The organism is Marinobacter guineae (genome assembly GCF_002744735.1).
Lineage (GTDB): Bacteria > Pseudomonadota > Gammaproteobacteria > Pseudomonadales > Oleiphilaceae > Marinobacter > Marinobacter guineae.
Window position 1 is genome coordinate 1325335 of the sequence record NZ_KZ319339.1, and the last position, 114513, is coordinate 1439847.

107 protein-coding genes and 4 pseudogenes (1 of these 111 only partly in view) are annotated in these 114513 nt (G+C 56.4%); 47 read left to right on the top strand and 64 right to left on the bottom strand.

All coding sequences use genetic code 11. The annotated features are described in order from the left end of the window. Positions 1-85: 85 nt before the first annotated feature. On the bottom strand, positions 86-415 hold the full coding sequence (locus CLH62_RS06140) for a thioredoxin family protein (RefSeq protein WP_099617220.1): 330 nt from the start codon (positions 413-415) through the stop codon (positions 86-88). Between the two features lie 231 nt (positions 416-646). Next, positions 647-931, bottom strand: a complete 285-nt coding sequence (locus CLH62_RS06145) for a hypothetical protein (RefSeq protein ID WP_099617221.1) — start codon at positions 929-931, stop codon at positions 647-649. 266 nt (positions 932-1197) lie between these two features. On the opposite strand from CLH62_RS06145, the gene CLH62_RS06150 reads away from it, so the two are divergent. Together CLH62_RS06150 and CLH62_RS06155 are read left to right on the top strand one after the other, a co-directional pair. Further along, positions 1198-1743 (top strand): nucleoside 2-deoxyribosyltransferase, encoded by a 546-nt coding sequence (locus CLH62_RS06150; protein ID WP_099617222.1) that lies wholly within the window; start codon positions 1198-1200, stop codon positions 1741-1743. Beyond that, on the top strand, positions 1736-2227 hold the full coding sequence (locus CLH62_RS06155) for an MOSC domain-containing protein (protein WP_099617223.1): 492 nt from the start codon (positions 1736-1738) through the stop codon (positions 2225-2227). The genes CLH62_RS06150 and CLH62_RS06155 overlap by 8 nt, the downstream gene beginning before the upstream one ends. A gap of 131 nt (positions 2228-2358) precedes the next feature. On the opposite strand, the gene CLH62_RS06160 is transcribed toward CLH62_RS06155, so the two are convergent. The 5 genes from CLH62_RS06160 to CLH62_RS06180 all read right to left on the bottom strand — a co-directional run bounded on the left by CLH62_RS06160 (position 2359) and on the right by CLH62_RS06180 (position 6833). After that, positions 2359-3909 (bottom strand): FAD/NAD(P)-binding protein, encoded by a 1551-nt coding sequence (locus CLH62_RS06160; RefSeq protein WP_099617224.1) that lies wholly within the window; start codon positions 3907-3909, stop codon positions 2359-2361. Positions 3910-3926: 17 nt separating this feature from the next. Then, positions 3927-5396: a CoA-transferase gene (locus tag CLH62_RS06165; RefSeq protein ID WP_099617225.1), complete on the bottom strand. Its 1470-nt coding sequence runs from the start codon at positions 5394-5396 to the stop codon at positions 3927-3929. Positions 5397-5423: 27 nt separating this feature from the next. Next, positions 5424-5837 (bottom strand): cupin domain-containing protein, encoded by a 414-nt coding sequence (locus tag CLH62_RS06170; RefSeq protein ID WP_170005757.1) that lies wholly within the window; start codon positions 5835-5837, stop codon positions 5424-5426. A 65-nt stretch (positions 5838-5902) separates the two neighbouring features. After that, the gene (locus tag CLH62_RS06175) at positions 5903-6316 is read right to left on the bottom strand and encodes a tautomerase family protein (RefSeq protein WP_099617227.1); all 414 of its coding nucleotides are present in this window, start codon (positions 6314-6316) and stop codon (positions 5903-5905) included. Between the two features lie 13 nt (positions 6317-6329). After that, the gene (locus tag CLH62_RS06180; RefSeq protein WP_099617228.1) at positions 6330-6833 is read right to left on the bottom strand and encodes an HPP family protein; all 504 of its coding nucleotides are present in this window, start codon (positions 6831-6833) and stop codon (positions 6330-6332) included. 112 nt (positions 6834-6945) lie between these two features. Here CLH62_RS06180 and CLH62_RS06185 point away from each other — a divergent pair, with 112 nt between their 5' ends. Further along, a complete protein-coding gene (locus tag CLH62_RS06185) occupies positions 6946-7515 on the top strand; it encodes a TetR/AcrR family transcriptional regulator (RefSeq protein ID WP_099617229.1) in 570 nt (189 codons plus the stop codon). A gap of 118 nt (positions 7516-7633) precedes the next feature. Here CLH62_RS06185 and CLH62_RS06190 read toward each other — a convergent pair whose 3' ends face one another. From CLH62_RS06190 to CLH62_RS06200, 3 genes and pseudogenes are all read right to left on the bottom strand, one after another. Next, positions 7634-7939, bottom strand: a complete 306-nt coding sequence (locus CLH62_RS06190) for an MFS transporter (RefSeq protein WP_099617230.1) — start codon at positions 7937-7939, stop codon at positions 7634-7636. Positions 7940-8046: 107 nt separating this feature from the next. After that, positions 8047-8222: pseudogene (locus CLH62_RS21350) on the bottom strand (IS256 family transposase); the annotation flags it as partial. An 18-nt stretch (positions 8223-8240) separates the two neighbouring features. Continuing rightward, the gene (locus CLH62_RS06200) at positions 8241-9164 is read right to left on the bottom strand and encodes a DMT family transporter (protein ID WP_099617231.1); all 924 of its coding nucleotides are present in this window, start codon (positions 9162-9164) and stop codon (positions 8241-8243) included. A gap of 736 nt (positions 9165-9900) precedes the next feature. Here CLH62_RS06200 and CLH62_RS06205 point away from each other — a divergent pair. Together CLH62_RS06205 and CLH62_RS06210 are read left to right on the top strand one after the other, a co-directional pair. Then, positions 9901-10752, top strand: a complete 852-nt coding sequence (locus CLH62_RS06205; protein ID WP_099617232.1) for a CPBP family intramembrane glutamic endopeptidase — start codon at positions 9901-9903, stop codon at positions 10750-10752. A gap of 64 nt (positions 10753-10816) precedes the next feature. After that, positions 10817-11770, top strand: a complete 954-nt coding sequence (locus CLH62_RS06210; protein ID WP_099617233.1) for a DUF2860 domain-containing protein — start codon at positions 10817-10819, stop codon at positions 11768-11770. Between the two features lie 111 nt (positions 11771-11881). On the opposite strand, the gene CLH62_RS06215 is transcribed toward CLH62_RS06210, so the two are convergent. Both CLH62_RS06215 and CLH62_RS06220 read right to left on the bottom strand, forming a co-directional pair. After that, positions 11882-12124 carry a hypothetical protein gene (locus CLH62_RS06215; protein ID WP_099617234.1) on the bottom strand — a complete coding sequence of 81 codons (243 nt, stop codon included), beginning with the start codon at positions 12122-12124 and terminating at the stop codon, positions 11882-11884. Positions 12125-12247: 123 nt separating this feature from the next. Then, positions 12248-12814: an OsmC family protein gene (locus tag CLH62_RS06220; protein ID WP_099617235.1), complete on the bottom strand. Its 567-nt coding sequence runs from the start codon at positions 12812-12814 to the stop codon at positions 12248-12250. Positions 12815-12982: 168 nt separating this feature from the next. Here CLH62_RS06220 and CLH62_RS06225 point away from each other — a divergent pair, with 168 nt between their 5' ends. Next, positions 12983-14017, top strand: a complete 1035-nt coding sequence (locus tag CLH62_RS06225) for a GlxA family transcriptional regulator (RefSeq protein WP_099617236.1) — start codon at positions 12983-12985, stop codon at positions 14015-14017. A 39-nt stretch (positions 14018-14056) separates the two neighbouring features. On the opposite strand, the gene CLH62_RS06230 is transcribed toward CLH62_RS06225, so the two are convergent. From CLH62_RS06230 to CLH62_RS06255, 6 genes and pseudogenes are all read right to left on the bottom strand, one after another. Continuing rightward, entirely contained in the window at positions 14057-15019 is a 963-nt protein-coding gene (locus CLH62_RS06230) for a 5'-nucleotidase (protein WP_099617237.1), read from the bottom strand. A 77-nt stretch (positions 15020-15096) separates the two neighbouring features. Then, entirely contained in the window at positions 15097-15987 is an 891-nt protein-coding gene (locus CLH62_RS06235; protein WP_099617238.1) for an alpha/beta fold hydrolase, read from the bottom strand. A gap of 101 nt (positions 15988-16088) precedes the next feature. Beyond that, a pseudogene (locus CLH62_RS06240) lies at positions 16089-16202 on the bottom strand (metallophosphoesterase family protein); the annotation flags it as partial. A 320-nt stretch (positions 16203-16522) separates the two neighbouring features. After that, positions 16523-17008 carry a DUF2141 domain-containing protein gene (locus CLH62_RS06245; protein ID WP_099617239.1) on the bottom strand — a complete coding sequence of 162 codons (486 nt, stop codon included), beginning with the start codon at positions 17006-17008 and terminating at the stop codon, positions 16523-16525. Between the two features lie 34 nt (positions 17009-17042). Further along, entirely contained in the window at positions 17043-18029 is a 987-nt protein-coding gene (locus tag CLH62_RS06250) for a fatty acid desaturase (protein WP_099617240.1), read from the bottom strand. Between the two features lie 107 nt (positions 18030-18136). After that, positions 18137-18586, bottom strand: a complete 450-nt coding sequence (locus CLH62_RS06255; protein ID WP_099617241.1) for a hypothetical protein — start codon at positions 18584-18586, stop codon at positions 18137-18139. Between the two features lie 128 nt (positions 18587-18714). Between CLH62_RS06255 and CLH62_RS06260 the strand changes: the two are divergent. Together CLH62_RS06260 and CLH62_RS06265 are read left to right on the top strand one after the other, a co-directional pair. Beyond that, positions 18715-18837, top strand: a pseudogene (locus tag CLH62_RS06260) (type II toxin-antitoxin system ParD family antitoxin); the annotation flags it as partial. A gap of 77 nt (positions 18838-18914) precedes the next feature. Further along, the gene (locus tag CLH62_RS06265) at positions 18915-20015 is read left to right on the top strand and encodes a mandelate racemase/muconate lactonizing enzyme family protein (protein ID WP_099617243.1); all 1101 of its coding nucleotides are present in this window, start codon (positions 18915-18917) and stop codon (positions 20013-20015) included. Positions 20016-20052: 37 nt separating this feature from the next. On the opposite strand, the gene CLH62_RS06270 is transcribed toward CLH62_RS06265, so the two are convergent. Further along, entirely contained in the window at positions 20053-20508 is a 456-nt protein-coding gene (locus CLH62_RS06270; RefSeq protein WP_099617244.1) for a cupredoxin domain-containing protein, read from the bottom strand. A 194-nt stretch (positions 20509-20702) separates the two neighbouring features. On the opposite strand from CLH62_RS06270, the gene CLH62_RS06275 reads away from it, so the two are divergent. Further along, positions 20703-22190, top strand: coding sequence for a M17 family metallopeptidase (locus CLH62_RS06275; protein WP_170005758.1), 1488 nt, complete (start codon positions 20703-20705; stop codon positions 22188-22190). Between the two features lie 152 nt (positions 22191-22342). Further along, positions 22343-22630 (top strand): sll1863 family stress response protein, encoded by a 288-nt coding sequence (locus tag CLH62_RS06280; protein ID WP_099617246.1) that lies wholly within the window; start codon positions 22343-22345, stop codon positions 22628-22630. Here the strand turns inward: CLH62_RS06280 and CLH62_RS06285 are convergent. Further along, entirely contained in the window at positions 22623-22901 is a 279-nt protein-coding gene (locus CLH62_RS06285; protein ID WP_099617247.1) for a hypothetical protein, read from the bottom strand. The two genes, CLH62_RS06280 and CLH62_RS06285, sit on opposite strands and share 8 nt — an antisense overlap. Positions 22902-23086: 185 nt before the next feature. Here CLH62_RS06285 and CLH62_RS06290 point away from each other — a divergent pair, with 185 nt between their 5' ends. Further along, positions 23087-24571 (top strand): glutamate-cysteine ligase family protein, encoded by a 1485-nt coding sequence (locus CLH62_RS06290; RefSeq protein ID WP_099617248.1) that lies wholly within the window; start codon positions 23087-23089, stop codon positions 24569-24571. Further along, a complete protein-coding gene (locus CLH62_RS06295) occupies positions 24568-25608 on the top strand; it encodes a M14 family metallopeptidase (protein WP_228152780.1) in 1041 nt (346 codons plus the stop codon). Before CLH62_RS06290 ends, CLH62_RS06295 begins: the two co-directional genes overlap by 4 nt. A 203-nt stretch (positions 25609-25811) precedes the next feature. Here the strand turns inward: CLH62_RS06295 and CLH62_RS06300 are convergent, their stop codons facing one another. From CLH62_RS06300 to urtA, 18 genes and pseudogenes are all read right to left on the bottom strand, one after another. Further along, the gene (locus CLH62_RS06300) at positions 25812-26453 is read right to left on the bottom strand and encodes a DUF1294 domain-containing protein (protein WP_099617250.1); all 642 of its coding nucleotides are present in this window, start codon (positions 26451-26453) and stop codon (positions 25812-25814) included. Then, positions 26450-26812, bottom strand: a complete 363-nt coding sequence (locus CLH62_RS06305) for a nuclease-related domain-containing protein (protein WP_265734799.1) — start codon at positions 26810-26812, stop codon at positions 26450-26452. Before CLH62_RS06305 ends, CLH62_RS06300 begins: the two co-directional genes overlap by 4 nt. A gap of 80 nt (positions 26813-26892) precedes the next feature. Beyond that, positions 26893-26991: pseudogene (locus CLH62_RS21355) on the bottom strand (metallophosphoesterase family protein); the annotation flags it as partial. A gap of 59 nt (positions 26992-27050) precedes the next feature. After that, positions 27051-27362 carry a helix-turn-helix domain-containing protein gene (locus tag CLH62_RS06315; RefSeq protein WP_099617251.1) on the bottom strand — a complete coding sequence of 104 codons (312 nt, stop codon included), beginning with the start codon at positions 27360-27362 and terminating at the stop codon, positions 27051-27053. Positions 27363-27376: 14 nt separating this feature from the next. After that, positions 27377-27730 carry a type II toxin-antitoxin system RelE/ParE family toxin gene (locus CLH62_RS06320; RefSeq protein ID WP_099617252.1) on the bottom strand — a complete coding sequence of 118 codons (354 nt, stop codon included), beginning with the start codon at positions 27728-27730 and terminating at the stop codon, positions 27377-27379. Between the two features lie 162 nt (positions 27731-27892). Beyond that, positions 27893-29248, bottom strand: coding sequence for a S41 family peptidase (locus CLH62_RS06330; protein WP_170005759.1), 1356 nt, complete (start codon positions 29246-29248; stop codon positions 27893-27895). A 36-nt stretch (positions 29249-29284) separates the two neighbouring features. Continuing rightward, positions 29285-29443: a hypothetical protein gene (locus tag CLH62_RS21080; RefSeq protein WP_170005760.1), complete on the bottom strand. Its 159-nt coding sequence runs from the start codon at positions 29441-29443 to the stop codon at positions 29285-29287. A gap of 228 nt (positions 29444-29671) precedes the next feature. Continuing rightward, positions 29672-31153, bottom strand: coding sequence for a type I restriction-modification system subunit M (locus tag CLH62_RS06335; RefSeq protein ID WP_099617254.1), 1482 nt, complete (start codon positions 31151-31153; stop codon positions 29672-29674). Between the two features lie 3 nt (positions 31154-31156). Further along, complete coding sequence (locus CLH62_RS06340) at positions 31157-32074, bottom strand: HNH endonuclease family protein (protein ID WP_099617255.1); 918 nt, start codon at positions 32072-32074, stop codon at positions 31157-31159. After that, entirely contained in the window at positions 32074-33708 is a 1635-nt protein-coding gene (locus CLH62_RS06345) for an AAA family ATPase (RefSeq protein WP_099617256.1), read from the bottom strand. The genes CLH62_RS06340 and CLH62_RS06345 overlap by 1 nt, the downstream gene beginning before the upstream one ends. After that, the gene (locus CLH62_RS06350; RefSeq protein WP_099617257.1) at positions 33705-35423 is read right to left on the bottom strand and encodes a restriction endonuclease subunit S; all 1719 of its coding nucleotides are present in this window, start codon (positions 35421-35423) and stop codon (positions 33705-33707) included. The genes CLH62_RS06345 and CLH62_RS06350 overlap by 4 nt, the downstream gene beginning before the upstream one ends. Continuing rightward, positions 35420-35689 (bottom strand): type I restriction-modification enzyme R subunit C-terminal domain-containing protein, encoded by a 270-nt coding sequence (locus tag CLH62_RS21630; RefSeq protein WP_407657763.1) that lies wholly within the window; start codon positions 35687-35689, stop codon positions 35420-35422. The genes CLH62_RS06350 and CLH62_RS21630 overlap by 4 nt, the downstream gene beginning before the upstream one ends. Beyond that, on the bottom strand, positions 35583-36842 hold the full coding sequence (locus tag CLH62_RS06355; RefSeq protein ID WP_211285661.1) for a DEAD/DEAH box helicase family protein: 1260 nt from the start codon (positions 36840-36842) through the stop codon (positions 35583-35585). Before CLH62_RS06355 ends, CLH62_RS21630 begins: the two co-directional genes overlap by 107 nt. 597 nt (positions 36843-37439) lie before the next feature. Continuing rightward, a complete protein-coding gene (gene urtE, locus CLH62_RS06360) occupies positions 37440-38138 on the bottom strand; it encodes an urea ABC transporter ATP-binding subunit UrtE (RefSeq protein ID WP_099617258.1) in 699 nt (232 codons plus the stop codon). Further along, a complete protein-coding gene (gene urtD / locus CLH62_RS06365) occupies positions 38138-38962 on the bottom strand; it encodes an urea ABC transporter ATP-binding protein UrtD (RefSeq protein WP_099617259.1) in 825 nt (274 codons plus the stop codon). Before urtD ends, urtE begins: the two co-directional genes overlap by 1 nt. After that, the gene (urtC, locus tag CLH62_RS06370) at positions 38959-40098 is read right to left on the bottom strand and encodes an urea ABC transporter permease subunit UrtC (protein WP_099617260.1); all 1140 of its coding nucleotides are present in this window, start codon (positions 40096-40098) and stop codon (positions 38959-38961) included. The genes urtD and urtC overlap by 4 nt, the downstream gene beginning before the upstream one ends. Positions 40099-40101: 3 nt before the next feature. After that, positions 40102-41706 (bottom strand): urea ABC transporter permease subunit UrtB, encoded by a 1605-nt coding sequence (gene urtB, locus CLH62_RS06375; RefSeq protein ID WP_099617261.1) that lies wholly within the window; start codon positions 41704-41706, stop codon positions 40102-40104. Between the two features lie 87 nt (positions 41707-41793). Beyond that, on the bottom strand, positions 41794-43092 hold the full coding sequence (gene urtA / locus CLH62_RS06380; RefSeq protein ID WP_099617262.1) for an urea ABC transporter substrate-binding protein: 1299 nt from the start codon (positions 43090-43092) through the stop codon (positions 41794-41796). A gap of 359 nt (positions 43093-43451) precedes the next feature. On the opposite strand from urtA, the gene atzF reads away from it, so the two are divergent. The 4 genes from atzF to CLH62_RS06400 all read left to right on the top strand — a co-directional run bounded on the left by atzF (position 43452) and on the right by CLH62_RS06400 (position 50863). Beyond that, positions 43452-45305, top strand: coding sequence for an allophanate hydrolase (atzF, locus tag CLH62_RS06385; RefSeq protein ID WP_099617263.1), 1854 nt, complete (start codon positions 43452-43454; stop codon positions 45303-45305). 14 nt (positions 45306-45319) lie between these two features. Then, entirely contained in the window at positions 45320-48952 is a 3633-nt protein-coding gene (gene uca, locus CLH62_RS06390; RefSeq protein WP_099617264.1) for an urea carboxylase, read from the top strand. 499 nt (positions 48953-49451) lie between these two features. Continuing rightward, a complete protein-coding gene (locus tag CLH62_RS06395; protein ID WP_228152781.1) occupies positions 49452-50153 on the top strand; it encodes a GntR family transcriptional regulator in 702 nt (233 codons plus the stop codon). Positions 50154-50593: 440 nt separating this feature from the next. Then, positions 50594-50863: a ComEA family DNA-binding protein gene (locus tag CLH62_RS06400; RefSeq protein ID WP_099617266.1), complete on the top strand. Its 270-nt coding sequence runs from the start codon at positions 50594-50596 to the stop codon at positions 50861-50863. Between the two features lie 42 nt (positions 50864-50905). On the opposite strand, the gene CLH62_RS06405 is transcribed toward CLH62_RS06400, so the two are convergent. Next, positions 50906-51721 (bottom strand): helix-turn-helix domain-containing protein, encoded by an 816-nt coding sequence (locus CLH62_RS06405; protein WP_099617267.1) that lies wholly within the window; start codon positions 51719-51721, stop codon positions 50906-50908. 178 nt (positions 51722-51899) lie between these two features. On the opposite strand from CLH62_RS06405, the gene CLH62_RS06410 reads away from it, so the two are divergent. The 7 genes from CLH62_RS06410 to CLH62_RS06440 all read left to right on the top strand — a co-directional run bounded on the left by CLH62_RS06410 (position 51900) and on the right by CLH62_RS06440 (position 59792). After that, positions 51900-53378 carry an alanine/glycine:cation symporter family protein gene (locus CLH62_RS06410; RefSeq protein ID WP_099617268.1) on the top strand — a complete coding sequence of 493 codons (1479 nt, stop codon included), beginning with the start codon at positions 51900-51902 and terminating at the stop codon, positions 53376-53378. 63 nt (positions 53379-53441) lie between these two features. Beyond that, positions 53442-54857: an aspartate ammonia-lyase gene (locus CLH62_RS06415; RefSeq protein WP_228152804.1), complete on the top strand. Its 1416-nt coding sequence runs from the start codon at positions 53442-53444 to the stop codon at positions 54855-54857. Continuing rightward, positions 54854-55885 (top strand): type I asparaginase, encoded by a 1032-nt coding sequence (locus CLH62_RS06420; protein ID WP_099617270.1) that lies wholly within the window; start codon positions 54854-54856, stop codon positions 55883-55885. Before CLH62_RS06415 ends, CLH62_RS06420 begins: the two co-directional genes overlap by 4 nt. A 91-nt stretch (positions 55886-55976) precedes the next feature. Continuing rightward, positions 55977-56756 carry a (Fe-S)-binding protein gene (locus CLH62_RS06425; protein ID WP_099617641.1) on the top strand — a complete coding sequence of 260 codons (780 nt, stop codon included), beginning with the start codon at positions 55977-55979 and terminating at the stop codon, positions 56754-56756. After that, positions 56753-58192 carry a LutB/LldF family L-lactate oxidation iron-sulfur protein gene (locus CLH62_RS06430; RefSeq protein WP_099617271.1) on the top strand — a complete coding sequence of 480 codons (1440 nt, stop codon included), beginning with the start codon at positions 56753-56755 and terminating at the stop codon, positions 58190-58192. The genes CLH62_RS06425 and CLH62_RS06430 overlap by 4 nt, the downstream gene beginning before the upstream one ends. After that, a complete protein-coding gene (locus CLH62_RS06435) occupies positions 58189-58842 on the top strand; it encodes a LutC/YkgG family protein (RefSeq protein ID WP_099617272.1) in 654 nt (217 codons plus the stop codon). The genes CLH62_RS06430 and CLH62_RS06435 overlap by 4 nt, the downstream gene beginning before the upstream one ends. Next, complete coding sequence (locus tag CLH62_RS06440; protein ID WP_099617273.1) at positions 58839-59792, top strand: DMT family transporter; 954 nt, start codon at positions 58839-58841, stop codon at positions 59790-59792. Before CLH62_RS06435 ends, CLH62_RS06440 begins: the two co-directional genes overlap by 4 nt. A 6-nt stretch (positions 59793-59798) precedes the next feature. On the opposite strand, the gene gloA is transcribed toward CLH62_RS06440, so the two are convergent. Both gloA and CLH62_RS06450 read right to left on the bottom strand, forming a co-directional pair. Continuing rightward, on the bottom strand, positions 59799-60347 hold the full coding sequence (gene gloA, locus CLH62_RS06445; RefSeq protein ID WP_099617274.1) for a lactoylglutathione lyase: 549 nt from the start codon (positions 60345-60347) through the stop codon (positions 59799-59801). A 340-nt stretch (positions 60348-60687) separates the two neighbouring features. Continuing rightward, the gene (locus tag CLH62_RS06450) at positions 60688-61827 is read right to left on the bottom strand and encodes an alkane 1-monooxygenase (protein ID WP_099617275.1); all 1140 of its coding nucleotides are present in this window, start codon (positions 61825-61827) and stop codon (positions 60688-60690) included. 252 nt (positions 61828-62079) lie between these two features. Between CLH62_RS06450 and CLH62_RS06455 the strand changes: the two genes are divergently transcribed. From CLH62_RS06455 to CLH62_RS06490, 8 genes are all read left to right on the top strand, one after another. Then, positions 62080-62739: a GntR family transcriptional regulator gene (locus tag CLH62_RS06455; RefSeq protein WP_099617276.1), complete on the top strand. Its 660-nt coding sequence runs from the start codon at positions 62080-62082 to the stop codon at positions 62737-62739. Positions 62740-63041: 302 nt separating this feature from the next. Further along, on the top strand, positions 63042-64064 hold the full coding sequence (locus CLH62_RS06460) for a DUF6160 family protein (RefSeq protein WP_099617277.1): 1023 nt from the start codon (positions 63042-63044) through the stop codon (positions 64062-64064). Between the two features lie 54 nt (positions 64065-64118). Then, positions 64119-65174 carry a lysylphosphatidylglycerol synthase transmembrane domain-containing protein gene (locus CLH62_RS06465; RefSeq protein WP_099617278.1) on the top strand — a complete coding sequence of 352 codons (1056 nt, stop codon included), beginning with the start codon at positions 64119-64121 and terminating at the stop codon, positions 65172-65174. After that, on the top strand, positions 65174-67417 hold the full coding sequence (locus CLH62_RS06470; protein WP_099617279.1) for a glycosyltransferase: 2244 nt from the start codon (positions 65174-65176) through the stop codon (positions 67415-67417). Before CLH62_RS06465 ends, CLH62_RS06470 begins: the two co-directional genes overlap by 1 nt. A gap of 144 nt (positions 67418-67561) precedes the next feature. Then, the gene (locus tag CLH62_RS06475; protein ID WP_099617280.1) at positions 67562-68557 is read left to right on the top strand and encodes a TRAP transporter substrate-binding protein; all 996 of its coding nucleotides are present in this window, start codon (positions 67562-67564) and stop codon (positions 68555-68557) included. Next, complete coding sequence (locus CLH62_RS06480; protein ID WP_228152782.1) at positions 68558-69079, top strand: TRAP transporter small permease; 522 nt, start codon at positions 68558-68560, stop codon at positions 69077-69079. Positions 69080-69085: 6 nt separating this feature from the next. After that, positions 69086-70345: a TRAP transporter large permease gene (locus CLH62_RS06485; RefSeq protein ID WP_099617281.1), complete on the top strand. Its 1260-nt coding sequence runs from the start codon at positions 69086-69088 to the stop codon at positions 70343-70345. Between the two features lie 151 nt (positions 70346-70496). Next, a complete protein-coding gene (locus tag CLH62_RS06490; protein ID WP_099617282.1) occupies positions 70497-71444 on the top strand; it encodes a YbgA family protein in 948 nt (315 codons plus the stop codon). On the opposite strand, the gene trhO is transcribed toward CLH62_RS06490, so the two are convergent. Beyond that, positions 71441-72445, bottom strand: coding sequence for an oxygen-dependent tRNA uridine(34) hydroxylase TrhO (trhO, locus tag CLH62_RS06495; protein ID WP_099617283.1), 1005 nt, complete (start codon positions 72443-72445; stop codon positions 71441-71443). The two genes, CLH62_RS06490 and trhO, sit on opposite strands and share 4 nt — an antisense overlap. A 158-nt stretch (positions 72446-72603) precedes the next feature. Then, positions 72604-73335 (bottom strand): DsbA family protein, encoded by a 732-nt coding sequence (locus tag CLH62_RS06500; protein WP_099617284.1) that lies wholly within the window; start codon positions 73333-73335, stop codon positions 72604-72606. Between the two features lie 127 nt (positions 73336-73462). On the opposite strand from CLH62_RS06500, the gene CLH62_RS06505 reads away from it, so the two are divergent. Beyond that, positions 73463-74434 (top strand): NAD(P)H-dependent flavin oxidoreductase, encoded by a 972-nt coding sequence (locus tag CLH62_RS06505; protein WP_099617285.1) that lies wholly within the window; start codon positions 73463-73465, stop codon positions 74432-74434. Here CLH62_RS06505 and CLH62_RS06510 read toward each other — a convergent pair. From CLH62_RS06510 to CLH62_RS06530, 5 genes are all read right to left on the bottom strand, one after another. Then, positions 74417-76357: a methyl-accepting chemotaxis protein gene (locus tag CLH62_RS06510; RefSeq protein WP_099617286.1), complete on the bottom strand. Its 1941-nt coding sequence runs from the start codon at positions 76355-76357 to the stop codon at positions 74417-74419. The genes CLH62_RS06505 and CLH62_RS06510 overlap by 18 nt on opposite strands. Before the next feature lie 129 nt (positions 76358-76486). Continuing rightward, a complete protein-coding gene (locus CLH62_RS06515) occupies positions 76487-78022 on the bottom strand; it encodes a DUF5666 domain-containing protein (RefSeq protein ID WP_099617643.1) in 1536 nt (511 codons plus the stop codon). Positions 78023-78062: 40 nt separating this feature from the next. Then, positions 78063-78473 carry a hypothetical protein gene (locus CLH62_RS06520; protein ID WP_099617287.1) on the bottom strand — a complete coding sequence of 137 codons (411 nt, stop codon included), beginning with the start codon at positions 78471-78473 and terminating at the stop codon, positions 78063-78065. Then, the gene (locus CLH62_RS06525) at positions 78470-79327 is read right to left on the bottom strand and encodes a DUF6502 family protein (protein WP_099617288.1); all 858 of its coding nucleotides are present in this window, start codon (positions 79325-79327) and stop codon (positions 78470-78472) included. Before CLH62_RS06525 ends, CLH62_RS06520 begins: the two co-directional genes overlap by 4 nt. Before the next feature lie 109 nt (positions 79328-79436). Further along, the gene (locus tag CLH62_RS06530) at positions 79437-80897 is read right to left on the bottom strand and encodes a DUF5666 domain-containing protein (protein ID WP_099617289.1); all 1461 of its coding nucleotides are present in this window, start codon (positions 80895-80897) and stop codon (positions 79437-79439) included. Between the two features lie 203 nt (positions 80898-81100). On the opposite strand from CLH62_RS06530, the gene CLH62_RS20940 reads away from it, so the two are divergent. Further along, entirely contained in the window at positions 81101-81274 is a 174-nt protein-coding gene (locus CLH62_RS20940) for a DUF6435 family protein (RefSeq protein ID WP_143752355.1), read from the top strand. A gap of 12 nt (positions 81275-81286) precedes the next feature. On the opposite strand, the gene CLH62_RS06535 is transcribed toward CLH62_RS20940, so the two are convergent. The 6 genes from CLH62_RS06535 to tkt form a co-directional block, all read right to left on the bottom strand. Next, entirely contained in the window at positions 81287-81631 is a 345-nt protein-coding gene (locus tag CLH62_RS06535; RefSeq protein WP_099617290.1) for a chaperone modulator CbpM, read from the bottom strand. Between the two features lie 13 nt (positions 81632-81644). Further along, positions 81645-82616: a DnaJ C-terminal domain-containing protein gene (locus CLH62_RS06540; RefSeq protein ID WP_099617291.1), complete on the bottom strand. Its 972-nt coding sequence runs from the start codon at positions 82614-82616 to the stop codon at positions 81645-81647. Positions 82617-82772: 156 nt separating this feature from the next. After that, on the bottom strand, positions 82773-83837 hold the full coding sequence (gene fba, locus CLH62_RS06545) for a class II fructose-bisphosphate aldolase (protein ID WP_099617292.1): 1065 nt from the start codon (positions 83835-83837) through the stop codon (positions 82773-82775). Between the two features lie 239 nt (positions 83838-84076). Then, positions 84077-85237: a phosphoglycerate kinase gene (locus tag CLH62_RS06550; RefSeq protein ID WP_099617293.1), complete on the bottom strand. Its 1161-nt coding sequence runs from the start codon at positions 85235-85237 to the stop codon at positions 84077-84079. Between the two features lie 30 nt (positions 85238-85267). Further along, positions 85268-86299: a type I glyceraldehyde-3-phosphate dehydrogenase gene (gene gap, locus CLH62_RS06555; RefSeq protein ID WP_099617294.1), complete on the bottom strand. Its 1032-nt coding sequence runs from the start codon at positions 86297-86299 to the stop codon at positions 85268-85270. Next, positions 86299-88299, bottom strand: a complete 2001-nt coding sequence (gene tkt, locus CLH62_RS06560; RefSeq protein ID WP_099617295.1) for a transketolase — start codon at positions 88297-88299, stop codon at positions 86299-86301. Before tkt ends, gap begins: the two co-directional genes overlap by 1 nt. A 223-nt stretch (positions 88300-88522) precedes the next feature. On the opposite strand from tkt, the gene CLH62_RS06565 reads away from it, so the two are divergent. The 8 genes from CLH62_RS06565 to CLH62_RS06605 all read left to right on the top strand — a co-directional run bounded on the left by CLH62_RS06565 (position 88523) and on the right by CLH62_RS06605 (position 96937). Further along, a complete protein-coding gene (locus tag CLH62_RS06565) occupies positions 88523-89524 on the top strand; it encodes a metalloregulator ArsR/SmtB family transcription factor (protein ID WP_099617296.1) in 1002 nt (333 codons plus the stop codon). 149 nt (positions 89525-89673) lie between these two features. After that, entirely contained in the window at positions 89674-90864 is a 1191-nt protein-coding gene (metK, locus tag CLH62_RS06570; protein WP_099617297.1) for a methionine adenosyltransferase, read from the top strand. A gap of 468 nt (positions 90865-91332) precedes the next feature. Further along, on the top strand, positions 91333-92727 hold the full coding sequence (gene ahcY, locus CLH62_RS06580) for an adenosylhomocysteinase (protein WP_099617299.1): 1395 nt from the start codon (positions 91333-91335) through the stop codon (positions 92725-92727). A gap of 12 nt (positions 92728-92739) precedes the next feature. Continuing rightward, positions 92740-93609, top strand: coding sequence for a methylenetetrahydrofolate reductase [NAD(P)H] (gene metF, locus CLH62_RS06585; protein WP_099617300.1), 870 nt, complete (start codon positions 92740-92742; stop codon positions 93607-93609). Positions 93610-93907: 298 nt separating this feature from the next. Next, positions 93908-94666, top strand: coding sequence for a transporter substrate-binding domain-containing protein (locus CLH62_RS06590; RefSeq protein ID WP_099617301.1), 759 nt, complete (start codon positions 93908-93910; stop codon positions 94664-94666). Between the two features lie 90 nt (positions 94667-94756). Beyond that, positions 94757-95428, top strand: a complete 672-nt coding sequence (locus CLH62_RS06595; RefSeq protein ID WP_099617302.1) for an amino acid ABC transporter permease — start codon at positions 94757-94759, stop codon at positions 95426-95428. Positions 95429-95441: 13 nt separating this feature from the next. After that, entirely contained in the window at positions 95442-96188 is a 747-nt protein-coding gene (locus CLH62_RS06600) for an amino acid ABC transporter ATP-binding protein (RefSeq protein WP_099617303.1), read from the top strand. Positions 96189-96328: 140 nt separating this feature from the next. Beyond that, a complete protein-coding gene (locus CLH62_RS06605; RefSeq protein WP_099617304.1) occupies positions 96329-96937 on the top strand; it encodes a hypothetical protein in 609 nt (202 codons plus the stop codon). A 1-nt stretch (position 96938) separates the two neighbouring features. Here the strand turns inward: CLH62_RS06605 and CLH62_RS06610 are convergent, their stop codons facing one another. Genes CLH62_RS06610 through CLH62_RS06620 form a run of 3 tightly spaced genes read right to left on the bottom strand, consistent with a single transcriptional unit; the run spans position 96939 to position 99710 of the window. Then, on the bottom strand, positions 96939-98045 hold the full coding sequence (locus tag CLH62_RS06610) for a discoidin domain-containing protein (RefSeq protein WP_143752356.1): 1107 nt from the start codon (positions 98043-98045) through the stop codon (positions 96939-96941). Further along, on the bottom strand, positions 98038-98991 hold the full coding sequence (locus CLH62_RS06615; protein WP_143752357.1) for a hypothetical protein: 954 nt from the start codon (positions 98989-98991) through the stop codon (positions 98038-98040). The genes CLH62_RS06610 and CLH62_RS06615 overlap by 8 nt, the downstream gene beginning before the upstream one ends. A gap of 5 nt (positions 98992-98996) precedes the next feature. Beyond that, positions 98997-99710, bottom strand: a complete 714-nt coding sequence (locus tag CLH62_RS06620; RefSeq protein WP_099617307.1) for a hypothetical protein — start codon at positions 99708-99710, stop codon at positions 98997-98999. Positions 99711-100036: 326 nt separating this feature from the next. Here CLH62_RS06620 and CLH62_RS06625 point away from each other — a divergent pair, with 326 nt between their 5' ends. The 4 genes from CLH62_RS06625 to CLH62_RS06640 all read left to right on the top strand — a co-directional run bounded on the left by CLH62_RS06625 (position 100037) and on the right by CLH62_RS06640 (position 104855). After that, the gene (locus tag CLH62_RS06625) at positions 100037-101389 is read left to right on the top strand and encodes an adenosylmethionine--8-amino-7-oxononanoate transaminase (RefSeq protein ID WP_099617308.1); all 1353 of its coding nucleotides are present in this window, start codon (positions 100037-100039) and stop codon (positions 101387-101389) included. Between the two features lie 29 nt (positions 101390-101418). Beyond that, complete coding sequence (locus CLH62_RS06630; RefSeq protein WP_099617309.1) at positions 101419-102153, top strand: 16S rRNA (uracil(1498)-N(3))-methyltransferase; 735 nt, start codon at positions 101419-101421, stop codon at positions 102151-102153. A 314-nt stretch (positions 102154-102467) separates the two neighbouring features. Next, the gene (locus CLH62_RS06635) at positions 102468-103697 is read left to right on the top strand and encodes a DUF445 domain-containing protein (protein WP_099617310.1); all 1230 of its coding nucleotides are present in this window, start codon (positions 102468-102470) and stop codon (positions 103695-103697) included. A 108-nt stretch (positions 103698-103805) separates the two neighbouring features. Beyond that, entirely contained in the window at positions 103806-104855 is a 1050-nt protein-coding gene (locus CLH62_RS06640; protein WP_099617311.1) for an HDOD domain-containing protein, read from the top strand. Here CLH62_RS06640 and CLH62_RS06645 read toward each other — a convergent pair. After that, positions 104838-106199 carry a YihY/virulence factor BrkB family protein gene (locus CLH62_RS06645; RefSeq protein ID WP_099617312.1) on the bottom strand — a complete coding sequence of 454 codons (1362 nt, stop codon included), beginning with the start codon at positions 106197-106199 and terminating at the stop codon, positions 104838-104840. The two genes, CLH62_RS06640 and CLH62_RS06645, sit on opposite strands and share 18 nt — an antisense overlap. A gap of 201 nt (positions 106200-106400) precedes the next feature. On the opposite strand from CLH62_RS06645, the gene CLH62_RS06650 reads away from it, so the two are divergent. Next, positions 106401-107654: an OmpP1/FadL family transporter gene (locus CLH62_RS06650; RefSeq protein WP_099617313.1), complete on the top strand. Its 1254-nt coding sequence runs from the start codon at positions 106401-106403 to the stop codon at positions 107652-107654. A gap of 44 nt (positions 107655-107698) precedes the next feature. Here the strand turns inward: CLH62_RS06650 and CLH62_RS06655 are convergent, their stop codons facing one another. The 6 genes from CLH62_RS06655 to CLH62_RS06680 all read right to left on the bottom strand — a co-directional run bounded on the left by CLH62_RS06655 (position 107699) and on the right by CLH62_RS06680 (position 114148). Further along, positions 107699-108961 (bottom strand): CsgG/HfaB family protein, encoded by a 1263-nt coding sequence (locus CLH62_RS06655; RefSeq protein ID WP_099617314.1) that lies wholly within the window; start codon positions 108959-108961, stop codon positions 107699-107701. Then, positions 108955-110358, bottom strand: coding sequence for a DUF6844 domain-containing protein (locus CLH62_RS06660; protein ID WP_099617315.1), 1404 nt, complete (start codon positions 110356-110358; stop codon positions 108955-108957). Before CLH62_RS06660 ends, CLH62_RS06655 begins: the two co-directional genes overlap by 7 nt. A gap of 18 nt (positions 110359-110376) precedes the next feature. Beyond that, positions 110377-110979 carry a penicillin-binding protein activator LpoB gene (lpoB, locus tag CLH62_RS06665; RefSeq protein ID WP_099617316.1) on the bottom strand — a complete coding sequence of 201 codons (603 nt, stop codon included), beginning with the start codon at positions 110977-110979 and terminating at the stop codon, positions 110377-110379. A gap of 13 nt (positions 110980-110992) precedes the next feature. After that, a complete protein-coding gene (locus CLH62_RS06670; RefSeq protein ID WP_099617317.1) occupies positions 110993-111388 on the bottom strand; it encodes a YcfL family putative periplasmic lipoprotein in 396 nt (131 codons plus the stop codon). 17 nt (positions 111389-111405) lie between these two features. Then, the gene (locus tag CLH62_RS06675; RefSeq protein WP_099617318.1) at positions 111406-112914 is read right to left on the bottom strand and encodes a COG3014 family protein; all 1509 of its coding nucleotides are present in this window, start codon (positions 112912-112914) and stop codon (positions 111406-111408) included. Between the two features lie 295 nt (positions 112915-113209). Then, entirely contained in the window at positions 113210-114148 is a 939-nt protein-coding gene (locus CLH62_RS06680; RefSeq protein WP_099617319.1) for a D-2-hydroxyacid dehydrogenase, read from the bottom strand. Positions 114149-114221: 73 nt separating this feature from the next. Between CLH62_RS06680 and tmpT the strand changes: the two genes are divergently transcribed. Further along, positions 114222-114513: the 5' end (the start) of a thiopurine S-methyltransferase gene (tmpT, locus tag CLH62_RS06685; RefSeq protein ID WP_099617320.1), read on the top strand. It continues 362 nt past the right edge of the window; only the first 292 of its 654 coding nucleotides appear in the window; the start codon lies at positions 114222-114224; its stop codon lies beyond the right edge, outside the window.

Below are 114513 nucleotides of genomic sequence, written 5' to 3' on the forward strand. Positions count from 1 at the left end.
GTGTTTTCTCTGGGCCTGAAACCGGGACAGGAAATAACTCTATCCCGGCTTTACTGCCCCGGTTTTAGGTTCTTCGGACTTAGCGTTAAGTCAAAAGCCCATAGGGCCGCTCCAGCGCAGCGCGCACATCACCGATGGAGAACACCCTGGCAAATTCCGCAAAACGTTGCCCTTCGAACCACAACTGTACAACAGGCAGAGAAAAGATCCCGCGGGCTGCACACAGGGGGCCGGCCGTTGCCTGGCAATCGATGTAAGCGGTGACCAGTTGCGGGAACTCCTCGCTGGAGAGTTTTTCCAACTGGGGCTTGATGGCCTGACAGACGCCACAGCTTGCTCCCCCATACAGGAGCAGCACCGCAGGGCTGGACTGGAGCAATTCCGACAAGGCCTCTTCTGTGAATACGTTTTGCACAGTTAAATCCTGATAAGCATGACCGGTATAATCGCCAGCGCCTGCCGGGCAAACTCCGCATCCGGCTGCAATCAACAGAGCGACCCAAGCGCCAGTCGCTACCGCTGTAGAAAATAGATCTGTCCCGGCACTACGGCACAACAAACTGCCGATAGGCCTCCACCCTCATCTGGCGACTGCCAGTGCACGAAAGGTGTCGGGCTCATCCAGGCAGTGACAGCCGGCCGGCCATTACATTGACTCTTTCTTCCCGTCGGACATCGTGTCCTTTTTCATGGTCTCCTCGTCCATGTTACCTTTCTTCATGCCATCATCCGTCATACCTTCTTTTTTCATCTCGTCATGCATAGTGTCGGCCTGCGTTGTGTCTTTGGGCATGCCGTCATCTTTCATGTCGTCATGCATCATCTTCTTTTCCGTACCCATGTCGTCCTTACCCATGTCGTCCGCATGAGCCGGGGCCATCAGGGCCAGGGTGGTGCCAAGGGCGAGCAGTGTGGCTGTCAGGGTTTTCATTGTGCATTCTCCTTTTTGGAAACATTCACTGTTCGACGCAGCTTAACCCATGGCCTACAGGCCCGTGGCGTCAGAATGCAGAGTACACAGGCACGCTCACAGGGCCGTCACGGCCCGATAAAGAGTCGATAAAGGAAAGATCACAAAACCCTCACGGATAAGGTGGCGCGTTGAAGGCGAGGAAAACCGGGACAGATTTATTTCTCCATCCTACCTGGGAAATACTGGATGCTATCCTGCCGTTTTATCAGCTCCAAGAGGCCCCCATGGCAAAGCCAAAACGAATCTACCTCGCCGGCCCGGAAGTGTTTTTCCCGACCACGGAACACCAGGCCATCGTCGGAGAGAAAAAACGCCTGCTCCGGGAATACGGATTTGAAGGCGTAGACCCGCTGGACACAGAGCTGGCATTTTCAGACGACGAAGCAAAACCCGAGCGCGGGCAGCGAATCTTCCAGGCCAATCGCGAACTGATGGACAGCTGCGATGCCATCATCGCCAACCTGACTCCCTTCCGCGGCATCAGCGCGGACCCGGGCACCGTATACGAAATGGGCTATATAATCGGACAGGGCAAGCCCGCCTTCGGATTCACCCTGGACAGCCGTCGCTACCGGAAACGGGCGGGCTCAACCAGTCTGGACGACCTGGGCCACACCATTGAGGACTTTGAGATGAGTGACAACCTGATGATCGAAGGTGGAATCAGCGATTCCGGTGGTCAGCTATTCGTGGCCGAGCAGCCAGGTGAACACCGGTTCTTCTCGGCGGAACTGTTCCGCCGCTGCGTGCGGGCGCTGGCCCATGCCTGAACAAACTCCACTACAAACCCTGTTCGACACCCTCCCCCAAACCGGCCGGGTGGAATGGATTGGCATCCGCCCCGCCCGTGGTGAGGCCATGGAAGCGCTCGAAAGCGTAGCGGTCACCCCCGGCAAAGGCCTGGAAGGTGACCGATTCAGGGGCCGCGAGATCAGCAAGCGGCAGGTGACCCTGATTCAGAAAGAGCACCTGCATGCCATCACCTCCTGCCTGCACCGGGAGGCCATCGCACCCGAGGTGTTCCGGCGCAACATTGTGGTGTCTGGCCTGAACCTGCTGGCCCTGAAAGGCAAGCGATTCCGAATCGGAAATGTGGTGCTGGAATACACAGGTCTCTGCCACCCCTGCAGCAAAATGGAAACGTCGCTGGGGCCCGGCGGTTACAACGCCATGCGCGGGCATGGGGGCATTACAACGCGGGTGGTTGAAGCGGGTGACATTGCCCTTGGGGACGAAGTTCAGGCCTGTCCATGAATTGGCGACTTCGCCGAGACACCTCTGATCCCTCAACCTGGGTCTTTGATCCGCCCGGTTTTCCAATGGCCTTTCCTTACCGCCATCCCCCCCATGAACCGTTCTGCGTCGCGAAAGGCGGGAGGTACTTGCTATCCGCTAGCCGCATGACTCCGCTCATAAGAAGGTTGTCCCTCATGGAGATGCTCTTGACAGAACCTGTATGCACAATTGTGTGCGTGGCGGCATATAATGTCCAAGGCGCTGGTGAAGAAAAACTTTCCGCTCGTCACTTCTCCCAATGCATAAAGTCGAGGGGAGGGTTTTCTCTGGGAATTGAGCACTTTGTAGGTCGTCCAATCGATATCCAGGCCTCCGAGCGGATGAGGCAGAACGACGCCTTTTGCCTCTAGCGAAGCCAAGAGAGTTGAGTTTGATTGAGAGAATTGCTTTGGGCTTCCTGTGGAAAGAATGGCGTAATCATATCGTTCGACCTCGTTATCATCGTCCGTTATCACAGTGACAGACCCATCCTCCAGTTTCTCAATTTCCATCGGTCCCCTTTTGAAAAAAAGATCTCCGCGACGAAGGTATCTCAAGATTTTCTCCGCGTTTTCAGAAGGTATTGAAACCCGGTACGATAGGAACATGCTGACATAGTTATTCCAGAAAACCTCTCGGGCGTCGGGAGCCAGCATGTCCCAAAGCCGCTCGATGATTGCATTAGTAGCATAGAGAACGGCTTGCCAGGCTCTGGGGTGCTGGGCCAACCTGAGTTCTGTCTCCAAGAAGCTCGTTAAATTGTCTACTGGCGCTGGTAGTCGTAGTGTTTCACGTGGGTGATCGGGAAACTGCTCATGGAAGAACTCGATATCACCCTGCACCATCTCGGCCAAGTCCTGGAGCGTTAACGTTCCCCGGCAGTGCGCAATCTGGTCCATATATTCTGATGAGAGGTACTTCGTATTAAATCGACCTTGCGTCCCGCGCACAGCGGGGAAGTACCCGCTCCGCGAATGCATCACGATTCGACCACGATGCCCAGCTTCCTTGAGGGCTATAATTGCATCAATAGCACTAAGTCTTGAACCAATGATCGCTACAGAAGCCTCTGGCCCCATCCAGTGTGTTAACTTGGTTAAGGGATAAGGGTTCGCAATAACGCCTGAACGCATTTTCGGAGTGTCCTGCTTGGCGTTTTCGAGGGTGCCACAAAGGAGAAAGGTATAATCGGCACGAATTTCAATCCCACATGCCGTCTCCACGAGATACCCCTTCGGTAAAGGATGAAGGTCTGTTACCTCGGCATTCACAGGTATTACCTTCACGCCGCACCTCACGGCCCGGCTCACTACCTTGGAAAATGCAAACTGGAGGTATTGTCCGAAGAGCGGCCTCGGTGCGTAGGTGTCTTTATCAGCAACAAAATTTGGATACTTCCATTGCCACGCTTCCGGATACTTGTGTAGCCATTCATGGAAGTCGCCCTTCTTCTCGGGGAACACAGTAATATATCCTGTCTTGGTATTGAGAATGTTACTGTCCAGATCTTCATTGTATGCTTGGCCGGGGCCAAAAGTTGGATTCTTCTCAACAATATAAACCGTGTAGTTGTTATTCCATTTTTCTTGGTTATTCAAGAAATTATCCAAAAATGCAACGGAGGCGGCGCCTGCGCCAACGATGGCGAGAACCTTTTCCATGGCTATATTCCTTTTGATTATGCTAACGCTTTTGTGAGTCGACGACTGACGCAAAAATGAATTGCGCTATGCTGCGCCAACTGAGCAGGAGAAATGCCTCCAAACACCTCAGTCAGTGTCATCTGGCCAGAACATGGATCCATCTCAAAAACACCTACATCGGTGATAATGACAATACGTTTTGCCTGCGAGGTTCTGGGGTTAAAGGTCACCTGTTCAACCTTGTCGACGAATTTGCAATTGGATACCGGAACTACTTCCGAGGGTGAATGTCCTCCCACCATAAAATGTCCACAGAAGATCAACTCCTTCGCTGACGAAGCAATATTAATGAACCCTCCTGCGCCAGGCCGATGGCGGCCAAACTTGCTTACATTGATTTGCCCCGCGCTATCAATCTCAGCAAACCCTAAAAATGCTTTGTCCACCCCCCCTCCGTCGTAGAAAGTGAACAGCTCTGACTGATCCAGAAGCGCGTCGGGATCAATCGCAGCTCCAAAAGAGTCGCCGGATAATGGGGTTCCTCCAATCACTCCCGATTCGATAGACGCAGTGTAGGAAGCTCTTTGTTCCGGACTCATTGCTCCACCGACTTGAGACGGAATACCGATGCCGAAGTTGATTAACTTTTTGCGGAATTTCCCTATAGGTAGCTCATTCAGAGCTCTACGGATGATTCGGTCCCTTGCCGGATTGTGTGTCTGGGGTTCTATATTCAGTTGAGAAGGGCGTACGTTATCCCCATAGGTGAACGGGTGGTTACCTGAAGCAGAGGCAACAACAATATCAACAAGGTGGGCAGGTATGTCGACCTCATCATGATGTAAGGGGGCTTGTGACAGGGAAGCCACTTGTACCATGACCTGACCTCCTGAATTCCGAGCTGCCTGCGCCTGGCTGAGAGCATCCATCTTGGAAGCCTCCCCTCGCAGCGAGATATTACCCTGAGGATCAGCGGTTGTTCCTCGTAACAGTGCGATATCGACCCGGACAGTTGGGTAGAAGAGATACTCATTCTGTCGAAATGTTTCAATACTGACCTTTGGTTGAGTTTCGCCGGGACGGAATACACCACCCTCCACCCGAGGATCAACGAACGTGTGAAGTCCGACGGGCGAATACACGCCCGGGGCACCGGAAGCAATCGCACCGAAGAGTTTACTGATCACGCCTTGCGGCCAATTGTGCGCCTCTATATCGCCAGTCTCTCCTAGAGCTCGGAGGCGAGGGCAAAGGCTCCAGAATCCACCAATTGCGCTTTTAATCAGCCCCTTGTGCGCTAACTTATCCAGCCCCATCCCCCTCTTGTTACCCGCTCCCGAAGCAAAAAGCAGGTTCAGATTACGAGGTTGGCCGGTATCGAGAAACAGTCGCTCTATGGCGATTGTGAATAGATCTGGGTGACCGCAACTGCCAAAACCACCAGGGACCACAAAGGCCCCTGACGGAATGAGAGCCACGGCTTCAGACGGAGTCATGATCCGCATTAGCCTTTCTCCAATTGTGGCTCGATTCTAGGTCAGTTGCTTTACCGGGATATCCCGCATGGCCAAAATGACGCAGCCAATATTAGACCTCATACTATGGGTGGTACCGGGAGATCGAACGATCAAGCTCCCTGGAGGATGAGTTTCTCCATTCTCGATATATTCACCCTGAAGCACGAAAACCATTTCGTATCCACGATGGAGATGCAAAGGGACAAAGGCTCCGGGTAAATACTTGATCAGGGCTGCGTCTGAGCCAGTTGGGTCATCATGTTTATTGTCGAATAAAACATGGATCAGTACATTGTTCCGAAGATCCGGTTCCATCTCAACGAAATCGATGTCAGGAAGCTGAACCTCCTGTTGCAGGATGAGCCTGAGCACCCTATCGTTGAGCTCAGGTCTCTTTGGAAACTGCTCCGTTAGTTTCAACGTGTCCATCTTGGAATTCCTTCTCACCATAATCTCTGGGGAGTGAGGCTCACTGAGGTACAGGTTGTACTCTCTCAGCTTGCCCACATCTCCCGCCCATATTGAGTAATACCGTCGTATCCCCACTTGTTTTTGCAAAGATCATTAACCGACACATAATTCGGCCCAACGCTCTCACCAAGCTCTTGAATAAGAGTCTCAAACGCCTCCCGGATCCAAGCGCTGATTTCGTCCTTCTGATTCGTGCCGTCCGTGATTTTGATATTCACTTCGCTGATAGGACCATCCTGAGCACGGAGGGGCTTACCAGCAACAAACCAATGCTCGGCGTCCTCCAGAGGAGAGAACCGAACCACAATCAGTTCTCGATTCTTGCGTAAGACCCTAACGGTGCTTTCAGTCAGCCTCTCTGCGACTCGCTTGATCGCCTGCTGTTTGTCCTGTGAGCTACAGATCGAGTTGGCAAGGCTTACAGTGATGATTGGCATTCGTTAACTCCTTTTATACCCAGTAAGTCGGCCAATTTTTCTGTTGGCCAGTGTTATTGATAAGCAAAGCGATTAGAACGAGGATGACGGATCCGGCGAGAACCGGCGTCAATACGAACCCCCAGTCCTGAATTCCCGCTGCAAGTACCACAATTGGGTTTGCGCCTGCTGGTGGGTGAATGGCTCGACAAACCTGCATTAACGCGATCGCAAGCCCTACGCCTGCTGCCATCTGCCAGGGACCACTTCCGGCAATATTCATAACCGCCAACCCGACTAGAGTTGCGATGAGGTGACCACCAATGACGTTTCTTGGCTGTGCCAACGGAGCACCCGGCGCCGCAAACAGCAACACACACGTAGCACCAAAGGGCGCCATCAATAGCGGTACGCCCGCGAGTTGCGTCAGGTAGGCTATTGCACCTATCCCTGCAATACCCCCAATCAAACCGATGAAAATCTGTGCTGGAGAAGGCCGGGCAGGAGCCGTTCCTGCTCCTCTTAGTTTGTGCAACATAGATGAACCTCTGTATAATAGTGGACAGACAGGTCTGTACAGTATGATGTTTGGAAATAGTGGTCAAGCACTGACTGACCTACTGGAAGTGCCATTTTTATAGGAATTAACTATGAGTAAGCGAGACGATATTCTTTCGACCGCGCTTCGCCTTTTCAACGAACACGGCTATCAAGCGGTTGGTGTGGATACAATCCGGGACGAAGCAAATGTTTCCAAAATGACGCTCTATAACCATTTTAAAAACAAGGACAAGCTGGTCGAAGAAGTATTAAAGCTTCGTCACCAGCATTTCAAGGACTCGCTCGAAGCGTCACTCGATTCAATCACCGGCGCAAAAGAGAAGCTGCGAGAAGTGTTCAATTGGCACACCCGCTGGTTCTTTTCTCCGGACTTTTTTGGCTGCATGTTTATCCGCGCTATGGGGGAATACCACAATGCTGAAGGCATGGTCTTGATTTCTCAGGAACACAAACAATGGATTGCCCACCTGCTTGAAGACATCTTTCATGAGATCAAGGTGGACGAACCGGCGAGCGTCGCCCGATTCTTCCAAACAACCCTCGACGGCATGATCATCAATGCCAGTATCTTTCACACTTTCGAGAGGACCAACGAGGTGTGGCAAATTCTATGTCGTTACATTGGTCTACCATACGAACCCCTACAGCCCCCTCGATAACCAACCCAACCCTGAAAACCGGGACAAGCCATCCAAACCCGCTTGCCCCGGGCACTTCTGATGTTCCTTCGCCCACCGGCCGCTATAACAACGCGACGCTCCAAACACCTGTTATAAATTATTCACGCACGTCCCGCTCTCTCAAGAGCAAAGAAGCTATCACTCCCAATCCGCTTATGGCGAACGGCAGAATCAGCGCAATCTGATAGTTTTGGAGGTTTGGAGTATTTCCAGGCTCTGAAACGGAAACAATATCAAGAATGACTCCAAATCCTGACTGAATCAAAGCCGCCGTCAGGAACGCCCCCATGTTAACGAGAGCAGTCGCAAAACCGACATTTTGCAAAGCCACTGACTCCTTTGTAGCCGCAAAAATAACCCCGACCGGTCCGCCAGAGAGCCCCAGAAGTACAAATAGAAGCATTGCAACCCATCCGGGCATCCATTCTGAAAAAGCCATGGCTGCCCAAACGACTGTGGATAAAAAAGGGTTCTACCAAGGTGTCCGGTTTAAATGGGGGCTACTACACTGACCTCGTACACCTGAACTTCAACATCTCCAATGCCTTTCTGGATCACGCGTTTGGGTAAGTATCCATTGCGCACCACAGCCTGACGACAATCGGGTGTTCAAACATCGGCCTCCTGGTCCAGCAAACCCTGAAGCTCTCCGACTCGACAGCCAGCGCAATCAGATCACGAGCACCCAGCCAGTGCCACGACATTTAAGCTTTTCCCGTCACCCTACGTTGCCAAAGTCTACCGTCGATAGCTGACAAGCCCAGCGCAATAAGTGCCATCCCCATAAAATGGATAAGCTCCAATGACTCGTTGAGAAAGAGTGAACCTAGCAAAATTGCCGAGACAGGAATCAGTAAAGTAACCAATAGTAAGTTAGTGGCACCCGCCGTTTCCAATATTTTGAAATAGAGAACGTAAGCAACAGCCGTCGAAAGAACGGCGAGCCCAATAACCGCTGCCCAGGTCCCGGCGCTGGGGCCAGCAAAATCTAGAGGACCGTCTACGGCTAAGGCGATAGGAGCCATCAAGAGTGCCGATGCAGTGACCTGACCTGCAGCCGTAACGATTGGGTTTACGGCCATGGCTTTAAACCTGCGACCATAAACGCCCGCCAATCCATAAGACACTGCTGCACCGATTATGGCTAACTTAGCGAATGTTCCATCACCGTCAGCTAGGGCTGGAGCTCCGATCATCACGACAACGCCGATGAAACCAATCGCTACACCTCCAAGCTTCAATGGCGTAAAGCGCTCATCCGACAGAAGCATCCCAGCAAAGATAACGGTAAATAATGGTGTCGTAGCGTTGAGAATGGAGGCCAACCCGGAGGCGATTTGAACTTGCCCCCAAGCGATAAGGGTAAAGGGGATGACATTGTTTAACAAACCCATTCCCAGAAAGGCAACCCAGACTTTCACACTCTTGGGTGGGCGTAGGCCTATGACCCACGCGATGCTCCACAATACAATGGCAGCTAGGCCCACTCTGAGCGCTACGATGGTTAGCGGAGGTAAGTCCGAAACAGCAACACCGATGAAAAAAAATGACCCGCCCCACAGTAATGACAAAGCGAATAGCATTGCCCATTCACGAATGCCCATAGAGCTATTAATAGTAGATTTCATGATGGGTACCCCTCTCACGCCAGTCCGTTTTGAACTAGATTAGCTGGATTACCCACACAAACTATCCGATTCTTGCGCCCTGATTATGATTGCACTATTTTGCGGCTCCTCCTGCGGATGTACCTAAATACGCTACGGTAATTCCAATACATATTGCCCAACCTACAATTGTGCGAATTGCGACCCAAGTCTTCACTAAATATTCTTGGGATGGTTTCTTCATGTAAACCCTCGTAACACCAATTCCAATAATATTTCTTGGAGTGCCTTGCTATGAACGATTGTACGATCACACATTCTAGACTTGGATATTGAGCCGCATCGACCACACTGACCTGCCCCTAATCGTTTGACCACCCGCTGCCGAGCAATGTCGGTTAAGTGCGTATTCTGGCGCATTCCGATCACTGATTCCGGTTTAATCCGATCACCCATTCTGGAACTTTCCGATCATCGATTCTGGTTTTATCCGATCATTTTTGTCGATTTTCCAGAATCGGTGCCCGAAGCCCTTGGCGTCGTTCCATGAGGTGAGTGAACCTTTTTGGTTCACTTGCTGCTTTCCTGGATAGTCTGTTTTTGGCGCCTGGCGGAAAGAAACCGCAGACCTGAAAAAGTTAAAATAGGTCCGTCCCGGGTTTTGTTATTCCTATCCCCGCTTCAACTAACCGATTACTATCGTTTTCAGCGGAGCAGCTTCATTTCGAAGCCTCTACCATCCCGAGGACACACGACGATGCCCTCTCGAGATAAAATCACACAATCCGATGCCATCCCGTTCCGGGCCATGGCGCTATTTCTGGTACTGACCTTCGGCATCGCCTGGGGGATCCTGACTGCCTTTATCTTTTTCCCGGAGACTATGATTGGCCTGTTCGGTGAAATTACCGGCCAGCACCCTCTGTTTTATCTTGCGGTCTGGGCGCCGGCCATATCGGCGTTCGTTGTGATTTTCCGATGGTCCGGCCTGGAAGGATTACGCAGGTACATCGGGCGCGCCCTGCTATGGCGCTGCTCATGGCATTGGTATGCCTTTTTGCTGCTCGGAGTCCCCCTCGTATTCTTTGCGGGCTCACTCCTCAAGGGAAACCTCTCGGATTTTGTCTTTCCCTTTGGTTCAGTTTCATCCTTCCTGATCGCGCTTGTTTTTATTGCCATTAAAGGCCCGATCGAGGAGTTTGGCTGGCGTGGATTGGCGCTGCCACTGCTCCAACGCAAGATGGCACCCATCTGGGCCGCCCTCGTTATTGGCGTCATCTGGGGCTTTTGGCATACACCGGCTTTCCTGCTAAGCGGCACCGAGCAAAGTGCCTGGTCATTCTTACCCTTCTTTACCGGCACCATCGCCCTGAGCGTTATTGTCACGCCGCTATTCAATGCGTCCCGGGGAAGCATTTTCCTCCCCGCGCTGTTTCACTTCATCCTCATCAATCCCGTCTGGCCCGATGCCCAACCCTACGACACCTATCTCTTTGCGCTGATTGCCATTGTCATTGTCTGGCTGAACCGCAGGACCATGTTTACTCGTAAATACAGCATTACCGAAGTCGTTCCTGCAGGCCGGGCCTGCCTGAGCATGACTCACTAGGGCGGAAAGCTGGCAGGACACAGGCCGATTGATTCCCGATCCGTCGCGATCCCGGAGTTTTATAATGAAAAAGTACCTCGTCTTTTCCACCCTGTTCATCGCATTGCCCGCCTATGCGCAATTCGCGCCTCAGGAGGGTATCAGCGGTGAAATCTCATTGAATGCGGGGGTTATCTCTTCAACTTCCAACTTTAACGTCGACGGTGACGCAACTATCGATTCCCTGCAGAACAAGGCACAAAGTGAGTCAGAAGGCCTGATAGCGACACTTGGCAACATTGCCTATACCTTTGGCGAGACACTGGGGCAGCAGATCTATTTTGGCACCACACGGGAAGATATTGCCGTCGGCACACTGGCCGTTCAGCTTGGATATAAACACCAACTCAGTTCCGGCACGGTGATGGATGTTTCCTTTTTACCAACGGTGATATCCGGGGAAACCTGGCAGAATCCCTATCAGCTCAACACCGCCAGAAAAGAGACCGACGTTACAGGCAATGCCTACCGCCTGCAGCTGAATAGCATTTCAGGATCCGGCTTCAGCCTCGATCTCGCCTACGCCACCACAGATGTCGAGGACGATCTCAACGCCGGCACGGATCTGGCCCGCGATGCCAAAAGCTACTATGGCAAAGGCAGCTACCGCTTTAGGGTATCGCCTACCAGCTTCGTCACACCGTCTGCCATTTACATCCAACATGACGCTGACGGCAGTGCCAGCAGCTTCGACTCCTATGGTGCCGAAGTCAGCTGGCTCAATCTTCTGGGCAGGCAAAGCCTGGTGTTAACGGCGGGGTTCGCCAGTCGGGACTACGACAGCGTCAGCTCGCTGTTCAATAAAAAGCGTTCGGATGACGAGTTCAGCCTGTTCGCAGCCTACGAATACGCGGAATTCATGGGATGGAAAGATTGGTCGTTCGTTTCCTTTGCCGGCTATGGTGACACCCAGTCCAACCTGACTTTCTACGATGAGTCGTCCTATCTGCTTGCCGTTGGTCTTAACTACAAGTTCTGAACAGGCCGGGTCGGGGGAAATCTGCCACAATCACCCTGGCCTGTCCCGGTTTTCTCCTCACGTTCAGGCGCCTGGTAGCGGCAGCATTCGTCACTACCAGGCGATTGCTTGTTACGATGCAGCTTCCAGTTCGTTGATCGCTTCTTTGAGCACATTCACAGACTCGGTATGTTTACCCTGATTGTGCAGCGATTCACCCCGATCCCGGAGCTCTTTGATCCTGGCCTCAGTCTCACTGTCCAGTTGTGCTGACTGCAGTTGTTCATCAACCTGGTTAACCAGCGTGGGGCACTTGTAGGCAAAGGCATTGCCCGCAAAAAACACCGTGAATAACAGAGCCACAAGATAACGCATGATAGTTCCTCCTTCTTCTACACGCCCCCATGGAGTATAGACCGCGAAAATAAATCTGCCCCGGCTTTCTCTGGAGCCCGTGAGGGCCAGTCCGGGACAGGTGTCCCCGCCCCGGACTGGCCTTCAGACCCGCTCAAGGGTTACCGGAACCGGCCGGCATACAGTGTTGCAGACCGGAGAGTGGTCCCTGGCAAACGACAGGAGATCATCCAGCTCCTCGTCGCTGCAGTCAGCCTCAATGTCCATGAGAATTCGAATGCTCTCGTAGCCGACCACAGCCTCGTCATTTAGCGCCAGCAGTCCTTCCAGGTTGATATTGCCCGACAGTCTGGTTGACAGTTTTCGGATGGTGATGCCCCTTGCCGCGGCATGCAGAACCGTGGTGGTGGTAACACAGCCGGCCAGAGCATGCAGGAGAAACTCCACCGGGTTGGCACCTTCGTTCTTGCCCAGCAGGACCGGTGGCTCACCATTGGTGAAGACGAAGTCTTTGTCACGTGATTCGTCCTCAGCACCTGCTCCGTAGAAACCGCGGATGGTAGAGCGATTTTCACCGCCGCCCACCCATTCGTTACTTGCCCGGAACTCGAACTGCGCGAGGCCTGGGTCGTTTTTCAGGGCTTCAATGGTCTGGCCCATCTGGATCAGATCAAGGCCGTTACGGGTCTTAATATTTACTTGTGTGTTCATTTTCCTCACCTTGCTTCGTCGTCTATTCGTCGTCTAAAGGGACCCGGCGGACCGGGAGGCGCACTTTGTGGCGCCTGGGTATAAAGTAAGGGATGAGTGCGAAATGGGTCAGATGGAGTTCTGACAAAAAGAAGGCATTTGTGCCACCAATTGCAGGGAGGATGGAACATGCGCCAACAGCACAAAAAGGTTCTGATCCTGGCTCTGCCCGAAACGGCAGGTTCGGCGCTGTATGGGATGGTGGATGTGCTTATGGCGACGGGCAATATCTGGCAGACCCTGGTAGGGGATCCAATTCCATATCAACCGTTTGATGTGCAGATTGTTTCCGTCGACTCGGCGCCATTTCATTGTGGCCATGGCATTCCCGTTGAGCCGGCGTACGCCATTACGGATAACCCTGCCGCTGATATCCTGATCCTCCCGGAGATCTGGCTAGGCCCCCATGAAGATATAGGAGGCCGCTATGAAGCGCTTATGGACTGGATCAAGCTCAGATTCCGTTCGGGTACAACGATCTATTCTGCCTGTTCCGGATCAGTGTTACTGGCAGAGAGTGGTTTGCTGGATAACTGCGCAGCAACGTCTCACTGGGGTTATCAGGAGCTTTTTCGAACGCACTACCCCAGGGTGCATTTCCGGCCGGAGACCAACCTTGTTTATGCCCACCCCGATGGTCGGTTGGTGACGGCGGGCGGTACGACATCGTGGCATGACCTGGCACTGCATATCATTGCCCGGTACGTGGGGATCGGTGAAGCGCTCCGCATTGCAAAAGTGTATCTGCTGAAATGGCACGGAGAAGGCCAACTGCCGTTCACGGGGCTGGTCCGGCAAACACGCCATGCCGACTCGGCAGTGCGCAAATGTGAGGAGTGGCTCAAGATGCATTGGCGGGATCCCCGGGCCATTGCCCTGCTGGTAGAGGCCTCCCCTCTGCCAGAGAGAACACTCAAGCGGCGATTCAAGACTGCCACTGGTTCCTCAATGATTGAGTACCTTCAGAACCTTCGCATTGAAGCGGCCAAGCGCGCACTGGAGCATGGCAGATTGTCAGTGGAGGAGGTAAGCCTGGAAGCCGGTTACGAGGATGTACACTTCTTTCGCCGGTTATTCAAACGCCTGACGGGCCTTACACCAGGCGAGTACCGGCGGCTGTTTCGACCTCTTGTTGAAGAATTGGCGGATCTTTCCGAGGCGTAGGCATTGATCGGAGAAAATAAACCTGTCCCGGTTTTCCTACTAATTTTTCTCCGAATCCTTCAAAGGCGACCCGGACCTATAAGGCACCTTCCCCGCAGGCGTATATCTGGCAGCAGGCTCCAGATGCACATCCTGATCATCGAAAAAAATGTGCGCCTTGAACGCCTTGATGATTTTCGATTTATCCAGCCCGCCCAGGAAAAAAATCTCATCCACATACACCCCCCAATGCCGCAGGGTTTTAATCACCCGCATCTCGGCCGGGCTGTTTCTTGCGGTGATGATGGCCACACGAACGGGTGAAAAGTCGACCTTGTGGGGAAGCCGGTCCTGCAAACGCGAGAGCTTCCGAAGCAGCGTTGCATAAGGCCCATCGTTCAGGGGATTGTCCTGCTCTCTATCCTCAGCCGAATGAAATCCTTTCAGGCCCTCGGCCTTGTATACGATTTCACTCTCGTCGCTGAACAGCACCGCATCACCATCGAAGGCGATTCGCACCTGGCCATCGGGAATGGCTTCCATATTGGCGGGTGGCTCCTTCACCAGAGCCACTGCGCAGCTGTCACTATCGATCACCCGCTGCGCATCTTTGGTATTGGTGGTCAGGAACAGATCCACATCGTAAGCTTCCAGATAATCCACCACAGACTCACCACCGGTGAACGCAGAGCGTGTGATATCCAGGCCGTACTCGCGAATGTTATGAAACACTCGCACCCCGGTTTCCGGGCTGTTGCGGGACATCACCACAACCTCCACCAATGGGGCGTTTCCGCCGGATTGAAACTGGTTCAGGGAGAGAAGGGCCTTCACCAGATAGAACCCCGTGCCAGGCTTTAGCCCATCGGACTCACGGGCCGCCATGTATTCACGGTACTCTTCGATGGCCTCTTCACGATTGGATTCGAACTTACGACGAAATACGGAATCCGCTTCGCTCAGATCGAACAACGCCGTTGCCGAGATGCCAACCACCAAGGTATCCGATAAATCATAGGGCATGGGAAATCCTTATAGGTGAAATCAGCTGTGTGCTATTTCTTAGGCGCGAAAATAAATCTGTCACGGTTTTCGTCCGCTCACCGGAAAGACCGGGCCAGGAAATCAAGTTGATCTTCGATTGACTGAACCAGAGCTTCGCCCCGATAAACATCAAAATGGCCGACCGGATAGTGCTTCACTTCCGAGTTCGGCATTCTCTCGGCCGCTTTGGCCGCAGCACTCGCCGGGGCGACCGTATCGTGGTCGCAGATCAACACCAATGCCGGGCAGGCAACTTTGCTGGCCAACCGGATGGGCCGGAAAAAGGGAATCGCATAACTCACGCCCGCTGCAACGTAATTCGACGCATTGTCAGCCAGCAAGGGAACATACCCCTCGTGGCAGTCCTCAGCGGTCATCATGCCCAATTCGCCAGGGCGGCCTGCCGATGCAATATACCGGGGAGACATCCCCAGCCCACGACGAAGCCAGTCCACAGTTCCGTGGTAGGTCAGGCGCATCGCCTGCATGAGGCCGGCATAACCGATAACACCAAGCAAAGACGCCAGACCATCCACCATCGGGCATTGGGAGATGGTGCACTGCACGCATCCATCCTTTGCCGCGGCCGCAATCACAAGCCCACCAGAAAACGACGTCCCCCACAGGCAAATGCGGCTCCCATCGATACGATCCAGCTGTCGCGCAAAATTCAGTGCCGCCAGCCAATCTGCCACCTCCTTCCGAGGGCTCAGCGTCTGCCGGGGCTGACCATCACTTTCACCGAAATGGCGGTAGTCAAAGGCAAAGACCGCGTAACCCGCATTGCAGAAGGCTTCTTTAAACGGTGCCAGACCACTGGCATGAGTCAGCCCAAAACCATGCGCCATCAGGACACACGGCAAATTTCTACTGTCGGCATTCGGCGTGTAAAGAACTCCACGACAGGTTGTACCATGGCTCGGAAATTCCAAGGGAGTTTCGATCATCGTTTGGCTCTCATGCTTGAAGGTCGAGAGTCTCAGGATAGCTCATAGCTTCATGATCAAACCGGCAATTCAATAATCTCACCAAGCACACCGTCTTCACTCACCTCCAGCCGCCCCACGTCACCGGCATGAAGGATCAGATCCGAGCCTTTCAAAACCTCCAGAGCTTCGGGACGCATTTTGCCGTGGGTGTCTGCGATCACTCCGATTTGCATGCTTACGCTCACCTAATCCCTCAATGACTCCCACCCGGCCCGTGCGCATGGCCATACAGGTAAGCGTTGCTAGAGTGAAACAAGACCACCTGATTCTCAATGTCGGCCAGAACAGGTAAATACATGTCTCTCTCGGTAGGATTTCCCAGGTGTATGTGCACGGCCTGGTACGGCAAGGCTGCAGTATCGAGGTCAAGCAGGTCATGATGGTGGTCCTGTAGCGAGCGTTGGTCATGCTGGTGCATAGGCCAAGCTGCGCCAGCGGATACTGAATAACGCCCCGAGCGGCCGCCGGTGCTTGGGTAATGCGATAAAGGCCCTTAATAATTCAATCTAATAGTCAGATCCAGATTTTGCCCGTCGTACGAAAAGCTGGCGGCCTCGAATGAAGGCGCACTCATCCCAGCCTCTGCACCGCTTGAAAAACCATAACCTTCCGTGGGGACCCCCAAAAAGTTAGTGTTGAGTTTGCCATCCTTATTTTCATCATGGATGACCGCCAACGCATAGGTTCCTGGAGGAATATCCAGGAAGCTACAACGTGCCTTCGTATCTCGAATTTGCATCATCATTATATGGGTCGCGGAGTGCAGAAACTCAGCAGGGAAGCCCTCTGGCGATTCGAAAAGTGCGCAGGCCACAGTCCCGGTACTGTTTTCAATGTTCGGAATATTCACATAAATTCCTTGATACGATGGTTCGGCGAAGACGATGGCGGGAAGATTCGTAAACGCCAGCACGGCAAGCATCGCGGTGGAGGTCAATGCGGATTTCCGATTTTTTGACTTACTCATCAGTATCTTCATAGCTCTGATCTCCCAGGCTTAGGCCCCACTTTCGCTAGGGGAAGGCAACCATCTTTTGCTGGCTTTCGTCCCAAAGTTTGAGCCGGAAGCTATGCAGGCTCTGCCGCAAGGTCAAAGGCTCTTTGGCGCGCACAGCGGAAACCTCGTTGTAACACTCGGGCAAACGATAATTGGGAATTCGGGCATTCAGATGGTGGATATGGTGATACCCGATGTTCGCCGAAAACCAGCGCAAAATAGTCGGCAATTGATAGAAGGAGCTACCTTCCATGGCGGCCCGCAACGGATCCCAGTCACCTTTTCGGGCCCAGTAACCGCCTTCGAACTGATGCTGAACGTAGAACAGCCAGATGCCGCCCATACCCGCCAGCCACAGCACAGGCAGCTGAATCAGTAAATAAGTCTGCCAACCAATCGTTTGGGCGGCGATCAGGAATACACCAACGATAGCAAGATTCGTGAACACGACGCTCTTACGCTCTTTGCGCTGCACTTTCCGACTCGGCAGCCGGTTGCTGAGCAAGAAATTGAAAATGGCGCCGAAGCCCAGGAGCACCACCGGATTCCGGTAGAGCCTGTAAAGCCAACGCTTAAGCCTCGGCGACTGGTTGTATTCGCGTAGGGTGAGCGTCCAGATATCACCAAAGCCTCGGGTATCGAGATTGGCGTAGCTGACGTGGTGACGAAGGTGGCTGAGGCGCCAGTCGTCGAATGGCGTAAAGACGAGGATCCCCAACAGGCGCCCTACCCAGGTGTTGGCACGCGTTGATGGCAGGAACGACCCATGAACACAATCGTGGAACAAAATGAAAAGGCGAACCAAAAACGCGGCCGCCACCACCGAGAGTGCCAGTGTCCACAAATAGGAAAAATCGTGCCGAATAGAGAGGATCATCAAGCACCACAAGCCGGCGTAAGGAACCAGTGTATTGATAAGCTGCCAAATCGCCTTGCCAAGGCTGGGGGTGCGGAACTGTTGCAGCGCCGGACGCGCATCCGGCCATGGGGAATTGGCTTGCATGTCGCCTCCATTCGATTTTTCACGGTACTCAGGCCATTGAGACCCTTTGCGCTCAGCGCAAGCAAACGCCGATCAAAATGCGTTTAATCCTTAAACTTCAGTTTTGACTACTTATTAACCATGTTATGACCTTTGAACCCGTCAGACAATCGCGCCTTCAGGGTCTCAGGCCGCAAGAGTGCCGTACTCAACACCAGAACAAACGCTGCCAGCACAAACACCTTGTTCACAAACCAGTTCGTGCGCCAGATGGACCACTCCGGCTCCGCCAGGAACCAGATGAAGAGCGTGGTGATGATCAGGATTTCAACCACAGACATGCCAATGGCCAGCATGCGCGTATACCATGGTCTCGCCAACAACGCCCAGGCCAGCCAGAGGTGCGCAACCGGCCACAGGTCCCAGTAGATATAGGTTGCCCAGCCCTCATTGCTGGCCAGCGCAAAGCCGATCGGGAACAGGTATTTGATAAAGAGGGTCCAGGCCACGAGGATCACGAACAGATGCGCGAGAAAGCTGGTCCAGGGGCTCCGAGCATTTTCACTGGTCGATGTCATTACGGCGCTCCTGTCGGTGAGTTCATCTGCGAGAAGATCACTTTTAACCATCAGAGTCACCCCAACCCTAGATAGGAAATTCACGCACTGGCATATTTTGGCAATGCAATTCCGACAGGATCACACTCATGGCGACGAGAAACATCGTACTCACGGACCATCAAACCAAGGTGGTCGATCACTGGGTTACCTCGGGTCGTTATCGAAATGCGAGCGAGGTATTTCGAGCCGGTCTTCGAATGTTCGAGGAAGCCGAGTCCCGCTATCTATTCATACACCGGTGAACTAAATTTGTCTCATCACGGTTCCACCTATGGCGGAGTTGCGTATGCGCATCGAGCGAATGGCGGTATACACGGCGAATCTGCAATATACCGGAAAAGCCTATGCCTTTGCCGGCGGCCGCTCCCATCAGGGATTCGAGACGACGGTTGTTGCCCTCTCAACAGACACGGGACTGGAGGGCTATGGTGAGGTGTGCCCCTGCGGTCTCAACTACATGGCGGCTTTTGCCGAGGGCCTTCCTTCCTGCCTATCACTACTGGCACCTGAGGTACTTGGCCAGGACCCCCGGCAAGTGTCGGTGATTCAGGAGCGTATGAATCAGGCGCTCACCGGCCAGGCTGTAGCCAAGGCGGCCATCGATATTGCCTGCTGGGATCTCCTGGGCAAGGCGTGTGGGCTTCCTGTCTACACACTGCTTGGTGGGCTTCAGTCGCCATCCATGCCCTTGCACCGGATTGTTCCACTGGCCGAACCAGGGGAAATGGAAGAGTCTCTTCGTCGTTATCGTGCCGAAGGTTTTCGGCACATTCAGATCAAACTGGGCCATGAGGTGGAAGAGGACATTGATCTGGTTCGCAGGCTTGGCAAACTCAAGCAGCCTGATGAGCTCTGGATTGGCGATATCAATGGTGCGTGGCGGCGGGATCAGGCACTGCGATTCTCAAGGGCCATCGAGGATGTGGATATTTACCTTGAGCAACCCTGCCGCAGTTACGAAGAGTGCCTATCTGTCAGGCGGCACGCCAGGCACCTGGTCAAACTGGATGAAGCTTTTAACACTTTGAACGAGTTGCAGCGTGGACTAAGAGACGATGCCATGGATGCCATTGCGTTGAAAGTCAGCAAGTTCGGTGGGCTGACACCATCCCGGATCATTCGGGATGTGTGTGCAGACGCCGGCATACCCATGACCATTGAAGACGCTTGGGGTAGTGGCATCGCGACGGCTGCCTATGCACACCTCGCCGCCAGCACATCCCCCAGAGCCTTGCTGAATACCACTGACTTGCACAACTACAACACAGTGCAGCTTGCCACGGGTGCCCCGGAAGTGGCGGACGGCCGAATGTGGCTCAGTGATCGACCCGGGCTCGGCGTTGTACCAGACTTTACCTTACTTTCCTTGCGGGATGTCTACGAGTAAGACTGGGAAATAAGTCTGTCCCGGTTACGCTGACACGTTATTTGATTATCACACTCGCGTGCATTCCTGCTTCATAATGGCCAGGGAGTTCGCACGTGATTTCAACAGGCCCTTCCGTCGTCTGGACCGGCACGATGAACCATTCGACGGTTTTTCCGGGCCCGACTTCCACTTCGGTGATTGTGCCTTTGACCTCTACGATCAAGTTGCCTTCAGCGTCGGAGGCCTCGATCTTTCGCGTGAAAATCCGTTCACCCATTTCGTTGAGCGCCAATTCGTGCTTGATTTCATCGACATTGGTTAACACGAGCCTGTAAGCCTGTCCGGTCACGAACTCGTAGCTGTCGGGCTTCAAATACATCCCGTCGCTGCTGCTGCCCATTTCGATGCCAACGTCAATCACATTTGCTCGGCTCAGGTCGCCATCGGCAAGCGCATGACCAGTGGCTGCAAGCATCGTCGTCATAGCGACGACGGCTAGGATCGGTTTCATATGATTTTCCCTATCAGTTTTTCGTCGAATGGTCAACATCGTCCATCTCGACCCTGATGTCAATTGCCATTTATTTGGACCCACCTTTCATCGTCTGGCTTGTAGATAGATTTGTCCCGGTTTTCTTAGCGGTTCGCACGGGAGAACCAACTATAGTTATACCTATATTTTCAGCCCTCAAAGGAGCTTCAAAAATGAAGCCAGAATTCCCCGGATTATCGCCATTGTTGCTCCAGACAGACCAACCGGTTCCCCCGGACTGGGACTTCGAATCCGGTTCAGGTGTGGTCCTCCTGATTCCCGACGCTGACCGGAAAGCTATAGACCAGACGCCCTGGTCCGACATTCTCGAAAGTCGCCTATCAGCCTATCCAAAAACCGCCAATCCGGTGTTTATCTCCATGCCCGGGGGTGAGAGGGCGGTGGTTGTGTTCGTGGCGGATCAACTTCAGACATTTAAGGCGCTGACTCTGGCGCGCAAAGTTATTGGGCCGCTGATAGCAGACCGGCTGGAAGAGATAAATGTTCTTTGCCTGCTTGATGATGAGGTGGCCGCAGGTGCGATGGCTGAGGCCCTCCTGGCTGCAGCCCATGCAGCGCTTTTCCAGTTGCCGAAGATTACGGGCAAAGCCTCCGAGCCAAATAACCTCAAAGCCATGCGCTATTTCGGGAACCTTGGTAACGCTGACTTCGGGTACGCTGAAGCAACGGCTGAGGGCAATAACCTGGCTCGTTGGTTAACCCATTTGCCGGGCAATTACCTCACACCGGGTATTTATCGGGATTTCGCCGAATCGCTTGCCCGCCAGGAGGGCTGGAAAACGGAGTTCTATGACCGGGATAAACTGGAAGAGCTGGGCGCCGGTGCCTTTCTTTCGGTTGTCGAAGCCAGCCCTGTCAGGGATGCAGGCATACTTCACATGGAATACCGCCCGCCGGGGGCTGAAGGGAAGCCTCTCGCACTGGTCGGTAAAGGCATCTGTTTTGATACTGGTGGCAGCAACCTGAAAGTGGGCAGCAGTATGCTGGGCATGCACGGCGATATGCAGGGCAGTGCAGTGGCGCTGGGTGCCTTCCTGGCCATAACCCGTATGAAGTTTGATCAGCCGGTGGATTGCTGGCTGGCATTGGCGGAAAATCATATCGGTTCGCGGGCAGTCAAGTGTAACGATGTCATTACCGCCCTGGACGGAACCACAATCGAGCTTATCAATACCGATGCCGAGGGTCGAATGGTGCTGTCGGATACCCTGGCGCTGGTATCCCGGGGAAAACCACGCGCGATCATTGATTACGCGACCCTGACGGGTGCTGTCGTCTCTGCTTTGGGACAACGAATGGCAGGGGCGATAACCAACCGCCGTGACTGGGTCGAGCCTCTCATTCAGGCGGGTGAGCGTTGCGGTGAGCGGGTCTGGCCGTTTCCCTATGAAGACGATTACGACGAAGATCTGGAATCGCAAGTTGCCGATACCCAGCAATGCAGGACCAAAGGGCCGGGTGACCACATATACGCAGCACGTTTACTTGGCCGTTTCGTCGCCAAAGACATCGGCTGGGTTCACGTCGATATGGCATCTTCTGGCACCCATCCGGGCGGGCTGGCACAGATACCGACTGACTTGCAGGGTTTTGGTGTGCGCTTTGGCGTGGAATGGCTTAAGAAGGTGGCCAATGAGTAGTTGTCGGGGTGCCTCTGGCTGGGCTGTAATAAACGTTGATTAGTCTGGGGGCTGGGAGTAAATTCGATTCAACCAAAACCTGCCAAAGATAGGCAATGCAGCGTCACGGCGCATTTTGCCCTCGAAGGGCACGCTCACAGGGAATGATGATAATGAGCAAGAAAGATACTTACGTTAAAAAACTTCAGGCCAAGCTCGACGAATGGAATGCCGAGATTGACAAGCTGAAAGCCAAAGCCGATTTCAAAGAGGCGGATGCCCAGCAGGAATATTACAAGCAGATCGACGAACTGAAATCGATGAAAGACGATGTCAGCAAGAAACTCGATGAAATAAATGAAGCTGGCGACGATGCCTGGGAAGATCTTAAAGCGGGCCTTGATAGCGCCTGGGATTCGGTAAGCAGCGCGTTCAGCTCTGCAACCTCTCGCTTCAAATAAGCCTCCTGCTAAATGCAGCTTGAAAACAGCCGGCGCAGACATGTGCCGGTTCTCCCAACGAATCAAACCGGCAGTTCAATAATCTCACCAACCACACCGGCTCCGCCAGGAACCAGATGAACAGAGTGGTGATGATCAGGATCTCAACCACAGACATGCCAATGGCCAGCATGCGCGTATACCACGGCCTCGCCAATAACGTCCAGGCCAGCCAGAGGTGCGCGAGAAAGCTGGCCCAGGGGCTCCGAACATTTTCACTGGGCGATGTCATTATGGCGCTCCTGTCGGCGAGTTCATCCGAAACGGTTATCACCGAGTGGGACAATATGGTTGGGGACTCGTGCCCTCTTCCTTGCAACACCCAAGCAAGTCCAGAATTGAGCGTCCCGCCCGACACATCTTTCGCTGCTATTTCCGCTACTATCAAGGTAAGTCGGTGCTGGAGACACAGCCGCTATGGGACTGTCGATAAAACAATCGGAATTTACGACGGAAGAATTTGACCGTTTTGCTGCCAAGGTGCGAACGGATCTTACCGCACTCACCCGCCTTCTGGACCGGCCCGGCTTTGGTGAGGGAGAATCTTCCATCGGTGCCGAGGTCGAGTTCTACATCGTAAACCCGGACCTCCGCGTTCAGCCGATCAACACAGAAATAGCCGCCAGCGTTCAGGATCCACAACTGACAGTTGAGCTCAACCGCTTCAATCTTGAATACAACCTCAGCCCCCAGGCTTTCAAGGGAGCCCCCTTTGCCAGAACCGAGCAGGAACTGCTCGGGGCCATGCAGCGAATCAACCAACACGCCGCACCATTGAATGGCGAACTGGTCCCCATCGGCATTCTGCCCACTTTGCGCCAGTCCGATATGGGCGCCAAGGTGATGACAGACGAACCCCGCTACCATCTGCTATCCAACGCATTGATCCAGCAACGGGGGGAGCCATTCAGCATCCGTATCGGTGGCAATGACGTCATCGACCTGGAAGCGGACGACGTCACCATGGAAGGGGCGACCACCTCTTTCCAACTGCACTGGCGCGTTCCTGCCCAACGCTTTGCAGACTATTTCAACGCAGTGCAGCTGGTGACCCCCATTGCGCTGGCTCTGGCCAGCAATTCGCCCAGCCTGTTCGGCCACCACCTCTGGGACGAAACCCGTATCGCCCTGTTCAAACAATCCGTCGACAGCAGGTCGCCCAACCACAGAACCTGGAAACACCCGCCACGGGTCTATTACGGCAACGGCTGGGCACGCAGCGCCTGGGAGCTATTTGCAGCTTCGGCATCCTTGTATCCCCCCATCATTCCATTGATGTCGGAAGAAGATCCGATGGCTGTTATTGATCGGGGAGACGTACCGGAACTGACCGAACTGCGATTGCACCATGGGACTACGTGGCCCTGGAACCGGGCCATTTTTGATCACAAAGAAGGCGGCCATCTGCGCATCGAGATTCGTTCCATGCCGGCCGGGCCAACGGCCGTGGATATGTGCGCCAACGGGCTGTTCGTAATCGGAGCAGCGTTGGCGGTACTCGAGGATATCCGTCACCTGACGTCGATACTTCCCTTTCATTACACCGAACACAATTTCTATCGTGCCGCCAAATACGGCATCGGTGCAGACATTATCTGGCCGCACAAAGACCAGGTACAGTTACAGGATACCCCCCTGTTGAACGTTGCCCGTGACCTGCTGCCGCGCGCCCGGGAAGCCTTGCAACGAACCGCTGTGAACGAGGCGGAGATCCACCGCCTGCTCGGAATCATCGAAGGCCGCATTCAAACCAGGATGACGGGCGCCCGATGGCAGCGCCAGATCACCGAGTCTTTTTTCAGGACCCAGACTACCGACGAGGCGTTCAAGAGTATGCTGTTTCTTTACATGGGTAATCAGAAGACAAACACACCGCTGCACGAATGGACCTTGTCACCATGAGCCGCTCGAACACCCTTGATTATCTCAACAACCCGTCACCCCAGACCCTGGGCCGCTCGCCCCTGGAGTGGCTGAACCGGCTGCAACGGCCCACGGTGGTTCGCGTTGCTGGCCGCGATCCTTCCAGGACCCGGGCCATGGCAACGCTGCTTCACGGCAACGAACCCTCAGGGCTGTTCGCGATTCACCGATGGCTACTGGAGCAGCGCACCCCGGAGGTCAACCTGCTGTTCCTTCTGGGAGGCGTCCATCCCGCGAAAATCCCGCCCATATTGTCGCTGCGCCAACGGCCAGACGGACGTGATCTGAACCGGTGCTTCAAAGAACCGTTTGAAGGAGAGGAAGGCGTAATTGCCAAGGCCATGCTGGCCGAGCTTCAGACAGCCAACCCCGAGTGCCTGCTGGACGTGCACAACACCTCAGGCACGGGCCCTGCCTTCGCGGTGACCATCACCAACGACGCTGCCCATCAAGCGCTGGCGTCGCTCTTTACCGACCGGCTGATCATGACGGATCTTCGCCTGGGTGCACTGATGGAATATTCCGAGCAGGAGGTTCCCACGGTGACCATCGAGTGTGGCGGGTCTCAGGATGATCACGCACACGAACTGGCGTACGAAGGGCTTGTTCGGTATGCCTCACAGACAGACGTGCTATCGCTGGAAAAAGCGGAATGGAACGTTGCTGTACTGCGCAATCCGATTCGAGTGGAGTTGGCGCCCGATGCGACTATAGAGTACAGGTTAACGCCCAGTGGACAGGCGGACCTCACGTTTCCGCCCGACATCGAACACCGCAATTTCGGGATTGTGTCGCCGGATGAGCCTCTCGGATGGGTTGGGCAAAAAGGCCTGGACGTTCTCACGGCGATCAGCCACAACCGGACCGAGAACATGGAACAAGTGCTTCAAATCAGGGATGGGCGAATCTACCCTGCCCAGGCCCTCAAGGCCTTCATGATCACTACCAACCCGGTGATTGCGAAGAGCGATTGCCTGTTCTATGCCGTCAAAGCAACGGGCGATCCCATTTTTTAAACCGTAGCGAGCCGCTTTTCATCGTAACCGAAGGGAATGCTCAACGGGCGTGAACATACCGATTCGCTCCGCGCTTGGAACGGTTAAGTTCGAGTCCCGACTAAATGCAGAGATGCTTGGCTCTCAGAGCTTAATTTCACTGGCCCTTCAAATCCCGATAAACCCAGATTCAGAAAAACCGATAAAGGTTTCTGCGTTGTCTGCTACCAGATAAGCGGCTGCAAAGACTTCGACAAATCAAAGCCCAACTGCTGACGAAAACTCATCGCCTCCGGGGCCACAAGCAACCACCCCAGAGCACCAAGATTGGACAAGACCGCCAGCCAGAAAACAAACTGATAGCTGCCTTTCCGCGTCTTATGTCGAAAAGCTTGCTGGGCCACCAGTGCACCGGGCCAGCCACAACACAGCTCGAAAAGGTGCAGCGTGTTCTCCGCGATGCGTTGGGCACCCCGCTGCGCCGCCTGCTTATCTATCCAGTACATCATGAACGACACCAGACTCACCCCGCCGTAGGCAGCCAGAACCGAAACCGGCAGATAACCTTGATGGAGCAGGCCAGCCAGAGTGGTGAAAAACAACAGCACCACAGCAAACGCCACCCAAAACCCCGGGGCCATGCTGGCGCCAACCTTTGCCGCTCCAGCGTATTGAAAGCGCCCTGCCCTTAGCCGGCCCTGAGCATCCTTCGCAATGCTGTATGTCACCTTGCGATTGGAAACCGGCCGGCCCCGGCCGGCATAACTGCTGATATGAGCAAAGACCCGTTCACCACCGCCCTCCGGCGTAATAAAACCAAACCCCTTGGCATCATTCCATGCGGTGAGTAACCCTTTCTGATTCAATGCACTTCTCCTTGCAGAACGTTATACCGAGCACACGCCTTATCCCTGTCTCTAAAAAGGCGCGGATGAGCGCCACCGAAGATCCAGCCCCTCATGTTTTTCGTCTCGACAACGAAGACGCCAAACTCCGAAACCGGAACATGGTCGATCTGGGTGGTGCCATCTTCCGTGGGCAGGGTAACGTTCTTGATGAGGCGGTAGCGGGATTTATCCAGAAACCATCGTGCAGAGAGGTTCACCAGAAATTCACCGAACTTGCCTTTGAACCAGGGCGACTTGATCAGGCCAGTCATGATGGCAAGAGGTAACAGATACCAGAGTGCAGCAATAAGCGGCTGGAAGACCGGGTTCAAATCCATTTCTCAGACATCCTTGTTTTGCGTCCTTCAAACAATCCGCCCCACCGTGATCGGCAGAGTAAAACGCCGGGGGCCGGCGCCACCTCACCGGCATGAAGGATCAGATCCGAGCCTTTCAAAGCCTCCAGGGCTTCGGGACGCATCTTGCTGTGGGTGTCTGCGATCACTCCGATTTGCATGCTTACGCCCCTTCTAATCCCACAGTGACGGTCGCGGTTTTCAAAGCTCCCAGCCTTGTTCAAGCCGCGCGATCAGATCCGTTATCCTCACCAGCCTGTAAAGTCCAGGTCATACCCAAAGCGCGCCCAGCTTTGACAAGCGTTGTGATGGTTACACCGGTATCCTTCTCGTCTAGAAGGCGGTTAACCACCGTCCGGCTGGTATGCATTTTCTGGGCAAGCTGGGACTTGTTTACGCCGGTGTGCCCCATCGCCTGCTGAATCTGCCAGACAATTACCCGCTTCAGCGCCTCAGCTTCTACTTGCTCAAGCGTACCATCGGATTCGAGCAGATCATCGAGAGAGCTGCCAACGTGCTTATGCTGTGTCATCTTCTTGCTCCCATTCAGACAAGATTCTTCTTTCGACCTCTCGCCTTCGCCAACTCTTGATCCGGTGTTTTCTGAGTCTTTTTGATAAAGCCGCTCAGCAACACCATATCGCCGCGAAACATCGTGAATATGACTCGTGCAATCCGACCGTTCGAGAGATCACTGCGGACCTCCCACAAGTCGGAGTTAGCCTTCCCAGAGAAGCCCCTTACCAGGGGCATGCCCAGTGGCCAACCATATTCCACCGTCTTCAGGTCAGTTCCGATCACTGAACGATCCTCCTTATCCAGCTTCAGCAACCACTCTTTGACCGGCTCTCGACCATTGGCTGTTCTGTAAAATACGACGTTAACCGTTTTCCTTGTCATACAACCCCTTCCTTGGCGCAAACCAAGTGTACCTAAATAGGTACATCTATGCCAGCTTTCTACTAATCCATTTTTCGAAAACCGGCGAAAACCGGGACAGATCGATTTTTTAGATCTTGTAGCGTCCTTCCCAGAGGGAACCACTGCGTTTTTCGAGGGCATTCACAAAACGGGTCTGTCGACCAGCTTAATAACCCGCTCCAGCATCGGGTCTTTGCCTTCCTCGCGCCCTTTTCGGCCAAGGTACTTGAGACGGATGTGTGGCGGGATGCCGACATCTTCGTATATCTCACCGTTGTAGGCCCGGTAGATTTCATTGGACAAGGTCAGGTGCCAGCCATTTGGCAGATGGCGCTCGAGCGTGTCGGAAAGGATGCCATGGGTAGGCTCGCCAATAAGAGTGAGACGGGGATGCTGCAGCAATGAGAGCACGAAGATTTCTGCCGCACTGGCCGTTAGCTCGCTGGTCAGCACAAACAGGTTGCCCTGGTAAGTCTCATTGACAGGCGTGATATGGACAGACTGCTTTCCGGTGAATCCATTGCCATGACGGGCTGACTTGGTGAAAGCCACCCGTTTGCGATCCATCAGGTACGCTGAAAAGCGCAGTGCGACACCATCGTACCCCCCACCATTATTGCGAAGATCGACCACCAGATTGGGGAGCTCGCCAACATCTGCCAGCACTCTCTTCATCACACTATCGACCGCACTGAGATCCGCAGCCGGTTTGCCTGACTTACCGCTTTGCCCGGCCATGGCCCGGATGTTCAGGTAACCGATGAGGTCATTAAGGCGCCCCCACTCCACCAGCCGGTTGCCACCATGGCTAACGGCGCTTGCGAGATAATCCTCATGGATCACGTCACGCGCCGACTCTTTGAGATCGCCCAGGTAGCTGGTGAGCCCCCGGTCATCATTGGCGTCTTCAAGTTCCTGTGTCAGCCGCCTGAAGAGCGCCGGCTGGGCACCTGCGCTGTAATGACCCCAGGGTGAATGCAGACGAATATGGCCATCCTTCAGGGGCCGTAGCATCGCAACCATGATGGCAAAGAGCGTTTCCTGTGATGTGTTCGCGTTAATCTGGGGAAGATAGTCATGATGCGCCCGGTCCCAGGCCACACCCTTGAGTTCAAACAGGGCGTAGTGCTCGTGAAAGGTTCGCCAGAAAACGTCAAAGTTGTATTGCGGATCCTTTGCCCTGTGCCTGTGACTTTCAGTGACAGTGGCGGGCAATCCCTTCAGGCGACGGAAGCTGATACGTGCTACGCCAGTTACCCGATGGGCACTGAACGCCTGGCCACCAGGGGATACCGCCAAATCTTCGTAATAGTGACCGAGTTCGTCAATACTGCCCGCATGAATCTTCAGGCAGCTGATGCTGGTTTCTTCAAAAAGGGTGTACCAATCTTCCTCGATCAGCAACACAGTGCCGTAACCCTGGGAACGCCAAACACCCTGCAGGCGCGCAAAATCAGGGCTGGAAAGAGAACTGCCGCGGCGTTGGGCGGTTTTCATAGAGGACTCCAGGTCCATTTCTGTTGTTTTCAGACGTCAGGCTACAGTCCCGGGGTACCGGATGTTCAGGCTTTTATCAGGGTAGACCTCGCTGGCATCCAGCTTGCGGTAATCCGCCCGAACCTCCTCCAGAAAAAGTTGAATAAAATTACCGCGAAAGGGCAGGCCCCAGTAATAGAGTTCGTAGTCCTGCATTGCGACTCTCCCACTCTGACAGTTGAGAAGATAACGGTTATCTGGAAGTGTAGCGCACAGGAAAAGACCCGATCCGAAAGCCAGGTCTATTCAACCCAATACCGCTGGTTTAGCAACCTGGTTTCAAAAGCCGACAATGTTAGGGAAAACCGGGGCTGAAAATGGATCTGTCCCGGTTTTCTAGGAAATAAAACCGGCTCGTACCTAATCTATCCCAGGTGGCTAGGGTCATTCGGTTTTAGTAAGCAGCGATTCCTCAACTGAACGAAACTCCTCCAAAGCGGCTTCCAACTGCTCGACGATTTCAACTGCCAAAAGCTGGGGTGACGGCAAGTTCTCCGTATCCTCTAGAGAGTCATCTTTAAGCCAAAAGATATCCAAGCTGGTCCTATCTCGGGCAATCAATTCCTCATAAGAAAAAGCTTTCCAGCGTTCAATATCTTCTGACTCTTCTCGCTTGCTGAGATCGTCAGCGCTGTAGCATTCAATGAATTCCTCGAAATCTCTCTCTGAGAGTCGATTCTGCTTGAGGGTTTTGTGAACATTGGTTCGGTAATCATAAACCCAGAGCTTTTGCGTCCAAGCTTTTTTTGCGGCAGGTTTTGCGTCGAAGAAAATGACGTTAGCTTTGACGCCCTGAGCATAAAATATACCAGTCGGCAAGCGAAGTATGGTGTGCAGATTGCACCGATCTAGCAAGTTTTTTCGGATGGTTTCACCTGCCCCGCCTTCAAAAAGCACATTATCAGGTACCACCACTGCTGCTTTACCGTTAATTTTGAGCATATTGGCAATATGTTGTACAAAATTGAGCTGTTTGTTGGATGTGGTGGCCCAAAAATCAGTGCGTTCGTATGTGAGCTTCTCGGCTTGCGCTTTCCCAGTTTTCTCATTGATCACCGTAACAGAGCTTTTTTTACCGAATGGCGGATTCGCCAGCACCAAATCGACTCTATCATGGTCACTCACCTCTTTTGCGAGCGCATCTTGGGTTACCACGGGGCAATCCCCGTCTGCACTGCCTATTCCGTGCAAATAGAGATTCATTGCGCATAAACGGGTGACGCTATCGACAATATCATTGCCTCGCAATGCATTTTCATTAAGGTGCTTTTGTTCTTTTTTTCCTTTCGCCTTGGGCTTCATGTAATCATAGGCGGCTAGCAAAAAGCCGCCGGTGCCACAAGCGGGGTCTGCCACCGTATCCATGACATCCGGCTTCATGACTTCTACAATGGCCTCAATCAAATGGCGCGGTGTAAAATATTGCCCTGCACCACCTCTAACGTCTTGGGCGTTGCGCTCTAGCAGTCCTTCATAGATATTGCCCTTTACATCTAGCGGTAGGGTAGACCACGCCTCTTTTTCGATCATTTTTATCAGACGTTCGAGTTTGGCCGGATCCTGTATCTTATTTTGGGCCTTGCGGAAGATAGTGCCCAACATCCCGCCCTTTTTGCCTAATTCCTCAAGGGTGTGGCGGTATTGGATTTCAAGGGCATCTCCATCCAGCTTAACCAACTGTGACCAGCTATATTTTTGGGGCACTGCTACGGTTTGACCGCCTCTGTCGCGCTCATCGGCCATCTTCAAAAAGATCAAAAATGTGATTTGCTCTATGTAGTCCCCGTAGCCAACCCCGTCATCACGAAGTACGTGCGCATAGTTCCAAACTCTGTTGACTACATCTGACGCTTTCGAATCATTCATATATTAAGCTCGTTCCAATATGTCTTTTACCCAAGCATTATCATCCTTGAACTTCATTAAACATACCCTTGCTGCAGAATTGAACCGCGTTGACTTACATTCATACCTAATGAGTTTTATCAGTTCCTTTCTATTAAACTTTATAGATCTAGAATTTTCATCCAACCCTTGTTCTAAAAGTTCGTTTGTGTTGGATATTAACTCTCGGATCTTCTGGAAAACTATTTTTCTAGCTCGCGTGGTTGGCTTATGATTTAGGTGATAAAGCACAATAGATTTTTCTGCTTTCTTGAATTCTTCGCTGCTTCTTTCGGATGCAGCAGGACGTGCTTCTCCATTATCATTAAATGTTATTAGCCGGCAATCACTTTCTTCTGCCGGGTCTAAAAGCATGGGTCTCTCGTTATTTTTGTCATCCTCACATTTATTCCAATAAGGCGGAACGAATAGAGGAAAATGATCTTGCTTTCCGCCAGATGTCTTCACTTCTACTCGCCGCGAATTGCAGAAAGTGCAAGAAAATCTGTAGTTTGTCCAATCGAAGGCTAACCACCAGTATCCGGGGTGATCAGTGCATTCTGAAACACTGTTTTTTGGCCTAAAGTGATCAACCGGATTATCTGACCTCACTTCATTTGTTTCACAGTACCAACATTTTCCCTTCGACTGTTCGGACAATATTTCCCTTAAGTCCGACCAGATACTCTTGCTTTCAATTGCAGCCTTCCTCGCTTTAATTTTGGCCTTGTACACTTCGTCTTCTAGTTGTTCAGGAGTCCAGCCTTTTTCTTCGGATTGATCTCGTATAGCTTGCTCAGCTTGATTTATCTTATTTCTTACGTACTCCCAAGAGGCTTGGACCTTTTCATTCCAACCCGCGGGCAAATCGGCTTCAATTTCGTCTTGATCAATAAAATGCATTAGTCGGACGCCTCCTCCTCATCCAACTCGGCTAGGATCTCGTCAGTCATTGCATTTAACTTCGCCCTATCCGCATCCGTTAAAAATGTATTTTTAAATAGGTTGCGGCCATGCCTGCGCGCCCATGTTTTAACAAAAGCTGAAAAATATGGGTCGGAGTATGCATCGAGAAAGCCTGCTTTTCTCATATTTTCCTGGAGTTCAGTCAAGCGTCTCTCTTCTTTGGGAGTACGATTGTCCTTAGAAAATAGGACAGCATGTTCATCCAAATCTTCCAATGTCTCTGAATCCAAATCAGACCGCAAACCAAACATGTCGCTTGTAAGTATTCCTGAAACGCCCAATCCCTTTGGGTCGTACAGTGGCGGGTTAGTTTCCACTTTTAGGGAGTGTGAATCTCGTTTCATTATTTGAATCTGTTCTTTTTTCATTGTTGAAAGAACAATCGGATCGTGGGTTGCCAGAACTATATGGCTATTCTTCTTCTGATCCAAGTGCTCATCTAACCCCGCGATCTTTTGTAGATAATTAATATACTCCATACTCCAAGCAGGATTTAAATGCGTGTCAGGCTCATCAAGTAAAAACAGAGATTCATCTTCTCGTGTAAACCGCAAAAGTCCGAGTACTGTTATTAGTTGTTGCTCACCTTCAGACAGCTCTCTAAAGGTCAAAGTGTCATCTTTATTTTTCTGACCATCGACTTTTACCCTTATTCGAACTTCATGGATAAGGTTTGAGAAGTAAATACTCTCAAGAAGTTTAAAAAAGTCTTTATCCGTTGTTTGACTGCCTACCTCTCTCAATGCCTCCACATCTTTTAAATAAACAAATAACGCCTCCATCTGTTCAGATGGCTTCATTGGATGTGGAATCTTGATCTTCTGTTTCATTGGCGCTAGTGAGGCCGAAAACAATCTGTCTAAAAATGGGCGAACTACACCGGTGGCATTCCAAAATCTAGGATCGCCTTCATTACTATTCCAATCAGGCTTTTTCAATACAAACAAAACTGACTCTAAGCCAACAATTTTTAGTTTTTCTCTTAAAAATTTCTTAACGCGTCCATCATCACCTAGAAAGAAAGATAGCAATACAAAATTGCTATGCACTTTTTGCGCATAAAAAAGAGGTCTTAGAGGCAGGGTTTTCTCGTCTAAATTGAATCTTCTTGGGTAAAGCAGTTGATCTCTGAACTTTTTTTGATGAGCGAAGAAGTGCTCCGCTAAGCGATCACTTGGCCCCGAATAATAGCCAAAAACATTTGAAGGGAGAAACTTACTCTTTCCTTTGTTGTTTAGCTTAGAAAACCTTAGAGTTTTCCAATTATCTTCGCCCCCTACTTTTTCAATCTGGCAATAACTAATATCATATTGCTTGTCGGGAGTTGATTTTGTTTTGTCGGCATTGATTTTTATTAGCTTGTTGTGGCAGAAGTATTCGATTCTGAAGTTGAAGCCTGTTATTTTGCCTAGATCCAGGTTTCTAAATATTATTACAAGAGCCTCGATTACATTGGATTTTCCTGCACCATTCCAGCCTATAATTACAGTAACCAGCTCTTTTTGGTCAAAATTTATCTCTACATCTTGTAGATTCTTAAAATCTTCTATCCAAAGCTTGTGAAGTTTCATTGGTCAGCCTTGCATGATATTAGATCGCCTTGTTTAATGCCTTCGGACCATATCGAGTCTATGCTGATTTCGTTGTCGCCAAGACGTTTTTTGAGCTCCACATAAAATTCTTCCACTTCATCAGCAGACGTGTGGTCGCGGCCAGTTCTAGCGAATAGTTCCTCAGGTGTTAAAGACGACTCTGCTTCTCCCAGCGCGTCAATAATGGACTTTTTCACCAATCCGCTCTCCTTTTTTTCAGAATGTTTCTTATTTTTCCTTACTTTTTGTCTCGTTAGGTCTACAGTTTTTTGGGCTTCTACTTTGTCCAATAAGTCTTTAGCGGTGCCATCGGTTGTCAGAGAATCGACCAACTCTCCGGAAAACGCCGCCTTCAATATTGAAAGTTTATTTTGCTCGGCCTTTTTCAGCTGCCGTTCAATTTGACTTTCCAGCCTCTGCATGGCGTTTATCTTCGAATCAGCTATCTCTACTATTTTTTTTTGCTCTTCAACACTTGGTAATGCGATGTTGATTGACAGCCATTCCGAAAAGTAAATGGTTTTGTGAACGGTGCCTTTACCAAACTTTCGAAGACCTTCCGTATCGGCGGTAAAAATAAGCCTAAGCCAATCTGACGTGACCGCTTCGGTGGGAATCCAATTCACAAAGTCCTGACTAGTGGCCATTTCTTTACCCATAATTACGACATACCCAACTGACGCCGTTCTACTAACGCACACTGTTCCCATGGGAAGGAGTCTGGAGGCTGAATTTGCTAGCCCCTCTTCGTTAGTGTGTTGAGCTGTCTCATTTATAACGCAACCGTGGTTTTCACGGGCATCAACAATTCCTATCCAGCAAATATCCCCATCCCACCATTCAGGGTGTTTTCTACTAGGCGTGTGGCCACTGGCAATTGTTGCCAATTCAACTAACGGCGCCCAAATCCAGCCCTTAGGAAGTTCGGTCTGAGGGTTGTTTACTGCCAAAGCGGGATGTCCCAATACTGTCTCTTTACTCCGGGTTTTCCACCTTGCCGGTTTTGGTAGATCCGGCAAATTAGAAATGGTGTTTAGAGGGTCACTTAGCTTTTCTCTGCTCTGTTCACGCCAATCTTGTGTAAGTTCGCCGGTGATGGCGGCCTTGAGAACAGATTGGCGGAATTGTATGAGTAGGTTTTTGGCTTTTTGGAGAGATACAATGCCGGCGTCGATATGGGAGAAGAGTTCTTCGATTTTGGCGACGGTGCGTTTTTGTTGTCCGTAAGGCGCGACGGGAATCGGTATGCCGCGCAACTTTGAAGCGTTAACATTCTGCAGTGCAATGCCAGCGCTTCTCTCAGAGATCGCGCTCCAATATGCTGGGCTTTGCAAAAAATAGAATACGTATTTTCGTTCAATGAGAGGTTTGAATCGAATCAAATACGAGGCAAAGACTGATGGCTCAGGGTTGGTGACTAAATAGCTGACCCCAACAGAACCCGCGCGCGAGACGACAATATCACCGTCCTGCAAGAGGTATTTTTCTATATCCTCGGGGGTTTCTGAACAAAAGGGAACGCTACCCCAAGCTATAGCTCCTTTCGTAATATCAGTTGTTCTTAAAAGTTTTACCCTCCCTTGACTCGTAGCCTTCGTCGTCCAGCCGTATTGTGGTTTTTCGCATACCTCTCCCAAAGTTGACCATTCCCAGTCTCTGGGCAAATCAATATTCTTTGTTGCTATGTTACTCATGCAATCAAATATCCGTTGAGTTCCTGAACAATGTGAGCCAACTCCTTTCCAAATAATTTCTGCGCCTTCAGCAATCCACCCTCCCGCTTACACTCCGGTATAAAATCAAAATCATCTAGCTCAAATTCTGCGTTGTGGGCAGTCTGCTGTTTAATGCGTTCAAACCATTGCTGTTGCTCGGCGTTGAAATCGTTGGGCTGCTGTTGCAGCGAGGCATCGAAGTGTTGGTTGACCAACCCGGGAAAGGGCTCTAATTCCTTGGTCACCCCCAAGGCGCAGCGAATCACCCTCAGTAGCGCCGGCAGTTTTTCGCTGGGGGAGTGCCCCCTTAGCTTTGAGCTTCTCGAGCTTTTCATAGGCTTTCCATACGTCTGAGGGGGCAATGTTATAGGGTGGTTGCTCTATATCGTCAACCAGGTCTTGCAGTTGAGCGTAGCTCAAATGGCGCTGTTTCCTGGGTTGGCTATCCACTTTGCGGTCAGCATGGTCCTCATCCTTGGCAAAGATCAGGTTTTGTGGCAGCCAGTCGCCAATGCGAGCCAGAAATAGGTATTGGAACACGCGGTCATGAAACGTTTGGATGATGGTGCGTATTTGGTTTGAGGCAATGACCGAGCGATCGAGTTGCTTGCCATGGTATTCCTTTCGATGATCCAACGTTTCCAGGCGTCCTTCTTTCGTGAGTCGATCGCAAATGGAGACAGTATTGCCTGCCTCAGTGTTATTATCGCCTTCTTCGATTTTGCGAGTTCGAATGCGATATATATCGTAGCCGACATTGACTCGGTCGATTACTGCGTCTTCGTGGGTGTATTCGCTAACCAGGTTTTGATTAAGAAAGCCGATGGTTTTGTTAGTAGGTGTGGCGGTGACGCCGATTAAAAAGGCGTCGAAGTATTCCAACACCTGGCGCCACAGGTTGAATACGGAACGATGGCATTCGTCGACAATGCAAAAATCAAAAGTTTTTATCTGGATATCCGGGGTGTGTCGGATTTCTCTCGGTGTGGTGCCTTCTTCCAACTGATTCCTCAAGGTTTTGGACTGATGGTAGTGAAAGACTTTTCGGGAGCATGATGATGGATTCCGTTCGTCCCGGAAGCGGTTTTCGTGGTTGGTGGCTTCGTACAGGAAGGGGCGTGGCTGATCTTCATCTGCCCACCGCTTAGTGTATTTGGTGCCGAAGATGGCATGGCTACCAGATTGCTCGGCCACCGTTCCGAGGCTGGTGCCTTCACGCTTAGCTTCAATAATGCCGCACGCTTTGCCCTGGACGAACAGCATGTAGTCGGCCGGTCCTCCGCCCTCTGTATCAATTTCTCGCACAGCTACACCATGAAACTGTGGCTCGCCTGCGAACAAGTTCATGGCTTTTTTTATCTTGAATGGCCCAGCCAGCGGCTTCGAGCTTGGCGTCAATTTCGGTCCGGGCTTCGGCTTCGGTTTTGTCGGTGGACGGGGACATCCAAATAAACCCTTGTTCTTTTTAAAGCGACATAACGGCAGCCCAATTTCTCTAGTATAGGTGCTGCAGGAGGCACCCAACCATCGTTATAAACAGCAGCAGCGATTCTTTCCTTCTTACCTGCTAGCTTCCAGTTTTAAGCAAACGCCTCATAGGGTCAATCTTATTGTCGGATATCCGATTAAAAGGTCACCTGGTTTCGCGGGCAGCCTTTTGTTGCTATATCTTTGGACAAAAGTAGTAGGCGGTGGCGATATGCTTCCCCGTCAGTCACCAACCAGACGGCTGAAGCGGCTACTCCCTTCAGCACCAGTCCATCCGGCCATGCCCATCCATTTGATAACCTGGTTCAGAATTGAGAACCCGCGGCGTAAGTCGCTAAGATGAGTCTTCCAACATAGCTGTAGCATAAGCAAAATGGAGGCGCCTGCAAGCGTGGCACCTTTTCAACTTTCAAGTTAATGCTCGGCCTTTGCGGCGCAATGACTGACGGCCACACCAAGCGCGACAGGCTCCGGAGTCGTAGGGGCGGGCTGTGTGCTCAATAACTGTCATACCGTCAGGTGCTTCTTAATGAGTTCATCGGTCAGGCCCGCAATCTCATCCTCAGCAACCCTCCGCCCCCGATCAACAATCGCAAACCGATCCGCATACTTCCGAGCAAACGGCAACTTCTGCTCAACCAGCAGCACCGTCAGCCCATCCTCTTCAATCAGCCTACGAATAACCTCCCCAATCTGCGCCACAATATTCGGCTGAATCCCCTCCCCGGGCTCATCCAGAATCAGCAGCCTGGGCTCAATCACCAGCGCCCTTCCAATCGCCAGCTGCTGTTGCTGTCCACCAGAAAGATCGCCGCCTCTGCGGTTTTTCATTTCCTTCAGCACCGGGAACAGCTCATACACCCGCTCGGGGATTTTCTTGCTGCCATCTGCACGCACGGCCAGGCCGGTGCGGAGGTTCTCTTCCACGGTCAGCAGGGGGAAGATCTGCCGGCCCTGGGGCACGTAGCCGATGCCGAGGCGGGAGCGGTCTTCCACTTTCTTTTTGGTGAGTTCCACGTCACCGGCGAATTCAATGCTGCCGCTCTTGGTGGTTTCCTCGCCCATGATGCATTTCATCAGGGTGGTTTTGCCCACGCCGTTGCGGCCCATTACGCAGGTGCACTGGCCCTGGGGTACGTCCAGGTCCAGATCCCAGAGGGTGTGGCTTTCGCCGTAGTATTGGTTGAGCTTCTGGATTTTCAGCATTACGCCTCCTCTCCCAGGTAAACCTTGATCACTTCCGGGTCTTTGGAGACCTGGTCCATGGTGCCTTCGGCCAGCACACTGCCCTGGTGCAGCACGGTCACTTTGCGGGCGATGGAGCGCACGAAGCCCATGTCGTGTTCCACCACCACAACGGACTGTTTGCCGGCCAGGCTGGTTAGCAGTTCGGCGGTGCGTTCCATTTCCTGTTCGGTCATGCCGGCGACCGGCTCGTCCACCAGCAGCAGGCGGGGCTTCTGCATCAGCAGCATGCCGATTTCCAGCCACTGTTTCTGGCCGTGGGAGAGGATCCCGGCGAGACGGTCCCGCAGCTCTTTCAGGCCGATCATTTCCAGCACTTCGTCGATGCGGTCCCGGTATTCGGGTTTCATGATGGCGGTGAGCGTGGGGAACACGCGCTTGTCCGCTGCCATGGCCAGCTCCAGGTTTTCGAACACGGTGAGGGCTTCGAACACCGTGGGTTTCTGGAACTTGCGGCCGATGCCCAGGGAGGCGATGTCCGGCTCGTTCATGGTGAGCAGGTTGTGGCGGCTGCCGAACCACACCGAGCCGGTATCCGGTCGGGTTTTACCGGTGATGATATCCATCATGGTGGTTTTGCCCGCGCCATTAGGCCCGATGATGCAGCGCAGCTCGCCGTCGTCGATGGTGAGGTTGAGGTTGTTGATGGCCTTGAATCCGTCAAAGCTCACGTTCACGTCTTCCAGGTACAGGATCGGGCCGTGGCGCACGTCCACCGGCGACTGCACCTGGGTAAGAAACTCGAACACATGCTCGCGGTCGGCCAGTTCCTGAAAAATGCTCATGCGGTGGCCTCCTGCCCGGCGGGTGTGTCGTCATCGGTTTTGGTTTTGCGGCGTTTCTGCAGCAGCCCGGCAATGCCCCTGGGCAGGAACACGGTAACCAGCACAAACAGGCCGCCGAGGGCGAACAACCAGGCGTCGGGCATGATGCCGGTGAACACAGTTTTGGCGTAGTTCACCAGGATGGCGCCGATCACCGCGCCGTAGAGGGTTGCGCGGCCACCGAGGGCGACCCACACCACGATTTCGATAGAGAACAGCGGCGAGAATTCGCTGGGGTTGATGATGCCCACCTGCGGTACGTACAACGCCCCGGCCACGCCCGCCAGCATGGCGGAGACCACAAACACAAACAGCTGCACCCGCTCCACCCGGTAACCCAGGAAGCGGGTACGGGCCTCGGCGTCCCGGCAGGCGATACTCACCCGGCCCAGTTTGCTGTTCACGATGGCGCGGCAGATCACGTAGCCGATGGCCAGGGCGATGCCGGTGGCGATGAACAGCCCCAGCCTTGTGGCGTCTGTGCGCAGGTTGAAGCCGAGAATATCCCGGAAGTCGGTCAGGCCGTTGTTGCCGCCAAAGCCCATTTCGTTGCGGAAGAAGGCCAGCATCAGCGCAAAGGTCAGCGCCTGGGTGATGATGGAGAGGTACACCCCGGTCACCCGCGAGCGGAAGGCCAGGAAGCCGAACACCAGTGCCAGCAGGCCCGGGGCCAGCAGCACCATGATGAAGGCAAACCAGGCCATGTCGAAGCCATGCCAGTACCAGGGCAGTTCGTCCCAGTTCAGGAACACCATGAAGTCCGGCAGCACCGGGTCGCCGTAGGTGCCGCGGTCGCCGATCTGGCGCATCAGGTACATGCCCATGGCGTAGCCACCAAGGCCAAAGAAGGCGCCGTGGCCCAGGCTGAGGATTCCGAGGTAACCCCACACCAGATCCACCGCCACCGCCAGCAGGGCGTAGCACAGGTATTTGCCCAGCAGGGTGACGGTGTAGGCGCTTACGTGCAGGGCGCTGTCCTGGGGCATGAACAGGTGCAGCAAACTGACCACGATCACGGCCGTGAACAGTACGCCCAGGAAAACCTGGGTGGAACGCTCCTGAAATGGCCGGAGCAGCCAGCTATTGGTTGTTGCCATAACTCAGCCCTCCGCCGCCCGGCCTTTCTGGGGGAAGAGCCCCTTCGGCCGTTTCTGAATGAACAGGATGATGAACACCAACACGATGATTTTCGCGAGTACGGCGCCGGCCCAGGGTTCCAGCAGCTGGTTGATGGTGCCCAGGGTCAGGCCCGCCACCAGGGTGCCCCAGAGGTTACCGACACCGCCGAATACCACCACCATGAAGGAATCGATGATGTAGCTCTGGCCCAGGTTGGGGCCGACGTTGGTGATCTGGGAGAGCGCAACACCGGCCAGGCCGGCGACGCCGGAGCCCAGGGCGAAGGTCATGATGTCTACCTTTGTGGCCTTAATGCCCATGGAGCGGGCCATGGCCCGGTTCTGGGTGACGGCACGCACTTCCAGGCCCAGGCGGGTCTTGCGCATGATCAGCATCAGACTGGCGAATACCACCAGGGCAAAGCCGATCACGTACATTCGATTGAGCGTTAAAGACAACGCTTCGTTGATCATCACCGAGCCACTCATCCACTCCGGGGTAATCACGGTGCGGTTCAGCGGTGAGATCACCGTGCGCACAAGCTGCTGCAGGATCAGGCTCACGCCGAAGGTAGCCAGCAGGGTTTCCAGTGGGCGGCCTTTCAGGTGCTGGATCACAGTGCGCTCAATGGCAATGCCCGCCAGCGCCGCTACCAGGAAGCCGGCGGGAATGGAGAGAATCAATGCCAGGCCGGGCTGGCCCGGCAACAGTTGTTGCATGCCCCAGGTGGTGTAGGCACCCAGCATGATCAGTTCGCCGTGGGCCATGTTGATCACGCCCATCACGCCGAAGGTGATGGCCAGGCCGATGGCGGCCAGTACCAGTACCGAGCCGAGGGAGAGGCCGAAGTACAGGGTCTCGGCGGCGCGGTTGAGTTTCAGTTTCTGTTCGATGCTGTCCATGGCCTTGGCAGCAGCCTCCACCAGCGCGGGGTCGTCGCTGCGCATGGCCTGCTGCAGGGCGGCCCGGGCTTCGGAATTGAGGCTGCCAGAGAGGGTGGCCACGGCGGTAATGTCGCCCTGCTCTTCCACCTTGTAGATGGCGAGGGCTTCGGTGAGCGAGTCGGAAACCGGTTCGCTTTGTTCCGCTTCGATCAGTTCCGGCAGGCGCTCAGCCAGGGTGGCGTCCACGCTGCCTTTGAGGGCGCGGGCGGCGGTGAGGCGGTTGGCTTCGTCAGGGCTTTTCAGGTCAATCACCGAGAGTATGCTTTCCAGCTCGGTGCGCAGAGCATTATTCACGCGGATGGTGTCGAGATCCCGGCGGGAGATTTCGCCCAGGTTTTCCCGGGTCAGGGCGCTTTCCACGGTCCAGTCCCGGCCCCGGTTCTCCAGCACGATCACGAATTGCCCCCTGGATTTGATGCGGGCCAGCTTGTTGGCGGCGAAGGATTCGAGCCAGCCCCGGGCCCGGTCATCGCCACTGTCGGCAATGCGATTGACCACCTGTTTCTTTTCCGCAAACGAGGAGTCGGCCAGTGCGGTTAGCAGTTGTTGCGCTTCGGAATCTTCCACCTGCGCCACTGAGACGGCGGGCAAGAGCAGACAACAGACAAGCAGAAGCTGACTGAGCGATCGGATGATGCCCATGGGTGCGTCCTGTCCTTGAGAGTGAATGTGGAGCTGGTTCACGAGGGGGCGGGGAACTGGCCCCCGCCCCGCACGCTCAGGCCGGTGTTACTCGGAAGCCACTTTCGCAGCGCCGCCACAGCTGCCGGACACCACGTTGAAGTTTCCGCAGAACAGCGGCTTGCGCCAGTCACTGATCAGGTCTTTGGAACCCGGCAGGAAGTCAGACCAGGCATCGCCAGCCACGGTAGACGGGGTTTCCCACACCACGGAGAACTGGCCGTTGTCCTGGATCTCGCCAATCAGCACCGGTTTGGTGATGTGGTGGTTGGGCATCATGGTGGCGAAGCCGCCGGTGAGGTTGGGCACGCTCACGCCGATGATGGCATCCTTCACTGCGTCCACGTCGGTGGTGCCGGCTTTCTTGACCGCTTCCACATACATGTTGAAGCCGATGTAGTGAGCTTCCATCGGGTCGTTGGTAACGGCGTCTTCCTTGCCGGTGTACTCAACCCAGGCGTCGATGAAGTCGTAGTTGGCGTCGCTCTCCACGCTCATGAAGTAGTTCCAGGCGGCCAGGTGGCCCACCAGCGGAGTGGTGTCGATGCCGGAGAGTTCCTGCTCACCCACGGAGAAGGCCACCACCGGGATATCTGCTGCGTCGATGCCCTGGTTACCCAGTTCGCGGTAGAAGGGCACGTTGGCGTCGCCGTTGATGGTGGAGACCACGGCGGTTTTCTTGCCGGCGCTTCCGAATGCCTTGATGTCGGAGACGATGGACTGCCAGTTGGAGTGACCGAACGGCGTGTAGTTGATCATGATGTCTTCCGCGGCCACGCCTTTATCCTTGAGGTAGGTCTCGAGGATCTTGTTGGTGGTACGTGGGTAGACGTAATCCGTGCCCGCCAACACCCAGCGCTCCACGCCGATGTTGTTCATCAGGTAATCCACCGCCGGAATGGCCTGCTGATTGGGCGCGGCGCCGGTGTAGAAGACGTTTTCGGAGGATTCCTCACCCTCGTACTGCACCGGGTAGAACAGCAGGCCGTTCAGCTCTTCCACTACCGGCAGTACGGATTTACGGGACACCGAGGTCCAGTTGCCGAAAATCACGTCCACTTTTTCCTGGGCCAGTAACTCCCTGGCTTTTTCAGCGAACAGCGGCCAGTTGGAAGCGGGATCGACCACCACCGGTTCCAGCTGACGGCCGAGAATGCCGCCGGCGGCGTTCTGCTTTTCGATCAGCATCAGCATGGTGTCTTTCAGGGTGGACTCACTGATCGCCATGGTGCCGGAGAGGGAGTGCAGGATGCCCACCTTGATGGGGTCTTCCGCCGCCAGTGAGTTAAAGGAGATGGAGAGAGCGAGTGCAGAGAGGCCCAGTTTCACGTGTTTTTTGAGGTTCATGTTGCGCGTCCTTTTTTTGAATCGGGTCTTGGGTTGAAGCTTGCAGTTCGTCATGAAACGCACCAGGGCCTCTGCATCTGCTGTTCCACATTCCCTGTATATCCCGCCAAAACAGTCAGTTATCTAGTATACAAGCCGGCCAGGCACCATCAGGCACCCCGCAACCAGCCCCCAAACCCCTGTTTTCCGGTTCAGTTTTGGTGCGGCCGCACCGGCACTGGGCAAGCGCCTGGCTTAGGCATTTCTGCCGAAAACACTTAACGTGTTGTTTTTATTTGCTTATCAAGAAAGTTCCGCAAATGGCACAGGCATTGCCATTCCACATGTATACAAGTTGATAACGCACATGAGGATGACCAATGCCTTCGACACTTGGATGGACCATAAAGGACTGGCAGAACGCTTATAAAGAAGGCGCCACGCCGGAATCGATGCTGGGTGAGCTGATTACCGGGCTGGATACCACAGACGTGGCCTGGATTTCCCTGCTGGATGGTGACGGCCTGGCCAGCGCCCTGGCCGAGCTGGCGCAAACGCTGGAAGCCGCCGGTGGTGACAGGGGCGCACTGCCTCTCTATGGCATTCCGTTCGCCGCAAAAGACAATATGGATGCAAAAGGCTTCGAGACCACCGCCGCCTGCCCCGCCTTCGGCTACACCCCGGAAGAAGATGCCACCAACATTGCCCGGCTCAAGGCCGCCGGTGCGGTGATCATCGGCAAGACCAACCTGGATCAGTTCGCCACCGGGCTGGTGGGCACCCGCTCCCCCTATGGTGCGGTCCCCAACAGCTTCAAGCCCGAGGTGGTGAGCGGCGGTTCCAGCTCCGGTTCCGCCTCGGTGGTCGCCCGTGGGCTGGTGCCCTTCTCCCTGGGCACCGATACCGCCGGTTCCGGTCGGGTGCCGGCGGGGCTGAATAACCTCGTCGGCCTGAAGCCCACCAAGGGGCTGTTCAGCATCAAAGGCGTGGTGCCGGCCTGCCGTTCCCTGGACTGCGTGTCCATTTTTGCCCTGACGGTAAACGATGCCGGGCTGCTGGCCGATGCCATGGCCGGATTCGATGCGGGGGATGCTTTCTCCCGCAAGGCGCCCTACGCCCTGCCCCTGGACGGCCCCGCCATTCGTCGTCCTGGCCCGATCAAACGCCTCGCCATTCCCGAGCATCCGCAGTGGTTTGGTGACCAGCAGGCCGAAGCCGCCTGGAACACCGCCATCAGCCAGTGGCGCCAGCAGGATGTGGAACTGGTGCCGCTGGATTTCAGTCCGATGCTGGAGCTGGCTGCCCTGCTCTATGAAGGCCCCTGGGTGGCCGAACGCCATGCCGCCGTGGAGTCCTTCATGGCCAGCCATGGCAGCGCGATGAACCCGGTGGTGAAAGGCATCATCGACAACGCCGGCAAGTTCAGCGCCACCGACACCTTCAATGCCCAGTACCGCAAGGAAGAACTGCTGCGCCAGATTGATGAACTGCTGGCCGATGTGGATGCCCTGCTGGTGCCCACCGCACCCACGGCGCCGACCATTGAAGCGGTCAACAACGACCCGGTTACGCTCAATAGCCAGCTGGGCACCTACACCAATTTCGTGAACCTGGCGGACTTCAGCGCACTGGCCATCCCCGCCGGCTTCCGGGACGACGGCCTGCCTTTCGGCATCACCCTGATCAGCGGCGCCTGGAAAGACACCGAGCTGCAACACCTGGCCTGCCAGTGGCTGAATGCCCACCCCACGCCATTGGGCGCCACCGACAAACCCCGGCCGGACGAAACCCCGGGCGCGGAAGTGTCCACACCCACGATTCAGGTGGCCGTGGTTGGCGCCCACCTCAGTGGCATGCCCTTGAACACCCAGCTCACAGAGCGCTTTTCCACTTTGCTGGAGCAGACCACCACCTCCGCCAATTACCGTCTTTACGCACTGCCGAACACCACCCCGCCCAAACCCGGGCTGAAACGGGTCGCCGCCGGAAAAGGCCAGGCAATCATCGTGGAAGTCTGGGAAATGCCCGCCTCCGCCTTCGGCTCCTTTGTTGACCTGATCCCCGCGCCTCTGGGCATTGGCAACGTGGAACTGGCTGATGGCCGTTGGGTGAACGGCTTTATCTGCGAAGGCTACGGCTTCGACGGCGCCCGGGATGTCACCGGGTTCGGCGGCTGGCGCGCCTACATCACTTCTCTCAAATCTGGCAATTCCGGCAAATCCGGCAAGGCATAAGGAGAACCGCCATCATGTTCAACAAAGTACTAATCGCCAACCGAGGCGAAATCGCGGTCCGCACCATTCGCACCCTCAAGATCATGGGGATTGGCAGTGTGGCGGTCTATTCCCATCAGGACCGCCACAGCCTGCACGTCACCCTCGCCGATGAATCCGTGGCCCTCACCGGCAACGGCGCCAGTGAAACCTACCTCGACAAGGCCCAGATTCTGTCGGCCGCCAAGCACACCGGCGCCCAGGCGATTATTCCGGGGTATGGCTTTCTGTCCGAGAACGCCGACTTTGCCGAGGCGTGCGAGGCGGACGGCATTGCCTTTATCGGCCCCACACCTGAGCAGATGCGCGAATTCGGCCTGAAGCACCGGGCCCGGGAACTGGCCGAAGCCGCCGGTGTGCCCCTGGCGCCTGGCAGCGGCCTGCTGGAAAGCCTGGATGAAGCGGTGAGCACCGCCAACCGGCTCGGCTACCCGGTGATGCTGAAAAGCACCGCCGGCGGTGGCGGTATCGGCCTCACCCGCTGTAACAGCGAAAGCGAACTGCGGGACGCCTTTGAAACCGTGCGCCGCCAGGGCCAGAGCTTCTTTAACGACAGCGGTGTGTTCCTGGAGCGCTTCATCGCCCGGGCCCGCCATGTGGAAGTGCAGATGTTCGGTGACGGCGCAGGCAATGTGGTTGCCCTGGGCGAGCGGGACTGCTCCCTGCAACGCCGGAACCAGAAAGTGGTGGAGGAAACCCCGGCCCCGAACCTGCCGGCCGCCACCCGCCAGAAGATGCTGGATGCCGCCGTCTCCCTCGGGCAGTCGGTGAATTACCGCTCCGCCGGCACCGTGGAATACATCTACGACGCCGACCGGGACGAGTTTTACTTCCTGGAAGTAAATACCCGCTTGCAGGTTGAGCACCCGGTGACCGAGTCTGTCACCGGTCTGGACCTGATCGAATGGATGCTGAAGATCGCCGCCGGTGAAAGCCCGGACCTGGCCGGTTTCGAGCCGGAACTGAACGGCGCGTCCATGGAAGTGCGCATCTACGCCGAAGACCCGCTGAAGGATTTTCAGCCCTCCCCAGGCGAGCTGACCGATGTGCACTGGCCGGAAGACGATGTGCGGGTGGATACCTGGGTGGAAAACGGCAGCGAAGTCTCTGCTCATTACGACCCCATGATTGCCAAGCTGATCGTGCATGGCAAAGACCGGCACGAGGCCCTGGCCAAACTGAAAGCCGCCCTGGCGGAAACCCGGCTGATGGGCATTGCCACCAACCTGGACTATCTGCGCCAGGTGGTGGCCCAGCAGAGCTTTGCCGATGGCATTGTCTCCACCCGGGCACTGGAGAGCTTCGAGTTCAAACCCTCCGTGGCGGAAGTGGTCAAACCCGGCACCTACACCACCGTGCAGGACTACCCGGGCCGCGTGGGCTACTGGAACATCGGCGTTCCGCCCAGTGGCCCGATGGACGATTACGCCTTCCGCATTGCCAACCGCATCGTCGGCAACCACCACGAGGCCGCGGGCCTGGAAGCCACCCTGATCGGCCCCAGCCTGAAGTTCCACAAGGATTCCGTCGTCGCCCTGACCGGTGCCCTCACCGAAGCCACACTGGACGACAAGCCGGTGGAATTCTGGAAACCCATCACCGTAAAAGCCGGCCAGGTTCTGGCGGTAGGCAAGGCCATCAAGGGCTGCCGCACCTACCTGGCCGTGCGCGGCGGCTTTGATGTGCCGGTCTACCTGGGCAGCCGCTCCACCTTCGCCCTCGGCCAGTTCGGCGGCCACGGCGGCCGACCTTTGCGCCCCGGCGACATGCTGGGAATCAGCCAGATCAGCCTGCCGGCCTGCACCACCACGGCACCGACACACGATCCCGCACCGGCAGATCCGGACCTGATACCCAACTACCCGGACCATTGGGAAATCGGCGTGCTCTATGGCCCCCACGGTGCCCCGGATTTCTTCACCGAACAGTCCATTGAGAAATTCTTCGAGCAGGACTGGGAAGTGCACTACAACTCCAACCGCCTGGGCATCCGCCTGAACGGACCAAAGCCGGAGTTCACCCGGGCCGACGGTGGCGAAGCGGGCCTGCACCCCTCCAACATCCACGACTGCGAATACGCCATCGGCTCCATCAACTTCACCGGCGACATGCCGGTGATCCTCACCAAGGACGGCCCCAGCCTGGGCGGCTTCGTGTGCCCGGTGACCATCGCCAAGGCGGAACTGTGGAAAGTCGGCCAGGTGAAACCCGGCGATACCATCCGGTTCGTGGCCATTGATAACGACACCGCCGTAGAGCTCTCCGAGCGCCAGGAACTGGCCATCAAGAGCCTGATGGCACCACCGGAGGTGGGTTTGGCGAAGCCAGACCTGGCTCCGGTGAACGGCCTTTCCGCGACGATCCTCGCCCATCTGGACGAAACCGACGGCCGCCCGGAAGTCACCTACCGCCAGGCTGGCGACCAGTACATCCTGCTGGAATACGGCCCCAACGTGATGAACCTGGGCTTCCGCTTGCGCATCCATGCCCTGATGGAAGCCATCGCCGACGTGCAACCCAACGGCCTGTTGGAACTCTCCCCCGGCGTACGCTCCCTGCAGTTGCGGTACGATGCCCGCATCCTACCCCAGGCGGCGCTGATGGAGTACCTGCTGGACCTGGAAGCCACCCTGCCGCCCACGGACGAACTGAAAGTCCGCAGCCGGGTGATCCACCTGCCCATGGCCTTTGAAGACAGCGCCACTCTGGAGGCGGTGGATAAATACCGCCAGTCGGTCCGTGACACTGCTCCCTGGCTGCCCAACAACGTCGACTTCATGCAACGCATCAACGGCCTGCCCAGCCGCGAGGCCGTCCGCGACATCCTGTTCTCGGCAAGATACCTGGTGCTCGGCCTTGGCGACGTCTACCTCGGCGCCCCCTGCGCCGTGCCCCTGGACCCAAGACACCGGATGCTCACCTCCAAATACAACCCGGCCCGGACTTACACGGCAGAAGGCACCGTGGGCATCGGCGGCGTGTACATGTGCATCTACGGCATGGACTCCCCCGGCGGCTACCAACTGGTGGGACGCACACTGCCGATCTGGAACAAATACCTGAAAAACCCCCAGTTCGCCGAAGGTGCTCCCTGGCTGCTGCGGTTCTTCGACCAAGTGTGCTACTACCCCGTCACCGAAACCGAACTGGATGAAATGCGAGACCAGTTCCGCGCCGGCCAGCTGACGGTGAAAATCGAAGAAGAAACCTTCGACCTGAAATCCCACCAGGCCTTCCTCGACGCCAACGGCGACTCCATCGCCGAGTTCCGAAAACTGCAGCAAGCGGCTTATGCGAAAGAAGTGGCCCTGTGGAAAGACAGCGAAGCCGAGGAACTCGATAAGCTGGCCAAGGCGCCGCCGAAAGCGGACGTGTCTGACCTGGAGAAGTTCGGGGAGCTGGTGAGTGCGGAGATTGCCGGTAACATCTGGAAGTGCCTGGTGAAAGCCGGGGATACGGTAGCTGAAGGTGATCCATTGGTGATCGTAGAGGCCATGAAGATGGAATTCGAGATAAACGCGACCCAGGCCGGGGAGATCAGTGCCATGCATGTGGAGCCCGGTAAGGCCGTGACTCCCGGGGAGCCTCTGCTGAGCATCAAGATCTGACTCTGAGTAACTCTCTTCGCGGGAGTTAGACCTCGTTAAAAACTGGCCTCTTGTTTTGGAGTAAAGCCGTTGGGGGCAGGCCTGTCACAGACACGCCGTGAACCCATCCCTGGGGGCTTGAGCGCAGCATCCCTGCTGCGCACAGTCTGTGACAGGCCTGCCCCCAACGGCTTCCAGACATAAGGTGATTGCGGTTTGAGAAAAAGAAAGGTGACTTGGTTGACTGACGGGCAGAGTAGGTCCGACCTTTCAAAGGAAAACCGTCAAAGTGCCGGTATTGGTTTCTGGCAGGCAAAGGGAGTCGGGACGGATGGTGGGGTGCGGGTTTCAAAAGTGTGCGCAGCAGGGATGCTGCGCTCAAGCCCCCATGGATGGGTTCACGGCGTCTTTTGAAACCCGCACCCCACCAGCCGGCCCAGCGGCCAATCACCATACCAAGAGGCCCCGAAACCAAGGGACAAACAGAACAATGGCAACAAACACCAAAAGAAAAGAGTCCATGGCAGACAGGGTTTACGAGGCCCTGAAGGACGACATCTTTGAGTTCCGCCTGATCCCCGGTGACAAGTTCAGCGAGGGCGATGTGGGAACGCGCCTGCATGCCAGCCGGACGCCGGTTCGGGAGGCGCTTTACCGGTTGCAGCGGGAAGGATACGTAGAGGTCTTGTTCCGCAGCGGCTGGCAAGTGAAGCCATTCGACTTCCAACAGGTAGAAGAACTCTACGACCTGCGGATTACCCTGGAACGAGCGGCGATGCACAAGATCTGCGGCCTGGCCGAGCAGCCCCAGGCATTGCGGATGCTGACCGCCATCTGGAACCCGGACCATCCCTCCGAGCGGGCGGTAGGCAGCACGGTTCGGGCGCTGGACGAGAGTTTTCACTGTGATCTGGTGGCTGCGGCCGGTAACCGGGAAATGACGCAGATTCACCGGGAAATTACCGACCGGCTGCGGATCATCCGGCGGCTGGACTTCACGCGGGTTGATCGGGTGGATGCCACCTATGTGGAGCACGCCGCCATTCTGGAGGCACTGCGAAGTAGCATGGCCACCGAGGCGGCGGACCGATTGACCCGGCATATTCGCGCCAGCCAGAAGGCTGTTCGGGAGATTACAATGGAGCGAATTCGGGAGGCCGCTGAGGCGCACCGGCAGAGCCCCGTTGAAAGTGAGCAACAACCTACCTCTCAGGGGGCATAAATACTGAACCCGAGTTCATTTTGGCGACCGCCGGAATGCTCACAAGCCTGTAAGACATATCGCACACACCTCGGAGCGAATGTCCGATATGGCCGAATCAGATCCCCCGTAGAATGGTCCGTGTCAGGGATGACAAGCCAGCAAGGAACGTTGGCTCAAGGACGAGAACTCCAGGGAAGAGCCCTCCACGGATCAGGAGTTGCCCTAAGGATCAGGGCTTACAGGGATGACCACAGGGATGATGCGCTCAGGATGATGCGCACGCCTGAAGGACCAGGCAGGGATCAGCCACGGAATCGGGGACCACAAGGAACGTGGTCCCGTCCGTGCACTTTTATTGCCTACCGGACATTTCTGCTCTCTTCTTACATTTCGCTTCTGCTGCTTTGCGCCCTGGCACAAAACCAAAAAACGCAACACAGCTTCAGGAGCTCGTATCTATGAAACGCACACCGATTTTCGCCACCCTCGTTCTGCTGTTCAGCCTGGTTACCGGTTTTGCCTACGCACAGGAAGCAGCCGTTAACATCAACACCGCCGACGTATCCACGCTCGCCAGCCTGAATGGCATCGGCCAGAGCAAGGCCGAAGCCATCGTTGCCTACCGCGAAGCCAATGGCCCCTTCGCGGTAACCGCCGACCTCTCCAAGGTAAAAGGCATTGGCGAACGCACCGTTGAAAAGAACGCCGAGCGTCTGACCGTCAAGTAACACCACCGGGCAGTGGCGCTCTGCCGCTGTCCTTTTTTGCCGTTAGTGACGAGCCCGGAAAAGGTACTCTTCCGGCGCCATGTCGTTACGAACGGCCTCGCGGATGGATAGGTCGATCTGATTACTGTCCAGGTCATGTAAACCGCAATTGGCAAGGGCCTTCCGCACAATGACATTCTGTCCAAGGTATTCGTAGAGCACCCTGGCGCAACAGGGCATCCGTTCACTGTTGTCCGAAACCCCTATCTTCAGCCCGGTCAACCGGGTAACCCGATTACGGAAACTGGGGAAGAGAATAGTCTGCGTGACCTCGTGGCGGTTGAGTGTTTCATAATCCACCAGGAACAAGCGGTCCGTTAGCAAGTAGGCAATGCCCTGATACCGATTGTGGCAGGGCGGCTCGTTGCTGGTCGCCCGCATTCGTTCCGTGCGTTGGAAGACCACGCGGTTGCCCCGGCGCTCCAGACACACCAGGTTCTGTAGCACCTTTCCAGGCGCCGACATAGACTGGTAGTACTCGTAGTAATAACCAAGGTAGCTATCAACATCACCCCGGGCTTCATGATCGAGCCGGTCAAGATGTTCCTGGATGAAATCCTCTTCCTGGTTCGGCCGGGCCTTGATCTTAGGGCGCACATCCACCACGCGTCGGAACTGGCCATGGGGCAGAAGAATTTCCTGCTCTTCCACACCAAAAAACTCGCACAGACGGCGCAGTGTATTCGCCGAGGGTTTGTGCTGGCCGCCCAGGTATCTGTTGAATTGCGGGCGATTGATACCAAGGCGGCGGCAAACCTCCGCAATGGACTTGTAGTAGCTACAGAGCAGCCTGAGGTTCTGAGCCAGATCCTGATGCATTCGATGTATCGCCCGCTGTGTCGTCGAGATGCCCGGTGCGTCAGGTTGCGATAGCGCTACTTGACGCTATAAATGCAACATATCACGCCATACAGGCAATGATGCGCAAATTCTAGCAAGGGTACTCAATTGGTTAAATAGGAACTTCACACAACAACAATCATCATCGGAGTTGCTTATGTTGGAGTTTCTGAACGAATTACTGTGGGGCAAGGTTCTGATTGCCCTGTTGGTCACCGTTGGTATTGGGTTCACCGTCGCCTCCCGCTTCGTACAGTTCCGCTATTTCGGGCGCATGTTCCGGATTCTCAGTGCCAGCCAGGCCTTCCAGAAAGACAAGCACGGCCACCTGAGTTCCTTTCAGGCGCTGCTACTCTCGGTTGCCGGTCGCGTTGGCGGGGGTAATATTGCCGGGGTAGCGGTTGCAATTACCCTGGGCGGCCCCGGTGCCGTGTTTTGGATGTGGGTAGTCGGGCTCATGGGCATGGCCACCAGTTTCCTTGAATGCTCCCTGGCCCAGACTTACAAGGTGGCTGAACCCGACGGCACCTATCGCGGCGGGCCGGCCCATTACATTGCCCGTGGCCTTGGTGCCCGCTGGAAATGGATGGCAGGCCTGTATTCGGTTCTGTTGCTGCTGACTTTCGGCTTTGGGTTCACCGCCCTGCAGTCCTATGCGGTTGCAACGTCTGTCGACGATGCATTCGGCATTCCCGTTTTCTACACCGGCATTGCGCTGGCAATGGTTGTGGGCCTGATCATCTTCGGCGGCGTCCGCCGTATTGCCCGGGTTGCTGAATTCCTGGTTCCGGTCATGGCAGGCAGCTACCTGCTGATCACTGCCGTCGTTCTTGCCCTGAATATCGAACAGATTCCGGACGTCTTCATGCTGATCGTCAACAGCGCCTTCGGCCTTGAGCCAGTTGTAGGTGGCGGTATCGGCGCGGCCATTCTGATGGGCGTCAAACGCGGCCTGTTCTCCAACGAAGCAGGACTGGGCAGTGCACCAAATGTCGCGGCCGTCGCCTATGTACCCCACCCCGCCAACCAGGGGGTGGTCCAGTCGTTTTCGGTATTCATCGACACCTTGATTATCTGTTCGTCCACCGCCTTCATCATCCTGCTGAGCGGCGTCTATGACCCAGTTGGCATGAGCGACGTTGGTGGGGTGGCTCTGACGCAGTCAGCGCTGGCAGACCACGTTGGTGACTGGGGGCGCAGCTTCGTAAGCGTTGCCCTGATGCTCTTTGGCTTCAGCACCATCCTTTACAATTACTACCTCGGTGAAAACAGCATCAATTTTTTCAGCACCGAGAACCAGAACTTCTTCAACACCTTCCGTGTTGCCATCATCGGCCTGGTTTGCTGGGGCGCGACGACTGATCTGGGCACTGTATTCGGTTTTGCAGACGTCACTATGGGCCTCCTGGCTCTGGTTAACCTGATTGCGCTGATCGCCCTGTTCAAGCCAGGCCTTCGCATCCTGAAAGATTTTGACGACCAGATTGCCGAGGGGATTGAGCAGCCGGTTTTCGATGTTGCGCGCTTCAAGGATCTGAATCTGGACGCAGCCGCATGGGAAATCGAACCGGAGGATATCGAGCGCGTTCGATCCCGCGTTGGCCAGAGTGGCCAACCCGTCACTGAACGTTCCTGAGCAAACCTTCGCGGCCCCGGCCGGGGCCGCTTATATCCAGGCCTGGTGCCTGACTTCAAGGAAATATCCCGAAGCATGAACACTCGCATTGAACACGACCTCCTTGGCGATCTCCCCGTTCCAGCCGATGCCTGGTATGGCATACAGACCCAGCGCGCCCTGGATAACTTCTCGATCACCGGCGTTCCCATCAGCCATTTCCCGGACTTCGTCCGGGCGCTGGCCATGGTGAAAAAGGCGGCGGCGATGGCGAACCGCGACCTCGGGGCTCTAGCGCCCCACAAAGCCGAAGCCATCCTGGCCGCGTGCGATGACATCATCGCCGGACATTTGCACGACCAGTTCGTGGTGGACCTCATTCAGGGCGGCGCCGGCACCTCCACTAACATGAACGCAAACGAGGTGATTGCGAATCTCGCACTTGAAAAACTGGGCCATGGCCGGGGCGAGTATCACCATCTCCACCCGAACGACGACGTCAATCGCTCGCAGTCCACCAATGACGCCTACCCCACGGCAGTGTGCCTGGCCGTGCAGTTTGCTGCGGAACCTCTGGAGCGAGTCATCATCCATCTCAAGGAAAGCCTCGAACAGAAAGGCCGGCAATTCGCGGATGTGGTCAAGATGGGGCGCACCCAGTTGCAGGACGCCGTACCCATGACCCTGGGCCAGGAGTTCGAGGCCTTCGCCGTTAACCTTGGCGAAGATATCGAACGCCTGCACGAAGCCAGCCGGCTGCTCTGTGAAGTGAACCTCGGCGGAACCGCTATTGGTACGGGAATCAATACCCACCCTCGTTATCAGGCACTTGCGGTCAACTATCTGGCCGAAATCTCCGGAAAACCCCTGGTCTCCGCGAGCAACCTGGTGGAAGCGTCGTCCGACATGGGCGCCTTTGTGCTGTTTTCAGGCATCCTGAAGCGCTTTGCGGTGAAGCTGGGCAAGATGTGCAACGACCTTCGTCTGCTCTCCTCGGGGCCCCGAACGGGCTTGGGAGAAATTCTGCTCCCCCCCATGCAGCCCGGTTCTTCCATCATGCCGGGCAAAGTCAATCCGGTGATTCCCGAGGCGGTGAACCAGACTGCCTATCAGGTGATTGCCAGCGACCTGGCGGTGACCCTCGCAGCCGAAGCCGGACAGCTTCAGCTCAACGCCATGGAGCCGCTGATCGTCTTCAATCTGCTCAACTCCATGAAAATGCTTGGTTCCGCCTGCAGCATGCTCGACGAACGGTGCATTAAAGACATTCGCGCCAACACCGAGCAATGCGCACGGCACCTGGACAATAGTATTGGCATTATTACCGCTCTCGTTCCAAGGCTGGGATATTCCAACGCTACGCGAATCGCCTCAAAGGCATTGAATTCCGGCTCCACGGTACGGGATCTGGTGCTGGAGGAGGGCCTGCTGGATGCCGGCGAGCTAGACCGTCTGCTCAGCCCACGGGCGATGCTCGCACCTGTCGGAGACGAGCTGTGACCCCCCGGGTACTGGTGCTCTATACCGGGGGGACCATCGGTATGGTCTCCTCCAACGGTGCTTATGTTCCGGGCCCGGATTTCGGCGCACGACTGGCCCGCCACCTCGGAGGAAGACGCAGCGAGTTGCCGCAGTTCGATGTCGTCGAACTGGACCAACTCATCGACAGCGCGAATCTGACGCCCGAAAACTGGACGACGATGGCCCGGGTGCTCGTCGAGAACTGGGATCACTATAGCGGCTTTGTAGTGCTCCATGGCACGGACACCATGGCCTTCACCGCCTCGGCCCTCTCCTATATGCTCAAGGGCTGCGACAAACCGGTGATCCTGACTGGATCGCAGATCCCGCTTGAGCGGTCCCGTACCGACGCGATGGATAACGTGATCACCTCGCTGGCCCTGGCGGCCTTACAGGAGATTTCGGAAGTGTGCCTGTACTTCCGTGGCAATCTGCTCCGGGGCAACCGTGCACGGAAACTGAAGATCAGTGAACTGGATGCGTTCGATTCCCCCAATGCGCCCCGGCTTGGCCGGGGCGGAATCGACCTGGGCCTACGTCACGACCTGCTCCTTCCCCCCGGGAAGCCGGATTTTCAGATACCCACGTTTAACCCCCGGTCCGTGGCGGCCCTTACACTGTACCCGGGCATACCAGCGGCCCTCGTTGAGGCGGCCCTGGCGTTACCGGGGTTAAGGGGGCTAGTTATCCATACCTATGGCGCAGGCAATGCGCCAGACGCAGACACCAGCCTGGTCCAGGTTTTGGCGCAGGGGATCAAGCGGGGCATTGCGGTTCTGAATGTCAGTCAGTGCCTACAAGGGCGGGTGGCGCAGAAGGCCTATGCGTCGGGCGCGGCACTGGACAGGATCGGGGTCATTCCCGGTGCAGACCTGACCCCGGAAGCCGCTTTTGCCAAACTGCATTTTCTGCTGGCCACAGGGCATTCAGCCGATTCTCTCCGAAAGGCGCTGCAACAACCTCTGAGTGGTGACTCAAACCAGATTACAGCTGGAGGGAATGGCTGAATTTCCAGTGCCCCTAAAGTCGCCTGGCAACACCGCACTCGCCACCCTATTATTACCGGATAACAATTCCAACACGGTTGAGCGGCGGCATATGGTTGATACCATCAGGGTTTACCCATCAAAACCTGCAAAAGTCTATTTCTACGGCACCTGTCTGGTAGACATGTTCTATCCGGATGCGGGCATTGCCGGGGTGGAGCTGCTGGAGCGGGAAGGCATCGAGGTGCTGTTTCCGCAAAACCAGACCTGCTGCGGCCAGCCTGCCTACACCTCCGGCTACCATGACCAGGCCCGCTCGGTGGCCAAGGCCCAGCTGGATCTGTTCCCCGGGGACTGGCCCATCGTGGTGCCTTCCGGTTCCTGTGGCGGGATGATGCGCAAGCATTACCCGGCCCTGTTCAAGGACACCACGGACGAAGTGAAAGCCGCCGGCATTGCCGGGCGGGTCTGGGAGCTGACCGATTTTCTGCTGAACGTGTGCCACATCAAGCTGGACGATCTGGGCGAACCCACCACCGTGGCCATGCACACCTCCTGCTCGGCCCGCCGTGAAATGGGCGTGGCGGAAGTAGGCCCGAAACTGCTGGGCCAGCTGAAGAACGTGAACCTGGTGGAGCAGATCCGACCGGAAGAATGTTGCGGTTTTGGTGGCACCTTTGCGGTTCGCCACCCGGAGATTTCCGGCGCTATGGTGAGCGAAAAAGTGGATACCCTGGTGGAAGCTGGCACCAAGGAATTCGTCACCACCGATTGCGGCTGCCTGATGAACATTGCCGGCTACGCCGAGAAGAACCAGAAGCCCCTTGAGGGCCAGCATATTCTGAGTTTCCTGTGGGCGCGCACCCAGGACAAAGGGGGGCAACAGTCATGAGCGAAACAGCCGAACACACTGACCATCACATCGATGTAAAACAGTTTCACCCCCGCGCCCAGGCGGCTATACAGAACCCGAAGATCCGCAAGAACTTCCGCAGCGCCATGGACGGGCTGATGTCCAAGCGCAAGGCCGCCTTTGAGGGCTGGGACCTGGAAACCCTGCGGGATCTGGGCGCCAATATCCGCATGCGCGCCCTGGCCAATCTGCCGGATCTGCTGGAGCAGCTTGAGAAAAAGCTGACGGAAAACGGCGTCAAGGTCCACTGGGCGGTGGACGGCGATGAGGCCTGCCGGATTGTCCGGGACATCTGCAAGGCCCGGGATGCCAAGACGGTGATCAAGGGCAAGTCCATGGTCTCCGAGGAAATGGAGCTGAACCATTACCTGCAGGAACAGGACATCGAGGCTCTGGAATCGGACCTGGGCGAGTACATTGTGCAGCTGGCGGATGAAACACCGTCGCACATCATCATGCCCGCGATTCACAAGAATACCGGTGAGATTTCCCAATTATTGCACGATAAAACCGGCACGGACCTTTCCAACGATGTGGAATACCTCACCGCCAGCGCCCGACTGCAGTTGCGGGAAAAGTTCATGAACGCGGATGTGGGGGTTTCCGGGGTTAACTTTGCGGTGGCGGAAACCGGCACCCTGTGCCTGGTGGAGAACGAAGGCAACGGAAGGATGACCACCACGGTACCGCCCTGCCACATTGCGGTCACCGGCATCGAGAAGGTGGTGCCGACCATGGAAGACCTTACCGGACTGTTGGCCCTGCTCACCCGCTCGGCCACGGGCCAGCACATCACCACCTACTTCAATATGATTTCCGGCCCGCGCAAGGCAGAGGAGCTGGACGGCCCTGAGGAAGTCCATCTGGTGCTGGTGGATAACGGCCGCTCGTCGATCTACCAGGATGACGAACTGCTGGATACGCTGCGCTGCATTCGCTGCGGCGCCTGCATGAACCATTGCCCGGTGTATACCCGGGTAGGTGGCCATGCCTATGGCACCACTTACCCCGGCCCCATTGGCAAGATCCTGATGCCGCACCTGATTGGCCTGGATGAAGGCCGCCACCTGCCGACCGCGTCCAGTCTCTGTGGCGCCTGCGGAGAGGTATGTCCGGTGAAGATTCCGATTCCGGATCTGCTGGTACGGCTGCGCCAGGAATCGGTGGATGGCGACAAGCTGCACCCGGCCAAGGTACGCGGCCATGGCGCCAAGCGCAGCACCATGGAGGCGATGATCTGGAAAGGCTGGGCCTGGATGCACGCCAGCCCCGGGTTCTACCGCTTTGGCACTGGTGCCGCCAGCAAGCTGCGGGCGTTGCAGCCTGCCAGTGCCGGCGCCTGGACCGACTACCGGACAGCGCCGAAGCTGGCCGCCAAAACCCTGCACCAACGGATGAAGGAGCGCGGCCAATGAGTTCCCGGGAAACAATTCTGCAGCGCCTGCGCAACCGTACCGGCGGCGAGCTGACGGTGCCGGAGTGCGATTTTTCCGTGCTTCAACGGCCGGACTGGTCCACAGCGGAGCGTGTTGACCGGTTTGAGAGAATGATAGAGTCGGTGCACGGTGAGGTTCACCGCTGTACTGACGACAATTGGATGAACCGTCTTGCTGAAATTCTGGCCACCCGCGGTGCCCGCAATCTGCTGGTGGCAAAAACCCACGAGATCAGCCAGTCCCTGCGCAACGCCGGGCGCAATGATTTGCCGGAACTGCTGATCTACGATGAGCCTGTACACAGCTGGAAGGGGCACCTGTTCAATGAAGTGGACGCCAGCATCACCTCCACCCGGGGTGGCATTGCCGAAACCGGCTCACTGATCCTGTGGCCAACGGTGGATGAACCTCGGCTGATGAGCCTGGTGCCGCCAGTGCACATTGCCATCCTCAAGGCCTCGGAACTTTATACAACCTTCCATGAAGCCATGAAGGCCCAGAACTGGTCCGCTGGCATGCCGACCAATGCCCTGTTAATCTCTGGCCCTTCCAAAACCGCCGACATTGAGCAGACCCTTGCTTACGGTGTTCACGGTCCCAAAGAGCTGATTGTACTGGTTATTGAATGATTCGAGGCGCCCTGCTGATCGCCCTGGCTGCCCTGCTCTGGGCGACCACGGGTATTGTTGCGAAATTCCTGTTCACCGGCACCGAGCTTCAGGCCATCACCCTGGGCTTTCTGAGGTTGGCGGTGGCGTTACCGTTTTTCTGGCTGCTGATGCGGCGGGAACAGGCACGCCTTGAGCGAGCCAATCCCGGCGCCAGGGCGCCCGGCAGCTCGCTACGAAGCCTGACACCAAAAGCCTTACTGCCCTTGGCCGCTCTGGGGCTGTTCCAGGCGTTTTACCAGGGCAGTTATCTGCTCGCCGTGGATCTCACCGGCGCAGGCATCGCCACCCTGATTGCGCTGTGCCTGCCGCCAGTACTGGTCGCCATCCTGGCGGCACCGTTGCTGGGCGAAAAGCCGGGCTTGCTGACGATACTCTCTCTGATCGCCGCCATTGCCGGCACCGCCATGCTGGTGCTCAGCGATATGGATACCAGCGGCACTCTGCGCCTGGCGGGCATTCTGATGGCGCTGCTGGCAGCCGTGGTCTACACCGGCTTTACCCTGACCAGCCGATACAGTTCCGCTGGCACCCCGGTATTCACCACGGCTTTTATCTGCTTTTTTACCGCAGCGTTGATTCTGTTACCGGTGGTGGCAGTGAGTGGCGGATTTGAGGGGCTGGAAAGCCTGGAGTTGAGGCACTGGCTGATGGTGGGCTACATCGGCGTAGTGCCGACGTGCATTGGCTATGTGAGCTTCTTCACTGGTATGAAAACCACACCGGCTACCCTTTCCAGCATCATTGTCACCCTGGAACCCCTGTTTGTGGCTCTGCTGGCCTGGGTGTTCCTGGAAGAAGTACTGGGGCCTATCGGCATTGCCGGCGCGCTGATTCTGACCGCAGCGGTGATCGTCGCATCCCGATATGGCAGCAAGCCCGCAGCCGGCCAGGTGGCCGGCGCGGACTGAGCGATATCAGCTCATCTTGCGCTGCTTCTCGAGCATGTCTGGCTGCAGGATTTCGATCCAGTAGCCGTCTGGGTCTTTGATAAAGGCCAGGCCTTTCATCTTGCCGTCGTCCGGCTTTTTCACGAATTCCACGCCGAGCCTTTCGAGGCGATCGCAGGCGGCGTAAACATCCGGTACCGCAATGCCAATGTGGCCAAAACCCTGGGGCTCATCGTTGCCGTTATGGTAGGCGAAGTCCTCGTCGTCTTCGGTGCCCCAGTTGTGGGTCAGCTCAAGCATGGCTTCGCGGCCGAAGGTAAAGGTGGTGCGGTGGGCGTCGTCATGGGGCACCAGGCCGGCCTGGCGGTCATCCAGGTAACCCAGGAAATACAGGGTGAACTTCATTTCCGGGAAATCCAGTTTGCGAACCAGGCGCATGCCCATCACTCGGGTGTAGAAGTCCATGGAACGCTCGGGTTCCTTGATACGCATCATGGTCTGATTGAATACGTAGCCTTCGGTTTCCGGAACGGGTTCTTCGTGGAGGCCGGGGGCCTGTTCGAAATGCTTGGGCATTTTGGTTTTCCCTTTTTTCGCAGGATTCAACCATTATACCTGCGTGCGTTTCAGGGGAATTTCAAGGGCGGAAAAAAGACCCCGGGGCCAGAGACGCACCGCCGGGGTCTTGAGGGCCGGTTTTTGGCCGGCGGTTCTTCAGAGACGCTCTGAAGTCTGGGGGCCAGGGTTGTCTTGGCCGATCTGGGCTTGGGGGCTGGCAGGGGCATGAGGGGTAGTTTCTTCCGGGAATCCGGAACTCGCTTCGCTCAGACATCCGTTTCCCTGCAGAAACTACCCCTCACACCCCTGCCGGTTCACTTTTTTGCCGGCGCCCCTGAATACAACTCCTGATTCCTGTCTAATTCGCCAACTGGTGTTCTTCGCCTTTGTAATAGGCCTCTACTCTTGGGTTCATGACCCTTCGCCAGAGTGGGGGGACCATCGCCAGGACGATCATTGCGGAGTAGCCGGCCGGTAGTTGGGGGGCGATGTCGTGGTGGCGGAGGACCTGGTAGCGTCTCTTGGCCCAGGCGTGGTGGTCGCTGTGGCGTTGGAGGTGGAACAGGAAGACGTTGGTGAGGAAGTAGTTGCTGTTCCAGCTGTGTTCCGGGCCGGTGCGTTCGTAACGGCCGTTTTCGAGTTTGCGGCGGTGCAGGCCGTAGTGTTCGAGGTAGTTGACGATCTCTAGTAGGCTGAGGGCGATGAAGCTCTGGCCGAGGAAAAACACCGCACCGAGCCAGCCGAAGGCGATGGTGAAGGCGGCCAGTACCAGGGCGCTGATGCTGTACCACCAGATCAGTTCGTTGCGCCAGCTGAGGGCTTTGTGGCCTTTGCGTTGCAGGCGTTCGGCTTCCAGTTTCCAGGCGTTAAGAAAGTTACGCACGTATGCCTGGGGCAGGAAGTTGTAGAGGGACTGGTTGTAACGTGATGAGGAGGCGTCTTCCGGGGTGGAGACGTGCACGTGGTGGCCACGCAGGTGTTCGACCTTGAAGCCGGCGTAGCAGACCAGTGACAGCAAAAAGCCGCCAGCCCGGGTTTCGAGTTTTTTGTCTTTGTGGATGAGTTCGTGGGCGACGTTGATGCCCAGGCCTCCGACAATTCCGATTGAGACGACCCACCCGATACCGCCAATCAGACTGAAGGTACCGGAAGCCAGTTCCAGCATGCTCCACACCAGTAATACCGCGAAGCCTGCAACCCAGCTCAGGGTAATGACCTTGTAGAAGAGTTCACTGTTCATCCGGGGTACATCGGTTTCTTCATCCGGATTCAGGGAGTCCTTGCCCAGCAGCATGTCCAGCACCGGAATGATTCCGAAAACAACGACAGGTACGCCCCAGGAAAACAGGTTTACCAGCCCGGTGGCCTGGCCGGCAGCTAACAGCAGGGGCGGCAGTACCAAGGGAATCATGGCAATCAGGTAGCTGTATTTCTTCAGGGTCAACAGTACCCGGCGGCGGGTGGCCTCCCGGTTTACCGACAATGGTGCTGTGCTCATTTCCTTCTCTCCTTCGAATGCTTGTTGGCGAAACAGTCATCGCTTGTTGTCTTCTGAATTATTGTCCTACAATGCATCAGTCGTCAACGATTGGTGGGAAGAATTTTTGACATTTGTCAGGAACCCTCGCCGCATCAGGGGGTTGTCGCTTTCTGAATTCGAGGCTGTGGTAAACTCATGCACACACTTTCTTACGCCGGCCTGAAGACCTCCGGGGCCAGCCGGCTTTCAAGACCTGTCCAGAGAGCCTTTATGGATTTTCAGGTACCCAACACACTGGCCGAGCAGATTGCCAATTACCTCGCGGAGCGAATCATGACCGGACGGATTCGCCCGGGAGAGCGGATTCAGGAGGCCACCCTGGCCGGAGAACTGAAGGTGAGCCGGGCCTCGGTGAAGGAGGCTCTGTACACCCTGGAACGCTGGCATCTGGTAGAAATCACCCCTCGCAAAGGTGCTTCAGCTACCCGGATGGACGCTGGCCATGCTTCCGAGCTTTACGATGTGTATATGCATTTGCTGATGATGCTGGCTGCGCGGCTGTGTGAGCGCTGGCAGGACAGTGATAAGCAGATGATGCTGGATGCGGTGGGCAAGGTTCTTGAACAGATGAGGGGGCCTTCCACTGATATTGCGGCGGTGGTGGAGGCGAGTTTTGGGGTGATGGAGGCTTGCTGCGAGGTGGTGGGAAATCCTTATCTCACGGAGGCTCTGTCGAACTTCAAACCGGCGGTGAGTCGGGCCTATTATCTTGGTGCCGACAAGTACCGGAAAGGGCTTGCCCAGACCAGTGAGTTTTTTACCAATCTGCCTCAGGCTGTGTTGGCGCGGGATTCGGTTAAGGCGCAGGCGTTGATTCGGGAGTTTGCGGAGCATCAGAAAGTTCTAATTCAGCAGGCCCTCGCTTCTTAGCATGGTGCATGCGAAGTGAATGGTCGGGCTTTCCAAAACACGCTGTGAATACTTCCCTGTACGCTCGGCTCCGCCATCCATGGCTCCGCACGGTTTTGGAAAGCCCGACCATTCCCTCCGCCGAGACCTTCTCGATACTTCGATTGTGACAAAGCGCACGGATCTTTATTGCCTCGCCCACTATCGTAACAGTCTGTAACAAACCGAAGTTTCCGCTGCATTGGTTATGCTGTCCCCCTGCGGCCCTGGGAGTGTTTTAACGCTCTCCGCTAAAAACAATAAACCGGACTTTTGGGGCCACCATGACTCAGTCACACGCCTGCCATCGAATAAGCACGTCTTCCACGCTTTCTGTCTGGGTACTCGCCCTTGCCCTTCCGCTGCCTGCGATGGCGGAGTTCAAACCGATGAACGATGGGGCCCTGTCGGGGGTCACCGGGCAGGCGGGGGTGACGATTGAGCTGGAGACCAAGCTCAGCATTGATCGCTTCAGCTGGATTGATGAAGGTTCGCTGAATGTGAACGGGCTGCGGCTCTCTGGCCAGAACGATACGGTGCTGGACAACATGAAGCTGACGATCGATATTGCCGGCGATGGGGAGGTGCTTGAGCACGGGTTTTCGGAGATTGCCCGTAGAGCCAATTCGGGGTTGTTGGACCCAAACAATCCGGATATGGCCGATGCTCTGGCGAAGTATTCTGTCGCTGGCTCTTTTGGTAAGCAGTTCGATAGCGGTGATCTGGTGATGCACCTGGGTGCGACGGATTATGGCGATCCGACCAGTCTGGAGGATTATCTTCAGGCGGTGGATTTTGAGCTGGCGGTGGACAGTGTGACCAGTTCAGGCAACGAGGGTTCGGCGACTCTGTTCTCGGATATCCTGTTGCAGGGTCACATCGGGCCGACGGATCTTGTAATTCGAAATGGGGGCAGTTCCACCCGTACTCTGACGAACGGCAATGAGGTTTCCGGTTCGGAGTTGCAGCTGGATACTCACTTCGAGATTACCAACGGCAGTCTGAACTGGGATGCCGCTGACGTTATCCTGCTGTTCAACTTTGCCGCCGTGGGCATCGAGGGGCTGCAGATTCATAACCGCCGGGGCGACGATACTCTCGGACACTTCGGAATGGCCAGTGCAACGGCGAAGTTGTCGCGGGGCACCAGCGCTGCTTCTGCCAAGGAGGGCCTGTCGGTTCACGATGTGGAGTTCCGGGCGGATATCGATATGCCCGTGTTCAAAGTAGGCGGCACCAGCATTGGTAGCGTTCAGTTCACGGACTTCGCCATTACCAACACCACCATGATGGTTTATGGACACTAGACACCAACCACACCCTACCCTGTAAACTGCCCGTCTTACTCTGACGGGCAGCCCATGACTGACTCCACTGACATCGATTACTCACAGCGCACCTCCGGGCGACGGCTGGCAATCTTCAGTCTGCTGTTCGTCGCGCTCACGACTGCCGGGCTGTACACCGTTTATGATCAGTTTGCCGAGCGGAGTATTAACTTCGATAACCGGCTCATCCAGCCGGGTGCCGTGCTTTCGATCATCGGCCTCTTGCTCATCTATTTTGTGGCAGACGGGCTGCGCCTCTACTTCACGCTCAGGGCTCTCGGTCAGCGGATGGCACTGTCGACCATGTTCCGGCTGGTGTTCATCAATCTCTTTTTCTCCAATATCACACCCATGGCGACAGGCGGCGGGTTCGCGCAGATCTGGTACCTTAACAACCACGGGGTGCCTGTGGGCACAGCCACGGCGGCCACCACCATTCGGACCGTGCTGGCGGTCATATTCATCTTTTCCCTGACGCCTGTGTTTCTGCTCACGCTGAATGCGCTGAAGGATCACGCCATTACCGGAAGCGTCGGTACTGCCCTGGCGGTCTTTATCCTGATTTACCTGGGCTTTTTCGCCATTCTGTTGTTCCGGACTCACTGGCTTATCGGTCCGCTCAGTAACCTTCTGAGCACTGCCCGCCGGATGCACCTGATCAGCGAATCCCGGCACCGGCGCTGGCAGTTCAAGGCCCGCCGGGAGATGCTGCGATTCTCCGGCAGCTTCAGCGACTACCTTCGCGGCCGCCCGCTCTTCGTGGTGATGTCCATTCTGTTTACCGCGGTTTTCCTGCTCAGCCTGTTCAGTTTCCCGGCGCTGCTAATCTACTGGCTGGGCTATAGTGTGGATTACCTGGTGTCCCTGGGGCTGCTGGTGGTAACCACGTTCATCATGTATTTCTCACCCACCCCCGGGGCGTCTGGCATTTCGGAGGGTGTTTTTGGCAGCTTCTTCCGGGATATCCTCTCTGGTAATCACCTGATTCTGGTGATTGTCGGCTGGCGTTTGCTGACCATCTACCTGGGCATGATTGTCGGACTGGTGGTCTTCCAGAGGGAACTGATTGCCAATCGCAGGAGCGCCTGATGATTTTCCGAAACCCACTCAAACTTCTGTTCTACCTGTGTTTGCTGGTGGTGCTTCTGCTGGTTGGCTACAAAGTTTACCTGAACCTGTTTACGGAGGATTTCGAAGGCGTTCACACCGAGCAGGTTGAGCGGATTGGTCGCCTTGTCGAGCCCGGAAAACCTTTCAGCTTCGCTGTCGTTGGTAACATCAATAACTCGGTGGGCATCTTTGAAGACCGCATCATTCCCGAGCTGAACGGTTCCGGCATCGAGTTTATGGTGTCCGCCGGCAATGCCGTCAGTGGTGGCGGGGAAGACAAATACCGCGCGCTTTATGGCACCCTGAGCCATCTGGACATTCCCTACCTGCTTACCTTCGGCGCCCACGAATACGAGCAATTCGGCAGCTTCCGGTTCTATGACCACTTCGGCCCGCACTTTTTCAGTATCCAGGCGGGCAATGCCCGGCTTATTTTCCTGGACAGCACCGGCAAAACCCCCTGGCGCTGGCAGATGCGGTGGCTGAATGACCTGCTGAAGCAGGATTCGTCCAAGGCCAGGATCCTGTTTATCGGCCACCCGCCCCTGCATCCCGACCAAAACGCGCCGTTTGATCAGAAGGCGGATTATCTGGCGCCGCCCGAGTTCCGGGACGCGCTGCTCGAAACCGTGAGTGACCACAATATTGACCAGGTGTTTTCCGCCAACCTGTCACTGTATTCGGAAAAGTCCGTGGACGGCACCACCTTCATTACCACCGGGGGTGCCGGCGGCCTGGTAATGAACAACGACACCAGCTTCTACCACTATGTGCGGGTGAATGTGAGTGCTGAAGGTGACGTGAGCCACAGCCTGCAGCGCATGGAAGTGGGCCAGCATCCGGTTCTGAAGCGCCTGGAGAGCCTCTGGTTCTTTATCTATTCCGTGTTCTATACCGGCTATATCAATTTCCTGCTGATTGTTGCGGTGTTCGCGGCCATCACCATCAAGCTCTACGGTGCCATTTTCATCGGCAAGGACTACTACCCGGATTACGATCTGGACCCGGCGCCGTGGCTGGAGCGCCCGCTGAGAGTGGCCATGTTTACCAATAACTACCTGCCGTTCATCGGTGGCGTCCCCATTTCAATTGAGCGGCTGCGCCGGGGCCTGGAAAAGCTGGGAGACAAGCTGCTGATCGTAGCGCCCCGTTACAAGGGCCAACCGGAAGCAGAAGCCCATGTGCTTCGGGTGCCCTCCCTGTTTTCAATGGGCGAGGAACGGGAATTCCGGCTGGCCAACATATTCCTGGGCAGGATCCGCAAGCGGGTTCGTGCCTTCGGTCCGGATATCATCCATCTGCACCACCCCTTTTGGCTGGGCTCGCTAGGGCTGTTCGTTGCCCGCAGGCTTAAAGTGCCGGCAATCTATACTTACCATACCCGCCTGGAGCACTACGCCCACTTTGTGCCGCTGCCGGGCATGCTGTTCCGGAACCTGATTTCCCACGCCCTGATCAAGCATTTTGCCAACAAATGCGATGGTGTGATCGTGCCCACCTACTCCACCGAGGAATACCTGCGGATGATCGGGGTGAAGACGCCCACGTTTGTGCAACCCACGGGCATTGAATACCAGCGTTTCCAGGATGTTCGCCCGGAAGACATTGAGCAGCTGCGCGACCAGCTGAACCTGGGCGATGAAAAGGTGTTCGTCAGCGTTTCCCGGTTATCCAATGAAAAGAATATCGACTTCATGATTGAAGCGATTGATGCACTGAGGCGGGAAACCGATGTGCCTTTCCGGTTCCTGATGATTGGCGATGGCCATCAAAAAGACCGCCTTCAGGAGAAAATAGAACAGCTTGGGCTGGCCCAGTACTTTACCCTGGTGGGCGCCGTTCCCCCGGAAGACATGGCCATCTGGTACCGACTGGGTGACGCTTTCCTGTTTGCCTCGAAATCCGAGACCCAGGGCATGGTGATACTGGAGGCCATGGCCGCCGGGCTGCCGGTGGTGGCCGTGCGTTCCAGTGGTATTGAGGATGTGGTGCGGCACGGATTCAATGGCTTCAAGACGCCAGAGAAGCAGGATCAGTGGCGGGCACAAGTGAAAAAACTGCTGGAAGATGACGAACTGCGCGAGCAACTGGCTGAGCAGGCTCTGGATTTCGCGAAGGACTATTCCGTGGAGCAGTTCGCTACCGATGTCCGCACGATTTACGCCACCAGCCTGGCCATGTTCGCCAAGAAGCGGAGCCGCTCCGGTCACACATTGCAATAAGCGGGGTCCCGGAGAGGCTGTGGCGCCGACTTGCTGCTGCAGCGACGACGATCGCGGCGATTGACTGCCCCTTTCAGGGCGGTGTAAGGTTTTCCGCTACAGGCCGCAACACTCCGATACAAAACAAAAAAAAGGAAATATGAGATGATCAGATTTATCCGCAGTAAGCTGGCATTCCTGGCCGCGCTCACCGTGGCCGCCGGGGTCCAGGCCAGCGAATTCACCGACATGGATCCGGTGACCCTGCGCCTCGCCCACGTGGTCAACGAGCAGGATGGCTTCCACATTGCCGCCAAGAAGTTCGAGGCACTGGTCGAAGCGCGCACCGAGGGCAAGGTAGATATCGAGATCTACCCCAACGCCAGCCTTGGCGATGAGCGCACCCTGCTTGAGGGCATGCAGATCGGTACCGTAGACATGGGCGTGATCACCAACGGTCCGGTGGCTAACTTTCTGGAAGATATAGCGGTGTTCGAGCTGCCATTCCTGTTCCCCTCCCCCGAAGCGGCGTACGAGGTACTTGATGGTCCGATCGGCCAAGAGCTGCTTGACCGTCTCGCCGAGGTTAACCTCAAGGGACTGGCCTACGCCGAGCGCGGTTTTCGCAATCTCACCAATAGCGAACACCCGGTGGAGCGACCCGAGGACATCGACGGCCTGCGTATCCGCGTAATGGAGAACCCGGTCTACGTCGACACCTTCCGCGAGCTGGGCGCCAACGCCGTGCCGATGGCCTGGACCGAGGCGCTGACTGCCATGCAGCAGGGCACCATTGACGGACAGGAGAATCCGGTTAACGTCATCCATTCCTTCAAACTCTACGAGACTCAGGACTTCATGACGATGTCGCGCCATACCTATGCACCGGCGATCTTCGTCATCGGTATTCCGGTCTGGAGCAATCTGCCTGAAGCTGCACAGCAGGTCCTGAAGCAGGCAGCCCAGGAGGCCGCTGAGCACGAGCGTCGGGTAAACGCCGAGATGGAGGTCGAGCAGTTGGCCGAGCTTCGCGAGGCAGGTATGCAGATCGTCGAAGAGCCCGACATTACCGCGTTCCAGGCGGCGGTAGTCCCGGTCTATGAGAAGTACGGCGAACAGTTCGGCGACTACCTGCCGCGCATCCAGGAGGCGCTCAAGTAAGTGTCCTCTTTCGCCCATTCCCTGCTGCGACGGCTGCGGTGGAGTGAGCGCGCCCTTGATGCCGTCATCGCCCCTGTGGTCTTCATGGCGATGACGGCCTTGATCGGTGTGATCACCCTGCAGATCATCTCGCGAGGGCTCTTTACTGCGGTAGGTTGGACTGAAGAGGTCGCCCGCTTCCTCCTGATTTGGATCACATTCCTCGCCGCTACTTTGGCCTTCCAACGCGGCCGGCACATCGCTATGACCTTCGTGGTGGATACCCTTCCCGGCCTGCCTGGGCGCTTGGCCCGCATCGTCGCACTGCTAGTGGCGCTGGGCTTTCTGGTTGCGCTGATCGTGGTCGGCCTGGAGTATATGCAGTTACAGAGCTTCCAGAAATCTTCCTCGTTGCGCCTCTCCATGACCTGGGTCTACGCGGTCATGCCGCTTGCCGCGGCAATCATGGCCTGGTATGTCCTGGTCGATCTCTGTGCCCTGGCGGTAGACCAGCATGAACCTCGCGACTCAGACGGCGAATAGGCTCCCATGACCGTTCTGCTCTTCGTGCTATTCCTGATCTTCATGCTGCTCGGCGTGCCCATCGCCCTGGCTATCGGTGCCAGTGCCCTGGTACCGCTCTATGCCCAGGGCGTGCCGCTGATGGTGGTTCCCCAGCAGATGTTCCAGGGCATCAACTCCTTCGCCTTGGTGGCGGTGCCGATGTTCATCCTTGCCGGCGATCTGATGGCCCAGGGCAAAGTGAGCGAGAAGCTGGTGGCCTTCGCCGACTCGCTGTTCGGTTTCCTCAAGGGCGGGCTCTCCATCGTGTCAGTGGGAGCAGGCATGTTCTTCGCCGCCATCTCTGGCTCCGGGGCCGCCACAACCGCCGCCGTAGGCGCGAGCCTGGTACCCGAGCTGCGCAAGAAGGGCTACGACCCTGCCAGCGCGGCCAGCCTGATCGCCGCCAGCGGCACCATCGGCGTGGTAATCCCACCCTCGGTGCCGATGATCATCTACGCGGTCATCGCCCAGCAGTCAGTGTCGGAACTGTTCCTGAACGGTATCGTGCCGGGCATCGTCATGGGCCTCGGGCTGGCCACCATCGCCATCGTCCAGGCTTACCGCAGGAACTACCCGCGCGGTACTGAGCTGTCGGTCGCCACCATATGGAAAACCTTCAGGAGCGCCAGCTGGGGGCTGGCGACACCGCTGATCATCCTCGGCGGCATTTTCTCAGGGGTGTTCACGCCCAGCGAGGCGGCGGTGGTCGCGGTCAACTATGCCCTGCTGGTGTCACTGTTCATTTACCGTGACCTGAACCTCGCCGACGTCTACCGTATCCTGATTCGCTCGGCGATCACCACCTCGGTAATCATGCTGGTGATCACTACTTCGGCGGTACTCAGCTGGACCCTCTCCAGCTGGCAGGTCCCCGGCACCATCGCCGTGGCGGTGCTGTCACTGTCGACTGACCCCTACGTGATCATGCTATTGGTGGTAGCGGTGATTCTACTCACAGGGGTGTTCATTGAGACGGCGAGCGCATTGATCATCCTTACGCCGGTACTGTTGCCGCTGGTCACCCGGCTGGGCATCGATCCGATCCACTTCGGCCTAATCATTGTGGTAGGACTGGCCATCGGTATGATCACCCCACCGGTGGCGATCAACCTCTATGTAGCGTCCTCGGTCACCCGGCTGCCGCTGGAGCGCATTACCCGGGCGATCATCCCCTATCTGCTGGGGCTGATCGCAGTGCTGCTGCTGGTCGTCTACGTGCCGATCCTGGCCGGCTGGTCGGGATGATCCATGCCCGGGAAACGGCTCAAGAGGGACGAGTACCCCCACGCTTCGGCCGCACACAGCACCAGGCCGGGTCGGAGTTTTCGCCGGACCGCTGATCGGTCTAAACTGAATTCACGTATCAAAAAGGTCCTTTTAACCATCGGAGAGTAACGTGAGCGGCATCCCCGTCGGAATCAGCACCTGCCTGCTGGGCAAGGAAGTTCGCCATGATGGCGGGCACAAGCATTCCCGCTATTGCACCCAGGTGCTGTCAAAGCATTTTGAGTTCCGTTCCATCTGCCCGGAGCTGGAAGCGGGCCTGGGTGTACCGCGCCCTGCCATTCATCTGCGCGAGTACAGCGATGGCCTCCGGCTGATTGAAACCAAAGGCACGGCGGATCACACCGACGCCATGCAGGGCTTTATCGGCCAGATCATGCCCACCCTGGCAGACCTTCGGGGATACATCCTGATGGCCAAGTCGCCCAGCTGCGGCATGGAGCGAATAAAGGTTCATAACGAGAACGGCCAGGTAATCCACCGGGACAGCCGGGGCATGTTTGCCGAGGCGCTGCTGAAAGCCTACCCGCTGATGCCGGTGGAAGAAGAAGGCCGCCTGAACGATGACATGCTTCGGGAAAACTTCATTGAGCGGGTCTTTGCCTACGACGACTGGATGCAGAATGTGGCCGGCGAGAATCTCTCCGCCAGGGCACTGATCGAGTTCCATACCCGCCACAAGTTTCAGCTTCTGGCCCACTCCGAAAAAATCTACCGCCAGCTTGGCCCCATGCTGGGAGACCTAAAATCCGAGCCGCTGGAAAACATCGCTGAACGCTACATCCACCCGTTCATGGAAGCCATGAGCCAGAAGGTCAGCCGGGGCTCACACATGAACGCCATGCAGCACCTGATGGGTTACCTCAGGGACTCCATGGGCGATGAGGACCGCAAGGTGCTGATGGAACAGATGGAAGCCTATCGCCGGGGCGAGGTGCCCTTGGTGGTGCCGATGACGCTGCTGCGCATGGCCCAGCGCCGGGAGCCGGTGGACTATCTGCACGCCCAGAAGTACCTGACGCCCTACCCGGACGAGCTTGGGCTCCGGAATAACGTTTAGCGCGCCCGCTCACCTTCCAGACTCTTCCTGGCCTGGCGTTCCCGCTCTGCCTTTTTCCGGGCCTTGCGCTCGGCAATGATGCGGGCCGCTTCACCACCCACGTGGGCTTCGCCCCGCTCCTCGGCCAGACGCATCTGGCGCTCACGCTCGGCAAACCGGGCTTTCTGCTCGTCAGTCAGTGACTCAATGCACCGGTGGCAGCTCACGCCCTGCTCATACTCCGGGCGCTGTTTATCTTCCTCGGTAATCGGCCGGCGGCAGGCATGGCACTGGTCGTACTCGCCACGCTCCAGCTTGTGATTGACTGTTACCCGGTCATCAAACACGAAACATTCTCCGTGCCACAGGCTATTCTCTTCGGGCACGTCTTCCAGGTATTTCAGGATGCCGCCCTTGAGATGATAGACCTCTTCGAAACCCTGCTCCTTCAGGTATGCCGTGGACTTCTCACAGCGGATTCCGCCGGTGCAGAACATGGCAACCTTCTTGTGCTTTGAAGGGTCCAGGTTCTGCTTCACGTATTCCGGGAACTCCCGGAAGGTGTCGGTGGCCGGGTTGACGGCATTTCTGAATGTGCCGATTTCCACTTCGTACTGGTTGCGGGTATCCACCAGAACCACATCGGGATCGGAGATCAGATTGTTCCACTCTTTGGGATCGACATAGGTGCCGACAATGCGCTTCGGATCGATTCCGTCCACGCCCATGGTGACGATCTCTTTCTTGAGCTTCACCTTGGTGCGCTTGAACGGCTGGATATCCACAAAGGATTCTTTGTAGTCAATGCCGTCAAACCGCTCGTCGCTGGCGATCCAGGCTTTCACGGCATCAATGCCTCCACGGCTGCCGGCAATGGTGCCATTGATGCCTTCACGGGCCAGCAACAGGGTGCCGTGGACGTCTTTTTCCAGCATCAGGTTCAGCAGGGGCTGGCGGAGGGATTTGTAATCATTCAGGACTGCGAACTTGTACAGTGCACAGACAACAACGTTGTTGCTCATCATCTTCTCCTGCGGACCGGATCGTAAATCCGGAGCATGGGTTCGGGGCTATTTATTCAAAGATCTCAGAGGCCTCAAAGATCGGAGCCTGAGAGGGCGCAAATTTTAACCAACTCAGGCTCACGATCAAGTGCGGATTTGTGCGGGTTTATAAAGAATTACTGGGCCTTGCTGGCGAGCTCACGCTCCACGACAGCGGATAGCTGACCCCAGCCGGGACGCGTCAAGCGAATGTTATCCACCAGAACCGTTGGGGTGCTGGTTACTCGCAGCTGCATGGCTACCTGGCGACTCTGTTCCACCGCTTCCCGATGCAGCTCTGTGGTCATGCAGGTCCGGAAGCGTCGTTCTTCAAGCCCGAGGTCAACGGCATAGCGGGTGAAGGTTGCCACCGGATCGTTGGAGCCACTCCATTCTGTCTGGCTCTCGAACAGACGATCGTGCATCTTCCAGTAGGCATTCTGGTCACCGGCGCAACGTGCCGCCTGGGCGGCGGGCATGGCATTGGCATGCTGCTGCAGGGGCAGATCAAAATAGACGAAACGGACCTTGCCGGTATCCACATACTCCTGTTTCAGCTGCTTGCTGGCGGAGGCGAAGCTGCCACAGGCCGGGCACTGATAATCTGCAAACTCCCGTACCACAACCGCAGCGTCTTCAGGCCCAACGGAAACTCCGTACCGGTCCAGTTGCGCCGGAAACGCCTCGGCATTGGCAGAGGCCACCGGAAGTTCATCAGAGGTTGGCTTCGGTGAGGCTGTCAGGAAAAATACTCCGAGAACCGCTGCCCCCAGGACAAGCACTGCGATGCCCATAAAAAGTGGCTTATTGGATTTCGGCTTGCCAGGAGGCGGCGTTCCGGTTTCCTTACGACGTTTTGCTTCACCCATGAAGGGGCTCCTTTTTGTGTTTGGGATTTTCCGGAATTAATTAGCTGGCGACCATTTCAACAACCAGTGTGGCACGCTAAGATCCTTTATATCCTACAAAAGTTCCAACAAAAAATAAGGAATCCCAATGCCGCTGCCCGCATCCCTGAAAGACACACTTACCCTTCCCCTGGTTGCCGCCCCCATGTTCCTGATCTCTGGCCCGGAGCTGGCCCTTGCCTGCTGCAAACAGGGCATTGTGGGAAGTTTTCCGGCCCTGAACCAGCGCACCAGTGAAGCTTTCGAGGACTGGCTGATCCAGATGAACGAAGAACTGGATGCGTTCCGGAAACTGAATCCGGACAGCAAAACAGCGCCCTATGCGGTGAACCTGATTGTACACCGGACCAACCCTCGCTGGCAGGCGGATCTTGAACTGTGCGTAAAACACCAGGTGCCGATCGTCATCACGTCACTGGGTGCGGCCAGCCAGGTGGTTGAAGCGGTTCACGGGTACGGCGGCGTGGTATTCCATGATGTAACTAACCAGAAGCATGCCCGCAAGGCGGCGGAAGCCGGCGTCGATGGCATCATTGCGGTAGCGGCCGGAGCCGGCGGCCATGCCGGCACCATCAACCCGTTTGTTCTCGTGCATGAAATCCGCGAAGTGTTTGATGGCACCATCCTGTTGGCCGGTGGTCTGTCTCATGGTGAGGATCTTCTGGCAGCACAGGCTTTGGGTGCCGACCTGGCCTACATGGGCACCCGGTTTATCAATACCACCGAGTCCCTGGCGGAAGAGGCCTACCGGAACATGATCATCGAGGCGGTTTCCGGTGACATCATTCACACACCGGCGGTATCCGGTATACCCGCCAGTTTTATGCGACAAAGCCTGGAAGCTGCGGGCTTCCCGATGGACAAACTGAACCAGGCCGGCGAGATCAACTATGGGGAGAAGCTCAAGCCCATTGATGACGAAGCCAAGGCCTGGAAAACCGTCTGGTCCGCAGGCCAGGGCGTGAGCCAGATCCGGGACGTTCTGAGTGTCTCCGATCTGGTGGCCCGGCTTTCTGGGGAATACCGCAATGCCCGGGCCCGTCTAGACCCGGAACTGTGAGGCCTTGGACTGCAGCGAGGCCAGTGTCTGGGCAATCTGCCCACTGGCCTCATCGGAGCGCTCAATGGCCTCTACCGTGTCCCGGGAAGAACCCGCGATGTCGTTGACACTCACGCTTACTTCGCTGGCATGCCGGCCCTGCTCTTCCGCCACCGACGAGATGGCGAGTGCCCTGTCCTGCAGGCTGCCCAGAAGCTGGTTGATCCGATCGAAGTGCTCATCAGCCCGTCGGAATTCCGATGAGGATTCCGCTACCTGGCCCGAGACTTCACCAATTACGGTGACCGCCTGCCGGCTGCCTTTCTGCAGGCGCTCGATGATGCCCTGGATTTCTGTCGTCGATTTCTGGGTGCGACTCGCCAGGGTGCGAACCTCATCGGCCACTACCGCGAAGCCCCGACCGGACTCACCAGCCCGAGCCGCCTCTATCGCGGCATTCAGGGCCAGCAGGTTGGTCTGCTCGGCGATAGCGCCGATGACCGACAGTACCGAATCGATTTCTTTACTCTGGTTGTCCAACTGGCTGACGGCGTCCACCGCCTGCTCAACATTGCGAACCACCTGATCCAGCCTGTCCCGGACCTGCCGGGAAATACCGGCAGTGGCCTCACTTTCGGAACTGACATTGCTGACGGAGCTGGCCACATCCTGAATGCTCTCAGCCACTTCGGCAATGCTGCCAGACATGGCTTCCATGGTTCCTGAAACCTCGGCGACTTCCTGTTCCTGGCGATTGACCGCCGCCACCGCACTGCGGCTGATCTCGCCCTGGGTCCGGGCCTGGCCGGCGGCGGATTCCGCCGAGGCTTTGACATCAGACACCAGCTCCTGGATTCGGGCAATAAAGCGGTTCACACCCCGGGCCATCTCGGTAAGTTCATCGTTACCCTTGAGGGAGACCCGACGGGTCAGATCTGCTTCTCCGTCGGCGATATCCCAGATCGCGGAACTTAAACGCAGGACTCTCGGCAGCAATCCGCCACCAAGCACCAGCGCCACCAGTACGATCAGGATTACCAGGGAACCAATGGCCAGGATGCTCAGATTGGCGGACAGGCTGGACGCCTCCGCATTCAGGGCTTCAACCGTGCTCTGGATTCTGGTTCGGGTATCTGAATCCATACCGGCCAACTGCTGTTGAAGGCGCTGATTCACCAGCTCGGTTTCAGCCTCCAGGGTATCCCGAAGGGCATCGATGCTGCCGGCGATGGTGGCACCGAACTCTTCCTCAAGGGCGGCCATATCCCGGTTGATACCCTCAAGGGATAAACCGAGTTTCAGCTGACCAATGGAGGAGCCCTGAGGTTTGATTTCCGCGGTTATAATAACCACGTTGGGGTCACGGCTTGCCGCATCCAGGACACGATTTGCCGCACCACGGCCTTCCCCCTGCTCCATCAAGGTGCGCACGCGATCGTCGGTGCGATCAACGTACCGGGTCAGACGCTCGCCGTACTGGTCGTAATAAACGGCGAACACCACCGACTCCCGGGCATCGGCCAGCTCAACAAGACCGGTCAGGCGGGGAATGTCTCTGTCCCAGATCAGCGGGGCGGCTACCGCAGCGAGCACATCCGCCAGCCCCTGGGCTTCGGACATAACCGCAGCGCGCACATTGCCGGCAACGCGCTCCTGCTGTTCGGTCTGTTGGCGGGTAAGTTCCGCGGACAATTCCTCGGTGGTCTTCTGCCGCATGGTCTCCAGGCGGGAGCGGACATCCTCGCGGGTTTCTCCGAAGGATGCGCTGACCTGCTGGCTGCTGGACTCAAGGGCGGACCCGGCTGTCTGCACCAGGCGCTCCACCTGACTGGAAATCAGCCACTGGCTGACCACCACCTGAACCAGGCCTGCTACTACGAGGATCAGGAAAACAGGCCTGAGGAGGCGGCTCGAGATCAGCCGCCTGAGAAAACTTAAAGACATACGGACTCCGCTGGTATGTGTGCTTCATGCATCCTGCACAGCCAGTTACAGCGTCCCTGCGAAGCGTGTGTCCGTATGTATAGCAAAACCCGGGCCGGAAAGGGGCGCCTTTATGTACGGGTTTTGTAGTCAGTCGTTATCGTCTTCTTCCAGTTCGATTTCGTTGGCGACGAAGCCGGACAGCGTATTGGAGTATTCGACTTCCAGGATTACTGTTTCAGATCTTTCAAATGCGTCGACAATGGCATCCCTCGCAGTATCCTGATCTTCGCCGTCGTACTCCGCATCCCGATCACTCATTTGCACGCCGAGCACCATGATGGAGCCGGGGAATTGGGTGATGTTCTGCAAACCGCCTTCAAGCTCAAACTCATTGGTCGCTCCGCCATCCTCTTCATTGCCCACTTCGATTTTCAGGGCTTCGATATAGACTCCCGAAGCGTCTGACTTCTCAACTCCTTCGACTTCAACCTGCGTTCCAGAGACGAGAGCGACAGAAGCCTGTGCGCTATCGTCATCCCGGGCCAGGATAGTAAGAGGTGTAATCCTTACGGTTACGCCGCCCACCTCGAACGGGCCAGCAGCGCTATCGATTGCCCCAATCGCCCCTTTAACCTTGGCGTTGGCCTCACGCAGCTCTATTTCGTCGGCTTCCACAATTGTGTCGGATATGAAATTACCCTCTACCTGCACCAGCAGGTCTGTATTCAGATCTGACAGCGACAATCCGTTGGCAAGCTCGGTGCTAGCGGTGACCCTTATGGTGAGACCACCCATGGTGAACTCACCCGGCCGATCACCTGCATCAAGCGCAGTGTAAGGCGCATCGATTGCCGCAGTGAGCTCAATGTCATCAGAATCCTCACGAGCGAAGCGACGGGCATCGTCTCGGTCTATTGAAACAGCCGTCAGTACGCTGCCGGTGAGGCTGCCCTCCACTTCCAGAGCCGTCGCGGAACTCAGTTCTGTCTCCGTCAGCCCGGAGCCGAAAACAACATGGTCCTCATCGTACTCAACCGTAATCGTGCCAATAGTGAGCTGGTTCAGATCTGTATCGATAGCAGATACGGTACCTTCAAGCTCAATGTCAGTCAGATTCCGGGAAATCGTCCCGATGTATCCCGCCCGATACGAACCATCCGCTTGCCGCCAGGCACTAACGCGTACATGTTGACCAGCGCCGGTGCCACCAAGTAGCGAAGCGAATGTGATACCCCTTACCACAGTCTGGCGGTCAACCCGCACTTGCTGGCCCATGACAGTAACCGTGACAAACTCGCCCGCCCCGCTCGGATCCGGAGCAAGCTGATCAATCGGTCCACGCAATGTGTCGTCATAACTGAGTTTTTCAGCCGTTCCCTGACCATCCTCTTGCCATTCACCTTCCACCCGGAGAATCATGCCTTCGCTGAGGTCGGATTCGGAGCTGATTCCGTCGTTACTCTCTACAGCACGGTTGGGGATATCGTCTGTAAAGAACTCCACACCATTCACAAACACACTACCAAACCCCGAAACCGGCCCAACGCTGGACCCCGTGCCCCGGATGCCACCATCGGCCACACCAAGCCCACCGTCACCTGCACCGCCGCAGGCAGAGATTATTCCGAAAGCCACTGTACCGGCGGCCAGCCCGAAAACACGATTGCGGAGTTGCCGTTTCATATCCTTTCTCTCCCTGTCCGGCATTCCGGGCCGGTGTTCTTCAATAAACATCGTTGTAGCGCCTGCGAGGGACATCATCGTCCGTTTCGAACACTCTGTTGATTCGGGACTCATTCTGCAGGTTCTGCAGGCGCGGCTGCGAGGGCGCGTAGACGCTGCGCCTGAGCATCAGGTAACCGCTGTCGAGTGGCTCAACCACGCCTTTGCGCAACAGTTCGTTAAGGACCACCGCGGGGGCCAGGTCCGGGTTGGCGGATTGAACCAGTCTGGTGAAGGAATCTTTCGAGTGAGTATCCATTATCAGCATGACCGGATCATGATGCTCGTCGAGAAACTCCCTCCGGCTGATCCAGGCGCGAACGACTTGCCGGGACGAAGCAGAGAGAATGGTGCTCGCGAGTTCTGTTGGCTCCCAACGGCCAATAACGTTCGGCTGCCTCATGTGACTCATTGCGGCCCTTCTCCTTTCGGGTTCTTGTGGGCAGACTCTTCGAAGAAGAAGATGCTCACACCCGTGCGGACCGAATCACCGGACTGACCGCCAGCCTGTGGCCCCGATATATCGCGATCGTGGGGCCCAAGCCATTTGTCCAGCTGTTCCAGCAGTGCCTGGGACTGGGCAGCTGCGTGCCGGCGCCAGCGCTCCATCACTTCCGGAGGAATATTGTTGTAGGTCAGGGTTCTCTGGAACCGTGGAGGCTGTCCGGATTCGCCACTGATCAGATTGTGATCAATTGTCGCTATGAGATCTGATACGTCCTCGCCGAAGATCTGGAGCATTTCTTCGCTGTCTCCCGCGGGCACGTAGGCCCTCTGCTGCAGAATCAGCCGGCCTGAATCCCCGTCTACCGACACCACACCTACCCGGAGCAGTTCATCGAGCACGGCCCGGGGCGGCATATCGCCGCTGAAGCGTTTGACCAGCTCGCTGAAGCTCAGGGGGCCGTCGAATGCCAGCATGGCAGGCTCGCCCTCTCCAGTCTGGAAGGCTGCATCGTGCACCCAACCGGAAACCACCCGGGATGCCCGGTTGGCATGAAGTACATCGCGAGTGCCAGTCTGCTCCCCTGCCAGAATCTCCCGATGGCGCTTCACTTCCTTACGGGTCAGCCCGGTCATCACCGCCGCCCGGGAATCCGTAGGCTTCCGTCGGCCATCGGAGAAGTCTTCCAGGGCAGCTTCCACGTAGGCACGCTTCACCAGCTCGGAAAACTCCCCGAAGGGAATGCCATTTCTCAACAGCAACCTCGCCAGAGGGCGCAGAATGCGGAACAGCGCTTTATGCAGGGGGTTGGTTTTTTTCATGTTTGGGATTGTATTCCCATAGCGACATTGAAAGCCAGAACACCGGGCCAGGGTCACCGGGTAAAAGTTACCGGGTAAGAGCTCCCTGGCCCGGGCTGGTATTTGCTGATCAGTCGTCAGAATCGTCGTCGCTGCTATCATCAGCATCGACGTTATCAGTCAGCTCGTACTGACCTCCGCTGGTTCGGCGATACTGCACTTCTACTTCGTTGCCAACCTGCGCACCAGAGACGCTGTACCCACCAAGCAGAATTTCGAGATTCATGAGAGTGATGGACCCTGAGCCGACGGCGTCCAGCCGCGCTTCAAGCTCATAATCATCGTCCTCATCGTCGTCCTCGCGCTCGATGCTGAAGGCCTCAAGGGAGCCGCCGTCGGTGGAGCGCTGGCGACCTTCAATCTCAAGGTAATCTCCGACCTGCAGGCTCTGGATGTCCTGGACCCGGCTGCGGCGTTCGTCATCTTCGTCGTCGTCATCAATCAGGGTGTTGCCGGTGAGCTGCACTCGTACGCCACTGACAATCAGGGTTTCATTGGTCAGATCGATCGATTCCACCCTGCCATCCAACTCTGCGTCAGACTCCTTTCCCTTGATTTCCTCGGCGACCAGAGCGCCATCGCGGAAGCTGCCCTCCACTTTGATGAACAGGCCATCGGCCAGGCTGCTCTCTCGAAGATCGTCAAATTCGGTGCCGCCGGTGATCTGAACCGTTACTCCATTGAGGGTGAACTGGCGGCTGGAGGCGTCGAAATCGTAAATACTGCCGGTGATTTCGACGTCATCGTCGTCATCACTGAACCAGTCGTCCTCATCATCAATCTCTTCGGCGACAATGGTACCGCCCTCCAGGCGCCCTTCCACTTCAACAACAAGCCCGTCGGCGAGATCATCCAGGGAGAAATCATCGTCGCCCACAGCACTGGTGTAATCGATCGGGAAACCGTTGATGGTGAAGGTTTCCGCGCTGCTGTCGAGGTTGGTGACAACACCCTCGATTTCGACTTCATTGTCGTCATCGAAATCCAGGCCAATGGCCCGTGCGCCGACAAAGCTTGCCTGGAAGCTGCCATCGTCCAGACGCCACGCACTGACTCGCACCCGATACCCCTGAGGGTTGGCCGCAATCTCGGTCGGAGTGGCGCCACGGAACACGGTCCTCCCATCCAGGGCGATGGTCTGACCCAGCAAAGTGAGTGTTCCTGTGCGGGCAACATCGTCCCAGCTCATGCCGGAGATCGGCCCCCGGAGCGTGTCGTCGTAGCTGATCCGGTCGGCCCGGCCTTCGCCGCGGTCGTCCCAATCACCTTCGACCTTGAGGATCATGCCTTTCTCCAGCTGATCCTCCCGCTCCAGGCCGTCATCGCTGTCGACACTGCCACTGGTTGCGAAGCGGGTGCCGTTTACATACACACTGCCAAAACCGGACACCGCTCCCACGCTGGTACCGGAAGAGGTCCCCGTCGTGCTGATGGAACTGTCGGAACCACCGCCACCACAGGCTGCAAGGGCGCCAGCCAGCGCGCCGGTCATAGCTAACTTCACTGCTACTGTCAGGGCTTTACGTTTCATCGCTCTTCTCCAGGCTCGTTCTTGCGTTCAGAGGCAGCCATCTGAACTGCCTTTTTGTAATTGGGATTATTTTCCCAATTATGTATTTGGGAATTTAATCCCATTTTTGCGGACTGTCCAGTTTTTGATCATGAAGGTTTTGTGAACTTTATGGCGCAGGAGACGTAAAGATTGGGATACTCGACCAAAACAGGTTCAAAAACATGCTGGGATTTTTGAAGGGCGACCCGACGAAAAAGCTACAGAAGGCCTACGAAGACAAGCTCACCAAGGCGCTGCACGCACAACGCAACGGCGACTTGAGAACCCACGGGACCCTCATGGAAGAGGCGGAGAAAATCTACGCCGAGATTCAGGCTTTGGAGGAAAAGAAATAATCGGGGGAGCCGTCACTCCCCCATCAGTTGCCGTATTCGATGGTTAAGCCGCGCGACTTCCCGGCGCATTTCCTCAACTTCATCCAATAGCTCAAGAGACATGGCCAGCCCGGGCAGGTTCATTTTCAGATCCCGCTGCAGCCGCATGGCCTTTCGCAACCGGCCCAGCGCCTCAACGTTGAACTGCCATTGCCGGGCTTCCGGCAAATCCTCAAGTGGCGCAATAATGCCGTAATCAACCAGCTTGATAACAAACTCGGCATGGCATTCGCCGCGCTCGCAGATTTCACGCAGGGTGAAGGTGCTGCCATCCTGGTCGAACACCTCTACCGTCAGAATATGATCTTGCTTGCTCATCCCTTACTCCCGCTCACACGTGAAGCTTGCTGCGTGGATTGAAATTCTTCTCGGCCTCGGCCAGCTGCTCATAAAGCTTTTCAGCCTCCGGACTGTGTTTCTCCGGCATGGTCACCTGCAGGACGACGATCTGGTCCCCCGGGTGTTTGCCGGGGAAGCCCTTGCCCTTCAGCCTGAGCTTGCGCCCACTGGTGGAGCCCCTGGGCACTTTCACGTTCACCTTCGAGCCAACCGTCGGCACGGTCACGGTCGCACCGAGAGCCGCCTCCCAGGGGGCTATCGGTACCGTGACCAGAACATCGCGGCCTTCAACCGTGAACTGAGGATGCGGCGCAAACTCGACCTCAATAAACAGGTCACCCGGTTCACCGCCGCCAACCCCGGGGGCCCCCTGGCCTTTCAGGCGGATATGCTGGCCCTCGCGCATACCGGCGGGAATCTTCACTTTCAGGGTCTTCTGCCGCGGAATAACCCGGCCATGCTCGTCCGCTTCATGCACGGTAAACGATACCTGCTTGTCGCAGCCGTGAAACGCTTCTTCGAGGAACAGGGCGATCCTGGCGTGCACGTCTTCACCACGCATTTTTACGTTCTGGCGAAAACCACCACCGCCAGGGCCGCCTGAGAATCCACCCCGGCGCCCGCCGCCGAAGATCTCCTCAAAGAAATCACTGAACTGCCGGGCATCGGCGTCGGTGTAACCACCACCGCCAAAGCCTGACGCACTCTGCCAGCCCGGTGGTGGCTCAAAGGACCCGTCCGCCTTGGCGCCGTATTTGCGCAGCTGGTCGTATTCCGCCCGTTTTTCCGGGTCTTTCAGTACTTCGTAAGCTTCACCAAGGTCTTTGAACTTGGTGTCGGCATCCTGTTCCTTGCTGACATCCGGATGGTATTTCCGGGCCAGCTTCCGGTAGGCCTTTTTGATCTCCTCGGGGGAGGCAGACTCGCTCACACCGAGCACGGCGTAATAGTCTTTGAAATCCATCAGGTTCCTCACCACTGGTTATTGGGCTGAGCGTTTTGCTCGTTTACTAATCACTATAGTTGATGAGGTTCGCGAAATTACAAGGGGAGGCTTGTTCTTAACTTGAGGTGGGTCAGGATTTTGGGGCGGAAAACCGCCCCAATTGAATCCAGAAGCTTATTTGACCTTCGGATCTAGCTCGCCAGAAGCGTAACGCTCGAACATGCGCTCGAGATTGATCGGCTTGATCTTGCTGGCGTTGCCGGCACAACCGAAGGCTTCGTAGCGTGCGATGCACACTTCGGTCATGGCCTTCATGGTTTCCTTGAGGAATTTGCGCGGGTCGAACTCGGCCGGGTTTTCGGCCAGGAAGCGACGGACTGCGCCAGTGCTGGCCAGGCGCAGGTCGGTGTCGATGTTGACCTTGCGAACGCCGTGCTTGATACCTTCCACGATTTCTTCAACCGGGACACCGTAGGTTTCCGGAATTTCGCCGCCGTATTGGTTGATAATCTTCAGCCATTCCTGGGGTACGGAGCTGGAGCCGTGCATGACCAGATGGGTATCTGGAATGCGGGCGTGAATGGCTTTGATCTGGTCGATGGCCAGGATGTCGCCTGTGGGCGGACGGGTGAACTTGTAGGCGCCGTGGCTGGTGCCGATGGCGATGGCCAGGGCATCAACGTGGGTTTTCTTGACGAAGTCCGCTGCTTCTTCCGGGTCGGTCAGCATCTGGCTGTGGTCCAGGGTGCCTTCGGCGCCGATGCCATCTTCTTCACCGGCCTGGCCGGTTTCCAGGGAGCCGAGGCAACCCAGTTCGCCTTCTACGGAAACGCCGCAGGCGTGGGCCATTTCAACGGTGCGACGGGTCACGTCGACGTTGTATTCGTAGTCGGTCGGGGTTTTGCCGTCTTCACCCAGGGAGCCGTCCATCATGACGGAGCTGAAGCCCAGCTGGATGGAGCGCTGGCATATGGCGGGGCTGGTGCCGTGGTCCTGGTGCATGACGACCGGGATGTGGGGGAATTCTTCGATGGCCGCCAGGATCAGATGGCGCAGGAAGGGGGCGCCGGCGTATTTGCGGGCACCGGCGGAGGCCTGGACAATCACCGGGGAGTCGGTTTTGTCAGCCGCTTCCATGATGGCGCGCATCTGTTCCAGGTTGTTAACGTTAAAGGCTGGCACACCGTAACCATGCTCGGCGGCGTGATCCAGCATTTGCCGCATCGAAATCAGGGCCATGGGTCGTCTCCTTCATTTGGACTTTGAGTGTTTGAATTCTGTTTTGTTACAGACTCTTGTCGGCTGACTTTGGAGTCTGCGGCGGAGGATGGGGTAAGTCTTTCGCGGAACCGCTACAAGCACATCCATGTGCGCTTCTCTCCGGCCGTCCATGGCCTCCGAGATTCCGCGAAAGACTTACCCCACCCTCCTTGCGATTCTGACTTGGTTCTAAGCGTCTTAGCCTTATAATCGGCCGCTTAAGCGCCGCGTTCTTCCAGTACAGCTACAGCCGGAAGTGTTTTACCTTCGACGAATTCGAGGAAGGCACCGCCACCGGTAGAGATGTAGGAGATTTTGTCAGCAACGCCGTACTTGTCAACGGCGGCGACGGTGTCACCGCCGCCGGCGAGGGAGAAGGCACCGCTTTCGGCGATGGCTTCGGCCAGGGCTTTGGTGCCGTTGCCGAACTGGTCGAATTCGAAAACGCCTACCGGGCCATTCCAGAGGATGGTTTTGGCGTTTTTCAGGAGCTCGGCGAACTGGCCAGCGGTTTCCGGGCCGACGTCGAGGATCATGTCGTCGTCGCTGACGTCGGAGATGTTCTTGATGGTGGAGGTGGCGGTTTCGGAGAATTCGCTGGCAACGACAACGTCTACCGGCAGCGGGATGTTAACGCGGGAAGCAATCTCTTTAGCGGTGTCGATGAGGTCGTGCTCACACAGGGATTTGCCGACCGGGTGGCCGGCTGCTGCCAGGAAGGTGTTGGCGATGCCGCCGCCGACGATGATCTGGTCGCAGACGTTTTCCAGGGCGTTGAGGACGTCCAGCTTGGTGGAGACTTTGGAACCGCCAACGATGGCAACGACGGGCTTGGCCGGGTGGTCGAGGGCTTTGCCGAGGGCATCCAGTTCAGCAGCCAGCAGCGGACCGGCGCAAGCTTCGGGGGCGAATTTTGCTACGCCGTGGGTGGAGGCCTGGGCGCGGTGGGCGGTGCCGAAGGCGTCCATCACGTAAACGTCGCACAGAGCCGCATACTTTTTGGCCAGCTCTTCATTGTCTTTCTTTTCGCCTTTGTTGAAGCGGACGTTCTCGAACAAGACCACTTCGCCGTCGGCGACTTCAACGCCGTCCAGGTAGTCCTTGATCAGGCGGACTTCCTGGCCCAGCACTTTGGTGAGGTGGTCGGCGACGGGCTTCATGGAGGAGGCTTCGTCGTAAACGCCTTCATCCGGACGGCCAAGGTGTGACATCAGCATCACTTTGGCGCCGGCGTCGCGGGCGGCTTTAATTGTGGGCAGTGACGCGCGGATACGGGCGTCGCTGGAGACTTTGCCGTCCTTGACCGGCACGTTCAGGTCTTCGCGGATCAGCACTCGCTTGCCGGCGAGGCTGAGGTCGGTCATTTTCTTGATGGCCATAACGTTCGTCCCTTCAACAAAATTTTCAGATTAAGAGTGTTTGGTTAACCAGCTTTTGCTGACATCGAGCATCCGGTTCGCGAACCCCCACTCATTATCGAACCAGCACAGCACTTTCACCATGGTGCCCCCGGTTACCCGGGTCTGGCCACCGTCAACAACGCCGGAATGCGCGTCGTGATTGAAATCGGAGCTGGCCAGCAGTTCGTCGGTATAGCCGAGTATGCTCTTCAAAGGGCCGTTAGCGGCCTCTTTTAACAGGTTGTTCACCGCTGCCACGTCAGTGCTTTTGCCGACGTTCACCACCATATCGATGGCGGAGACGTTCATGGTCGGCACCCGCATGGCTACCGAGCTGAACCTACCCTCCATGTGGGGCAGCAGGCGTTCGATGCCCCTGGCGAGTCCGGTTTCCACCGGAACGATGTTGTGCAGGGCGCTGCGGGTTCGGCGCAGGTCCTGATGGTGGTAGGCGTCGATCACCGGCTGGTCGTTCATGGCCGCGTGAATCGTGGTGGTACTGCCCTGCTCGACACCAAACGCCTCGTCCAGCACCTTGATGACCGGCACCAGGCAGTTGGTGGTACAGGAACCCGCGGCCACGATGGTGTCGTCCGCGTTCAGCTCGCGATCATTGATGCCATAGACCACGGTGCGGTCCACATCCGATTCGGCGGGCTGGGAGAACAGCAGGCGTTTGGCGCCGGCCTGGATATGTCGCTCGGCGGTGGCACGATCGGAAAAGGCGCCAGAGCACTCCAGGACCAGATCGACCTTGAGAAGATCCCAGGGCAGTTCCGCCGGTTCGGAATGGCGCAACACCCGAATGGCGTCACCATTGACCATGAGGTCCTGCCCCGAAACAGAAATCTCACCCTGGAAACGGCCATGGGTGGAGTCGTATCGGGTCAGATGGGCAATGGTGTCGATATCCGACAGCTCATTGATCGCGACCACCTGCAGGTGGTCGCGGAAGCCGTTTTCATAGAGCGCACGCAACACGCACTGGCCAATTCGGCCGTACCCGTTGATGGCAATGCGAAAAGGGGCAGAGTCTGTCATCAGGCGTCCAGCAGTTCAGCGGCCACTTCCAGAACGTTGTCGACGGTAAAGCCGAATTCCTTGAACAGCTCTCCGGCCGGCGCGGACTCACCGAAGGTGGTCATGCCGATGATACGGCCGTCCAGGCCAACGTACTTGTACCAGTAGTCGGCAATGCCCGCTTCGATGGCGATCCGGTTGGTCACGTCCAGCGGAAGAACCTGCTGCTTGTACTCGGCGCTCTGGGCATCGAAGGTATCGGTAGAGGGCATGGAAACCACACGCACGTTCTTGCCCTGCTCCCGCAGTTTGGCAGCGGCGTCCTGGGCCAGGGCCACTTCGGAGCCGGTGGCGATCAGGATCAGATCCGGTGTGCCTTCGCTGCCAGACAGGATGTAGGCACCTTTGGCCACATCCGCCAGCTGTTGGGCATCACGATCCTGGTGCGGCAGGCCCTGACGGGAGAACACCATGGCCGTCGGACCGTCGGTGCGCTCGAGGGCCGCTTTCCAGGCCACGGCGGACTCGACGGCATCGGCCGGGCGCCACATGCTCATGTTCGGCGTGGTACGCAGGCTGGCCATCTGCTCGATTGGCTGGTGCGTCGGGCCATCTTCGCCCAGGCCGATGGAGTCGTGGGTGAACACGAAGATCGAACGCTGTTTCATCAGCGCCGCCATGCGCACCGCATTTCGGCAGTATTCCATGAAGATCAGGAAGGTTGCTCCGTAGGGAACGAAACCGCCGTGCAGGGCGATGCCGTTCATGATCGCGGCCATGCCGAACTCGCGGACACCGTAATAGATGTAGTTGCCGCTGGCGTCGTCTTTGGTCAGGCCCTTGGTGTCGGACCAGATGGTCAGGTTGGAACCGGCCAGATCGGCAGAACCACCCATCAGTTCCGGCAGGAGCGGGCCGTAGGCGTTCAGGGTGTTCTGGGAGGCCTTGCGGGAGGCAACGGTTTCGCCCTTGTCCTGGCACTCCTGGATGTAGGCCTGGGCTTTCTCGGCGAAATCCGCCGGCAGGTCACCGGCCATGCGACGCTTGAATTCTGCGGCCAGTTCCGGCTCGGCCTTTTCGTACGCGGCGAACTTCTGCTCCCACTCGGACTGGGCCGCGGCACCTTTCTCACGGCCATTCCAGGCGGCGGCGATGTCGGCAGGAATTTCAAACGGGCCGTATTGCCAGCCCAGCTGCTCGCGGGTCAGGGCGATTTCGTCGTCACCCAGGGGAGCGCCGTGACAGCTTTCCTTACCCTGCTTGTTCGGGGAGCCGAAGCCAATGATGGTCTTGCAACAGATCAGCGTGGGCTGATCAGTGTTGGCGCGGGCGGCTTCGATGGCAGCGCGGATGGCGTCAGCATCGTGGCCGTCTACAGCCGGAATCACCTGCCAGCCGTAGGACTCGAAACGCTGCGGTGTGTTGTCGGTAAACCAGCCATCGACGTCACCGTCGATGGAAATGCCGTTGTCGTCATAGAAGAACACCAGCTTGCCCAGACCCAGGGTACCGGCAAGGGAGGACACTTCGTGGGAGATGCCTTCCATCAGGCAGCCATCGCCCAGGAACGCGTAGGTGTAATGATCAACGATCTCGTGGCCGGGACGGTTGAACTGGGCTGCCAGGGACTTCTCGGCAATGGCGAAACCCACGGCATTGGCAATGCCCTGACCCAGCGGGCCGGTGGTGGTTTCAATGCCAGGAGTGTAACCGTACTCGGGGTGCCCCGGGGTCTTGGAATGCAACTGGCGAAAGTTCTTCAGGTCGTCAATGGAAACGTCGTAACCACTCAGATGCAGCAGCGAGTATTGCAGCATGGAGCCATGACCGTTGGACAGCACGAAGCGGTCCCGGTTGGCCCACTGAGGGTTGGCCGGGTTGTGGCTCAGGTAATCGTTCCACAGTACCTCGGCGATATCCGCCATACCCATGGGCGCACCCGGGTGGCCGGACTTGGCTTTCTGAACCGCATCCATGCTCAGCGCGCGAATGGCGTTGGCGAGATCTTTACGAGACGGCATTGACGTTTCTCCAGTGTTTTCGGGAAAGAATTCGGACTGCTTAAAAAGAGGCGCGTATTTTCGCCGATTACTGTGTTCCGGGGCAAATCGGCATGCGACTCTTTCACGATTGTTTGCCTGTGGATTCCCGAAATGGGATGATCTCAAAGAATCATAAATCTATATCAAAATTTTTTGATATGCCTATTGATTGACCATCCGAACCCACCTAAACTTCTCATCCATGACATCCATGAACGCACACGCAAACGAATTGTCCTCGGTGGACGCACTGGCTCCGATCTTCAAGGCAAGCGGGGACCCGTTGCGCCTGGAGATCCTGCGTGTGCTGAGAAGGGATACCTTCGGAGTACTGGAGCTCAGTCAGCTGTTCGATATGCGCCAGTCCGGCATGAGCCACCACCTGAAGGTGATGAACAAGGCGGGCTTGCTGGAGCCACAGCGGGAAGGCAACGCCATTTTCTATCGCCGTCCCCTGCACCTGGACAGCGACAAGCCAATGGACCAGACCATCCGCCAGATTTTCGAAGCGGTAGACAGGGTGCCACTGCCGCCACAGCTGCAGGAAAAGATTGAAGCTATCCGTAACCAGCGAGCCGACCAGTCACAGGCATTTTTCGCCCGGTACGCTGAACAGTTCCGGGAGCAGCAGGAACTGATTGCCGCCTTTGAGCTGTACGCCGAGCCTGTGGCCGAACTCATTCGCAAGCGCTCCCGAAAACACCAGTGGCAAACCGCCCTGGAAATCGGCCCCGGCGAAGGTGCTTTTCTGCCGGTACTGGCGGAGCTTTGCGGGCACGTGGTTGCCCTCGACAACAGCCGGGACATGCTGGCCAAGGCCACCCGCACCTGTATCGACGAACGACTGAACAACATCGACCTGATCGAGGGCGTAACCGACACACTGCTCGCCCGGGGCGATGGCTTTGACCTGGTGGTCGCCAACATGGTTCTGCACCACGTGCCGAGCCCGGCTGATATTTTTCTGGATGCGTCGGCGCTGATGAACAATGGCGGTTGCCTTGTCATCAGTGACCTGTGCAGCCACGACCAGGACTGGACCAAAGAGAACTGCGGCGACCTCTGGCTGGGGTTTGAACCGGAAGAGCTGACCGCCTGGGCCGCCGATGCGGGTCTGATTGCCGGGGAACAGCTGTTTATCGGTCTTCGCAACGGCTTCCAGATCCAGGTACGGGAATTCTGGAAAAGTAGCGGGCAGATGTGACGACCGACATCGCAATATCAACAAATTTTGATATACAGATACGTAGTTTTACGTATCCTCACATAAACCAACAAACCGGTAACCGGAAGGCACTTTAACAAAGGCTCTTATCGGTCTGAATTTGAAACGCTCACAGAGGAGCACGCTTTATGTCTGACTACAACATCTTCACCTCCGAATCGGTCTCTGAAGGCCATCCGGACAAACTGGCGGACCAGATCTCTGATGCCGTCCTGGACGCCATTCTGGCCGAAGACCCCCACGCACGGGTTGCCTGTGAAACCATGGTAAAAACCGGTGTGGCCATCGTCGGCGGTGAAATCACCACCAGCGCCTGGGTCGATCTGGAAGACCTGGTGCGCGGCGTGATCAAGGACATCGGATACACCTCCTCTACTGTGGGCTACGACGGCGATACCTGTGGTGTGATCAACATCATCGGCAAGCAGTCCGTCGATATCGCCCAGGGCGTCGACCGCCAGAAGCCGGAAGACCAGGGTGCCGGCGACCAGGGCCTGATGTTCGGCTACGCCAGCAACGAAACCGACGTACTGATGCCGGCGCCGATCACCTTCTCGCACCGCCTGGTCCAGCGCCAGGCCGAAGCCCGCAAGAGCGGCCTGCTGCCCTGGTTGCGCCCGGATGCAAAAAGCCAGGTTACCTGCCGCTACGAGAACGGGCGAGTTGCTGGTATCGATGCGGTCGTTCTGTCTACCCAGCACGATCCCGACGTCTCCCAGGAAGATCTGAAAGAAGCGGTCATGGAACTGATCGTCAAGCACGCCCTGCCCGCAGAGCTGCTGCACAAGGACACCCAGTTCCACATCAACCCGACCGGCAAGTTCGTGATCGGTGGCCCGGTGGGCGACTGCGGCCTGACCGGCCGCAAGATCATCGTAGACACCTACGGCGGCATGGCCCGCCACGGTGGTGGCGCCTTCTCCGGCAAAGACCCCTCAAAGGTTGACCGTTCCGCCGCCTACGCCGGCCGTTACGTCGCCAAAAACATCGTCGCCGCCGGCCTGGCCGACAAGTGCGAGATTCAGGTGTCCTACGCCATCGGCCTAGCACAGCCGACATCCATCTCCCTGAACACCTTCGGCACCGGCAAGATCAGCGACGACAAGATCATCGAGCTGATCCGCCAGAACTTCGACCTGCGCCCGTACGCGATCACCAACATGCTCGACCTGCTGCACCCGATGTATCAGCAAACGGCAGCCTACGGCCACTTCGGCCGCGAGCCGGTCGAAATGACGGTTGGCGGTAAGACGTTCACCACCTTCCCATGGGAGAAGACGGATCGGGCGGTTCTTTTGAAGGACGCCGCTGGTATTTGATGTTGTTGGGTCTGACTTTTGGATTTAGACCCCTGTTTTGACCCGGCCCGCTTCCTTTTGGAGTGGCGGCGCTGAGGCAAGTCCTTCGGGGACACGCTACGAGCACATCCATGTGCGCTTGTTTCGGGCCGTCCTTGGCCCTCAACAGTCCCCGAAGGACTTGCCTCACCACCGCATCCGGACAATTGGTGCGGGCTTATCCAAAGAAAAGCGCTCCTCTACTTATCGCCCTAGAGGGCCACAGGAGATTTAACGGCGTATCCAAGACGGCACGCGCCAAATCACGGATCGAGGAGGTGGGGGATGTCTTCCCCGGAATGTGGGAGGCCATGGATGGCCGACCCCAAGCGCACATGGATGTGCTTGTAGCGTTTCCGGGGAAGACATCCTCCACCTCCGACGCCACCGAAATTACCGGCACCGGAGACCAAACTCCGAGGCCGAAAAGAAACTGACAGGAGAACACAAATGAGCACTCCCGCAGAAAAACTGAACAGGTTTGACGACTACAAAGTCCGCGATATGTCACTGGCCGATTGGGGCCGCAAAGAGATCAACATCGCCGAAGGCGAAATGCCCGCCCTGATCAAGCTCCGCGAAAAGTACAAAGCCGAGCAGCCGCTGAAAGGCGCAAACATCATGGGCTGTATCCACATGACCATCCAGACTGCGGTGCTGATTGAGACCCTGGTGGAACTGGGTGCCAACGTGCGCTGGTCATCGTGCAACATCTTCTCCACCCAGGACCAGGCCGCAGCAGCCATCGCCGCACAGGGCATCCCGGTGTTTGCCTGGAAAGGCGAAACTGACGAAGAATACGACTGGTGCCTCAAGCGCACCGTCGGTGCTGACGTCGACGGCTGGGAACCGAACATGATCCTGGACGACGGCGGCGACCTCACTGCCCTGCTCCATGAGAAGTATCCGGAAGTCCTGGCCAACTGCCACGGTGTGACCGAAGAAACCACTACCGGCGTCCATCGTCTGCAGGAAATGCTGCGTGAAGGCACTCTCAAGGTGCCGGCCATCAACGTGAACGACGCAGTCACCAAGTCCAAGAACGACAACAAGTACGGGTGCCGCCACAGCCTGAACGACGCGATCAAGCGTGCCACCGATCATCTCCTTGCCGGCAAGAAAGCCCTTGTGATTGGATACGGTGATGTGGGCAAAGGCTCTGCCGCCTCCCTGCGCCAGGAAGGCATGATCGTGAAAGTCACCGAGGCCGACCCGATCTGTGCCATGCAGGCCTGCATGGACGGCTTCGAAGTGGTGTCTCCGTACCTCGACGGCGTGAACACCGGCACTGAAGCTGGCGTGAATCGCGCCTTGCTGCAGAACACCGATATTCTGGTGACCACTACCGGCAACATGAACGTGTGCGACGCGCACATGCTCAAGGCTCTGAAGCCCGGCGCCGTAGTGTGCAACATCGGCCACTTCGACAACGAGATCGACACAGCCTTTATGCGCAAGAACTGGGAATGGGACGAGGTGAAGCCGCAGGTTCACATTGTGTACCGCGACAAGGCCACCAACGACCACCTGATTCTGCTCTCCGAAGGCCGCCTGGTGAACCTCGGTAACGCCACCGGTCACCCGTCACGAATCATGGATGGCTCCTTCGCCAACCAGGTTCTGGCCCAGATGTATCTGTTCGAACGCAAGTTCGCGGACCTGCCGGAAGACGCCCGGGAGAAAGGCGTGTACGTACAGGTTCTGCCGAAGCACCTCGACGAGGAAGTGGCCCGTGCCATGGTGGAAGGTTTTGGTGGCGTGATCACCAGGATGACCCCGGAGCAGGCCAAATACATCGGTGTACCGGTCGAAGGCCCGTACAAGCCGGAAAGCTACAAGTACTGATCGGGTATAAAGATGCAATCCCAGAAACAGTTCAAGCGCCGTTTCAGCTTTGAGTTTTTTCCGCCCAAGACCGACCAGGGCAAGGAAAAGCTGCAGAACGTGCGCAATCAGCTGGCCGAGGTGAATCCGGACTTTTTCTCCGTCACCTTCGGCGCCGGCGGTTCCACCCGGGACCGCACCATTGAAACCGTGCTCAACCTGCACCGGCAGGGCATCTCCACGGCCCCACACCTTTCCTGCGTCGGGGGCACCCGCCAGGAAATCGGCGAGCTGCTGGATGTGTACAAAGACAACGGAATCAACCGGATTGTTGCCCTTCGGGGCGACATGCCTTCCGGGATGGGGGCTGCCGGTGAGCTGCGCTACGCCAACGAGCTGGTGGAGTTCATCCGCGAGCACAGTGGTGACACCTTCAACCTGGAAGTTGCGGCGTACCCTGAGTTTCACCCTCAGGCACGCAATGCCGAGGAAGATCTGCGGAACTTCGCCCGCAAGGTGAAGGCTGGCGCCAACAGCGCCATTACCCAGTACTTCTTCAACGCAGACAGCTACTTCTACTTTATCGACCGTCTGGAAAAAATGGGCGTCACCATTCCGGTGGTGCCGGGCATCATGCCCATCGTCAACTTCTCCAGCCTGGTCCGTTTCTCGGACATGTGCGGCGCGGAAATCCCGCGCTGGATTCGCAAACAACTCGAAGCCTACGGCGACGACAGCGATTCCATCCGCAAGTTCGGGGAAGAAGTAGTCACTGATATGTGTGAAAAGCTGCTCAAGGCCGGCGCACCGGGGTTGCACTTCTATACCCTGAACCAGGCAGAGCCCAGCATCAGTATCTGGAAGAACCTGGGGATCAGTGATCGGGAGAAGATTGCTTTCTGATGAATCTGGTGGTGTCGGATTACCGCCCTGTGGGCCTAATCCGACCTACAAATATTCCTCTACAGCTGCGAGTGAACACGGGGTCAGATGAAAGCTTTCATCTGACCCCTCATTAAGTCTCACCCCGACCGAAGCTCACCCCCAAGCATTTGATTTCCTGCGATGATCTGCGTAATAGTCTAAAGTGTATGTGATGCAGTTCCATCAACGCTCCCCGGAGATCGCAGTCAACAACAGTGATTGATCCGGCTTGCCTTACCGGGCAAATGGAGCCTCATAAGAAAGAAAAGGAGAAAGCATGAGCACGAAATTGCTGAAAACAGTAGGTGCCACCCTCGCCCTTACCGTGGCTGCGAGCACCGCCAGCGCAGAAACTCTCAAGGTAGTCACCGACCCGAGCTTCGTTCCGTTTGAAATGATGGATCAGGAAACCGGCGAAATGGTCGGGTTCGATATGGAGATCATCCGCGAAGTGGCGGACCGCGCCGGCTTTGACATTGATCTTAACACCATGGATTTCAATGGCATCATTCCGGCTCTGCAATCCGGTAATGTGGACATTGCCATCGCTGGTATCACCATCACCGACGAGCGCGAGGAAATCGTTGATTTCTCCGATCCGTACTACGATTCCGGTCTTCGGCTTCTGGTACGCGAAGGTAATGGCGACATCAATGAATTCGACGATCTCGAAGACAAGAAGGTCGGCACCAAGATTGGCAGCACCAGTTATGACTACCTGATGAAGAACCTGGAGGCCGATGATGGCGTCACGCCTTACCCGGGAAGTGCCGACATGTACATGGCGCTGATGTCCGGAGCCATCGACGCTGTCTTCTACGACGCCCCGAACGTAGGTTACTTTGCACGCACCAAAGGCGAAGGCAAAGTCAAAACCATCGGCCCCCTCTACGAAGGCCAGCAGTATGGTATCGCTCTTGTTGAAGGCAGCGAGTGGGTGGACGAAGTGAACACCGCCCTGGCCGCCATGAAAGAAGACGGTACCTACAAGGAAATCTACGAGAAGTGGTTCGGCCCCATGCCAGAAGATATGTAAGGGCTGCCAAGCACTTACGTACGACTCCCGACGCCGGGGCCTGAGTGCCCCGGCTCTTTCTGACCGCAACTTCCTCTGGAGACACTTACAGTGGAATCCCAGTTTCAGTTCGACTGGCAAGCAGCCATCAATGCAATTCCGTTTCTGCTCGAGGGGATCCCCTATACCCTGATGATTTCGTTTGGCGGCCTGCTCATTGGCTTCGTCCTGGGCATCTTCTTTGGCTTGCTGAGCATCAACAAGCTCTGGTTCCTGAAGTGGCCGGCCACCGCGTATATCGAAATTTTCCGCGGCACCCCCATTCTGGTTCAGGTACTTTTTATTTTCTACGGTCTGCCCGACCTCATTGGCACCTCCATTAATCCATTTACCGCAGGTATCGCCGCCATCGCATTAAACTCTGGCGCCTACATTTCGGAAGTGGTTCGCGGCGGCGTTCAGTCCATCGACAAGGGTCAGAACGAAGCCGGGCTATCACTCGGCCTGTCACGGACCCAGACCTTCTGGTCCATCATCTGGCCGCAAGCCTTCCGGCGTATGGTGCCGCCCCTCGGCAACCAGGCCATTGTCAGCATCAAGGACACCTCCCTGTTCTCGGTTATCGGTGTCGGCGAGCTGGTTCGTCAGGGCCAGATTTACATCGCCACGACCTTCCAGGCGTTCGAGGTGTACTTTATGGTCGCGCTCATGTATCTCGCCATCACTTTCTCACTGTCCCTGATTCTCCGCTTCGTCGAGCGGCGTGGACTGGTCTCTGTCTGAAGGAAAGCAACTCATGACTGATATCGTCAAAATGAAGGGCATGAACAAGTACTTCGGTAATCTGCATGTCCTGAAAGATATAGACCTGACTGTTAGCCAGGGCGAGGTCGTGGTGATTATCGGAGCCAGTGGCTCTGGCAAGTCCACACTGATCCGCTGCGTGAACGGCCTTGAAGAATTCGAATCCGGTCATCTGGAGGTGGACGGCCATCCGCTGGCGCCCAAAAGCGGCAACCCGAAAGCCCTGGCGGAAATCCGCAAGGAAGTGGGTATGGTGTTCCAGCAGTTCAACCTCTTCCCCCACCTAACGGTGAAGAAGAACATCATGCTGGCACCAAAGAAGGTCAAGGACGCCCCGGAAACCGTCGCCAACGCCACCGCTGAGCGGTTACTGAACCGGGTGGGCATCGGCGATCAGGCCGACAAATACCCCAGCCACCTGTCCGGCGGCCAGCAGCAGCGCGTGGCCATCGCCCGAGCCCTGGCCATGGAACCGCGCCTGATGCTGTTCGATGAGCCCACCTCAGCCCTGGACCCGGAAATGATCGGTGAAGTGCTGGATGTCATGCGCGAGTTGGCCAAAGAAGGCATGACCATGATGGTCGTGACCCACGAAATGGGCTTCGCCCGGGAAGTAGCCGACCGGGTTATTTACATCCACGAAGGCCAGATCGTGGAACAGGGCAAGCCGGACGACGTGTTCGACAACCCGCAGAATGAACGCACCCAGGCGTTCCTCAGCCGGGTGCTGGCACACTGAGCCTGACTAGTGAAGCCCCGTTTTGCGGGGCTCCACTCTTTCCCCCTCCCTGACCGCAACGCAACTGGACAAAAATTAGACAGACCTACTCCATCGGCTATCCTTATCCATGAACGACCAACTGCCGAAGGGAGGTGCGCATGAATCGGTCCTTTACTCCTCAATACCTGCTTTTTTCACTAACGCTCGTTTGTTTAAGCAGTACCGTCATCGCTCAATCGACTGAAGAACTGCTAAAAGAGATCAGCGAACGGAAAGAGCGAATCAACCAGTTTCGCGCACTCCTGAACGACCCTGACCAAAGCACCCGACTGGCCGCTCTGGATGTCATGCTCAAATCCGACGATCTTGCGATGAAAGAAGTGGCTTATGGCATAGGGTTTAACAGTGCGGATGACGCTATGAGAGCAGTGGCACTTAAGGCGAAATTCAGGGATATCACCGTGATGCCATTCAAGGTAACTTCGGGCGAAGAAGAAACAGAAACGGAAAAGAGCATCCTGGAAAAGTGGGCAGGGACCTACAGCTTTGATTTAAAGGAATTCAATGAAGACACAGGGCAGTTTACATTCAGAGGTGGTGATTATTCGGGTTCAGCAACCGGCCAGATCAGTGGAACCGGCCTTGAATTCCAGGGCGGTTATTGCCAGGGGTTCTTTATATTGGGAGACAGCGCAAATCTCGTTGGAGAACTGCGGTGCAAAAAACCCTACGAAGGAACTTACACAGCGACGGCGAGACTTCAGTAAGTCACTTACCGGGTACTACCAGATCGGAGAGTCCGACACCTTTGGCATCTCCCCAGTGTGAATAGATGCGCAGCATAACCCTGCGAGCGCGAACGGGCGCAAAAGCAACCGATCTGGAGTTGTCCGAAGTAAAAAAAGTTCCGCTGAATACGGGCATCCAGCCCCCCTCTTTTCTGGAACTTACCAACACTTCGAAATCCCGAGGCAGACGTTCCCGGGGCTCGACGCCCTCTCCCACCAACACAATCCGATCAATTGCCTGGACCGCATCGCCTTTCAGATCGACGATAATTTCTATAGGGAACCCATCTGGCCTGGCCAGCCACACTGTTGCTGCTCCAGCTCCGTCTATCAGGTTTGACATCCTGTGATCCGCAGATAACGCAGGGCTAGACCAGCTCTCCACCTGCGCTGCCAGATTGCCTTTACCAGACTCCAGAGGTTCTTTTTGCGCCTTGATCGCAAGGCCGCTATTACCGGGAGTCAAGCCGAAAAACGGCCGAATTGTTTCAACCGCGCGGTCAAACCGGAGCACCTTGCCCTCACCATTTTCCGGATCCACTGCCATCAGGATTCCGGCCGGATCATCTCCCAAAACCAGCAGACTGCCGCTAAGCCCTTTGAACATCTGGTCTTGTGAACCGGCAGGACTGACCCGCAAATACACAAGACCAACATCTGAAATCCGAACGTTTCTTCGACTGATGCTGCCATCGGAACTCACCGATACAATCTGGCCGCGCCCCTCCGACGATAAAAGCTGATCCAGGGCGAGCGAACTGCCAAGATCAAACCTGCAGTCGTCTGTTATGGCTCCAGTCACCCGCAAAACAGCCAGGTCATAGCCAAAAACCTGCAACAGATCCGCCTCACCTCGTGGCCTGGCGCTGCTCCCGCCCACCAGAGTCGCAAAGAAGCCGCCGTCGATCACATGGGCCGGCGTGACGGCATAGCACTCATTCAATCTGCTCAGCAGCACCGCCTGCCCATGCTCCCCTGCACTGATGAAGGCCTGTTGCGGAACAGCTTGCGCCAGAGGCCCCATCAGGCCAGAAGCGAAAAGAGTAATACAGATTCTCCAGCGAAGACCCCTGGCTGTTTTATTCATCAGGACGCCTGGCATCTCTGATCATCTCCCGGATGTTGGAATAAACCTCAATCGCCGCGAACAACAAGGCACCAAGACCTGCAATAAAAGCCAGAAGCGGGTCATAGAGAAACCTCGCCCAACGGGTCGCCTTAATCTGGTAGCCAGAGCTACCAAGCCGCTCTATGTTGACAAAACTGGCGCCACCATGGGCGATCAGCTGGATTGCATTCTGAGCCTCTGTAAACCGCTCCTGGTTCGACGGTTCTAATCGAAAGAAGCCTTCAACTACGGCTTCCTTAGGGGCCCGCCCTGGCGCATGCTTCCAGAACCTGACCCGGTCACCACGATCCAACTCGGTTGCGCCTGCGTTATAACGGGTATCCCTAAAAAGCTGCTCCTCCAGAACATTGACCGTTCCCGATAACAGGATACTGTCAACCCCACTTGTCACATCATCCCCCACCCTGAGGAGCCCCCGAAACGGCCAGACCAGAGGCCGTCCATCGGATACTATCGCCAAAGAAGCCCAGCTCCCCAGAACTCGATCGTCAGCATCGGGCATGACAATGCTTCCCACCCGTCCATCCTTGGCCCGCAGCGTAATCTTGGCCGTCCGAATACCATGACGCTGCAGATCGATTTCAGTACCCTTGCGAATCAGGAGATAGGCATTCTCGGGCAACTCTATTTCATCACCCTTGGTCGCGAATGGATCTGTGAGCAAATTCGCACCACTGACCCGCCACTCGGAAAAGGCTCCTTCCGTAGTAACCAAAGACGCGGTTTCTGTCACCGCGTTCACGGTAAAAATATGATCGCGGCTATCCAGAAATAGCCCAAGAACAACCAAAACCAGTGATACTGAAAACACCCCGGCGACCTTCCGAGGCCGCTTCATGATTGCTAGCAAAAAACCGCGCCAACGTCTGCGAGTACGATTAAGCAATGTTCTGACGCTGCCCACAGGATTCACCGGCCCGGTTCATTCGGCAAACGCAAAACAAGTTCGGTCGGCGACAGCATTCGGTCAAAGCGACGCCGCAAGATTTTGACCACCAGGTTCTCTGATTCCGAATCGGCCACCGGCACCCGGCAAATAGTGTCATATCCGGTTCGGCGGCCGTCTGTTATCGGACGACACGCTACCGTTCTGGGTCCAGCTGAAAGGTTGGTGAGAACGGCAAAAGTATCCGACCGTCCTGAATTGACGAGAATATCCAATGACTCCGGCAAGGCATGATCTTTCCCTCGAAGTGCAATCAGAACAGGTCCGTCTCTGACCTCACTGCAGTCACCCTCGTAGCCTAGAACGGCGAGATCCAGTTTGTGGTAATTGTTGAGGTCATAACGAGATTGATATTGGAGGCGAACGACCTCCGACTGAGAGTTGGAAGGCCAGCGAAAGGTGTTTTCCGACCAGTAAAGCCCATCCCGGGAGATAACCCGGACACAGACATCCCCGCTGGCTCTTGCAGGAGACGAGAAAAGAAAAAGAGAATCATCAGCACTCGCATCTGCAGACAGTACGCCAGCAACTACGCGCCCACTAACGGATGCTTCCCGAGTGAGACTCTCCTGTAACTCCCTGTCCTTGAGCATGGCGATTGCTTCTTGCGCCAGGGAAACCGGGGGCGCTAAGCCAATCAAAGCAGCTACCAAGAGCAAAGTCGCGCGATAGTCCATACTCCGCTTCCTCGTGCAGAATCGTGAAAGCGGATGGCCTGTACAACACCAATCAGATGCCGATCCGGGTTTGCTTCAGTAAATATAGCAGGGAAAAAGGAGGGGGCACTGGTGTCTTGCTGAAGATAACTCGCGGATGGCCTCCTGATCACGCTCAATTCCGGCGCAGGGGCATCCGGCAGAAACGTCGCCCTCCCCCTGATCTTCACCGGGCGCCTTTCGGTCGGACTCAGATGCCACAGTGGTCAGCCATCGCTGTTAACTGTAATATCCGCACAGGTTAACCGCCGACCATCAAGAACCTGACTGTCTGACGGAGATTCATCATGCGCAATGCCGACCTCGTCGCCCGTGGCCTCAAATCCGTGTGGCACCCCTGCACCCAGATGAAAGACCATGAGGGCGCCGTGCCACTGGTTCCGATCAAACGGGGCGAAGGTGTCTGGCTGGAAGATTTTGAGGGCAACCGCTTCATCGACGCCGTCAGCTCCTGGTGGGTCAACCTGTTCGGCCACGTCAACCCGAGAATCAACGCCGCCATTCAGGAACAGATCGGCCAGCTGGAGCATGTCATCCTGGCCGGATTTACCCACGAGCCTGTGGTCAACCTGTCTGAACGGCTGATCGAAGTGACGCCGGAGGGCCTGAACAAGTGCTTTTACGCCGATAACGGTTCGTCTGCGATCGAAGCCGCCCTCAAAATGAGCTTCCATTACTGGAAGAACCACGGCAAACCGGGAAAGAAAAACTTCGTGAACCTGAGCAACAGCTACCACGGGGAAACCCTGGGAGCACTCGCACTCGGCGATGTATCGCTCTACAAAGACACCTATCAGCCGCTACTGATGGAAGTGCTGACAGCCCCTTCGCCGGACGCCTTCAACAAAGAGCCGGGCGAAACCGGCGAAGCCTACGCCCTGCGCCAGTTCGAAGCGATGGAGAAGCTGCTGGCCGAAAAGCACGACGAGATCTGTGCCGTGGTGGTTGAGCCACTGATTCAGTGCGCCGGCGGCATGCGCATGCACCACCCCATCTACCACACCAGATTGCGGGAAGCCTGTGACCGTTACGGCGTGCACCTGATTGCCGATGAGATTGCCGTGGGCTTTGGCCGCACCGGCACCCTGTTTGCCTGCGAACAGTCGGGCATCACCCCGGATTTCATGTGCCTTTCCAAGGGTCTGACCGCCGGCTACCTGCCGTTATCGGTCGTACTCACCACCGACGACGTGTACAACGCCTTTTACGACGACTACGAGACCCTCAAGGCGTTCCTGCACAGCCACAGCTACACCGGCAACCCCATCGGCTGCGCGGTGGCCCTGGCCACCCTGGACATCTTTCGGGACGACAACGTCATTGAAAGCAACAAGCAACTGTCAGCCTGCATGGCCGACTCCGTGGCGCATCTGGCGGACCATCCCAATGTGGGCGACATTCGCCAGCACGGCATGACCCTCGCGATTGAAATGGTGAAAGACAAAGGCTCGAAAACCCCGTTCCCCTGGCAGGAACGCCGGGGAATCCGGGTGTATCAGCATTCATTGACCCGCCAGGCCTTGCTTCGCCCCCTGGGTAATGTGGTTTACTTCATGCCGCCTTACGTGATCACCGAGGAACAGATCCGCCACCTCGCACAGGTTGCAACGGAAGGCATTGAGATCGCGGTTCGCGACTGACAACCGCCAGGAACCTGAGAGAACGGCCCATGCGCATACCCCGTATCTACACTGATTCCGCCCTTAACGAGGGCGGAACTGCACACCTTGATGAAAACGCAGCACAGCACGTGGGGCGGGTACTGCGCATGCAGCCGGGGCAGGAACTGCGACTGTTCAACGGCGACGGCAATGATTACCCCGCCACCATCACCAGCGCCAGCAAAAAGAACGTGGAAGTCCTGGTTGGCACCCCGGAAGCCAGCGCCACCGAATCGCCCCTGGAAATCGTCCTCGGCCAGACCCTATCCAAGGGCGACCGCATGGACTACGCCGTGCAGAAGGCCGTGGAAATGGGCGTCACCCGCATTGTCCCCCTGAACACCGAACGCTGCGACGTCAAACTCAAGGGCGACCGGGAAGACAAGCGCCTGCGCCACTGGCAATCCGTCGCCATCAGCGCCGCCGAGCAATGCGGCCGTGCCCGGGTGCCTGACATCCTGCCAGTAATGACAATCACCGAGTGGCTGGAACACACCCGGGATTGCGACGTACGCCTGGTATTGCACCACCGCACCGAACACGCCCTGAAGACCATTATCCCGCCTGAACGCGTCGCCCTCATGATCGGCCCAGAAGGCGGCCTCTCCGCGGACGAAATCGCCCAGGCCGAAGACGATGGCTTCCTCCCGGTTGCCCTCGGCCCCCGGGTCCTGAGAACCGAAACCGCCCCGGTGGCGGCCATGGCGCTTTGCCAATACCTTTGGGGTGATATCGGCGGCTGAGCCTCTCCGACCGTGCCGCCGTCTCATGCTGGCACGCAGGTCATTGACATAAAGGGGGCCCCACAACATCATCCTGTTCGGTCAAAGTGCTGAATACGCATCCTTTTGGCCAGATTTGCAGGCAAAGGCTTCCAGATTTTTGTGGACAGGGGCCAACGCTGAAGTTTGATCGAGCGGTCGGGCAGTCGCTTCTGAAACCGTGCGGAGCCATGGATGGCGGAGCCGAGCGTACACGGACGTATTCACAGCGTGTTTCAGAAGCGACTGCCCGATCGCTCAGACTCCCAAACATAGAAAAAACTGCGAGTAACAGGATGACGAGCCTGCTAAGCACCCAAGAATTCTGGCAATACCTCAGCATCCCGGTGATTGCTGCCCTGATTGGCTGGAGCACCAACTGGCTCGCCATCAAAATGACCTTCTATCCGCTGGAATTCATCGGCAAACCCCCACTCCTGGGCTGGCAAGGCATCATCCCCTCCAAAGCCAGGAAAATGGCTGCCATCAGCGTCGACGCTACCATCTCGAAAATCGGCACCGTCCGGGAAATCTTCCAGCAGATCGACCCAAAGGTGCTCGCCACCCACATCGTTTACACCGTCGACCCGCGCATCGAAGAGTACGTAGACGAAATGATGCTAAAGGAATACCCCACCTTCTGGGAGAACCTGCCCACCTCCGCCAGAAAAATGGTTTACGACCGGGTACGCAAGTCCACGCCGCAACTGGTGGACAACCTGGTGGAAGACGTTTCCGACAACATTGAAGACCTGCTGGACATCAAGGGCATGGTGATCGAACGGCTGGCCAGCGACAAAAAACTGCTCAACAGGATTTTTATTGAATGCGGAGAGGTCGAATTCCGATTCATCATCAACTCAGGCTTCTACTTCGGCTTCCTGTTCGGCCTGGTCCAGATGGCCGTCTGGTACCTGTACCCAAGCTGGTGGGTACTGCCATTCTTCGGCTTGCTGGTTGGTTGGGCCACCAACTGGATCGCGCTCAATGTCATATTCCGGCCGTTGCACGCTAAAAAAGTCGGGCCCTTTCAGGTTCAGGGTCTGTTTCTCAAACGACAGCCGGCGGTGGCGGAGTCCTTCTGCCACATTGTTACCCACGAGATCCTGACCGTTGGCAACATCATTAACGCGATTCTCGACGGCCCCAAAGGCGACCGGGCCCGCAACATGGTGAAGAAACACATCAAGCCGCTGGTGGATGAAACCGCTGGCATGGGCAAGGCACTGACCCAGGTGGCCTTTGGCCCCACCGGTTTCGCCACCCTGAAAAACCAGGTGGGCGAGAAAGCCATCGAAATATCCCAGACGTCCTTTAACAACCCGGTGTTCGAGAAAGACCGGGCCCGGGCTGTCGAGTCCATCATGGTGGAGCGGATGATTGCCCTGTCCTCGGAGGAATTCCAGGATCTGCTCCGCCCCTGCTTTCAGGAAGACGAAATCAAGTTGATCCTGGTGGGTGCATTCCTCGGCTTCGGCGCGGGTGTCTGCCAGCTGGTCTTCGTGTTCGGGGAGTCGTTCCTGTAAATTCCCACATCAATTCTCGGGCTTAACCTGTGCAAGGATGCGTCGTACCTCTATACTCACAAAAATGGAGTTTCACTACTTCGAACAGATTCAACCCGGAGGCAACGGATGCCAGGTTTTCTCTCCTGGATTTCAGGACTATTCTCCACCCCACACTCCGTACCACCGGCCCCGGAGGCGCGACTTTTTAATCCGTCATCGGAAATTCCGGAAAATGACACCCCGGACAACAGCCCCGAACTTGCCCAGCAACTGGAAGACCACCTGTTTTGCTGGCTGCTGGATGCCGAACCCTCTGTTCTGAAGGCCGACCTCTCTTCCTTCGGAGATGTTCTGGAGGAGCTGCACCAGCGCCTTGCCATTAACCGGATGGAGGAACTGCCCAGGCAGCCCATGAGCCTGCCAATGCTGATGCGGGCGCTGTCCGATGAATCCACGGATCGCCAGCGGCTCACGGACATTATCCTTGGGGATCCCTCCCTTACTGATCAGCTGCTTCAGATTGCCAACAGCCCCTATTTTCGTCCAGGTGACCATTCCATCGAGTCTGTGGACCAGGCAGTGTTCGTGCTGGGGGTCGATGGCATCCGGAGTGTTATCGCCGCTGCGGTGATGCGTCCGATGATGGCCGCAAGGAATAGCCGGGAAGCGCTTTTCGGTCAGCGTGCATGGCGCTGGGGCCTGACCTGCGCGCGGGCAGCGGAACTTATTGCGAAAACACATGGAGAGGACACCAGCGCCCATTTCATGGTTGGGTTACTGCCTTCGCTGGCCTACATTACCATTCGTCGCGAACTCCAGCGGATCTGCCGGTCCCGCACAATCGCCGGAGAGCCAGAGCCGGCATTGATTCGTCATGCATTGGCCCGCTATCAGTGGACCACCTGCCAGTTGCTGGCCAACGAGTGGAATCTGCCGCCCAAGTACCATGCCTACCTCCTGGCCGCCGAGCGCCCGGCCCCCAGGCAAAAACACACGCCCCTGACTGACGGCATGGTGATTGGTACCCGGGAAGTCCTCCGACACGCCAACCAGCGTAACCTTGCTGAAGGCGACCTGCCCAAAGTACTCCGGCTGTCAGAAGACCAGATCAACTCGGTCCGCAGAGCACTACAGACCATGCTCCGGGAGGGCGGACGCTCAGCTGTCAGAAACTGACACGGGCTCCGGCTCGGCCTTTGGGCTGGTTTTTTCCTCGCTCCCTCCGCCGCGCAACAGCTCGGCAAAGGTGCGGGTTTCATCGGTTCTCTCTGGCCCAAAAAGGTCCACAGGTACGAGGCTCGGGAGCCGGTCGACCACCCGGTCTTCATCATTGCGGACGACCCTCAGCACATCGCCCACAGTAATCAGATCAAGTGCCCGCCCGGGAGCAAGCTGGTCGCCCTGCCGCCCCGCCAGCGTCAACAATCCTGCCCGGATAAGCTTATCGCTCAGGGCGCGGGTCACCTCGCCCGGCACTCTCAACTGTTGCTCAAGCACCTCCTGTTGCGGTGCCGGCTTGCCCTCACTGAAAGGTTTGGCCACCAGCCACATGGTTGCCAATGCAACCTTCTCCTGCAACTCGGGGGCCAGCTGCACGTCACGCCGCTTGGCCACGTTACCGGGATTTTGCAGATAGAACGCCAGGCTGGCACCTAGCAGCAGAATCATCCAATTCAGGTAGATCCAGATCAGCAGAATAATCCCGATGGCGAAGCTGGAATAGATGGCCGCGTACTTGGCGGACCCTGCCACAAAGGAGGCGAACAGCATACCGCCCGCCTGCCAGGACACCCCCGCAACCAGACCTCCGATAAAGGCATAGCGCAATTTAACCCGGGTATTGGGCATGAATATATAAACGAACGTAAAAGCGCCAACCACCAGGAAGAACGGGGTAAACCGACTGACGACAAGAATCACTGAGCCAAAGGGTTCGATCGCGATCAGCGCCTGGACAAAAGTCGATGAGAAAATGGTGGCACTGACACCAATGGCCGACACCATCAGAAGTGGGCCCACCATGATGACACTCAGATAGTTACTGAAGCGCTGTGCCATGGATCGCATGTCCGGCACCCGCCAGATCATGTTGAAGGAACGCTCTATCTTCTGCAGCAGGGAAACAACGGTGTAGACAAGCAGGGCAAGGCCTACCGACCCCAGCACCCCCACTTTCATGTTGTCGACAAACCCCAGAATCTGCTCCGCAAGTTCGATGCCCTGGGGCCCAAGGGGCTGAAAAAACTGGAACAGGAAGGGCTCCATTCGCTGGTGCACTCCGAGGGCCTTCAGTACCGAGAAGCTCAGGGCAAGCAGCGGCACAATGCTCAGCAACGTGGTGTAAACCAGACTCATGGCATGCAGGGTCAGCTGTCCGCTTAGCACGTCCCGGGCCATGGCATAGACCGTACGCCCAACCTTGTACAACCAGGTCCAGGGCCAGCTCTTGGGCGGATTGGGGTTGGCCAGAATCCAGCTCTCAGCTGCCTGGAGCCGCTCTTTCAATTGCAATGAAGCCACTGTAGGTCCTGTCGTTCCTTGTTTTATTTAAGTTATCAGTCAGATATCCAATTCCAACCAAGTATGGCTGATTGGGCGCCGTTTGCGAGGCCCGCGCCCATAATATAACCATATCAGCTTTTGTTACTTCCTCTTATAACCCAATTTCTGTAAAAGACCCACCATCAACGATATAACGATTTCCCGAACGGGTGTTAAATCATGAAAATCAGACTTGCTTTGGGCGTTGCCGCCCTGACCACCCTTTTCCCTGTTGCGGCCCTGGCAACCAACGGCTATTTCAGTCATGGCTACAGCACCATCAGCAAGGGTCTGGCCGGTGCCGGCACCGCTCTCTCCCAGGACAGTATTGCCGCAGCCACTAACCCGGCGGGTATGGCATTTGTGGGCAATCGGATTGATGGCGGATTAGAAGTCTTTTCTCCCCGGCGTGAATACACGGTGACCGGCCCTATGTCACCACCTCCGGCATTCCCCCTCCAACAGGGTACCTACACGAGCAGCCGCAACGGATTCGTTATCCCGCACCTGGGCTTTAACCGCGAACTGTCTGAGACTACACGCTTTGGTGTGTCCGTCTTTGCAAATGGCGGCATGAACACCGATTTCCCCGGTGGAAATGGTGGCCCCTTCTACGGTGGCCGCACCGGCGTCAACGTTGAGCAGCTCTTTATCGCGCCCACTTGGTCCTGGGAGTTTTCTGACAACCAGGCATTCGGCATTTCACCGGTGATTGCCTATCAGCGCTTTGAAGCCAAAGGACTCCAGAACTTTGCACCATTTTCTTCCGATGCCAGCGCACTTTCCAACAACGGCACCGACGACGCCTGGGGCTATGGCTACCAGATCGGCTGGCAGGGCGAGATTACCGATACCCTGCGTGGTGGCGTCAGCTGGCGCAACATTCTGGAGATGAATGAGTTCGACAAATACCGTGGCCTATTCGCCCAACAAGGCGACTTTGACATCCCGCAAATGTTCAATGCCGGCATTGCCTGGTCGGGCATCGAGGATCACTGGATCCTGCTGGATATCCAGCATATCCGTTACAGCGAGATTAACAGCGTGGGCAACCCGCTGGTGCCGAACCTGCAAACCGCCCGACTGGGCGACGACAATGGCGCAGGCTTTGGCTGGGACGACATGACCATCGTAAAGCTTGGCTGGCAATGGCAGCAGACACCCACCCAGGCCTGGCGGGCGGGCGTAAGCTATGGTGAGAACCCGATCTCCGATGAAGACGTGCTGTTCAACATCCTCGCTCCCGGGGTTCAGGAATGGCACGTCACCGGCGGCCTCACCCATACCTTCACCGAGAACCTGGACGTGTCCGGTATGGCCTTTTACTCCCCGGCCAAGAAAGTTTCCGGGCCTAACCCGCTGGCTGCAAACCAGACCATTGATCTGGAAATGTATCAGCTGGGCGCGTCCGTCAGCATCGGATGGAAATACTGAGCCTCACCGGTTTCTGAACAAGGCCCAGGGAGCAAAGTGCATTCTCAACAAGGATCAATTGGAAGGCAGGTACGTTTCCGGGTTCCCCGGATAGCTTCATCCGGGTCTTCTGCTTTGGTAGACGCGGGACGCCGCAGTACCTGTCCTTTGCCTTGTACTTTACCCTCCACAACCCGCGCATAAGCCATCTTGGGCGTGGAACGGATCACTTCCACCATGCCGACCAGCTTCTCTGAGCGGCCAAGGCCTTTACCAGTATGACTGTCTCGGACGGAGCCCCCCAGAGCAAACACTTGCCAGCGCTGGCCGGTCTTCATTAACTCACCGCCCATGTTGATAATCAATTCCTCTCCCTGGTGGCCTTCCACCAGCGGCGGCCAAACCACATCGATAACAGAGAGGGCCAACTCCTGACCAGCTCGCTCGAATAGCATCTGCATCGCGCCACGAGAACCGTCCAGCTCCACGCCAAGATTCTCTGGTGCCAGATTCAGCGTCTCAGTCCAAACGATCGCACCCGTGGCCGGGACAACCACCCTGGCTTCCAGCACAAGCGCACCCGTCTGTTCCCGGGAACGCTCGCCGGTCAGGCCAGAAACCTTTTCCTCAATTTTAAACGTGAGATCGGTAACCTGAGCCGTAACCAGATACTCCGCGCCCAGTTCGTTTCCAAGCATGGCCTTTTCCTCAACGGGAATATCCCTACCCGCCATGCGTGCGCGCTCGGACCTGATGGCACTTTCCTTGTCGCGGGCCAGCATCGCAAACCGGCGGGATTGCACTAGGGCTTCAATAATTGCCTGGGTCATCCGGTCAGAAACCTCCTCACGGGACAGTCTCTGGTCACCAACCTCGTAGAAGGAGCGCGCCGGCCATACCGGATAAACGGCCATTCGCCATCGCCCATCGTCCGGATTGCCCGGAGATTTGTAGACCGGCACTTGAACCGTTAACCGCGCCAACTTTCCACCACCGGAGGCGTCGCTAACTGACAGCACCTGATAGCCACTGATCAGCCCTTCTGCGGCCACGCTGGTCTGACTGCTGGAGCCCTTCCGGATCTCAACGCTCGCCTCCCGACCATCATCGGTTCGCACCGACATACGACTCAGTGCAGACTGAACCTTCCGGCTGGCACTGATCTGAGCACCGCGCACCTGGCGTACCGCATCTCCGAGCGCATTGAAAATCGCCTGCTCCCGATCAATCCCTGTCGCTTCGGCATGAACTGTGCGGATTTCTGTTGCTGCCAGGGCAAGCCCGGGCAGGAACACTATTAGCAGGATCGCGAACGTCTGCCTTACCATGAGCCAAATGATCCTGTGCTGCGAGTGGATTTCTGGGTCGCTGGCTGACTGGCGTTACCTGAAGCGCCTGACTTGGCTTTTTCAGGCTTCTTGTCGAGCCCCTGAGCTTTGGCAGACGTCGCCGGGGACCAATATTTCACATAGCCCAGATAGGGGTGCCCCGTGGCAGGGTCAACTGCATCCCATTGTCCAACCGTTTGAACACCGGTCAGACGAGCATTCGCTTCGGACTTGAGAATGTTATTAACCATCCGCCCGATGCCCTGTGACGTCTTGAGCTCGACATTGCCATCGCCTCGGGTTTCACGAACCTGCTGATTGATCTTGCGTCGGGTCGTTTCTTTCTGACCCTGAACCGTCATGGAAGCAAACTGCGCCAGCCAGCCATCAGCCATCATCATGGCCTCATCCCGCGCAGCCTCCATTTCTGTGGCAATTTCAAACTCTTCCATGGTGCCGCGAACCAGCTGCGGGCCTGATGTCCCGAACGAGAGCAGACCGTAACGTCCATTGGCGTCCACCACCGGCTGGACACCGAAGTAGCCCAGCATTGGAACACCCTCGCGCAATTGCGAATCCAGACGCTCCCTGATCTCGTCCAGGGAAATCGCCTGACCAGGTGCCACATCACCGGTACGAAGCTGACGACCGAATTCGCTGAAGCGATCGGAGCGGACCACTACAACGCTCATACGGCCATTGTTTACCGGGCCGTCGCCCCCGACTTCTTCGATCACACCGAAAATGCCGATACCGCTCAACCGACCCATGGCTCTCCATGTTGTCTCACTGACAAACTCGTCGTAGATAAGGTTTTTACGCTCAGCAACGGTAAGTTCCGGCATTTTTGAGGTATCAACACCCAGCTCCTCAAGCAGCGCGTTCATACCCTGGACGGTCAGTTCGGCAGCACGGCCAGCAACGGCTTTGCCCAATGCTTCGAGACTCGTGTTATCGCGAACATCCTCGGGAAGGTCATCTTTCATGAACCGATCGGCCAGCGAGACACCAATATCCACGGAGTCCTGTGATACCAGCTCCCCCATCGCCTTAAGAAAGGCTTCCTCGGTAGCGATGACCCGGGCCTGACTGAACTCAATGTTGGTTGGGTCGGCTGCTACGGCCTGGCTAGCCACCACGAGTGTTCCGCCAGCCGGGTTACTTTTCGACTCGCCACGCACCCAACCGCGAGCATCCAGAAATTCCTGAATCTTTTTGTCACCCGGGTCCACCTCTGATACAGCCATGAAGGGGGAAGGCGGTGTCTTGCTGGCGTCCTGTTCGGCCGCCTGGGCCTGTTCAGCCAGTTCGCCTTCCGCCGCAATCAAGACACCGGGCGCGGAGGCACCCAGGAGACCGGCAATTACAAGGGACAGGGCCGTTTTTCGAATAGTCATTATCGTTCTCCAGGTTTCTTACCAGCTAACGGAATCATTGGAGCCGCGCTTGATGATGGGCGTCTCGCCTTCCCAAAAAGCCAACCCCGTCGCGAGGTCAGTTAAAGAAAGCTGGATGTAGTATTCAACCTGCTGTTCATCACCAACCTTGTGATTGCGCTGAAGGATCTTTCCAGACAAGCTCAGGTCCGGAGCCTGAAGAGTGCCCTTCTTCTGGACGCCGCTCTGATCAAACTCCTCTGAGTTGCGGAGTTCACGGGCACGCATGGTCATTTCATCCTCTGCCCCATTCAGGCCGACTGCGGTTGTGGTGACCACCTTCCCCGAGCGCAGCAGAGCAACCCGAATTTTCTTGGTGAGCTGGTCGGTATCGATGCGTTGCATGGTGTCGTTGTTGATGCGACTGACAACCATGATGTAGCGCCCACCGTTCGGATTGGATACCGCGCCGCTGGCAAGCATGTCATCGACTGCCTCTGATGCAGCCTTTTCAAAGTCCCGATAATCCATGGTCATGGCGACAGGGCCATTGTCCGCCGCAGGATCAACATATCGGGTAGGTGTGGCACAACCGGCAAGCACCAGAACGCTGGCGGACAATACAATTGCTCGTTTCAACATCGGATTTCCTTTTTTACTGCGGTTCACGGAGATGTAACTGATAACTGGTCACTCGCGGATGGGGAGCGGTCGCCTTGAAGAAGCGATTCTGCCCCATCAAGAGACTGGCACGCCGGTAGGCATCACCCACGCCCTTAACGGCCATACCCCTTTCATCAAACCAGGTCACTTTCCAGGCAAGCTCTGCATCGGAATGGGCTTCTACCGCAAACTGGATCTGCAATAGAGAGCTTCCGCCAGGCTGTGAGAGTCGCTCCTCATAGAGCTCTGTTACTGTCAGCGTATAGAGGACGTCAGGATCAATTTTCAGTTCTTGCCGTTCAGCCAGAGGATTCGTCGCAGGCTGTGACGCGCACCCCGCCAGAAGCAGGGCAAGGCTCATGCACCCCGCTATCAAAATATCTTTCATGGGCTTCTCCCCGATGATTACTGGATACTGGAAACCTGAGTCGCTTCCGTCGATTCCGGAAACCTTGCAATTGTCGCTTCAGATTCGCCCCGCAAATCCATCGTGATGACAGTTGCAGGGGAAAGTGCTGTCGGACGCTTCACGTAAACCAGCGTGAATGGCCGCTCGGGAATATCAACGGTGCCAAGAACACCGCCCTGGTGATCAAGTAGTGTCAGGCTTCCACTTTCGGGGCGATCCAGGCGAGCTGCCTGCCAGTGGTCTGGCATGGCCTGCCAGCCGCGCAAATCCGCCTGTGTAGTTGCTATGGTGAGGGCGGCCGCGCCGAGTTGTCCCACCAGGCCAAACTGCTCGGAAGCCTCGTTTTGCATAACCGCCTTGATAACCGCTGAGGCCACGGCGCGTGCCAACACGCCTGGGAAGCGTTCTTTCATTTCAGTACGAATAACTGTCCCCATGTCGGCAATCTGCTCGGTTCTTACGACTTCGCCGGAGCCCACTGCAACACCAAGCGAGCCAGGTACCGCCGATCTTTCAGTGTACTTCGGCAATGCAATACCGAAGTAGGCGGGCGCCTGCTGATTGCCATGAAAAAGTAACAGAGGGATATCGAACCTGGATTCCTCAAGTACTGGGCCAAGGCCATTCTCATAGACAACCCAAACCTGAGGCCCAAGGCCGGTGAGACTTTCACTTCCCGACGCAAGTTCATCTGCCAACCTGGCATCAGCCTTAAGCACATCACTGCCGGCGTTCATTTCCGATACTCGTTTCAGCGACGTAGCGGCATTCTCGAAGTCGCCACTCGTTGTGGCATTGGCCAGGAAATAAATGCCATGAAGATACGTACTCGCGGGGACAATAAACTCCGGGAAAACGGACCAGCCGGAAGTCTCGCCGTAATTGTCGGCAATCGCTGCGTGAAGGGCTTCGTTGTCGAGGCTGTTGCTGACCATCGACGCACTGCTTTCTTCGTCCTTGGCTTCTTCTTCCAGCGCTGCCTGCTGTTCGGCAATTTCTTTCTGGAAGTACTCAACCGCCCTGCGCGTCCGGTCATTGGCGCGATGGAATTCGACACGGGCATACTCATTATTGCCAGCAGCGAGAAAGGCGAGCCCCTTATAGGTATTGACCAGGACGGCTTCAGACATCAACGCCTCGTAGTCTCGCTCCGAGTCGTTAACCATGATAGCCATAAAACCTTCGGCAGCTTCTTCAACAACCCCCTCGGTATCCAGGTACTTCATGCCTTCTTCTGCTAAATCAAAGGCCTCGGCGGCTTCACTATATTGTCCGGTCAGCCGGTAAAGCTCGCCCTGGTGCAAAAGTTCAAGCAGATGCCCCTCGGAATCCACCTCTTCACCTTCCGCTGATTCAAAGCTCACCGACTCCAGGGCAACCTGATAATCGCCTGAGGAATAGGCCTGATTGAAAGAGGACATCTGGTTGCGATGCTGGAAAGACGAGCACCCAGAGATGAGGGACGTGACCGCGAGGGCCAACAAAGAGTGGTTCAATAACTTCACGCCAATGCTCCATGGATTAATCAACTGTCCGGAAGACCTGGAAAACCAAACAGCTGTGGCAATTCCTTTTGTCACCGGGCTACTTAACTCAACGTCAAGATTCTTACAGAGCGTTAACGTTAGATTGAAACTCCAAAGGCGGATAGCTAACTAGCAGTTATATTGCAATCTTTTACTTTTGAATCACGAAGCGACACAGATTCCACAGATACATACCTTGACTTTCTTAGGCACCTCCCAAAAAAGAAGGACTTACAAAGACCAAGGCGTGTCAGCTGCGAAGGAGGTTTCTCTGTCAAAACTCCAGAGACTTGAGGTTGCAGGCCGTAATTTCGACGATTCGCTGCCGCGCTTCCCGGCTGGCCCAGGCAGAGTGCGGGGTAATGATCAGGTTCGGAATATCGTCCGCCAGCAATGGATTGCCATTCCGGGGCGGCTCTTCGGTGAGCACATCGAAACCGGCACCACCGATTTCCCCGGCCCTCAGGGCATCCGCCAGCGCCTGTTCATTCACCAGACCACCTCGGCTGGTGTTGATCAGCAATGAATCGCGCTTCATCAACTTCAGTTCATGAGCACCGATCAGATCTCGGGTTTCATCCGTGAGAAGGCAGTGGAGTGACAGCACATCCACCTGCGGCAGTAGTTCTTCCAGAGGGATCCGGGGGTAATCATCCACGATTCCCGCTTCCTGGCCCGGCCGTGCGCCCAGCACGATTTTCATCCCGAATGCAGCCGCACGCTCCGCCACACCCTGGCCCAGGTCACCGTAGCCGACGATACCGAGGGTTCGCCCCTCCAGCTCCATAATCGGATGGTCCATCAGGCAGAACATGTCACTCCGCCCCCAACGCCCGGCCTGAACATCCCGGCTGTAGTCCAGCAACCGTGTGGCCAGTGCCAGCATCAGCGCCATGGTGTGCTGCGCCACCGTGGAACGGCCGTAATTGGTGACATTCATTACCTTGATGCCATGATCCTTCGCCGCCGCCTGGTCTATATTGTTCAGGCCCGTCGCCACCACCGCAATGGCCTTCAGCTCCGGACAGGCCTCGAAATGCTCCCGGCTGAGCACAACCTTGTTGACGAGAACCGTATCAAAGCCCCGGATCCGCTCCAGCACCTGTTCTGGGGCAGTCCGTTCAAACTTTTCAAGCCCGCCGGTCACCGATTCGATGGGTGACAGATCCACATCGTTGCCGAGCGTCTTGGCATCAAGGAATACCGCTTTCATACTTTTCTCCTGAATCCATATAAGGACAGGTTAAGGTAGACTCAAACAAACGTCCAAGAACAGGGTTGAAACCATGGAACACGAATTCTGGCACGAACGCTGGGCCAAGAAGGAAATCGGCTTTCACGAAGGTACCGTTAACCAGTATCTCTATGACCACTGGCCCGAACTCGCCGGCAAGGGCACCGACGCTGTGTTCGTCCCCCTCTGCGGTAAAGCCCATGACATGTGGTGGCTCCACGACCGCGGCCACCCCATCATCGGCGTGGAACTGAGCGAAATAGCCTGCAAAGATTTCTTCGAGGAGGCCGGAGAGAAAGCCAAAATCCACCCCGGCGAACCTTTCATTACTTTCAAACACGATG

What these genes read in the sequence shown, in the direction of transcription:
- CLH62_RS06145 (WP_099617221.1), bottom strand. Translation starts at nt 931, where the DNA reads ATGAAAACCCTGACAGCCACACTGCTCGCCCTTGGCACCACCCTGGCC.
- CLH62_RS06150 (WP_099617222.1), top strand. Translation starts at nt 1,198, where the DNA reads ATGGCAAAGCCAAAACGAATCTACCTCGCCGGCCCGGAAGTGTTTTTC.
- CLH62_RS06155 (WP_099617223.1), top strand. Translation starts at nt 1,736, where the DNA reads ATGCCTGAACAAACTCCACTACAAACCCTGTTCGACACCCTCCCCCAA.
- CLH62_RS06160 (WP_099617224.1), bottom strand. Translation starts at nt 3,909, where the DNA reads ATGGAAAAGGTTCTCGCCATCGTTGGCGCAGGCGCCGCCTCCGTTGCA.
- CLH62_RS06165 (WP_099617225.1), bottom strand. Translation starts at nt 5,396, where the DNA reads ATGCGGATCATGACTCCGTCTGAAGCCGTGGCTCTCATTCCGTCAGGG.
- CLH62_RS06170 (WP_170005757.1), bottom strand. Translation starts at nt 5,837, where the DNA reads ATGGACACGTTGAAACTAACGGAGCAGTTTCCAAAGAGACCTGAGCTC.
- CLH62_RS06175 (WP_099617227.1), bottom strand. Translation starts at nt 6,316, where the DNA reads ATGCCAATCATCACTGTAAGCCTTGCCAACTCGATCTGTAGCTCACAG.
- CLH62_RS06180 (WP_099617228.1), bottom strand. Translation starts at nt 6,833, where the DNA reads ATGTTGCACAAACTAAGAGGAGCAGGAACGGCTCCTGCCCGGCCTTCT.
- CLH62_RS06185 (WP_099617229.1), top strand. Translation starts at nt 6,946, where the DNA reads ATGAGTAAGCGAGACGATATTCTTTCGACCGCGCTTCGCCTTTTCAAC.
- CLH62_RS06190 (WP_099617230.1), bottom strand. Translation starts at nt 7,939, where the DNA reads ATGCTTCTATTTGTACTTCTGGGGCTCTCTGGCGGACCGGTCGGGGTT.
- CLH62_RS06200 (WP_099617231.1), bottom strand. Translation starts at nt 9,164, where the DNA reads ATGAAATCTACTATTAATAGCTCTATGGGCATTCGTGAATGGGCAATG.
- CLH62_RS06205 (WP_099617232.1), top strand. Translation starts at nt 9,901, where the DNA reads ATGCCCTCTCGAGATAAAATCACACAATCCGATGCCATCCCGTTCCGG.
- CLH62_RS06210 (WP_099617233.1), top strand. Translation starts at nt 10,817, where the DNA reads ATGAAAAAGTACCTCGTCTTTTCCACCCTGTTCATCGCATTGCCCGCC.
- CLH62_RS06215 (WP_099617234.1), bottom strand. Translation starts at nt 12,124, where the DNA reads ATGCGTTATCTTGTGGCTCTGTTATTCACGGTGTTTTTTGCGGGCAAT.
- CLH62_RS06220 (WP_099617235.1), bottom strand. Translation starts at nt 12,814, where the DNA reads ATGAACACACAAGTAAATATTAAGACCCGTAACGGCCTTGATCTGATC.
- CLH62_RS06225 (WP_099617236.1), top strand. Translation starts at nt 12,983, where the DNA reads ATGCGCCAACAGCACAAAAAGGTTCTGATCCTGGCTCTGCCCGAAACG.
- CLH62_RS06230 (WP_099617237.1), bottom strand. Translation starts at nt 15,019, where the DNA reads ATGCCCTATGATTTATCGGATACCTTGGTGGTTGGCATCTCGGCAACG.
- CLH62_RS06235 (WP_099617238.1), bottom strand. Translation starts at nt 15,987, where the DNA reads ATGATCGAAACTCCCTTGGAATTTCCGAGCCATGGTACAACCTGTCGT.
- CLH62_RS06245 (WP_099617239.1), bottom strand. Translation starts at nt 17,008, where the DNA reads ATGAAGATACTGATGAGTAAGTCAAAAAATCGGAAATCCGCATTGACC.
- CLH62_RS06250 (WP_099617240.1), bottom strand. Translation starts at nt 18,029, where the DNA reads ATGCAAGCCAATTCCCCATGGCCGGATGCGCGTCCGGCGCTGCAACAG.
- CLH62_RS06255 (WP_099617241.1), bottom strand. Translation starts at nt 18,586, where the DNA reads ATGACATCGACCAGTGAAAATGCTCGGAGCCCCTGGACCAGCTTTCTC.
- CLH62_RS06265 (WP_099617243.1), top strand. Translation starts at nt 18,915, where the DNA reads ATGCGCATCGAGCGAATGGCGGTATACACGGCGAATCTGCAATATACC.
- CLH62_RS06270 (WP_099617244.1), bottom strand. Translation starts at nt 20,508, where the DNA reads ATGAAACCGATCCTAGCCGTCGTCGCTATGACGACGATGCTTGCAGCC.
- CLH62_RS06275 (WP_170005758.1), top strand. Translation starts at nt 20,703, where the DNA reads ATGAAGCCAGAATTCCCCGGATTATCGCCATTGTTGCTCCAGACAGAC.
- CLH62_RS06280 (WP_099617246.1), top strand. Translation starts at nt 22,343, where the DNA reads ATGAGCAAGAAAGATACTTACGTTAAAAAACTTCAGGCCAAGCTCGAC.
- CLH62_RS06285 (WP_099617247.1), bottom strand. Translation starts at nt 22,901, where the DNA reads ATGACATCGCCCAGTGAAAATGTTCGGAGCCCCTGGGCCAGCTTTCTC.
- CLH62_RS06290 (WP_099617248.1), top strand. Translation starts at nt 23,087, where the DNA reads ATGGGACTGTCGATAAAACAATCGGAATTTACGACGGAAGAATTTGAC.
- CLH62_RS06295 (WP_228152780.1), top strand. Translation starts at nt 24,568, where the DNA reads ATGAGCCGCTCGAACACCCTTGATTATCTCAACAACCCGTCACCCCAG.
- CLH62_RS06305 (WP_265734799.1), bottom strand. Translation starts at nt 26,812, where the DNA reads ATGGATTTGAACCCGGTCTTCCAGCCGCTTATTGCTGCACTCTGGTAT.
- CLH62_RS06315 (WP_099617251.1), bottom strand. Translation starts at nt 27,362, where the DNA reads ATGACACAGCATAAGCACGTTGGCAGCTCTCTCGATGATCTGCTCGAA.
- CLH62_RS06320 (WP_099617252.1), bottom strand. Translation starts at nt 27,730, where the DNA reads ATGACAAGGAAAACGGTTAACGTCGTATTTTACAGAACAGCCAATGGT.
- CLH62_RS06330 (WP_170005759.1), bottom strand. Translation starts at nt 29,248, where the DNA reads ATGAAAACCGCCCAACGCCGCGGCAGTTCTCTTTCCAGCCCTGATTTT.
- CLH62_RS21080 (WP_170005760.1), bottom strand. Translation starts at nt 29,443, where the DNA reads ATGCAGGACTACGAACTCTATTACTGGGGCCTGCCCTTTCGCGGTAAT.
- CLH62_RS06335 (WP_099617254.1), bottom strand. Translation starts at nt 31,153, where the DNA reads ATGAATGATTCGAAAGCGTCAGATGTAGTCAACAGAGTTTGGAACTAT.
- CLH62_RS06340 (WP_099617255.1), bottom strand. Translation starts at nt 32,074, where the DNA reads ATGCATTTTATTGATCAAGACGAAATTGAAGCCGATTTGCCCGCGGGT.
- CLH62_RS06345 (WP_099617256.1), bottom strand. Translation starts at nt 33,708, where the DNA reads ATGAAACTTCACAAGCTTTGGATAGAAGATTTTAAGAATCTACAAGAT.
- CLH62_RS06350 (WP_099617257.1), bottom strand. Translation starts at nt 35,423, where the DNA reads ATGAGTAACATAGCAACAAAGAATATTGATTTGCCCAGAGACTGGGAA.
- urtE (WP_099617258.1), bottom strand. Translation starts at nt 38,138, where the DNA reads ATGCTGAAAATCCAGAAGCTCAACCAATACTACGGCGAAAGCCACACC.
- urtD (WP_099617259.1), bottom strand. Translation starts at nt 38,962, where the DNA reads ATGAGCATTTTTCAGGAACTGGCCGACCGCGAGCATGTGTTCGAGTTT.
- urtC (WP_099617260.1), bottom strand. Translation starts at nt 40,098, where the DNA reads ATGGCAACAACCAATAGCTGGCTGCTCCGGCCATTTCAGGAGCGTTCC.
- urtB (WP_099617261.1), bottom strand. Translation starts at nt 41,706, where the DNA reads ATGGGCATCATCCGATCGCTCAGTCAGCTTCTGCTTGTCTGTTGTCTG.
- urtA (WP_099617262.1), bottom strand. Translation starts at nt 43,092, where the DNA reads ATGAACCTCAAAAAACACGTGAAACTGGGCCTCTCTGCACTCGCTCTC.
- atzF (WP_099617263.1), top strand. Translation starts at nt 43,452, where the DNA reads ATGCCTTCGACACTTGGATGGACCATAAAGGACTGGCAGAACGCTTAT.
- uca (WP_099617264.1), top strand. Translation starts at nt 45,320, where the DNA reads ATGTTCAACAAAGTACTAATCGCCAACCGAGGCGAAATCGCGGTCCGC.
- CLH62_RS06395 (WP_228152781.1), top strand. Translation starts at nt 49,452, where the DNA reads ATGGCAGACAGGGTTTACGAGGCCCTGAAGGACGACATCTTTGAGTTC.
- CLH62_RS06400 (WP_099617266.1), top strand. Translation starts at nt 50,594, where the DNA reads ATGAAACGCACACCGATTTTCGCCACCCTCGTTCTGCTGTTCAGCCTG.
- CLH62_RS06405 (WP_099617267.1), bottom strand. Translation starts at nt 51,721, where the DNA reads ATGCATCAGGATCTGGCTCAGAACCTCAGGCTGCTCTGTAGCTACTAC.
- CLH62_RS06410 (WP_099617268.1), top strand. Translation starts at nt 51,900, where the DNA reads ATGTTGGAGTTTCTGAACGAATTACTGTGGGGCAAGGTTCTGATTGCC.
- CLH62_RS06425 (WP_099617641.1), top strand. Translation starts at nt 55,977, where the DNA reads ATGGTTGATACCATCAGGGTTTACCCATCAAAACCTGCAAAAGTCTAT.
- CLH62_RS06430 (WP_099617271.1), top strand. Translation starts at nt 56,753, where the DNA reads ATGAGCGAAACAGCCGAACACACTGACCATCACATCGATGTAAAACAG.
- CLH62_RS06435 (WP_099617272.1), top strand. Translation starts at nt 58,189, where the DNA reads ATGAGTTCCCGGGAAACAATTCTGCAGCGCCTGCGCAACCGTACCGGC.
- CLH62_RS06440 (WP_099617273.1), top strand. Translation starts at nt 58,839, where the DNA reads ATGATTCGAGGCGCCCTGCTGATCGCCCTGGCTGCCCTGCTCTGGGCG.
- gloA (WP_099617274.1), bottom strand. Translation starts at nt 60,347, where the DNA reads ATGCCCAAGCATTTCGAACAGGCCCCCGGCCTCCACGAAGAACCCGTT.
- CLH62_RS06450 (WP_099617275.1), bottom strand. Translation starts at nt 61,827, where the DNA reads ATGAGCACAGCACCATTGTCGGTAAACCGGGAGGCCACCCGCCGCCGG.
- CLH62_RS06455 (WP_099617276.1), top strand. Translation starts at nt 62,080, where the DNA reads ATGGATTTTCAGGTACCCAACACACTGGCCGAGCAGATTGCCAATTAC.
- CLH62_RS06460 (WP_099617277.1), top strand. Translation starts at nt 63,042, where the DNA reads ATGACTCAGTCACACGCCTGCCATCGAATAAGCACGTCTTCCACGCTT.
- CLH62_RS06465 (WP_099617278.1), top strand. Translation starts at nt 64,119, where the DNA reads ATGACTGACTCCACTGACATCGATTACTCACAGCGCACCTCCGGGCGA.
- CLH62_RS06470 (WP_099617279.1), top strand. Translation starts at nt 65,174, where the DNA reads ATGATTTTCCGAAACCCACTCAAACTTCTGTTCTACCTGTGTTTGCTG.
- CLH62_RS06475 (WP_099617280.1), top strand. Translation starts at nt 67,562, where the DNA reads ATGATCAGATTTATCCGCAGTAAGCTGGCATTCCTGGCCGCGCTCACC.
- CLH62_RS06485 (WP_099617281.1), top strand. Translation starts at nt 69,086, where the DNA reads ATGACCGTTCTGCTCTTCGTGCTATTCCTGATCTTCATGCTGCTCGGC.
- trhO (WP_099617283.1), bottom strand. Translation starts at nt 72,445, where the DNA reads ATGAGCAACAACGTTGTTGTCTGTGCACTGTACAAGTTCGCAGTCCTG.
- CLH62_RS06500 (WP_099617284.1), bottom strand. Translation starts at nt 73,335, where the DNA reads ATGGGTGAAGCAAAACGTCGTAAGGAAACCGGAACGCCGCCTCCTGGC.
- CLH62_RS06505 (WP_099617285.1), top strand. Translation starts at nt 73,463, where the DNA reads ATGCCGCTGCCCGCATCCCTGAAAGACACACTTACCCTTCCCCTGGTT.
- CLH62_RS06510 (WP_099617286.1), bottom strand. Translation starts at nt 76,357, where the DNA reads ATGTCTTTAAGTTTTCTCAGGCGGCTGATCTCGAGCCGCCTCCTCAGG.
- CLH62_RS06515 (WP_099617643.1), bottom strand. Translation starts at nt 78,022, where the DNA reads ATGAAACGGCAACTCCGCAATCGTGTTTTCGGGCTGGCCGCCGGTACA.
- CLH62_RS06520 (WP_099617287.1), bottom strand. Translation starts at nt 78,473, where the DNA reads ATGAGTCACATGAGGCAGCCGAACGTTATTGGCCGTTGGGAGCCAACA.
- CLH62_RS06525 (WP_099617288.1), bottom strand. Translation starts at nt 79,327, where the DNA reads ATGAAAAAAACCAACCCCCTGCATAAAGCGCTGTTCCGCATTCTGCGC.
- CLH62_RS06530 (WP_099617289.1), bottom strand. Translation starts at nt 80,897, where the DNA reads ATGAAACGTAAAGCCCTGACAGTAGCAGTGAAGTTAGCTATGACCGGC.
- CLH62_RS20940 (WP_143752355.1), top strand. Translation starts at nt 81,101, where the DNA reads ATGCTGGGATTTTTGAAGGGCGACCCGACGAAAAAGCTACAGAAGGCC.
- CLH62_RS06535 (WP_099617290.1), bottom strand. Translation starts at nt 81,631, where the DNA reads ATGAGCAAGCAAGATCATATTCTGACGGTAGAGGTGTTCGACCAGGAT.
- CLH62_RS06540 (WP_099617291.1), bottom strand. Translation starts at nt 82,616, where the DNA reads ATGGATTTCAAAGACTATTACGCCGTGCTCGGTGTGAGCGAGTCTGCC.
- fba (WP_099617292.1), bottom strand. Translation starts at nt 83,837, where the DNA reads ATGGCCCTGATTTCGATGCGGCAAATGCTGGATCACGCCGCCGAGCAT.
- CLH62_RS06550 (WP_099617293.1), bottom strand. Translation starts at nt 85,237, where the DNA reads ATGGCCATCAAGAAAATGACCGACCTCAGCCTCGCCGGCAAGCGAGTG.
- gap (WP_099617294.1), bottom strand. Translation starts at nt 86,299, where the DNA reads ATGACAGACTCTGCCCCTTTTCGCATTGCCATCAACGGGTACGGCCGA.
- tkt (WP_099617295.1), bottom strand. Translation starts at nt 88,299, where the DNA reads ATGCCGTCTCGTAAAGATCTCGCCAACGCCATTCGCGCGCTGAGCATG.
- CLH62_RS06565 (WP_099617296.1), top strand. Translation starts at nt 88,523, where the DNA reads ATGACATCCATGAACGCACACGCAAACGAATTGTCCTCGGTGGACGCA.
- metK (WP_099617297.1), top strand. Translation starts at nt 89,674, where the DNA reads ATGTCTGACTACAACATCTTCACCTCCGAATCGGTCTCTGAAGGCCAT.
- ahcY (WP_099617299.1), top strand. Translation starts at nt 91,333, where the DNA reads ATGAGCACTCCCGCAGAAAAACTGAACAGGTTTGACGACTACAAAGTC.
- metF (WP_099617300.1), top strand. Translation starts at nt 92,740, where the DNA reads ATGCAATCCCAGAAACAGTTCAAGCGCCGTTTCAGCTTTGAGTTTTTT.
- CLH62_RS06590 (WP_099617301.1), top strand. Translation starts at nt 93,908, where the DNA reads ATGAGCACGAAATTGCTGAAAACAGTAGGTGCCACCCTCGCCCTTACC.
- CLH62_RS06600 (WP_099617303.1), top strand. Translation starts at nt 95,442, where the DNA reads ATGACTGATATCGTCAAAATGAAGGGCATGAACAAGTACTTCGGTAAT.
- CLH62_RS06605 (WP_099617304.1), top strand. Translation starts at nt 96,329, where the DNA reads ATGAATCGGTCCTTTACTCCTCAATACCTGCTTTTTTCACTAACGCTC.
- CLH62_RS06610 (WP_143752356.1), bottom strand. Translation starts at nt 98,045, where the DNA reads ATGAATAAAACAGCCAGGGGTCTTCGCTGGAGAATCTGTATTACTCTT.
- CLH62_RS06620 (WP_099617307.1), bottom strand. Translation starts at nt 99,710, where the DNA reads ATGGACTATCGCGCGACTTTGCTCTTGGTAGCTGCTTTGATTGGCTTA.
- CLH62_RS06625 (WP_099617308.1), top strand. Translation starts at nt 100,037, where the DNA reads ATGCGCAATGCCGACCTCGTCGCCCGTGGCCTCAAATCCGTGTGGCAC.
- CLH62_RS06630 (WP_099617309.1), top strand. Translation starts at nt 101,419, where the DNA reads ATGCGCATACCCCGTATCTACACTGATTCCGCCCTTAACGAGGGCGGA.
- CLH62_RS06635 (WP_099617310.1), top strand. Translation starts at nt 102,468, where the DNA reads ATGACGAGCCTGCTAAGCACCCAAGAATTCTGGCAATACCTCAGCATC.
- CLH62_RS06640 (WP_099617311.1), top strand. Translation starts at nt 103,806, where the DNA reads ATGCCAGGTTTTCTCTCCTGGATTTCAGGACTATTCTCCACCCCACAC.
- CLH62_RS06650 (WP_099617313.1), top strand. Translation starts at nt 106,401, where the DNA reads ATGAAAATCAGACTTGCTTTGGGCGTTGCCGCCCTGACCACCCTTTTC.
- CLH62_RS06655 (WP_099617314.1), bottom strand. Translation starts at nt 108,961, where the DNA reads ATGGTAAGGCAGACGTTCGCGATCCTGCTAATAGTGTTCCTGCCCGGG.
- CLH62_RS06660 (WP_099617315.1), bottom strand. Translation starts at nt 110,358, where the DNA reads ATGACTATTCGAAAAACGGCCCTGTCCCTTGTAATTGCCGGTCTCCTG.
- lpoB (WP_099617316.1), bottom strand. Translation starts at nt 110,979, where the DNA reads ATGTTGAAACGAGCAATTGTATTGTCCGCCAGCGTTCTGGTGCTTGCC.
- CLH62_RS06670 (WP_099617317.1), bottom strand. Translation starts at nt 111,388, where the DNA reads ATGAAAGATATTTTGATAGCGGGGTGCATGAGCCTTGCCCTGCTTCTG.
- CLH62_RS06680 (WP_099617319.1), bottom strand. Translation starts at nt 114,148, where the DNA reads ATGAAAGCGGTATTCCTTGATGCCAAGACGCTCGGCAACGATGTGGAT.